Annotated in this window: 104 protein-coding genes and 1 pseudogene (2 of these 105 cut by a window edge); 56 read left to right on the plus strand and 49 right to left on the minus strand. The window is 64.2% G+C overall.

Going from position 1 to position 111,980, the window contains the following annotated elements:
- The 3 genes in view from BUQ73_RS14955 to BUQ73_RS14965 are tightly spaced (at most 28 nt apart) and all read left to right on the plus strand, a layout consistent with a single transcriptional unit that may run on beyond the window.
- A protein-coding gene (locus BUQ73_RS14955) for a hypothetical protein (protein WP_079228629.1) crosses the window boundary here: on the plus strand, nt 1-787 show its final stretch. It extends 908 nt beyond the left edge of the window; only the last 787 of its 1,695 coding nucleotides appear in the window; its start codon lies off the left edge, out of view; its stop codon occupies nt 785-787.
- A gap of 2 nt (nt 788-789) precedes the next feature.
- Nucleotides 790-1,485 (plus strand): DUF3726 domain-containing protein, encoded by a 696-nt coding sequence (locus tag BUQ73_RS14960; RefSeq protein WP_079228630.1) that lies wholly within the window; start codon nt 790-792, stop codon nt 1,483-1,485.
- A gap of 28 nt (nt 1,486-1,513) precedes the next feature.
- The gene (locus BUQ73_RS14965; protein WP_079228631.1) at nt 1,514-1,885 is read left to right on the plus strand and encodes a RidA family protein; all 372 of its coding nucleotides are present in this window, start codon (nt 1,514-1,516) and stop codon (nt 1,883-1,885) included.
- A gap of 11 nt (nt 1,886-1,896) precedes the next feature.
- On the opposite strand, the gene BUQ73_RS14970 is transcribed toward BUQ73_RS14965, so the two are convergent.
- Complete coding sequence (locus BUQ73_RS14970; RefSeq protein WP_079228632.1) at nt 1,897-2,304, minus strand: OsmC family protein; 408 nt, start codon at nt 2,302-2,304, stop codon at nt 1,897-1,899.
- A gap of 368 nt (nt 2,305-2,672) precedes the next feature.
- On the opposite strand from BUQ73_RS14970, the gene BUQ73_RS14975 reads away from it, so the two are divergent.
- Complete coding sequence (locus BUQ73_RS14975; RefSeq protein ID WP_079228633.1) at nt 2,673-2,960, plus strand: hypothetical protein; 288 nt, start codon at nt 2,673-2,675, stop codon at nt 2,958-2,960.
- A 39-nt stretch (nt 2,961-2,999) separates the two neighbouring features.
- Here BUQ73_RS14975 and BUQ73_RS14980 read toward each other — a convergent pair whose 3' ends face one another.
- Nucleotides 3,000-3,257, minus strand: a complete 258-nt coding sequence (locus BUQ73_RS14980; protein ID WP_079228634.1) for a hypothetical protein — start codon at nt 3,255-3,257, stop codon at nt 3,000-3,002.
- Nucleotides 3,258-3,494: 237 nt separating this feature from the next.
- Here BUQ73_RS14980 and BUQ73_RS14985 point away from each other — a divergent pair, with 237 nt between their 5' ends.
- The 5 genes from BUQ73_RS14985 to BUQ73_RS15005 all read left to right on the plus strand — a co-directional run bounded on the left by BUQ73_RS14985 (nt 3,495) and on the right by BUQ73_RS15005 (nt 9,413).
- Nucleotides 3,495-5,051, plus strand: coding sequence for an ABC transporter ATP-binding protein (locus BUQ73_RS14985; RefSeq protein WP_192858656.1), 1,557 nt, complete (start codon nt 3,495-3,497; stop codon nt 5,049-5,051).
- A 12-nt stretch (nt 5,052-5,063) separates the two neighbouring features.
- Nucleotides 5,064-6,164: an ABC transporter permease gene (locus tag BUQ73_RS14990; RefSeq protein ID WP_079228636.1), complete on the plus strand. Its 1,101-nt coding sequence runs from the start codon at nt 5,064-5,066 to the stop codon at nt 6,162-6,164.
- A 58-nt stretch (nt 6,165-6,222) separates the two neighbouring features.
- Nucleotides 6,223-7,149, plus strand: coding sequence for an ABC transporter permease (locus tag BUQ73_RS14995; protein WP_079228637.1), 927 nt, complete (start codon nt 6,223-6,225; stop codon nt 7,147-7,149).
- A 53-nt stretch (nt 7,150-7,202) separates the two neighbouring features.
- On the plus strand, nt 7,203-8,285 hold the full coding sequence (locus BUQ73_RS15000) for a BMP family ABC transporter substrate-binding protein (protein ID WP_079228638.1): 1,083 nt from the start codon (nt 7,203-7,205) through the stop codon (nt 8,283-8,285).
- Between the two features lie 168 nt (nt 8,286-8,453).
- Nucleotides 8,454-9,413, plus strand: a complete 960-nt coding sequence (locus BUQ73_RS15005; RefSeq protein ID WP_079228639.1) for an isopenicillin N synthase family dioxygenase — start codon at nt 8,454-8,456, stop codon at nt 9,411-9,413.
- Between the two features lie 9 nt (nt 9,414-9,422).
- On the opposite strand, the gene BUQ73_RS15010 is transcribed toward BUQ73_RS15005, so the two are convergent.
- On the minus strand, nt 9,423-11,264 hold the full coding sequence (locus tag BUQ73_RS15010) for a potassium transporter Kup (protein WP_152031632.1): 1,842 nt from the start codon (nt 11,262-11,264) through the stop codon (nt 9,423-9,425).
- Between the two features lie 583 nt (nt 11,265-11,847).
- Between BUQ73_RS15010 and BUQ73_RS15015 the strand changes: the two genes are divergently transcribed.
- Nucleotides 11,848-13,701: an ABC transporter ATP-binding protein gene (locus BUQ73_RS15015; RefSeq protein ID WP_079228641.1), complete on the plus strand. Its 1,854-nt coding sequence runs from the start codon at nt 11,848-11,850 to the stop codon at nt 13,699-13,701.
- A 157-nt stretch (nt 13,702-13,858) separates the two neighbouring features.
- Nucleotides 13,859-14,674 carry a 3-methyl-2-oxobutanoate hydroxymethyltransferase gene (gene panB / locus BUQ73_RS15020; protein ID WP_079228642.1) on the plus strand — a complete coding sequence of 272 codons (816 nt, stop codon included), beginning with the start codon at nt 13,859-13,861 and terminating at the stop codon, nt 14,672-14,674.
- Here panB and BUQ73_RS15025 read toward each other — a convergent pair.
- Together BUQ73_RS15025 and BUQ73_RS15030 are read right to left on the minus strand one after the other, a co-directional pair.
- Entirely contained in the window at nt 14,662-16,101 is a 1,440-nt protein-coding gene (locus tag BUQ73_RS15025; protein ID WP_079228643.1) for a PLP-dependent aminotransferase family protein, read from the minus strand. The two genes, panB and BUQ73_RS15025, sit on opposite strands and share 13 nt — an antisense overlap.
- A gap of 219 nt (nt 16,102-16,320) precedes the next feature.
- Nucleotides 16,321-16,584, minus strand: coding sequence for a DUF2790 domain-containing protein (locus tag BUQ73_RS15030; protein WP_079228644.1), 264 nt, complete (start codon nt 16,582-16,584; stop codon nt 16,321-16,323).
- 328 nt (nt 16,585-16,912) lie between these two features.
- Between BUQ73_RS15030 and BUQ73_RS15035 the strand changes: the two genes are divergently transcribed.
- Entirely contained in the window at nt 16,913-18,139 is a 1,227-nt protein-coding gene (locus BUQ73_RS15035; RefSeq protein ID WP_079228645.1) for an MFS transporter, read from the plus strand.
- A 419-nt stretch (nt 18,140-18,558) separates the two neighbouring features.
- On the opposite strand, the gene arsH is transcribed toward BUQ73_RS15035, so the two are convergent.
- Genes arsH through BUQ73_RS15060 form a run of 4 tightly spaced genes read right to left on the minus strand, consistent with a single transcriptional unit; the run spans nt 18,559 to nt 21,424 of the window.
- Nucleotides 18,559-19,260: an arsenical resistance protein ArsH gene (gene arsH / locus BUQ73_RS15045; RefSeq protein ID WP_079228647.1), complete on the minus strand. Its 702-nt coding sequence runs from the start codon at nt 19,258-19,260 to the stop codon at nt 18,559-18,561.
- Nucleotides 19,261-19,273: 13 nt separating this feature from the next.
- Nucleotides 19,274-19,744 carry an arsenate reductase ArsC gene (locus BUQ73_RS15050; protein WP_079228648.1) on the minus strand — a complete coding sequence of 157 codons (471 nt, stop codon included), beginning with the start codon at nt 19,742-19,744 and terminating at the stop codon, nt 19,274-19,276.
- Between the two features lie 28 nt (nt 19,745-19,772).
- Nucleotides 19,773-21,056 carry an arsenic transporter gene (locus BUQ73_RS15055; protein WP_079228649.1) on the minus strand — a complete coding sequence of 428 codons (1,284 nt, stop codon included), beginning with the start codon at nt 21,054-21,056 and terminating at the stop codon, nt 19,773-19,775.
- 20 nt (nt 21,057-21,076) lie between these two features.
- A complete protein-coding gene (locus BUQ73_RS15060) occupies nt 21,077-21,424 on the minus strand; it encodes a metalloregulator ArsR/SmtB family transcription factor (RefSeq protein WP_079228650.1) in 348 nt (115 codons plus the stop codon).
- A gap of 495 nt (nt 21,425-21,919) precedes the next feature.
- Here BUQ73_RS15060 and BUQ73_RS15065 point away from each other — a divergent pair, with 495 nt between their 5' ends.
- The 3 genes from BUQ73_RS15065 to BUQ73_RS15075 all read left to right on the plus strand — a co-directional run bounded on the left by BUQ73_RS15065 (nt 21,920) and on the right by BUQ73_RS15075 (nt 27,464).
- Entirely contained in the window at nt 21,920-23,419 is a 1,500-nt protein-coding gene (locus tag BUQ73_RS15065; RefSeq protein WP_079228651.1) for a lytic transglycosylase F, read from the plus strand.
- A 246-nt stretch (nt 23,420-23,665) separates the two neighbouring features.
- On the plus strand, nt 23,666-27,052 hold the full coding sequence (locus tag BUQ73_RS15070; RefSeq protein ID WP_079228652.1) for an Ig-like domain-containing protein: 3,387 nt from the start codon (nt 23,666-23,668) through the stop codon (nt 27,050-27,052).
- 157 nt (nt 27,053-27,209) lie between these two features.
- Complete coding sequence (locus BUQ73_RS15075) at nt 27,210-27,464, plus strand: hypothetical protein (RefSeq protein WP_079228653.1); 255 nt, start codon at nt 27,210-27,212, stop codon at nt 27,462-27,464.
- Between the two features lie 22 nt (nt 27,465-27,486).
- On the opposite strand, the gene BUQ73_RS15080 is transcribed toward BUQ73_RS15075, so the two are convergent.
- The 4 genes from BUQ73_RS15080 to BUQ73_RS15090 all read right to left on the minus strand — a co-directional run bounded on the left by BUQ73_RS15080 (nt 27,487) and on the right by BUQ73_RS15090 (nt 29,684).
- Nucleotides 27,487-28,158 carry an HAD family hydrolase gene (locus BUQ73_RS15080; protein WP_152031559.1) on the minus strand — a complete coding sequence of 224 codons (672 nt, stop codon included), beginning with the start codon at nt 28,156-28,158 and terminating at the stop codon, nt 27,487-27,489.
- A 3-nt stretch (nt 28,159-28,161) separates the two neighbouring features.
- Nucleotides 28,162-28,308 carry a DUF2314 domain-containing protein gene (locus BUQ73_RS28085; protein WP_152031560.1) on the minus strand — a complete coding sequence of 49 codons (147 nt, stop codon included), beginning with the start codon at nt 28,306-28,308 and terminating at the stop codon, nt 28,162-28,164.
- Between the two features lie 61 nt (nt 28,309-28,369).
- Nucleotides 28,370-28,774 carry a DUF2251 domain-containing protein gene (locus tag BUQ73_RS15085; protein WP_079228654.1) on the minus strand — a complete coding sequence of 135 codons (405 nt, stop codon included), beginning with the start codon at nt 28,772-28,774 and terminating at the stop codon, nt 28,370-28,372.
- Between the two features lie 139 nt (nt 28,775-28,913).
- Nucleotides 28,914-29,684 (minus strand): IclR family transcriptional regulator domain-containing protein, encoded by a 771-nt coding sequence (locus tag BUQ73_RS15090; protein WP_079228655.1) that lies wholly within the window; start codon nt 29,682-29,684, stop codon nt 28,914-28,916.
- A 145-nt stretch (nt 29,685-29,829) separates the two neighbouring features.
- Here BUQ73_RS15090 and BUQ73_RS15095 point away from each other — a divergent pair, with 145 nt between their 5' ends.
- From BUQ73_RS15095 to BUQ73_RS15115, 5 genes are all read left to right on the plus strand, one after another.
- Nucleotides 29,830-30,654, plus strand: a complete 825-nt coding sequence (locus BUQ73_RS15095) for a shikimate dehydrogenase family protein (RefSeq protein WP_079228656.1) — start codon at nt 29,830-29,832, stop codon at nt 30,652-30,654.
- Nucleotides 30,644-32,371: an FAD-dependent oxidoreductase gene (locus BUQ73_RS15100; protein ID WP_079228657.1), complete on the plus strand. Its 1,728-nt coding sequence runs from the start codon at nt 30,644-30,646 to the stop codon at nt 32,369-32,371. Before BUQ73_RS15095 ends, BUQ73_RS15100 begins: the two co-directional genes overlap by 11 nt.
- Entirely contained in the window at nt 32,356-32,676 is a 321-nt protein-coding gene (locus tag BUQ73_RS15105; RefSeq protein WP_079228658.1) for an NIPSNAP family protein, read from the plus strand. Before BUQ73_RS15100 ends, BUQ73_RS15105 begins: the two co-directional genes overlap by 16 nt.
- 188 nt (nt 32,677-32,864) lie before the next feature.
- Nucleotides 32,865-34,538: an FAD-dependent oxidoreductase gene (locus BUQ73_RS15110; protein ID WP_079228659.1), complete on the plus strand. Its 1,674-nt coding sequence runs from the start codon at nt 32,865-32,867 to the stop codon at nt 34,536-34,538.
- Nucleotides 34,539-34,701: 163 nt separating this feature from the next.
- Complete coding sequence (locus BUQ73_RS15115) at nt 34,702-36,024, plus strand: MFS transporter (protein WP_079228660.1); 1,323 nt, start codon at nt 34,702-34,704, stop codon at nt 36,022-36,024.
- A 209-nt stretch (nt 36,025-36,233) separates the two neighbouring features.
- Here the strand turns inward: BUQ73_RS15115 and BUQ73_RS15125 are convergent, their stop codons facing one another.
- The 3 genes from BUQ73_RS15125 to BUQ73_RS15135 all read right to left on the minus strand — a co-directional run bounded on the left by BUQ73_RS15125 (nt 36,234) and on the right by BUQ73_RS15135 (nt 39,041).
- The gene (locus tag BUQ73_RS15125; protein ID WP_079228661.1) at nt 36,234-37,049 is read right to left on the minus strand and encodes a sugar phosphate isomerase/epimerase family protein; all 816 of its coding nucleotides are present in this window, start codon (nt 37,047-37,049) and stop codon (nt 36,234-36,236) included.
- 23 nt (nt 37,050-37,072) lie between these two features.
- Nucleotides 37,073-38,125 (minus strand): Gfo/Idh/MocA family protein, encoded by a 1,053-nt coding sequence (locus BUQ73_RS15130; protein WP_079228662.1) that lies wholly within the window; start codon nt 38,123-38,125, stop codon nt 37,073-37,075.
- A 139-nt stretch (nt 38,126-38,264) separates the two neighbouring features.
- A complete protein-coding gene (locus BUQ73_RS15135; RefSeq protein WP_079228663.1) occupies nt 38,265-39,041 on the minus strand; it encodes an IclR family transcriptional regulator in 777 nt (258 codons plus the stop codon).
- A 185-nt stretch (nt 39,042-39,226) separates the two neighbouring features.
- Here BUQ73_RS15135 and BUQ73_RS15140 point away from each other — a divergent pair, with 185 nt between their 5' ends.
- The 3 genes from BUQ73_RS15140 (at nt 39,227) to BUQ73_RS15150 (ending at nt 41,756) form a co-directional block, all read left to right on the plus strand.
- Nucleotides 39,227-40,939 carry an FAD-dependent oxidoreductase gene (locus tag BUQ73_RS15140; protein ID WP_079228664.1) on the plus strand — a complete coding sequence of 571 codons (1,713 nt, stop codon included), beginning with the start codon at nt 39,227-39,229 and terminating at the stop codon, nt 40,937-40,939.
- Nucleotides 40,940-41,047: 108 nt separating this feature from the next.
- Nucleotides 41,048-41,434, plus strand: coding sequence for a YidH family protein (locus tag BUQ73_RS15145; protein WP_027919356.1), 387 nt, complete (start codon nt 41,048-41,050; stop codon nt 41,432-41,434).
- Nucleotides 41,427-41,756 (plus strand): DUF202 domain-containing protein, encoded by a 330-nt coding sequence (locus BUQ73_RS15150; RefSeq protein ID WP_079228665.1) that lies wholly within the window; start codon nt 41,427-41,429, stop codon nt 41,754-41,756. The genes BUQ73_RS15145 and BUQ73_RS15150 overlap by 8 nt, the downstream gene beginning before the upstream one ends.
- A 10-nt stretch (nt 41,757-41,766) precedes the next feature.
- Here BUQ73_RS15150 and BUQ73_RS15155 read toward each other — a convergent pair whose 3' ends face one another.
- Nucleotides 41,767-44,610 (minus strand): HD domain-containing phosphohydrolase, encoded by a 2,844-nt coding sequence (locus BUQ73_RS15155; protein WP_079228666.1) that lies wholly within the window; start codon nt 44,608-44,610, stop codon nt 41,767-41,769.
- 344 nt (nt 44,611-44,954) lie between these two features.
- Here BUQ73_RS15155 and nhaA point away from each other — a divergent pair, with 344 nt between their 5' ends.
- The 6 genes from nhaA to BUQ73_RS15185 all read left to right on the plus strand — a co-directional run bounded on the left by nhaA (nt 44,955) and on the right by BUQ73_RS15185 (nt 54,349).
- A complete protein-coding gene (gene nhaA / locus BUQ73_RS15160) occupies nt 44,955-46,313 on the plus strand; it encodes a Na+/H+ antiporter NhaA (protein ID WP_079228667.1) in 1,359 nt (452 codons plus the stop codon).
- Nucleotides 46,314-46,438: 125 nt separating this feature from the next.
- Nucleotides 46,439-47,818 (plus strand): 8-oxoguanine deaminase, encoded by a 1,380-nt coding sequence (locus BUQ73_RS15165; RefSeq protein WP_060485395.1) that lies wholly within the window; start codon nt 46,439-46,441, stop codon nt 47,816-47,818.
- Nucleotides 47,819-47,952: 134 nt separating this feature from the next.
- Nucleotides 47,953-49,464 (plus strand): nucleobase:cation symporter-2 family protein, encoded by a 1,512-nt coding sequence (locus BUQ73_RS15170; protein WP_079228668.1) that lies wholly within the window; start codon nt 47,953-47,955, stop codon nt 49,462-49,464.
- Nucleotides 49,465-49,753: 289 nt separating this feature from the next.
- Nucleotides 49,754-51,646: a penicillin-binding protein 2 gene (gene mrdA, locus BUQ73_RS15175; protein ID WP_079228669.1), complete on the plus strand. Its 1,893-nt coding sequence runs from the start codon at nt 49,754-49,756 to the stop codon at nt 51,644-51,646.
- A 262-nt stretch (nt 51,647-51,908) separates the two neighbouring features.
- Nucleotides 51,909-52,823, plus strand: coding sequence for a transcriptional regulator FeaR (feaR, locus tag BUQ73_RS15180; RefSeq protein WP_079228670.1), 915 nt, complete (start codon nt 51,909-51,911; stop codon nt 52,821-52,823).
- A gap of 206 nt (nt 52,824-53,029) precedes the next feature.
- Complete coding sequence (locus tag BUQ73_RS15185; protein ID WP_079228671.1) at nt 53,030-54,349, plus strand: hypothetical protein; 1,320 nt, start codon at nt 53,030-53,032, stop codon at nt 54,347-54,349.
- Between the two features lie 104 nt (nt 54,350-54,453).
- Here BUQ73_RS15185 and BUQ73_RS15190 read toward each other — a convergent pair whose 3' ends face one another.
- On the minus strand, nt 54,454-54,966 hold the full coding sequence (locus BUQ73_RS15190; RefSeq protein WP_079228672.1) for a nuclear transport factor 2 family protein: 513 nt from the start codon (nt 54,964-54,966) through the stop codon (nt 54,454-54,456).
- 7 nt (nt 54,967-54,973) lie between these two features.
- Nucleotides 54,974-56,083: an amidase gene (locus BUQ73_RS15195; RefSeq protein WP_079228673.1), complete on the minus strand. Its 1,110-nt coding sequence runs from the start codon at nt 56,081-56,083 to the stop codon at nt 54,974-54,976.
- 173 nt (nt 56,084-56,256) lie between these two features.
- On the opposite strand from BUQ73_RS15195, the gene BUQ73_RS15200 reads away from it, so the two are divergent.
- Nucleotides 56,257-56,736, plus strand: coding sequence for a MarR family winged helix-turn-helix transcriptional regulator (locus BUQ73_RS15200; protein WP_079228674.1), 480 nt, complete (start codon nt 56,257-56,259; stop codon nt 56,734-56,736).
- A gap of 151 nt (nt 56,737-56,887) precedes the next feature.
- Here the strand turns inward: BUQ73_RS15200 and BUQ73_RS15205 are convergent, their stop codons facing one another.
- The 7 genes from BUQ73_RS15205 to iacA are packed head-to-tail and all read right to left on the minus strand — an operon-like array spanning nt 56,888 to nt 62,471.
- Nucleotides 56,888-57,385, minus strand: coding sequence for a flavin reductase (locus BUQ73_RS15205; protein WP_027919344.1), 498 nt, complete (start codon nt 57,383-57,385; stop codon nt 56,888-56,890).
- Between the two features lie 11 nt (nt 57,386-57,396).
- Complete coding sequence (locus BUQ73_RS15210; protein ID WP_079228675.1) at nt 57,397-58,356, minus strand: PDR/VanB family oxidoreductase; 960 nt, start codon at nt 58,354-58,356, stop codon at nt 57,397-57,399.
- Nucleotides 58,357-58,404: 48 nt separating this feature from the next.
- Nucleotides 58,405-59,136, minus strand: a complete 732-nt coding sequence (locus BUQ73_RS15215; protein WP_079228676.1) for an SDR family NAD(P)-dependent oxidoreductase — start codon at nt 59,134-59,136, stop codon at nt 58,405-58,407.
- A gap of 10 nt (nt 59,137-59,146) precedes the next feature.
- Nucleotides 59,147-59,623, minus strand: coding sequence for an aromatic-ring-hydroxylating dioxygenase subunit beta (locus BUQ73_RS15220; RefSeq protein WP_079228677.1), 477 nt, complete (start codon nt 59,621-59,623; stop codon nt 59,147-59,149).
- Nucleotides 59,623-60,906, minus strand: a complete 1,284-nt coding sequence (locus BUQ73_RS15225) for an aromatic ring-hydroxylating oxygenase subunit alpha (protein WP_079228678.1) — start codon at nt 60,904-60,906, stop codon at nt 59,623-59,625. Before BUQ73_RS15225 ends, BUQ73_RS15220 begins: the two co-directional genes overlap by 1 nt.
- Nucleotides 60,907-60,921: 15 nt before the next feature.
- Nucleotides 60,922-61,284, minus strand: a complete 363-nt coding sequence (locus tag BUQ73_RS15230) for a hypothetical protein (protein WP_027919399.1) — start codon at nt 61,282-61,284, stop codon at nt 60,922-60,924.
- A gap of 17 nt (nt 61,285-61,301) precedes the next feature.
- A complete protein-coding gene (gene iacA / locus BUQ73_RS15235) occupies nt 61,302-62,471 on the minus strand; it encodes an indole-3-acetate monooxygenase (protein WP_079228679.1) in 1,170 nt (389 codons plus the stop codon).
- A 487-nt stretch (nt 62,472-62,958) separates the two neighbouring features.
- Between iacA and BUQ73_RS15240 the strand changes: the two genes are divergently transcribed.
- The 8 genes and pseudogenes from BUQ73_RS15240 (at nt 62,959) to BUQ73_RS29005 (ending at nt 72,150) form a co-directional block, all read left to right on the plus strand.
- Nucleotides 62,959-63,915, plus strand: a complete 957-nt coding sequence (locus tag BUQ73_RS15240) for a LysR family transcriptional regulator (RefSeq protein ID WP_237772706.1) — start codon at nt 62,959-62,961, stop codon at nt 63,913-63,915.
- Between the two features lie 230 nt (nt 63,916-64,145).
- A complete protein-coding gene (locus BUQ73_RS15245; RefSeq protein WP_079228680.1) occupies nt 64,146-65,429 on the plus strand; it encodes an aromatic ring-hydroxylating oxygenase subunit alpha in 1,284 nt (427 codons plus the stop codon).
- Nucleotides 65,429-65,905 (plus strand): aromatic-ring-hydroxylating dioxygenase subunit beta, encoded by a 477-nt coding sequence (locus BUQ73_RS15250; RefSeq protein ID WP_079228677.1) that lies wholly within the window; start codon nt 65,429-65,431, stop codon nt 65,903-65,905. Before BUQ73_RS15245 ends, BUQ73_RS15250 begins: the two co-directional genes overlap by 1 nt.
- A 10-nt stretch (nt 65,906-65,915) precedes the next feature.
- Entirely contained in the window at nt 65,916-66,875 is a 960-nt protein-coding gene (locus BUQ73_RS15255) for a PDR/VanB family oxidoreductase (protein WP_079228681.1), read from the plus strand.
- Between the two features lie 112 nt (nt 66,876-66,987).
- Nucleotides 66,988-68,232 (plus strand): OprD family outer membrane porin, encoded by a 1,245-nt coding sequence (locus BUQ73_RS15260; RefSeq protein ID WP_079228682.1) that lies wholly within the window; start codon nt 66,988-66,990, stop codon nt 68,230-68,232.
- 22 nt (nt 68,233-68,254) lie between these two features.
- A complete protein-coding gene (locus BUQ73_RS15265) occupies nt 68,255-69,553 on the plus strand; it encodes an MFS transporter (RefSeq protein WP_079228683.1) in 1,299 nt (432 codons plus the stop codon).
- A 1,583-nt stretch (nt 69,554-71,136) separates the two neighbouring features.
- Nucleotides 71,137-71,244 (plus strand): annotated as a pseudogene (locus BUQ73_RS29000) (hypothetical protein); the annotation flags it as partial.
- Nucleotides 71,245-71,445: 201 nt separating this feature from the next.
- The gene (locus BUQ73_RS29005; protein WP_416171827.1) at nt 71,446-72,150 is read left to right on the plus strand and encodes a methyl-accepting chemotaxis protein; all 705 of its coding nucleotides are present in this window, start codon (nt 71,446-71,448) and stop codon (nt 72,148-72,150) included.
- Here the strand turns inward: BUQ73_RS29005 and BUQ73_RS15275 are convergent.
- The 7 genes from BUQ73_RS15275 to BUQ73_RS15305 all read right to left on the minus strand — a co-directional run bounded on the left by BUQ73_RS15275 (nt 72,112) and on the right by BUQ73_RS15305 (nt 79,504).
- The gene (locus tag BUQ73_RS15275; protein WP_079228685.1) at nt 72,112-73,128 is read right to left on the minus strand and encodes a 3-hydroxybutyryl-CoA dehydrogenase; all 1,017 of its coding nucleotides are present in this window, start codon (nt 73,126-73,128) and stop codon (nt 72,112-72,114) included. The genes BUQ73_RS29005 and BUQ73_RS15275 overlap by 39 nt on opposite strands.
- Nucleotides 73,125-74,225, minus strand: a complete 1,101-nt coding sequence (locus BUQ73_RS15280) for an NAD/NADP-dependent octopine/nopaline dehydrogenase family protein (RefSeq protein WP_079228686.1) — start codon at nt 74,223-74,225, stop codon at nt 73,125-73,127. The genes BUQ73_RS15275 and BUQ73_RS15280 overlap by 4 nt, the downstream gene beginning before the upstream one ends.
- 97 nt (nt 74,226-74,322) lie before the next feature.
- Nucleotides 74,323-75,282, minus strand: coding sequence for an AraC family transcriptional regulator (locus BUQ73_RS15285; protein ID WP_079228687.1), 960 nt, complete (start codon nt 75,280-75,282; stop codon nt 74,323-74,325).
- A gap of 1 nt (nt 75,283) precedes the next feature.
- On the minus strand, nt 75,284-76,642 hold the full coding sequence (locus BUQ73_RS15290; RefSeq protein ID WP_060486151.1) for a spinster family MFS transporter: 1,359 nt from the start codon (nt 76,640-76,642) through the stop codon (nt 75,284-75,286).
- Nucleotides 76,643-76,956: 314 nt separating this feature from the next.
- A complete protein-coding gene (gene catA / locus BUQ73_RS15295) occupies nt 76,957-77,892 on the minus strand; it encodes a catechol 1,2-dioxygenase (protein ID WP_079228688.1) in 936 nt (311 codons plus the stop codon).
- Between the two features lie 51 nt (nt 77,893-77,943).
- On the minus strand, nt 77,944-78,234 hold the full coding sequence (catC, locus tag BUQ73_RS15300; protein ID WP_003256111.1) for a muconolactone Delta-isomerase: 291 nt from the start codon (nt 78,232-78,234) through the stop codon (nt 77,944-77,946).
- A gap of 148 nt (nt 78,235-78,382) precedes the next feature.
- A complete protein-coding gene (locus BUQ73_RS15305) occupies nt 78,383-79,504 on the minus strand; it encodes a muconate cycloisomerase family protein (protein WP_079228689.1) in 1,122 nt (373 codons plus the stop codon).
- Nucleotides 79,505-79,638: 134 nt separating this feature from the next.
- On the opposite strand from BUQ73_RS15305, the gene BUQ73_RS15310 reads away from it, so the two are divergent.
- The gene (locus BUQ73_RS15310; protein WP_079228690.1) at nt 79,639-80,523 is read left to right on the plus strand and encodes a LysR family transcriptional regulator; all 885 of its coding nucleotides are present in this window, start codon (nt 79,639-79,641) and stop codon (nt 80,521-80,523) included.
- On the opposite strand, the gene BUQ73_RS15315 is transcribed toward BUQ73_RS15310, so the two are convergent.
- Nucleotides 80,520-81,422 carry a LysR family transcriptional regulator gene (locus BUQ73_RS15315; RefSeq protein WP_079228691.1) on the minus strand — a complete coding sequence of 301 codons (903 nt, stop codon included), beginning with the start codon at nt 81,420-81,422 and terminating at the stop codon, nt 80,520-80,522. The genes BUQ73_RS15310 and BUQ73_RS15315 overlap by 4 nt on opposite strands.
- 125 nt (nt 81,423-81,547) lie before the next feature.
- On the opposite strand from BUQ73_RS15315, the gene BUQ73_RS15320 reads away from it, so the two are divergent.
- Nucleotides 81,548-82,612 carry an AbrB family transcriptional regulator gene (locus BUQ73_RS15320; RefSeq protein ID WP_079228692.1) on the plus strand — a complete coding sequence of 355 codons (1,065 nt, stop codon included), beginning with the start codon at nt 81,548-81,550 and terminating at the stop codon, nt 82,610-82,612.
- A gap of 356 nt (nt 82,613-82,968) precedes the next feature.
- On the opposite strand, the gene dddP is transcribed toward BUQ73_RS15320, so the two are convergent.
- Nucleotides 82,969-84,315 (minus strand): dimethylsulfonioproprionate lyase DddP, encoded by a 1,347-nt coding sequence (dddP, locus tag BUQ73_RS15325; RefSeq protein ID WP_079228693.1) that lies wholly within the window; start codon nt 84,313-84,315, stop codon nt 82,969-82,971.
- Between the two features lie 276 nt (nt 84,316-84,591).
- Here dddP and BUQ73_RS15330 point away from each other — a divergent pair, with 276 nt between their 5' ends.
- A complete protein-coding gene (locus BUQ73_RS15330; RefSeq protein WP_079228694.1) occupies nt 84,592-85,590 on the plus strand; it encodes a LysR family transcriptional regulator in 999 nt (332 codons plus the stop codon).
- Nucleotides 85,591-85,596: 6 nt separating this feature from the next.
- On the opposite strand, the gene BUQ73_RS15335 is transcribed toward BUQ73_RS15330, so the two are convergent.
- Together BUQ73_RS15335 and BUQ73_RS15340 are read right to left on the minus strand one after the other, a co-directional pair.
- Nucleotides 85,597-86,076, minus strand: a complete 480-nt coding sequence (locus BUQ73_RS15335; protein WP_079228695.1) for a VOC family protein — start codon at nt 86,074-86,076, stop codon at nt 85,597-85,599.
- A gap of 43 nt (nt 86,077-86,119) precedes the next feature.
- Nucleotides 86,120-86,434: a DUF2388 domain-containing protein gene (locus tag BUQ73_RS15340; RefSeq protein ID WP_237772707.1), complete on the minus strand. Its 315-nt coding sequence runs from the start codon at nt 86,432-86,434 to the stop codon at nt 86,120-86,122.
- A gap of 207 nt (nt 86,435-86,641) precedes the next feature.
- On the opposite strand from BUQ73_RS15340, the gene BUQ73_RS15345 reads away from it, so the two are divergent.
- Nucleotides 86,642-87,553: a hypothetical protein gene (locus BUQ73_RS15345; protein ID WP_079228696.1), complete on the plus strand. Its 912-nt coding sequence runs from the start codon at nt 86,642-86,644 to the stop codon at nt 87,551-87,553.
- Nucleotides 87,554-87,564: 11 nt separating this feature from the next.
- On the opposite strand, the gene BUQ73_RS15350 is transcribed toward BUQ73_RS15345, so the two are convergent.
- A protein-coding gene (locus tag BUQ73_RS15350; protein WP_152031491.1) for an IS3 family transposase occupies nt 87,565-88,784 on the minus strand; the annotation gives its coding sequence in 2 pieces (ribosomal slippage) (nt 87,565-88,436 and nt 88,436-88,784; 1,221 coding nt in all).
- A gap of 89 nt (nt 88,785-88,873) precedes the next feature.
- On the opposite strand from BUQ73_RS15350, the gene BUQ73_RS15355 reads away from it, so the two are divergent.
- Nucleotides 88,874-89,305: a hypothetical protein gene (locus tag BUQ73_RS15355; RefSeq protein WP_079228697.1), complete on the plus strand. Its 432-nt coding sequence runs from the start codon at nt 88,874-88,876 to the stop codon at nt 89,303-89,305.
- Between the two features lie 143 nt (nt 89,306-89,448).
- Here BUQ73_RS15355 and BUQ73_RS15360 read toward each other — a convergent pair whose 3' ends face one another.
- A complete protein-coding gene (locus tag BUQ73_RS15360; protein ID WP_079228698.1) occupies nt 89,449-90,792 on the minus strand; it encodes an OprD family porin in 1,344 nt (447 codons plus the stop codon).
- 282 nt (nt 90,793-91,074) lie between these two features.
- On the opposite strand from BUQ73_RS15360, the gene BUQ73_RS15365 reads away from it, so the two are divergent.
- On the plus strand, nt 91,075-91,725 hold the full coding sequence (locus tag BUQ73_RS15365; protein WP_079228699.1) for a TIGR04211 family SH3 domain-containing protein: 651 nt from the start codon (nt 91,075-91,077) through the stop codon (nt 91,723-91,725).
- Between the two features lie 61 nt (nt 91,726-91,786).
- On the opposite strand, the gene BUQ73_RS15370 is transcribed toward BUQ73_RS15365, so the two are convergent.
- Both BUQ73_RS15370 and BUQ73_RS15375 read right to left on the minus strand, forming a co-directional pair.
- Nucleotides 91,787-92,056 carry a hypothetical protein gene (locus BUQ73_RS15370; protein WP_079228700.1) on the minus strand — a complete coding sequence of 90 codons (270 nt, stop codon included), beginning with the start codon at nt 92,054-92,056 and terminating at the stop codon, nt 91,787-91,789.
- A 93-nt stretch (nt 92,057-92,149) separates the two neighbouring features.
- The gene (locus tag BUQ73_RS15375; RefSeq protein ID WP_079228701.1) at nt 92,150-93,070 is read right to left on the minus strand and encodes a LysR family transcriptional regulator; all 921 of its coding nucleotides are present in this window, start codon (nt 93,068-93,070) and stop codon (nt 92,150-92,152) included.
- A 123-nt stretch (nt 93,071-93,193) separates the two neighbouring features.
- Here BUQ73_RS15375 and BUQ73_RS15380 point away from each other — a divergent pair, with 123 nt between their 5' ends.
- Together BUQ73_RS15380 and BUQ73_RS15385 are read left to right on the plus strand one after the other, a co-directional pair.
- On the plus strand, nt 93,194-93,928 hold the full coding sequence (locus BUQ73_RS15380; RefSeq protein WP_079228702.1) for an SDR family NAD(P)-dependent oxidoreductase: 735 nt from the start codon (nt 93,194-93,196) through the stop codon (nt 93,926-93,928).
- An 18-nt stretch (nt 93,929-93,946) separates the two neighbouring features.
- A complete protein-coding gene (locus tag BUQ73_RS15385; RefSeq protein WP_079228703.1) occupies nt 93,947-94,153 on the plus strand; it encodes a tautomerase family protein in 207 nt (68 codons plus the stop codon).
- Nucleotides 94,154-94,176: 23 nt separating this feature from the next.
- Here BUQ73_RS15385 and BUQ73_RS15390 read toward each other — a convergent pair whose 3' ends face one another.
- A complete protein-coding gene (locus BUQ73_RS15390) occupies nt 94,177-95,058 on the minus strand; it encodes a LysR family transcriptional regulator (RefSeq protein WP_079228704.1) in 882 nt (293 codons plus the stop codon).
- 114 nt (nt 95,059-95,172) lie between these two features.
- Here BUQ73_RS15390 and argC point away from each other — a divergent pair, with 114 nt between their 5' ends.
- Both argC and BUQ73_RS15400 read left to right on the plus strand, forming a co-directional pair.
- Nucleotides 95,173-96,108 (plus strand): N-acetyl-gamma-glutamyl-phosphate reductase, encoded by a 936-nt coding sequence (argC, locus tag BUQ73_RS15395; protein WP_079228705.1) that lies wholly within the window; start codon nt 95,173-95,175, stop codon nt 96,106-96,108.
- Between the two features lie 73 nt (nt 96,109-96,181).
- Nucleotides 96,182-96,868, plus strand: a complete 687-nt coding sequence (locus BUQ73_RS15400; protein ID WP_079228706.1) for a GNAT family N-acetyltransferase — start codon at nt 96,182-96,184, stop codon at nt 96,866-96,868.
- A 121-nt stretch (nt 96,869-96,989) separates the two neighbouring features.
- Here BUQ73_RS15400 and BUQ73_RS15405 read toward each other — a convergent pair whose 3' ends face one another.
- Genes BUQ73_RS15405 through BUQ73_RS15425 form a run of 5 tightly spaced genes read right to left on the minus strand, consistent with a single transcriptional unit; the run spans nt 96,990 to nt 101,430 of the window.
- The gene (locus tag BUQ73_RS15405; protein WP_079228707.1) at nt 96,990-97,745 is read right to left on the minus strand and encodes an ABC transporter permease; all 756 of its coding nucleotides are present in this window, start codon (nt 97,743-97,745) and stop codon (nt 96,990-96,992) included.
- A complete protein-coding gene (locus BUQ73_RS15410; RefSeq protein WP_079228708.1) occupies nt 97,745-98,950 on the minus strand; it encodes an ABC transporter substrate-binding protein in 1,206 nt (401 codons plus the stop codon). The genes BUQ73_RS15405 and BUQ73_RS15410 overlap by 1 nt, the downstream gene beginning before the upstream one ends.
- Nucleotides 98,937-99,758 (minus strand): ABC transporter ATP-binding protein, encoded by an 822-nt coding sequence (locus BUQ73_RS15415; RefSeq protein WP_079228709.1) that lies wholly within the window; start codon nt 99,756-99,758, stop codon nt 98,937-98,939. The genes BUQ73_RS15410 and BUQ73_RS15415 overlap by 14 nt, the downstream gene beginning before the upstream one ends.
- A complete protein-coding gene (locus tag BUQ73_RS15420) occupies nt 99,755-100,819 on the minus strand; it encodes an acyl-CoA dehydrogenase family protein (protein WP_079228710.1) in 1,065 nt (354 codons plus the stop codon). The genes BUQ73_RS15415 and BUQ73_RS15420 overlap by 4 nt, the downstream gene beginning before the upstream one ends.
- Nucleotides 100,820-100,869: 50 nt before the next feature.
- Entirely contained in the window at nt 100,870-101,430 is a 561-nt protein-coding gene (locus BUQ73_RS15425; protein WP_027918594.1) for a carboxymuconolactone decarboxylase family protein, read from the minus strand.
- 103 nt (nt 101,431-101,533) lie between these two features.
- Here BUQ73_RS15425 and BUQ73_RS15430 point away from each other — a divergent pair, with 103 nt between their 5' ends.
- Nucleotides 101,534-102,439 carry an AraC family transcriptional regulator gene (locus BUQ73_RS15430; RefSeq protein ID WP_079228711.1) on the plus strand — a complete coding sequence of 302 codons (906 nt, stop codon included), beginning with the start codon at nt 101,534-101,536 and terminating at the stop codon, nt 102,437-102,439.
- 148 nt (nt 102,440-102,587) lie between these two features.
- Here the strand turns inward: BUQ73_RS15430 and BUQ73_RS15435 are convergent, their stop codons facing one another.
- Nucleotides 102,588-103,127, minus strand: a complete 540-nt coding sequence (locus tag BUQ73_RS15435) for an RrF2 family transcriptional regulator (RefSeq protein WP_079228712.1) — start codon at nt 103,125-103,127, stop codon at nt 102,588-102,590.
- Nucleotides 103,128-103,397: 270 nt separating this feature from the next.
- On the opposite strand from BUQ73_RS15435, the gene BUQ73_RS15440 reads away from it, so the two are divergent.
- Both BUQ73_RS15440 and BUQ73_RS15445 read left to right on the plus strand, forming a co-directional pair.
- The gene (locus BUQ73_RS15440) at nt 103,398-104,600 is read left to right on the plus strand and encodes an NAD(P)/FAD-dependent oxidoreductase (RefSeq protein WP_079228713.1); all 1,203 of its coding nucleotides are present in this window, start codon (nt 103,398-103,400) and stop codon (nt 104,598-104,600) included.
- Nucleotides 104,601-104,849: 249 nt separating this feature from the next.
- Nucleotides 104,850-106,460, plus strand: a complete 1,611-nt coding sequence (locus tag BUQ73_RS15445; protein ID WP_416171828.1) for a methyl-accepting chemotaxis protein — start codon at nt 104,850-104,852, stop codon at nt 106,458-106,460.
- 155 nt (nt 106,461-106,615) lie between these two features.
- Here BUQ73_RS15445 and BUQ73_RS15450 read toward each other — a convergent pair whose 3' ends face one another.
- Entirely contained in the window at nt 106,616-108,022 is a 1,407-nt protein-coding gene (locus tag BUQ73_RS15450; protein WP_079228715.1) for a purine-cytosine permease family protein, read from the minus strand.
- A gap of 317 nt (nt 108,023-108,339) precedes the next feature.
- Here BUQ73_RS15450 and BUQ73_RS15455 point away from each other — a divergent pair, with 317 nt between their 5' ends.
- The 5 genes from BUQ73_RS15455 to BUQ73_RS15475 form a co-directional block, all read left to right on the plus strand.
- Entirely contained in the window at nt 108,340-108,825 is a 486-nt protein-coding gene (locus BUQ73_RS15455; protein ID WP_079228716.1) for a flavin reductase family protein, read from the plus strand.
- Between the two features lie 75 nt (nt 108,826-108,900).
- Nucleotides 108,901-109,941 (plus strand): LLM class flavin-dependent oxidoreductase, encoded by a 1,041-nt coding sequence (locus tag BUQ73_RS15460; protein WP_027918587.1) that lies wholly within the window; start codon nt 108,901-108,903, stop codon nt 109,939-109,941.
- Nucleotides 109,942-110,405: 464 nt separating this feature from the next.
- Nucleotides 110,406-111,002, plus strand: a complete 597-nt coding sequence (locus BUQ73_RS15465) for an amino acid synthesis family protein (RefSeq protein WP_003256068.1) — start codon at nt 110,406-110,408, stop codon at nt 111,000-111,002.
- A gap of 68 nt (nt 111,003-111,070) precedes the next feature.
- Nucleotides 111,071-111,904, plus strand: a complete 834-nt coding sequence (locus BUQ73_RS15470; RefSeq protein WP_079228717.1) for an alpha/beta fold hydrolase — start codon at nt 111,071-111,073, stop codon at nt 111,902-111,904.
- Nucleotides 111,901-111,980 carry the start of an aldehyde dehydrogenase gene (locus BUQ73_RS15475; RefSeq protein WP_027918585.1) on the plus strand. It continues 1,402 nt past the right edge of the window, so only the first 80 of its 1,482 coding nucleotides appear in the window; its start codon is at nt 111,901-111,903; the stop codon falls past the right edge of the window. The genes BUQ73_RS15470 and BUQ73_RS15475 overlap by 4 nt, the downstream gene beginning before the upstream one ends.

Genomic DNA, 111,980 nt, shown 5'->3' on the forward strand with positions numbered 1-111,980 from the left:
GACCGAAGACCTGCGCCAGCAGCAACAGGACCAGCAAACCCTGGCCGAACTCGCGGCGTTGGCCGACTGGCTCGGTGGCCAGCCCGCTGGTAATGGCCTCTGGTCACAGCTGCTGGCCTGGAGCGAAACACACGCCGGGCCGGGCTGCCAGGAACTGCTGGTAAGCCTGCTGCTGGAGCTGTACCCCGAGCTCGTGACGCCACTGGCCGAGCAGATGGGGGCCAGCGAAGGCTGGCAGCTGGACGCACAGATGCCCCTCAGGCAACTGCGCGAACTCATCGAGCAGCAGTACGGCTGGGCCCTGGCCTACGACTTCACCTGCGTGGCGGCCGAGCACTTCTTCTGGTACCGCTCGGCCGAAAAAGAGGAGCCACGCCTGGGCATGCGCGCCGAAGAGCCGGGCGCGGAAAAGGAAATGCAACTAGGCATCGCCCGCAATATCCAGCGCTGCCACCGCGCCGTGCTCGAACACCTGCAGGCGCAGCCTCAGGCCCTGACCGCGCACCTGCTGATCGCCGCGCCGACGCTCAAAGGCACGGTGCGCCGCCTGCAAGGCATGGCGCACAGCAGCTACGGGGAAATCCGCGCCAACCTGCTGGACCGCGACATGCTGCCGATCCACCTGTTGCGCTGCAAACTGGCGTTTTTCGGTGCGGGCAAGTTCGACCCCAAATCAAGCCGCTGGGTACGCATCACCTTGTTCCAGGGCGCGCCTCTGGTGAGCGACATCGGCCAGCCGTTCGACGACGACTGGAACTTCGCGGTCATGCCGCAGGGAGCCTTGTGACCATGCGTGTATCGCTCAACGAAATCCAGGTGATGTGCCGCAAGGCGTTCGAAGGCATGGGCTTTGCCCCGGGCGACTGCGAGGACGCGGCCGAACTGGTGGGCTGGCTGCACTTGCAAGGGCTGGATGGCATCGGTGCGCTGGCACAGGCGCTGGACTACCTGCAAGGTGAAGCCAGCCAACCCTTCACCCTGAGCTACGACGACAGCACCTTGCTGGTGCTCGACGCCCACGGCCAGAGCGTGCTGCGCTGCGCCGCGACGGCAGTGGAACTGGCACTGGACAAGGCGCTGCACCGTGGCCAGGCGCTGCTGAAGATCCACCACTGCCATAACCGCCTGCTGCTGCTGGGCTACCTGAGCAAGGCCGCCGAGCGCGGGCTGCACGTGCAGGCCCGCTGGGAAGATGCGCGCCAGCGCCACCTGGCCGACTTTACCGCAGGCGAGCAACGCCCTGCGCTGCGCAGTGAAGCCCAGCCAGGCGGCGTCGAGGCATTCGAACAAGGCGTCACGGTGCTGTTCACCCGGCCGGCCTACGCCCTCCCCGTAGCAGGCGCCACACAACGCACGGCGAACCAGGGCTTCACGGTAGACGCCGGCACCTGGCAGCGGCTCAAGCAGTTGTCCGAGCAGATTCTCGTCGAAAGCACCGAAGCCTCGCGCCGCCATGGCGCAGGCGGCGGCAGCGATGCCGACTGACCCTCACGTAAATTCAGGAAGCCATGCAATGAAACATGCGATCAAGACCGACCTGTACGCCTCCAGGGCACCACTGGAGTGGGCCGTGGTCGGCAACGGCACGCTTTACACCGCCCAGATCCCCATCGATGCCCAGGGCCAGGTGGTCGCCGGCGGCATCGAGGCGCAGGCCCGTCAGACCCTGGACAACCTGCGCCACACCCTGGAGGCCGCTGGCAGCTCGCTGGAGGCGGTAACCCAAGTGCTCATCTACGTCACCGACCGCAGCTACCTGGCTGCCGTCAACAGCCTGTATGCCGAGTACTTCCAGGCACCGTACCCAAACCGCGCGGCGATCGTGGTGGCAGGCCTGGCCCGCGAGGAAATGCTGGTGGAACTGGTGGTGTACGCCTGCCTCTAGGGGCGCGTGCGTCACTCCACCAGCTTGCTGGCAATGATGATCTCGCCGCTCAACACCTTGTGAATAGGGCAGGCATTGGCGACCTCGAGCAAACGCGCACGTTGTTCATCGCTCAGCGCCCCGCGCAGGCGAATTTCGCGCGCGATCTGGAGCCTGGGTTCGCGCCCCAGCTGCTCCTGTTCGATAGAGATGTCCACGTCGATGGCTTGCAGCGGCATTTCCTTGCGCTGCGCGTACATGGCAACGGTGATGGAGGTACAAGCCCCAAGGGATGAGAGCAACAGCTCATGGGGCGACGGCCCCACATCGCCGCCACCTGCCTGTTCAGCGATGTCACTGGCCCACTGGTGCTGGCCATTGGTGATGTTCACCTGGTAGGCCACGCCTGCGAAAGATGCACGGATTGCTCGCTCTGCCATGGAAACTCCTGATGTGTAATTGTCCTGAAGCAGCAATGATAGAAAAACAGGGCAATCAGCAGTAGATGACGGATTTGCACCCTGGCGTTCCATAGGGAGAACGCAGGGGCCGCTTTGCGGCCCCCGGATTTCATCACAGGTCCAGCGTCAGCGTAGGCGTCCGAGCCCGCGACACACACAGCATCATCACATCACCCCGAGCCCGTCTGCCACTTGGGCCATGCAGCAGGCTTTCACCCGCTAATTGTTGGGCCGGGGTTGGTTAAAGCATCTCGTCTGAATAGCTGAAAGAATTTGCACGCTGCGGCAACTATCGCCAGTCACAAGTAAACACAGAACTTCCTGTGTCTGACTTGAGGTAAGCGACCATGGCTAACAATCAAGACAAAGATAGACCCCAAGGCGGCAGCAACCAGGCCAACGCGGGGGATGCTGGCGGCAAAGGCGGACAGGGCGGCATGGCCGGCACGCAGAAAGGTGGCCAGCAGTCCGGGCACACGCCTGAAGACAAGATGAGCAAGGACAAGGATTGGCAGCAGAAGGATACCGGGCACCAAGGTGGGCAGGCCGGTGGCAAACAGAACCCGGCCGACAGCGGACGCATGGGCGGGCAACCTTCCCAGGGCGGCACCCAGCACAAAGACAAGGATCGTTGATAACTGGCAACTTGCACCAGGGCGGCAGCGCCCTGGTGCTCACGTTTGTGCGTTACACCACCCAGACTGCCCACCAGAAGGGCTTTCTTCACTCGCGCCAAGCACACCATTGCGGCACGCACACGCGTAGTCCGCTTCGGCCCGGGTTGCGAAATTCAGCGTCAACCTGAGCTTGTCGAGGGTGTCATAGAGGTCGTATCCCTTGCCCAGCGTGTTGGGGAAACCTGCGCGTCTGGGCAGGTAGTCTTTTTCCGGCGGTAGAGCGGGAACCACAACAAAGCGCGTCTGCATGACCATCCCTCTTCTTGGCAGCTCTTTAGTATTAGTCGCAATATGTGAAAGCATCAAGACGGCTCATGATTGAATTTCGCCCCACTTTGGCGCCATCTGCGCCCCAAAACCACACACCCAGCCTCCCCCTGCACCCGCCCTGCGCGCTGCCTTGATCGCCCACAACCCTGTCTGCAACGGCCGCGCAACGGGAATCTGACCACTTGGCCATGTTTTTGCTTTGCAAGCTGCTCACACCCACCAATGCCGAGCAGCCCCATGTCCGAATCCCCTACGCACCTGCGCCTGGAGCTGCGTGCCATCAGCAAGCGCTACCCAGGCACCCTGGCCAACGACCGCGTCGACCTGCGCATCGCCCCCGGTGAGATCCATGCCCTGCTTGGCGAGAACGGCGCGGGCAAGAGCACCCTGATGAAGATCATCTACGGCGTCACCCGGCCCGACTCCGGCCAGCTGCTGTGGCAGGGCCGGCAGGTGCAGGTGGCTGACCCGGCCCAGGCCCGCAGCTTGGGCATCGGCATGGTGTTCCAGCACTTTTCCCTATTCGAGACCCTGACCGTGGCGCAGAACATTGCCCTGGCGCTGGGCCGCGAAGCGGGCTCGCCGAAGCAGCTGGCGCCGCGTATCCGCGAGGTGTCGCAGCGCTACGGCATGAGCCTGGAGCCGGAACGCCTGGTGCACAGCCTGTCGATCGGTGAGCGCCAGCGGGTGGAGATCGTGCGGTGCCTGATGCAGGACATCAAACTGCTGATCCTCGACGAACCGACCTCGGTGCTGACGCCCCAGGAGGTCGAGCAATTGTTCGTCACCTTGCGCACGCTGGCCCGCGAAGGCTGCAGCATCCTGTTCATCAGCCACAAGCTCAATGAAGTGCGCGCCCTGTGCCACAGCGCCACCGTGCTGCGCGCAGGTCGGGTTTCCGGCACCTGCGTGCCGGCCGACTGCAGCGACTTGCAGCTGGCGCGGCTGATGGTCGGTGATGCCGAAGGGCTCGAAGCCCGCTACCCGAAGCGCGCAGGCGGCCTGCCGCGGCTGCGGGTGGACGACCTGAGCTGGCGCAACCAGGACCCGTTCGGCACCTCCTTCGAGCACCTGCGCCTGGAGGTGCGCAGCGGCGAAATCGTCGGCATCGCCGGGGTCGCCGGCAATGGCCAGGACGAGCTGCTGGCGCTGCTCAGTGGCGAAACCCGCCTGCACGCCAGCGAGCGCGAGCGCATCAGCCTCGACAACCAGCCCATGGCCAACCTGTATCCGGATGCCCGTCGCGCCCTGGGGCTGGCGTTCGTCCCGGCAGAGCGCCTGGGCCACGGCGCCGTGCCGGACATGAGCCTGGCCGACAACGCTCTGCTCAGCGCCTTCCAGCAGGGCCTGGTCGAACGAGGGCTGATCCGCTCGGGCAAGGTGCTGGCGTTGGCCGAACAGGTCATCCAGCGTTTCGCGGTAAAGACTCCAGGCACGCAGGCCACGGCGCGCAGCCTGTCTGGCGGCAACCTGCAGAAGTTCATCCTCGGCCGGGAAATCCTGCAGAACCCCAGGCTACTGGTTGCCGCCCACCCGACCTGGGGGGTCGATGTCGGCGCCGCTGCGGCGATCCACCGCGCACTGATTGCCCTGCGCGATGCCGGCGCGGCGATCCTGGTGATTTCCGAAGACCTTGATGAGCTGCTGCAGATCAGCGACCGCATCGGTGCCCTGTGCAGCGGGCGCCTGTCACCGCTCAAGGCCACCGCCGACACCCACAGCGTGGAGGTCGGCAGCTGGATGGCCGGCCAGTTCGACACTGCGCAAGCCGCCATCTGACGAGAGCCCGCCATGTTGCTATCCCTCGAACCCCGTACCCAGCAGTCGCGCGCCATGCTGGTGCTCTCGCCGCTGCTCGCTGCCCTGCTGACCCTGGTCAGCGGAGCGATCCTGTTCAGCGCCCTGGGGCATGACCCGCTGCTGACCTTGCACACGTTGCTGATCGAACCAGTCAGCGACCTGTACGGCCTCAGCGAACTGATGCTCAAAGCGCTGCCGATCCTGCTTTGCGCCCTGGGCCTGGCGGTGGCCTACCAGGCGCGCATCTGGAACATCGGCGCCGAAGGCCAGTTGCTGGTCGGCGCCCTGGCCGGCAGCGCCCTGGCAATCCACATCATCGATTGGCAAAGCCGCTGGGCACTGCTCTGGGTGCTGCTGGCCGGCAGCCTTGCCGGTGCTGTGTGGGGGGCGCTGGCAGCGTGGCTGCGCACGCACTTCAATGCCAATGAGATCCTCACCACCATCATGCTCAACTACATCGCCCTGAACCTGCTGCTGTACTGCGTGCATGGCCCGCTGAAGGACCCCGAAGGCTTCAGCTTCCCGCAGTCGGCGATGTTCGGCGATGCCAGCCGCCTGCCGGCACTGTTCGAGGATGGCCGCGTGCATATCGGCCTGTACTTCGTGCTGCTGGCACTGGTGGCGGTGTGGGTGCTGCTGCACAAGAGCTTCCTGGGTTTCCAGATCAAGGTGCTTGGGCTCGATCAGCGCGCCGCCGGTTTCGTCGGCTTTCGCGAAAAGCGCCTGGTGTGGCTGGCGTTGCTGATCAGCGGCGGCCTGGCGGGCCTGGCCGGGGTCAGTGAAGTCAGCGGGCCGATCGGCCAGCTGGTGCCGCAGGTGTCGCCGGGCTACGGCTACGCCGCGATCACCGTGGCCTTCCTCGGCCGCCTCAACCCGCTTGGCATCCTCGTTGCCGGCCTGCTGATGGCCCTGCTCTACCTCGGCGGCGAGAACGCGCAGATGAGCCTCAATCTGCCGCAGGCGCTGACCGGGCTGTTCCAGGGAATGATGCTGTTCTACCTGCTCGCCTGCGACGTGCTGATCCTCTACCGGCCGCGGCTCAGGCTCAACTGGCGGCGGCGCACGCCGCTGGCCGAAGCGGCCCGTGCCTGACCTCCCCTGACCTTTACCAGTGCCTGCCGCCATGGGTGCGCAGGCTGAGGCTTCGACTATGGATCTCGATCTGCTTGGCAACATCCTCTACGCCATGGTGCGCTGCGGCACCCCGCTGCTACTGGTGGCCCTGGGCGAACTGGTGTGCGAGAAGAGCGGCGTGCTCAACCTCGGCCAGGAAGGCATGATGCTGTTCGGCGCGGTGGTGGGCTTCATCGCCGCCTTCGCCACCGGCAGCCTGTGGCTCGGTGTGCTGATGGCATGCCTGGCCGGCATGCTGCTGGCGTCGCTGTTCGCCGTGGTTGCACTGGGTTGCCAGGCCAACCAGGTAGCGACCGGCCTGGCCCTGACCATCTTTGGCGTCGGCCTCTCGGCGTTCGTTGGCAGCGCCTGGGTCGGCAAGCCGCTGAGCGGTTTCGAAGCGCTGGCGATTCCGCTGCTGGCCGACCTGCCGATCATCGGTCATATGCTGTTCAACCAGGACCTGCTGGTCTACCTGTCCTTCGCCCTGTTCCTGCTGGTCGCCTGGGTGCTGCTGAAAAGCCGCGCCGGCTTGGTCCTGCAGGCCGTTGGCGAAAACCCCGACGCTGCCAGCGCCATGGGCCTGCCGGTGCTGCGCGTGCGCACGCTGGCGGTGCTGTTCGGCGGCGCCATGGCCGGCCTGGCCGGCGCCTACCTGTCGCTGGCCTACACGCCGATGTGGGCAGAGAACATGACTGCCGGCCGCGGCTGGATCGCCCTGGCGCTGGTGGTATTCGCCAGCTGGCGGGTACTGCGCGTGCTGCTCGGTGCCTACCTGTTCGGCCTGGCCAGCATCCTGCACCTGGTGGCCCAGGGCATCGGCGTGAGCTTCCCGGCCAACCTGCTGGCGATGCTGCCGTACGTGGCGACGATCCTGGTGCTGGTGGTGCTCTCGCGCGATGCGCTCAAGACCCGGCTGTACGCCCCGGTATCACTGGGCCAGCCCTGGAAAGCGGGACGCTGACGGCGCACCGGCAAACAACAGAACGACACAAGACCCACAGGAGTGAACCCTCGATGCATCTGAAGAAAAGCACCACTCTGCTGCGCACCCTGGCCGCCGCCATCGGCCTCAGCACGGCGCTCTCTGCCACCGCCGCCGACCCACTGAAGGTCGGCTTCGTCTACATCGGACCGATCGGCGACCATGGCTGGACCTACCAGCACGAACAGGGCCGCCAGGCGCTGATCAAACAGTTCGGCGACAAGGTCCAGACCAGCTTCGTCGAAAACGTGCCGGAAGGCGCCGACGCCGAGCGGGTCATCCGCAACATGGCCAAGGGTGGCTACGACCTGGTGTTCGCCACCTCGTTCGGCTACATGAACCCTACCGCCAAGGTCGCCAAACAGTTCCCTAAGGTCACCTTCGAACACGCCACCGGCTACAAGCAGGACAAGAACCTCGGCACCTACCTGGCGACCTCCTATGAGGGCCGCTACGTCGGCGGTTACCTCGCCGCAAAGATGACCAAGAGCAAGAAAATCGGCTACGTCGCGTCCTTCCCGATCCCGGAAGTGCTGCGCGACATCAACGCCATCCAGCTGGCGCTGGACAAGTACAACCCAGGCACCGAGATCAAGGTGGTGTGGGTCAACTCCTGGTTTGACCCGGGCAAGGAAGCCGACGCCGCCAATGCCCTGATCGACCAGGGCGTCGACGTGCTGTTCCAGCACACCGACAGCCCAGCGCCGATCCAGACCGCCGAACGCCGTGGCATCTACGCGGTGGGCTATGCCTCGGACATGGCCCACTTCGGGCCCAAGGCAGTGTTGACCTCCATCGTCAACAACTGGGGGCCGCATTACATCAAGAGCACCCAAGCGGTCATCGACGGTAACTGGAAGCCCCAGGACTACTGGGGCGGCCTGGCCGAAGGCACCGTCGAACTGCCGATCAGCGACCTGGTGCCGGCCGATGTGAAAAGCGGCGCCGAGCAGATCATCGCCAGCATCAAGGACGGTTCGTTCCACCCGTTCACCGGGCCGATCCTCGACCAGGCTGGGGAAGTGAAGATTCCTGAAGGCGCGGTGGCCAGTAACGCCGAACTGGCGGGCATGAACTACTACGTAAAAGGCATCACCGCACAACTGCCCAAGTAAGGCCAGCGCTGTCTCTTGTGGGAGCGGCCTTGTGTCGCGAAAGGGCTGCGAAGCAGCCCCGGCAATTTGTGCATTTGCGCTGATATCCCCGGGGCCGCGTTGCGACCCTTTCGCGACGCAAGGCCGCTCCCACAAGAGCCGCCTGCAACCCACTTTTCCGGAGCCCTGATGAACACACTGCCAATCATCGACATCGCCCCGCTTTACCAGCACGACCCCGCCGCCCGCCGGGGCGTGGCCCGGCAGATCGACACCGCCTGCCGGCAATGGGGCTTCTACTACATCAAGGGGCACCCGATCCCGGCCGCGCGCATCGCTGAACTGAAAGCCGCGGCCGTAGATTTCTTCGCCCGCCCAACCGATGAAAAACTGCGCATCGACATCACCCGCAGCGCCCACCATCGCGGCTATGGCGCCATCGCCACCGAGCAACTCGACCCAGACCGGCCAAGCGACCTGAAGGAGACCTTCGACATGGGTTTCCACATGGGCGCCGAACACCCTGATGTGCTCGCTGGCAAACCGCTGCGCGGCCCCAACCGCCATCCGGCCATCGCTGGCTGGGAAGCACTGCTGCAACAGCACTACCAGGACATGCACGGGCTTTCCCTGACCCTGCTGCGGGCCATGGCCGAAGCACTGGGCATCGAGCAGGACTTTTTCGACCAGCGTTTCGCCGAACCGATCAGCGTGCTGCGCATGGTCCACTACCCGCCGCGCCAGGCCGCCAGCAGTGCCGACCAGCAAGGCGCCGGCGCACACACCGACTACGGTTGCATCACCTTGCTGTACCAGGACAATGCCGGTGGGCTGCAAGTGCGCAGCCGCGACGGCCAGTGGATCGACGCACCGCCCATCGAAGGCACCTACGTGGTCAACATCGGCGACATGATGGCGCGCTGGAGCAACGACCGTTACACGTCCACACCGCACCGGGTGATCAGCCCGCTGGGTGTGGACCGCTACTCGATGCCGTTCTTCGCCGAGCCGCACCCGGACACCGAGATCAGCTGCCTGCCCAACTGCTCCGGCCACGACAACCCGGCAAAGTACCCGCCGGTGTCGTGCAGCGCCTACATGCTGTCGCGTTTTGCCGAAACCTATGCGTATCGCCGGGAAGCGGTTTGAACGCAGCGATCACATCTCGACCTGGGTACCCAGTTCGATCACCCGGTTCAACGGCAACTGGAAGTACTTGAGGTTGCTGTTGGCGTTCTTCAGCAGGAAGGCGAACAGGTGCTCGCGCCAGCGGGCCATGCCCTTCTGTTTACCGGCAATCACCGTCTCGCGGCTGAGGAAGTAGGTGGTGCGCATCGGGCCGAACTCGAGGTCGGCATGGGGGTAACGGCTCAGCGCCAGCGGCACGTTGGGCTCTTCCATGAAGCCGAAGTGCAAGCTCACACGGTAGAACCCGACGCCGAAGGCCTCGACTTCGAAGCGCTTGCCGGCAGTGACCCGCGGCTCGTCCTCGAACACCACGGTGAGCAGCACCACCTGCTCATGCAACACCTGGTTATGCAGCAGGTTGTGCAGCAACGCGTGGGGCACTGCCTCGGGGCGCGCAGAGAGGAACACGGCCGTGCCGCTGACGCGATGCGGCGGTTGCGCCTGCAGGCTGGCGATGAACAGCTCCAGCGGCAGTGAATGTTCGTCCAGCCGTTCGACGATGATCTTGCGCCCGCGCTTCCAGGTGGTCATCAGCACGAACAACGCCACCCCGGCAATCACCGGGAAGGCACCGCCCTGGAGAATTTTCGGGGCGTTGGCGGCAAAGAACAGGCTGTCCACCAGCAGGAACGCCAGCAACATCGGCACCGCCAGCCAGCGTGGCGCCTTCCACAGCAGTAGCACCACCGCCGAAGCCAGCAGCGTGGTGATCAGCATGGTGCCGGTCACCGCCACGCCATAGGCCGCCGCCAGTGCCCCGGACGACTCGAAGCCGACCACCAGCACCACCACGCCGACCATCAGCGCCCAGTTGACCATGCCGACGTAGATCTGCCCCTGCTCCTCGCTGGAGGTGTGCTGGATGAACATGCGCGGCACATAGCCCAGCTGGATGGCCTGGCGGGTCATGGAGAACGCCCCGGAAATCACCGCCTGGGAGGCGATGATGGTAGCCAGCGTGGCCAGCGCGACCATGGGCAGCAGGGCCCAATCCGGCGCCAGCAGGTAGAACGGGTTGCGCACCGCCTCCGGGTTACCGAGGATCAACGCCCCCTGGCCGAAGTAGTTCAGCACCAGCCCCGGCAGCACCAGCAGAAACCAGGCCCGGGCAATGGGTTTGCGGCCAAAATGCCCCATGTCGGCGTACAGCGCTTCGGCACCGGTCAGCGCCAATACCACTGCGCCGAGAATGGCCACGCCCATGCCCGGGTGCAGGATGAAGAACTTCACCGCCCACACCGGGCTCAGTGCCTGCAGCACCTCCGGGTGCTGGACGATGCCGTGCACACCCAGCGCGCCGAGCACCACGAACCACAGCACCATGATCGGCCCGAACAGGATGCCGATGCGCGCAGTGCCGTGCTTCTGGATCAGGAACAGCGCCACCAGCACTACCACCGCCAGCGGCACGACCCAGTGTTCAATGCCGTCGAAGGCCAGTTGCAAGCCCTCCACTGCCGACAACACGGAGATGGCCGGGGTGATCATGCTGTCGCCATAAAACAGCGCAGCGCCGAACAGGCCGAGCAGCACCAGCACCCTGCCCAGCCGCTTGTAAGGTGCTGCCGCGCGGTGCGCCAGCGCCGTCAGGGCCATGATGCCGCCCTCGCCCTGGTTGTCGGCGCGCAGGATGAACAATACGTACTTAAGCGACACCACCCACAGCAGTGACCAGAACACCAGCGACAGCACGCCGAGCACACCGGCGCTGTTGGCCTGGACGCCGTAGTGCCCGGCGAACACTTCCTTGAGGGTGTACAACGGGCTGGTGCCGATGTCGCCATAGACCACGCCGACAGCGGCAACGAGCATGCCGACAGCGGTGGATTTACTGGGTTGGGGTGGGTTTGCGGCGACGGCGGACTGGCTCACGAAAGGCTTCTCTGGACTGGCGGTTGGAAATGCATGCCATCCCTGAGCATCGCGCGGTCAGTATCCTTGCAGCGCGTCAGGGCTGTCGTAAAAAGAGCGTAAAAAAACAGGGGATTGTGTTGGGGCGTTTGGGCTTCGGGGTGTTTGCCTTGGGAGGTGCAGCGCCTATGAGATCGAGCGCCGCCCGCGCGGCGCATCGCGGATGAATCCGCTCCTACATTTGTTTCGGGCCAGTCACTCCTGTGAAGCCAACAGGGACCGCCTTGTTGGTATGGCGATACATCTCTGTGGGCATTGACGCTGCCCCATCTGTCTCACGTCATGCACCGAGGCGGACAGCGCTAACCTCACAGGAATAATTGGCCCGAAAAAAATGTAGGAGCGGATTCATCCGCGATGCGCCGCGCGGGCGGCGCTCGATCTCACAGGCGCTGCAAATCCCCCGGCAGGCACCCGGTGGCCTTCACGCAATCCCACGACAACCTGTATGGTTGTTGCTGACGAGTAAACCCCGGAGACCCCCATGTTCCGTGCCTTCGAACGCTGGCTCGACCCCTTCCCGCCCGACGAAGTACCGCCGCCCCCGGTCGGCCTGCTGCGTTTTCTGTGGGCCTGCACCCGCGGCGCCCGCGGCTACATCCTGGCGCTGGCGCTGTTCAGTGCCGGGGTGTCGATCTACGAAGCCTGGCTGTTTTCCTTCCTTGGCCAGGTGGTGGACCTGCTCTCCAACTGGCAGGCCGGCGGTGGTGTGAGCGCCGAAGAAAGCCGCGTTTTGTGGGGCGTGGGCCTGCTGCTGGTCGCCAGCATCGTGCTGGTTGGCCTGCGCACGCTGATGCAGCACCAGGTGCTGGCGATCAACCTGCCGCTGCGCTTGCGCTGGGACTTCCACCGGCTGATGCTGCGCCAGAGCCTGTCGTTCTTTTCCGACGAGTTTTCCGGCCGGGTCACTACCAAGGTGATGCAGACCGCGCTGGCTGTGCGTGAAGTGCTGTTCACAGTGATCGAGATCGTCCCGGGCATCGGCGTGTACTTCATCGCCATCATTGCCCTGGCCGGCGGTTTCGCCGCCAAGCTGATGCTGCCGTTCATTGCCTGGCTCGCGCTGTTCGGCCTGGCCATGCTGTATTTCGTGCCACGCCTGGGCAAGGTCGGCCAGGAACAGGCCCATGCGCGCTCGTCGATGACCGGGCGGGTTTCCGACGCCTACACCAACATCACCACCGTGAAGCTGTTTTCCCACTCCAAACGCGAGGCACACTTCGCCCGTGCGGCGATGGAAGACTTCAAGCAGACCGGCTTTCGCCAGATGCGCCTGGTCAGCCAGTTCGAGATCGTCAACCAGGCGCTGGTGGTCGGGCTGATTTTCGGTGCCGGCGGCTACGCCTTGTGGCTGTGGCACCAGGGCCAGGTCGGTACCGGTGCGGTGGCCGCGATCACGGCCATGGCCCTGCGCATCAACGGCATGTCGCACTGGATCATGTGGCAGATGACCTCGCTGTTCGAAAACATCGGCACCGTGCAGGACGGCATGGCCACCCTCACCCGCGGGCCTAAGGTGCAGGACGCGCCGAATGCCGGAGTGCTGGAAACCCGCGGCGGCGCGGTGACCTTCGACAAGGTCAGCTTCAACTACAATGGCGAGCGCCAGGTGCTCGATGGCCTGAGCCTGAATATCCGCCCTGGCGAAAAGGTCGGCCTGGTGGGCCGCTCCGGTGCGGGCAAGTCGACGCTGATCAATCTGCTGCTGCGTTTCTATGACGTGGACCGTGGCGAAATCCGCATCGATGGGCAGAACATCGCCCACTTCACCCAGGACAGCCTGCGCAGCGCCATCGGCATGGTCACCCAGGACACCTCGCTGCTGCACCGCTCGATCCGCGACAACATCGCCTACGGCCGCCCCGAGGCGAGCGAGGCGCAAATCCAGCGCGCTGCGGTCAACGCCCAGGCCGATGGCTTCATCCGCCAGCTCAGCGACCGTGATGGCCATAGCGGTTACGACACCCTGGTGGGCGAGCGCGGCATCAAGCTTTCGGGCGGCCAGCGGCAACGTATCGCCATCGCCCGGGTGATGCTCAAGAACGCCCCGATCCTGCTGCTGGACGAAGCCACCAGTGCGCTGGACTCGGAAGTCGAGGTGGCCATCCAGGAGAGCCTCGACGAGATGATGCAGGGCAAGACGGTAATCGCCATCGCCCACCGGCTGTCCACCATCGCCGCCATGGACCGGCTGATCGTGATGGATGAGGGGCGCATCATCGAGCAAGGTACCCACAGCGAACTGCTGGCGAAGAACGGTACCTATGCGCGGCTGTGGCAGCACCAGAGCGGTGGCTTCCTGGGTGAGGATCAGGGGGTGGCAGAGGCGCTGGAGTGACCATGCAGGCAGCCACGGGGCGGCCTTTTCGGGCCGCTCGCTGCCTAGGCTCTGCGGGCCATCTGTGCCGGTTTTAAGGTGAAATCTGTACATTGAGTTACCGGTGCACACCTCGATAATCGGGCCTTCTTTGACCACTTGTCGAGGCCAGGCCCCCATGAGCACGCATATCCGCAACAGACGACTGACGATCCCGCAGCTGGTCGCCATGAAAGGCCGGCAAAAGATCGTTTCGCTGACGGCATACACCAGCGCGATCGCCAAGGTGATCGACCCTCTGGTCGACTTCATCCTGGTCGGTGACTCCACCGCGATGGTCGGCTACGGCCGCCCCTCCACGTTGGGTATGCGCCTGGATGAGACCATCGCCCATACCCGGGCAGTGGTCGACAGCTCGCGGCTTGCCTGCGTGATTGCCGACATGCCGTTCGGCAGCTATCAGGAGTGCCACGAGCAGGCCTTTCGCAACTGCGCACAGGTGCTAGCCAGTACCGGCTGCGACGCCGTCAAGCTGGAGGCCAACCAGGCCTTGGCCAGTACCGTGGCGTTTCTGGTGGCGCGCGGCATACCGGTTATGGCGCACATCGGCCTGATGCCGCAGTTCGTCAATGCCATGGGTGGCTACAAGGCCCAGGGGCTTTGCCCCGACAGCGCCGCGGCATTGCGGGCCGATGCCCAGGCCAACCTGCAGGCCGGCGCCTTCAGCCTGCTGCTGGAGGGAGTCGCCGAACCTGTCGCCAGGGCGATCAGCGAAACCACCGACAAACCCACCATCGGCATTGGTGCATCACCGGCCTGCGATGGCCAGGTACTGGTCATCGAAGACCTGCTGGGGCTGGGTGGCGAACAGGTGCCCCGCTTCGTCAAGCAATATGCCGACGTTGCCCAGGTCATCCGTGAAGCCTGTACCCGCTTCGGTGACGAAGTCCGCGATGGGACCTTCCCTGAAATGCGTCACTGCTACGGCGTCTGAGCCTTGTCCTTGATAGCCACGTCCTTGAAAGCCACGTCCTGAATTGCCTTGACCAGGCATTGCAGCGCCCAGGGTATGTCCTTGCTCCAGTCCAGCGTGTAGCACAGGCGCAGATGGCTGCGCCAAAGGCCACGCTGGCTGAAGATCTCCCCAGGCGCAATGACGATACGTTGCGCCAGCAGCTGCTCGAAGACCCGGCGCATTTCGACCGGCCGGGTCGACTCCAGCCAGAAGCTGGCGCCACCCTGCGGCTCGATGACGCGCAGGCAACCTTGACCGTGGGTATCGAGCAGCGCCTTCATCTGCTGCATGCGCTCGCGCAGCATGGCGCGCAGCAAGTGCACATGCTGCTCGACCCGACGCGAAGTGAACAGCTTGGCAATGGCCTTCTGGCGAATGGGTGACAGGCGGAAGGCACGTTCCAGGAACAAGTGCTTCAACTGCTCGGTATGGCGCCGGCAAAGCAGGTAACCATAGGGTGCTTCCGAACCAATCACCTTGTCGAAAGTAGAGAAAACCAACAGTCGATCAGGGTCGGCGAAATCCCGATAGCGTGGTGCCCCGGCCTGGAAACAGAACTCGCCATAGCTGTCGTTCTCGAACAGCCACACACCGTGTTCCGCCAGCCAGCGACAGACCTGCTGCTTGTCCGTCGCTGGCATCAGGCCGCCTTGCGGCACGCTTGCCGCTGACGACAACACTGCCAGGCGTACCGGTGTGCTGCCCAGCAGCTGACGCAGTTGCGGTAGATCGAAGCGGCCATCGTCACCCAGTGGCACTTCGATGATGGTCATGCGCGCAGCCTGCAGTTGCCTGAGCACCGCCCAACTGCAGGGGGATTCGACCAGCGCCACCGTGCCCTCGAGGTCCAGTGCACGCAGCGACAGTTCGAGGATGCTGCGCAGGTCAGCGCCGACGAACACATGCTCGGCCTGCCAGTAATGGTGCGCTGAACGGGTGTAGAGGTCCGCCAGCACGCTGCGCAGCTCCAGTTCGCCGAACGGCTGATACAACGGTGCGTGGGAACGCGGGTACTGGCGCGCGAGCTCGCGCTCGATCATCAGCAACGGCTTTTCCAGCGACAGCAGCATGGCCGGTGCATCGCTGCTGAGGGCCAGCATGCCCGGCTGGCGGGCGCTGGAGAACACCGTGTCGACCAGGTTCGGCGAGCGCCCGGCGTGCAATGGCATGCTGCTGGCCCGGGTGAAATAGCCAAGCTTGGGGCGAGCATGCACCCGCCCTTCAGCTTCGAGCAGTGCATAGGCGTACTGGGTACTGGACACCGAGACATTCAAGCGTTGGGCCAGTTGGCGCAACGATGGCAGGCGTTGCTCGGCGTCGGAGGGAGCAGCCTCGATCCGCTCGAGCAGGTAGCGGTAGACCGCCTGGTAGGTGTAGGTGGGCTTTGGGGGGTTCTTCGCATCCATACTCAGGAACCAATTGGCAAATGCTGCCACAGGTTACACGCAGATACCCGCTGGCGCTCGAGCGAGATCACGGACCGGGTGGTGGCCGGCGGCATGAACAAGGGCATCGCCGCCGACCTCGACATCGGTGAAATCAGCCTGGAGCGGGCATTCAGGCAATCTGTCTTACCCGTTCACGGCCGTGCTCCTCTCTGGTCAGGCGGGGTGAGTGGCCGTTATTCAGTTCTCACCGATGCAGTGGTCACCGAGGGTGCGGTAGTTCAGCACCTGGGTCTGGTCGTGCGAGTCGAGGTAGGTAAGCCGGGCATTGACCACTCCGCAGGTCGGCGTTGCGTCCTGGCTGGTCGACAGCACTTTCTTGATGTCCAGCTGGGTGCCATAGGTGTAGTTGCGGACACTGTCGGCAGCTTCGGCACGGGCGGCCAAGGTGCAGACGCTCAGGGCGGAAAACAGGCAGGCGGCGTAGACGGCTTTGCGGTTCATGGTGGTGCTCTCCGGGCTTCAATGGGTTTTGAACCGAGGCGTTACTGCTTCGCTTCGATGGAGCCCATTTAAAGCCCGCAACGTACCTGGCTTGTGTCACGATCTCTGCGGTATCAAATCACAACGTATCCGCAGCACTGCCGGATACGCTGTGATACAAACCCGCGCCGCCTGCAGCGGGCGCTCTGCGTGGCGCGTTCCATCGATCACACTGATGATTACTATCGAGCGGCTCGCCTGTCGACTCGCCAGTGCTGGCTTTTATAATCGCCTTCAATTTTCCCTCCCCCTCGCCTGCAACAGGCGACATCACCTTGGAATCAGGAACATGCCAAGCGTCAGTCAGGCCTCCCATGGCCTTCCCGAACATGATCAACAAAGCGTCAAACAGCAATGGCTGGCGATTCTTTCGGTCGCGGTGGGCGCCTTCGCCCTGGTCACCAGCGAGTTTCTGCCGGTGGGCGTGCTCAACGATGTCGCCAGTGACCTGGGCATCAGTGCGGGCCATGCCGGGCTGATGGTGACCCTGCCCGGCATCATGGCCGCCCTTGCCGCGCCACTGCTGTCGGTGGGCATCGGCGCCATGGACCGGCGCTACCTGCTGATCGGCCTGACGCTGGTCATGATCATTGCCAACTCGGTGGTGGCCTACGCCAGCGATTTCAGCCTGCTGCTGTTCGGCCGTGTGCTGCTGGGCATCAGCATCGGCGGTTTCTGGGCCACCGCCATCGCCCTCAGCGGCCGCCTGGCGCCAAAGGGTGTGAGCGTGGCGCGGGCCACGTCGATCATCATGGCCGGCGTGACCCTGGCGACCGTGCTGGGCGTGCCCGTGGGTACCTGGCTGAGCGGCCTGATGGGCTGGCGCATGACCTTCCTGGCCACCGCACTGCTCGGCGTGCCGGTACTGTTGGCACAGCTGTTCTTGCTGCCGCAGCTCAACCCGGACAAGGCCATTCACATCCGTGACCTGCCGGCCCTGTTCATCAACCCGCAAGCCCGGGTTGGCCTGATCGCCGTGCTGCTGATCGGCCTGGCGCACTTTGCCGCGTATACCTATGTCGCACCGTTCTTCAAGCAGAGCTCCGGCTTCGATGGGCCGACCATTGGCTCACTGTTGCTGCTCTACGGCGTGGCCGGGGTAATCGGCAACCTGTTCGCCGGCTTCGCCGCGAATCAGAGCGTGCGCCACACGCTGATGCTGGTGGCGGTGATGATCGGTGTCAGCACCGCCCTGTTCCCCTACTTCGCCACCGGCCTGACTGGCGCGGCAATGCTGATCGCCCTGTGGGGCTTCGCCTTTGGCGCGTTCCCGGCTTGTTCCAGCATCTGGATGTTCGTGGTGGCGCCCAAGGATGTCGAGCGCGGCATGCCGCTGTTCGTGGCGATGTTCCAGGTCATCATCGCGCTGGGCTCGTTCTTTGGCGGGCGCATCGTCGACCAGCTGGGCAGCTCGGTGTTGTTGAGCCTGGCCACTGCCCTGGTGGGTTGCGGTTTTGTCACGGTGCTGGTGCTGGGGCGCAATGTCAGCAACAGCCTGGCGGCGCAAGCTGGCTGACGGGTAAGGGTACACGGGTGAAAGGAAGGGGCGTCGCGCGCGCCCTCTTCTGACGTCATACATATCTGGAAAGTGGTGGCCACGAAGTGCCCACGGCTGAACTGTCAGTAGCAAGACGACTGCACTTCACCCGTAGCTGCCATTGCGAAAGCGATAGACCTGCTCATTTTTACAGACCTTGCGCGATCTCGCTCTCACATGACTTTCTGATTTGCACGGAGCTGTGTGAGCGGGTTTACCCGCGAACACCGGCACAGCCGGTGCCATCCACCGCGGCGCCTGCTTCGCGGGTAAACCCGCTCCCACAGAGTGCGCGTCGCGCTTACGAAACCAGCTACCTTTTAGTGTCCGCTTTGGGTCGATAGCTGGCGTCTGCAAATGGCTGCTACCGACCCAAAGCAAAGTCCCTGGGCATGGCCTCAGATCGAGCGCTGATTCACACGGGCAGTTAGTTGCTCGGCACTTTCCTTGCGTTCCGAATAGCGATCTACCAGGAATTCCTTGCGGTCGCGCAGCAGAACGGTGAACTTCACCAGTTCCTCCATCACATCAACCACTCGATCATAGAACGGCGACGGCTTCATGCGCCCAGCTTCGTCGAACTCCAGATAGGCCTTAGGTACCGAAGACTGGTTCGGGATGGTGAACATGCGCATCCAGCGGCCAAGCACGCGCAGCTGGTTGACCACATTGAACGACTGCGAGCCGCCACACACCTGCATGACCGCCAGGGTTTTACCTTGGGTGGGGCGAACCGCACCGAGCGCCAGGGGTACCCAGTCGATCTGCGCCTTGAACACCGCAGACATCGCGCCGTGGCGCTCGGGCGAGCACCAGACCTGGCCTTCCGACCACTGCATCAGATCGCGAAGTTCCTGCACCTTGGGGTGCTCGACCGGTACATCGTCCGGCAGCGGCAGGCCCGACGGGTTGAAGATGCGCGTCTCGGCGCCGAAGTGTTCCAGCAGGTGTGCTGCTTCTTCCACCAGCAAGCGACTGAAAGAGCGTTCGCGGGTCGATCCATACAGCAACAGGATGCGTGGTTTGTGCTCGCTGGAACGGGGCGCCGCAGGCGGCGTGTCGAACAGCGCGAGGTCGAGATTTGGCAATTGCTCGGACATGTTTTCCTCCAGCTCAGAGCGTGCCGATGCGATCCAGCTCACGCTTGAGCTGGTCACTGTCGAGGCTATCGAAAGGCAGTGTGAAGAAGGCTCGGCAACGCGATTCGATGCGGGCCAACGTGGCGTGGAAAGCCGCGTCGACCGATGCTTCGTCACCAACGACATCGGACGGGTCTTCCAGCCCCCAATGCGCCTTTTGCGCGGGGCCGAAGTACACCGGGCAGGCTTCGCCGGCTGCCTTGTCGCAGACGGTGATGACGATGTCCGGTGGGTTGCCTTCGAACGCATCGTTACCCTTGCTGCTCAGGCCTTCGGTCGAAATACCGGCCTTGCTGAGCGTGCTCAGGCTGCGAGGCAATACCTGGCCCTTGGGGAAACTGCCAGAGCTGATGGCCTGGAAGCCTGCCGGGGCCAAGTGGTTGAACAGCGCTTCGGAAAGGATGCTGCGGCAGCTGTTGGCCGTGCACATGAACAGGACTCGCATGTCGGGCTCCTCCGCTTGGTCGCGGACGTCAGAGGCTCAGGCGCAATGCCAGGGCCGAAAGGGTGATCAGCAAAACCGGCAAGGTCAGCACAATGCCGACCCTGAAGTAGTAACCCCAGGTGATGCGCATGCCTTTGCGCTCCAGTACGTGCAGCCACAGCAGTGTGGCGAGGCTGCCAATCGGGGTGATTTTCGGGCCCAGGTCGCAGCCGATGACGTTGGCGTAGATCATCGCTTCACGGACCAGGCCCTCTGCGCCACTGGCCTGGATCGACAAAGCGCCGACCAGCACGCTGGGCATGTTGTTCATCACCGAGGACAGCAGCGCAGAGACAAGACCGGTGCCAATGGCGGCGCTCCACAGTCCCTGTTGTGCAAGCCAGTCGAGCAGCTGGGTGAGCATGTCGGTGAGACCGGCGTTTTTCAGGCCGTACACCACCAGATACATCCCGAGGGAGAAAATCACTACCTGCCACGGTGCTTCGCGCAGCACTCGGCGGGTAGCAATGCGGTGGCCGCGCGCGGCGACGATAAAGAGGATTGCTGCACAAGCGGCGGCCACCGCACTGATCGGGATACCAAGCGGTTCGAGCGCGAACAAGCCTGCCAGCAGCACCACCAGTACCCAGCCACCGACCTTGAAGGTGGCGCGGTCGTGAATCGCCTCGCTCGGTTTCTTCAATACATCGAGTGCGTACTGCCTGGGGATGTCACGCCGGAAAAACAGCGACAGCACCAGCAGGGTGGCCGCCACACTGGCGAAATTCACCGGCACCATCACCGAAGCATATTCAGCAAAGCCCAGGCCGAAATAGTCAGCCGAAACGATGTTGACCAGGTTGGAAACCACCAGCGGCAGGCTCGCCGTGTCAGCAATGAAGCCAGCGGCCATGACAAAGGCCAGCGTCGCGGTGGGCGTAAATCGCAATGCCATCAACATCGACATGACGATGGGCGTGAGAATCAACGCCGCACCATCATTCGCGAACAGCGCTGAAACGGCAGCACCGAGCAGCACGCAAAAGGCGAACAGCCGGTAGCCACTGCCGTTCGCCCATCGCGCTACATGCAGGGCGGCCCATTCGAAGAAACCGGCCTCATCCAGCAGCAGGCTGATGATGATCACCGCGATAAAGGTGGCAGTGGCGTTCCAGACAATGGCCCAGACGGTTGGAATGTCGTGCAAGGACACTGCACCGACCACCAGCGCAATAATTGCACCCAGTGCGGCGCTCCAGCCGACCCCAAGCCCTTTGGGCTGCCAGATGACCAGCGTGAGGGTGAACACAAAGACAGCAACAGCTACCAGCATGAAAATCTCGCTCGGTGATATCAGCAGCAGACAGCATCACGGACGGGACGGCCATCCATGTTTTTCAGCCGAAGGGTGTTGTCTGCCAACCACTGCGAATTGGCCTGCAAGGTGACTTGCAGCATCTCGTGTACCCAGGCCGGTAGCTCTGGATTGAGGCGGTAATACACCCACTGACCCTGGCGGCGATCCAGCAGCATGCCGTTGCTGCGCAACTGCGCCAGATGGCGGCTGACCTTGGGCTGGCTGTCGTCCAGCGCGCACATGAGCTCGCAGACGCAGAGTTCTCCCAGGCTGGCGATCAGCAGGGTGGCGCGAGCACGGGTCTCGTCAGAAAGGCTCTTGAACACATCAGGCGGGGAAATCATGGCGGCACCAATACATATGAAAATCCGAATATACGTATTTTCATATGTTAAGTGCAAGTACATCTGCCATGGCAGACATCTGTAACCAAGGCCGCTTTGCGGTCCATCGCCGGCAAGCCCCACAGGTCCGTGCAAACCAGAATGTCCTGTGCCGTTCTGTGAGGGCGAAATCGCGCAAAATTCGCAAAGATGAGCGGGACAATCGCTCGTAATGGCAACTATGGGCAATTGCAGTCAAAGGCTGCAGGCAGCCTTGAACCTCGATTCGCGAGAGGGCCACAAGTTTCCCGCCTGCCGCCGTGAAGATGCGTAACAGAGCGGCGAGTAAGAGCCGTACTTTCGCAGTGGCTGCCAAGTGCCAAGTCACAGCACTTCATCTAGCATGATCTGGTAGGTCCGTTGAGGCAGGCGCAGGCTCGGGATCGTGCTTCTGAGTGCTCCTTGCTCAAAGGCCTGGATGACAGATGGATTTCCATACCCCAGCGGGTGAATGTGATGAATACACTGCCAATCAGATTCCAGCATTTCTTCCTTTGCCTATTGCTGTTACTGCCTTTTTCCTTGAGCGCTGCGCCGTCAGCCGACCTCCCGAGTGTCGAACTGACCCCGGCTGAAGAGGCTGAAGTTCAAAAGCTGGTCTTGCCGATACCCGAAAACTGGGTCGGGGACTTCGAGGGCATGCGCGAGCGCCGGTTGGTGCGAATTCTGGTGCCCTACAGCAAGACCTTCTTCGAACTGGACCGCGGTCGCCAGAGGGGCATGAGCTACGAGCTTGGCAAAGGGCTGGAGGCGTGGTTGAACGAGACCCAGCCCTACAGCAAAAAATCCATGCAATGGCGGGTGATGTTCATCCCCACAGCGCGTGACCAGTTGATGCCAAACCTGGTCAAGGGTGTTGGCGACATTGCCGCCGGTGGCCTGACCATCACCGAGGAGCGCCTGAAGAACGTCGATTTTTCCGATCCGTTTGCCGTGGACATTCCGGAGATACTGGTCACCGCCCCTGGTAGCAAGGCCTACGAGAAGATCGAGGACCTGTCGGGCCTGGAGGTCACCGTGCGCGCCTCCAGCAGCTACTACGAACACCTCAAGGCGCTGAACGCCGGGCTGTTGGACAAGGGCCTGCCACCAATCGACATCAAGCCCGCCGACGAGAACCTGGAGTCGGAAGACCTTTTGCAGATGGTCAACGCCGGCCTGCTCAAGGCCACGGTGGTTGACCGCTACATCGCGCGGATCTGGGCGCCGCTGTACACCGGCATGAAGATCCACGACAAGCTCTTCCTGCACGACAAATCCGAATTCGCCTGGGCCATTCGCCAGGGCAGCCCTCAGCTGAAGGAGCAACTCGCACGCTTCGTGCAGACCCACAAGGTGGGAACGGCGTTCGGCAACAGCCTGCGCAACAAGTACGTGACCAACAGCAGCAAGCGCGTACTCAACGCCACTTCCGAAGCGGAAATGAAGAAATTCCAGGCCATGGTGGAAATCTTCAACCGCCACGCCGCCACGTACGGCTTCGATCACCTGATGCTCATGGCCCAGGGTTTCCAGGAGTCGCAATTGAACCAGGGTGCCCGCAGCCACCGCGGTGCAGTGGGGGTGATGCAGCTGTTGCCCGCCACCGCGAAGGACCCCACCGTCGGCATCCAGGGCATCGATAAAAGTGCTGACCGCAACATCGAAGCCGGCTGCAAATATATGCGCCTGCTCGCAGACAAGTATCTGGACGACCCTCAACTGACCCAGATGGATCGCACCTTGATGACATTCGCCGCCTACAACGCAGGGCCCGGCAACCTGCGCAAGTTCCGCGCGTTGGCGGAAAAGTCAGGGCTCAACAAGAACGTGTGGTTCGGCAACGTCGAACAGGCTGCGGCCCAGGTTGTAGGCCGGGAAACCGTGGATTATGTGGGCAACATCTACAAGTACTACGTGGCCTACAAGCTGGTCGAAGAAAAAGCCGGGAGAAAACCAGAGCCCTCTGCGCAATGACTTCGAATCCCGACGCTGGATGACTCTTTTCCCCACCATTCGTGGGGAAACCACACCCCCGCTGCTGGGCACCGGCCTGGCGCCCTTGCGCCCCATTATTTTGTGCACATCAAGCAGCAGTAGGCGTTATCCAGCAAACTGCTTGTGAAAAAATTGTTGGCATAGCCGTTGCTCGAGGCCTGTTGAACCAGGCAAAGCGCTAACAGTGGCACTACAGCCACCTAGCTTCGAGCGAGGCACCAGGCTATGCAAATACCTGTCGTGATCCACCCCAATACCCAGGCATTCAGATTATCTGCCTTGACTGCACTGATGCTCAGCCTTTCAGCCGAGGCCTCCTCGCTGGATGACATCAGCCAGCCTCCACCGACGGACCCGTCGTATTACAGCGACCAGCCAGCCGACCCCGGCCCGGCGCTGCTCGAGCTGCACAACCTGCCCGAGGCCAACGAAGGTGCGCTGGAACTGCAAGACGGGGTCTACGGTGATCGCGCGAGTACCCGCGTCGACAACGTACTGCCGCCTGCCTTGCAGACGTCACGCAATTACCCCACCAACGGCAAGCCGAGCCCGTTGTTCGGCGCCCAGCCGTTCACCCAGCAACTGCTGCTGTTCGAGGAATTCGGCCCGGAGAAACTCGACCCCAACCTGCCACCGCCTACCCTGACCTTCCCGGTCCCCACGCTGGGCGCAGCCCCTGCGCAAGACCCTGACGTAGTGGCCCGCAGCAGCCCCAACGGCAACGCCCTGGAAGCCTTCCTCAAGCAACCGGGCCTGTACCCGTTCCCGACCCAGTACGCCAACACCCTCGACCGCAACCCGTGGAAGGCGCAGATCGAGCTGTTCCTCAACCGCAACTCGGTCGGCTCGCCGGCAGAAGGCCGGCCACCCGGAAAAGGCTGGTCGCACCAGCGCTGGAACGAGTTCTACCCCCAGGCGGCGTTCAAGACGGCGCAGGCCGGTGCGCGCATCAACCAGGGGCTGCGTGACCGCAAGCAATTGCACAACTACGCCGTTGGCGAGTTCGCGCCCGGTGGCCTGTACTACCAGACCTCGGACATCCCGACCACCCTCGGCACCACCAAGGGCATCGACACTCGCTTCCACCCGAACTTCCCGTTGCAGAACCACAAATCGCTGTGGACCTTCGACGGCACCTTCCCGCCGAAGCTGCTGATGGTCCGCTATGGCCAGCCAGTGCTGATGCGCCACTACAACGCGCTGCCGATCGACCCGGCGGCCAACGCAGGCTTTGGCCTGCACACCATTTCCACCCACGAGCACAACGGCCACAACCCGGCAGAAAGCGATGGGTACGCCAACGCCTATTTCTTCCCCGGCCAATATTACGACTACCGCTGGCCGGTGCAGCTGGCCGGCTACGACACCATCAACACCCGTGCCGAAGACCCGCGCGCCGCCTTCCCCTGCTCGCCCGGCGAAACCCTGTTCGTCAACGACGCAAGCCCAGGGCTGAAGACCTGCGGGAACGGCAGCATCAAAATTCGTGGCGACTGGCGTGAAACCATGAGCACCCACTGGTTCCACGACCACATGCTGGATTTCACGGCGCAGAACGTCTACAAGGGCAACGCCGTGATGATGAACTACTACAGCGCCATCGACCGCGGCAACGAAGCGCTGCAGGACGGCGTCAACCTGCGCTTCCCCAGTGGCTCGGCCATGCCGTGGGGCAACCGTGACTATGACGTCAACCTGGTGATCGCCGACAAAGCCTGGGATCAGAACGGCCAGCTGTGGTTCAACCCGTTCAACACCGACGGCTTCCTCGGTGACCAGATGCTGGTCAACTGGCAGTACCAGCCCAAGCTCAAGGTGCGCGCGCGCAGCTACCGCTTCCGTATCCTCAATGGCTCGGTATCGCGCTACTTCAAGTTTGCCGTGGTACGTGAAATCGCCGGCAACGGTGGCGAGTTCAAAGGCCCTTCTGGCTCCAACCTGTCGTACGCCCGCGTGCCGTTCCACATGATTGGCAACGACGGCAACATCATGGAACACGCCGTGCCGTTCGATGGCACCCTGGACCTCAACGGCGACGGCAAGACCGACGACAACAACGCCATCTTGCCGGTGCAAGCCATCGCCGAGCGCTACGACATCATCATCAACTTCGCCAGGAACGGGATAAAGGCCGGCGACAAGCTGTACTTCGTCAACCTGATGGAGCACGACACCGGCAAGGGCCCGAAACAGGCCATCGCATTGGCTGACGTGCTGTCCGAGAAGTACAAGGCGGTGATCAAGCAGACCAGCAAGGGGCCTGAGTGGGACAAGGGCGACCCGGTGGTCGGCAAGTTCCTGCAACTGGTCGTGCAGCCCTACAGCGGCACCGACCTCAGCATGGACCCGAGCGCCTATGAACCGGCCAAACCGGGCAAGGCCGAAGGGCTGAAGATGATCCCGCTGACCATCGACCGCACCGCCGTAGCCGACCAGGCCAAGCTCAAGGCTGCGCGGCACCGCGAGTTCATCTTCGGCCGCTCCGACGGCACCGACAGCGCACCGTGGACCATCAAGACCGATGGCGGCTTCGGCTACAGCATGGACCCACGGCGCGTCACCGCCGCCCCGCAGATGGCCAGCGAAGCGACCCCTGGCGGCTTCAGTGGCGACGGCACCCTGGAAGTGTGGAAGATCAAGAACGGCGGCAACGGCTGGAGCCACCCGGTGCATGTGCACTTCGAGGAAGGCGTGGTCCTCAGCCGAGACGGCAAGGCCCCGCCGGAATGGGAAAAATGGGCACGCAAGGACGTCTACCGCATCGGCCCGGAAGTCGACTCCTCGGTAGAACTGGATGTGGCCATTCGCTTCCGCGAATTCGCCGGCACCTACATGGAGCACTGCCACAATACCCAGCACGAAGACTCGTCGATGCTGCTGCGCTGGGACCTGGAGCATCCGGGGCAATTCCAGGTCATGCCAACCCCGCTGCCCGGTTGGGACGGCGTGCAGTACATGGCTTCGGTGGGCCTGCCGACCTTCCGCACCGCCAGTAAAGACAACAGTGCAGACCCGGCCAACAAGCCACCGGTGGCGGTGAACGACAGCGCCGCGACCACGACGGGCAAGCCGGTCGTGATCAATGTGCTGGCCAACGACACCGACCCTGAGGGCAACCTGCCATTGACGGTGACCGGCCTGAACCAGCCGGACTCAGGCCAGGGAACCGCCAGTACCAATGGCACGACCATCACCTATACCCCACCGACGACAGTCGACGCCCCGTTCACCGCCAGCTTCGCCTACACGGCGCGGGACGCCAAAGGCGCCGAGTCGCTGGCCCCGGCGACGGTCAGTGTCGCGGTGGGCCCCGCGGTGTTGGCGGACCAGATCGAGGTCAGCAGCGCCGTGGTGCAGGTGCGCAGCAACAACCGCTACACCTGGGATATTTCCGGCACCACCTCGGTGGCCAGCGGCAACAGCATCACAGTGACCGCAGCCACCACCGGTGGCCCGCTGAACCTGGGTACGGCGACGCTGACGGCAGCGACCAGCGGTGCGCGCTGGCGGTTGTCGGTGAGCACCACCGGTAACGGCCCTGCAACACCGGCGACGATCACCGTGAAGTCGGCACTGGGTCAAAATTTGAGCGCGCCAATCACCGTCAAATAAGTGCCAGACAAAACCGGGGCCGCTTGCCGGCCCCTGGCGACGAAGGCCTGATGGACGCCAGTGACACGCCGCGTCATTGAATCGTCCCGATGAGTCATATTGATGACTCCCGCTCTTCAGGCTAATACTAAGGTATCTGCCTGGGGAGGCACGAATCATGCAATCGAGATTTGTTATCGTTCCAGCTGTGCCAGTCGAAAAACAGTCCTTTCATTCGGGATCCCGGTTTTATGCCGCAACCGTGTCAGGTGGCTTCGACATCTACGACAATCAGGAAAAACTACGGCTCAAGCCAAGCTACGCAACCCGGTCGCTCGCCGAAGCCGCGCGCTTGAAGCTGAACAGCGAATGCCGTAATCCAGACGAACTGTTCCCCTTCTTACGGGTGGAATGCGCTGTAATCGACCGGTGACTGCGAATTGCGCTGCCAGTTATCACTGGCGGCGCGCGGTCGGCTTTTTCAGGGTTTCAGCCTGATTGACGCCCGGCAACCCAAGCCGGACCAGCGCCTGACGCAATTGCTGGGCGCCAACAAAGCGCAAGGCTTGCATCCCCTGCTGATTCGCCGCGTCCACGTTCTTCTGCACATCGTCGATGAACAGCGTGCGCGATGGCTCAAGCCCGTATCGGCGCAGCAGCAACTGGAAAATCTCAGGCTCGGGCTTCATCAGGTTTTCCCTGCCCGACACCAGCACCCCCTCGAATTTCTTGAGGAACGCAAAACGCTGCTCGGCATAGTGGAAGGTCTCCGCCGACCAGTTGGTCAGGGCAATCAGCCGTACCCCGGCAGCGTGCAGTTCGTCCAGCACCTGGACCGTGCCGTCCAAGGCGCCAGCCAGCATTTCTTCCCAACGCTCGCGATATGCCCTGATGTGCGCCTCGTGCGCGGGGTGCTCGGCTACGGCCTCCTCGATCGCCGCCGCCCATGAGCGGCCACGGTCCTGGCTCTCGTTCCAGGCAGTGTTGCAGACGTTGGCCAGAAACGCCTCCATCGCCGCTTCGTCATCCACGAAGATTTTGCGAAACAGGTGCCGAGGGTTCCAGTCGACCAGCACACCGCCAAGGTCGAACACCACCGCCTCGATAACGTGGACAGGTTCATGCATGGGTCAAGCCTCCGCTTGTTGGATATCGATGCGCCGTGCCTCCCATGACATTTCCCGACAGAAGAACTTGAAGGTCGCCTGGGCGCTGGCCACGGCTTCCTTCAATGCCTGGCTGTCGCCTTCGACGCTGTAGATCATTTGCTCCGTCATGAGCCGCTCGTCCTTGTGCCTGATCCAGACAGGTTGCCGCCAAGACCCTCCCTAAAGACGGTCAGGCAAAATGCTGCAGTGCGCTGTCATCCCATTCATGGCCCGCGTGCGACCAGCCATTGTCCATTGGCAGCGGGAAACCGGTGCGGCAATGCCCCTGCCTGGCTTCGAAGTCGAAGACCGCATGCGGGTAGTCGTTGATCAGCAGCAGCGCCTTGCGGTGGTCCTCGGACCAGGCAATCTTGACTATCGAGGGTTTGTCCCGGTCCGCAACGCTCTCCACGTCGTAGATGTGCAGCGCATTCTGGATCGGGTTGCCGGCGCCTGAGGTATCCAGGGCATAGAAATAGCCGGTTTCTTCGTCGTCCTCGAACACCACGACATAGGGCCCTTCCCCGGCGGGCGCCTCGAGCACCAGGCCGTCCCCTACAAGCAATTCGTTCTGCGCAGCAAGATAGGCAGGCATGCGGGCAATCCTTTTGCTGTATGAGAAGGCTTGATCATGCCCAGCAACGAATGCCCGCTGCAAGCGAATCTGAAGCAGGCAATGCTACACCGCGCTGCACTGGCCGGGGATCAGATAGCCGCTTGCAAGCGAGCATGCCTCAATCCAGCACCGGCCTGAGCAATGCCTGCGCCTCATACAGCGTCGCCAGGTAGCGCAGGCGCATTTCGTCGATGCTCAAACGCGAAGCATGCGTGGTGATCGTCAAGGTCGCTTTCAGCTGGCCGCTGCGGTCGACTAGCGGCACGCCCAGCACGCGCATGCCAATTTCGTATTCCTGATCGACGATGCTGTAGCCCTGCGCCCTCACCTGCTGCAACTCCGCCGCCAGCAGCGCCCTGTCGGTCTGGGTGTAAGGCGTCAGCGCATTCAGTGGATTACGCGCAAAGTACTCCTCGCGCTGCCCCTCCTCCAGCCACGCCAGCCAGACCCTGCCACTGGCCGTGCAATACATCGGCACCCGCGACCCCGGGCGGATCGACATCGAAGCGATGTGGCTGTACCGGCTGCGCACCAGGTGGATGATCTCGTCGCCATCACGGCTGCCCACCGACACATGCTCCTGGGTCTGGCGCGCAACCTGCTCGACGATCGGCCGCAACATGCGCGGCAACTGCGCCGAATCGACATAGGCCTGGCCAATGCGCAGGGCCTTGGGCGTCAGCCAGTAATGGCGGTTGTCGGTTTCGGCAAAGCCTTCGTGCATCAGGGTTAGCAGAAAGCGCCGTGCAGCGCTGGGGGTCAGGCCGGACAACCTCGCCGCCTGGGGCACGCTCAGGCGGGGTTGCTCGGCACTGAACAGCTGCATCAGCGCCAGGCCTTTCTGCAGGCCGGCGATGAGGTCACGGGGGTGAATCTGGGGCTGGGACATGAGTTCGGCTCGTTGAAAAGGGCGATTAATGCGATCACCGACAGATAACTGCGATTATCGCATCAAATGCCCGATCAGCGCATTGTCGGGAAAACCGCCCCGCTCCAAGCTTGCCTCCACAACAACAGCAATAACGGAGGTCAGCATGATCCGAGGTTCGACAGAACTGGTTGCCATCGTCGGTTCACCCATCGCCCAGGTGAAGTCACCGGAAAACTTCAACACCTGGTTTGCCAACAACGCCCGCGACCTGGCGATGCTTCCCATCGACCTGCAGGAAACGGCGCTGGGCGCCTTTGTCGACAACCTGCGCGGCTGGCGCAACCTGCGTGGCTGCGTGGTCACCGTGCCGTACAAGCAGGCCCTGGCCACACGGCTGGACGGGCTCAGCGAGCGCGCCCAGGCCCTGGGCTCGGTCAACGTGATCCGCCGCGAAGGTGACGGCCGCCTGGTGGGTGACAACGTCGATGGCACGGGCTTCCTCGGCGCCACCCGCCAGCATGGCTTCGTGGCCACCGGCAAGCGCGCGCTGGTGGTGGGCTGCGGCGGGGTCGGCAGTGCGATCGCCTATGCGCTGGGTGAAGCAGGCATCGCCAGCATCACCCTGAGCGACCCCAGCACCGAACGCGTCGGTGTGCTGGGTGAAGTGCTCGGCAATGCCTTCCCCAAGCTGGAAATCGCCAGCCTTTTCGGCTCACTGGAAGCCTTCGACCTGGTGGTCAACGCCTCCCCCGTAGGTATGGGCCACAGCGGCGAACTGCCATTGCCGGCGACGCTGCTGGAGACTCTGAAAGCCGCCACGCTGGTGGCCGACGTGGTCACCTCGCCAGAAATCACCCCGCTGCTGCAAAAGGCGCGCGAACGCGGCTGCCCGATCCAGACCGGTGCGCAGATGGCCTTCGCCCAACTGGGCCACCTCGGCGCCTTCATGGGCGTCACGCCGCTGGAGATCTGCAGCCATGAGCGCTAGCGATCAAGCAGTATTCGACCTGGTCGTCCTCGGCAGCGGTGCCGGGGGCTTCGCCACTGCCGCCACGGCAGCCCGCCGCGGGCTGAAAGTGCTGGTGGTGGAAAAGGCCGAACGCTTCGGCGGCACCTCGGCGATTTCCGGCGGTGCGGTATGGATCTACGGCAGCGATCAGGCCCGTGCAGCCGGGGCCAAGGACTCCGCCGATGCCATGCGCACCTACCTGAGGACGATCATTGGCACAGGCTACAACCCGGCGCTGGTGGACGCCTTCATCGAGCAGGGTCACCAGGCCCTGCGCTGGCTGGAGCAAAACACCGAACTGCGCTACGGCCTGCGCCCGCATTCACCGGACTACTACCCCGACGAACCCGGTGCCACCGAGTTCGGCCGCGCCCTGGAGATGGTCGAGTACGACGGTCGCCACCTGGGCACACGCTTCAAGGACCTGCAGATGCCACCGCCCGGCATGCTGCTGTTCGGCGGCATGATGGTCAACCGCGTGGACATCCAGCACTTCCTCAACCTGCGCCGCTCGCCCACCTCACTGTGGCATTGCCTGAAGCTGATGGCACGTTATGCGCGGGACCGCCTGCGTCACCCGCGAGGCACCCGCTTGACCACCGGCAACGCGCTGATCGCGCGCCTGGCCAGCAGCGCCTTTGCCGATGGCTGTGAACTGTGGCTGCGCAGCGATGCAAAGGAGTTGATCGTAGAGCGCGGTGTGATAACTGGCGTAGTCGTGCAGCGCGAAGGCCGACTGCTACGGGTGCAAGCCAGGGGTGGGGTGGTCTGCGCCATGGGAGGTTTTGCCGCCGGCAAACTGGCTGCGGACTATCGGCCGGATGCCACGGCAGCTCACCTGAGCATGTCCCCGCCAACCAACGACGGTGCTGCCCTGCGCCTCGGCGAGGCAGTGGCGGCGGCACAGGGCGAAGGTCTGGCGGCCAATTTCTTCTGGGCGCCAGTGTCCGAACTGCGCCATGCCAATGGTGAGCGCGAGCGCTTCCCACACCTGGTCACCGACCGCGCCAAGCCGGGGGTGATCGCGGTCGACCCGGCCGGGCGTCGCTTTGTCAACGAATCCAACTCGTACCACCACTTCGTACAGAGCATGTTCGCCAACGCCATGGGCCATTGCTGGCTGATCTGCGACGCCGAGGCGATGAACCGTTATGGCCTGGGCCTGGCACGGCCAAAGCCGGTGGACAACTCGGCGCTGATCGCAGCCGGCTACCTGCAACGCGCCGCCAGCGTACCAGCCCTGGCCGAGGCCATCGGTGTCGATCCACAGGCCTTGCAGCAAACGCTGGAGCGCTTCAATGCCGACGCCGGCAACGGCATCGACCGCGAATTCGGCAAAGGCGGCAACAGTTACAACCGCTACATGGGCGACCCACAGCGCCAGCCCAACCCGTGCCTGGCGCCGCTGACCAAGGCGCCGTTCTACGCCATCCGTATCCATACCGGCGACCTCGGTTCGGCACGAGGGCTGGTCACCGACGCCCATGCCAACGTGCTGAACCGCAGTGGCGCGCCCATTGCCGGGCTGTATGCCGTGGGCAACGACATGAACTCGATGATGCACGGCACCTACCCCGGCCCTGGTATCACCCTCGGCCCCGCCCTCACCTTCGGCTGGATCGCTGCCAGCCATATCGCCAAGCGCCTGCAGGCGCCAGCCACCCCCATGGAGAAACCCGCATGTACTACGAACTGAGAACCTACACCCTCGACCCGCTGAAGATGGCCGACTGGCTGGCCCTGTACCAGAGCCATGCGCTGGAGGTGCAAAGCGAGCACCTGGGCAACCTGGTGGGCTTCTTCACCAGCGAGTTCGGCGAGGTCAACCAGGTGGTGCATCTGTGGGCCTACGCCAGCCTCGACGAGCGCATGGCGCGCCGTGCCGCGATGGCTGCCGACCCACGCTGGGCGGAGTTCTCGCGGCGCAATCGGGAACTGGGCGCGGTGCTGCAGTTGCAATCGCGGCTGCTGCGGCCAACAGGCTTTTCGCCGCTGCAATAACCTGCGCCCCGGGTTAAACGGGGTATGTGGGAGCGGCCTTGCCGGGGCGCCGGACCGGTCGGAAAGGGCTGCATCGCAGCCCCGGCATTCTCGGCAAAATCGCTGAAACCCTGGGGCTGCTGCGCAGCCCTATCGCGACGCAAGGCCGCTCCCACAACGATATCGCACGACGTCATAAGGATTTTTTCATGCAACCCCTCGAATGTGACGTACTTGTCATCGGCTCCGGTGCCTCTGGCCTGGCGGCCGCAGTTACCGCCGCGCATCACGGCCTGAAGGTGATCGTCGCGGAGAAGGCCAGCCAGCTTGGCGGTACCAGCGCCTGGTCGGGGGGCTGGCTGTGGATTCCGCGCAACCCGCTGGCCGTCGCCGAAGGCATTGTCGAACGCGACGACGCCCCCGAACGCTACTTGCGCGCCCAGGCCCACACCGCCGAACTGGACCCACGCCAACGCGCCTTCCTGCGCCATGGCCCAGAGATGGTGGCATTCTTCCAGCAACACACCGCCGTGCAGTTCCAGTCCGGCAGCAAGATGCCCGACATGCGTGAAGGCGATGGCAGCACGCGTGGCGGGCGCTCGCTGTGCGCGCTGCCGTTCGACGGCCGGCTGCTTGGCCCGTGGCTGCACAAGCTGCGCCCGCCACTGGACATCGTCAGCCTGGCCGGCATGGGCATAGCCGGTGGCGCGGATATGGCCGCCTTCTTCAATGCGCGCCACTCGCCCAAAGCCGCGCTGCACGTGGGCAAGCGCCTGCTGCGCCATGGCCGCGACCTGCTGTTGCACCGCCGTGGCCTGCAACTGGTCAACGGCAACGCCCTGGTCGCGCGCCTGTTGCGCAGTGCCCTGGACCTTGGCGTGACATTGCTCACCAGCACAGCGGCTGCCCGCTTGCTCGGCGATGGGCGTATCGATGGTGCGCAGTTCGCCGATGGCCAGGTTGTCCGTGCACGCCGTGGCGTGGTCCTGGCCTGTGGCGGCTTCGCCCATGATCGCCTGCGCATCGCCCAACTGATGCCCCATGCGCCCGATGGCGAGCAGCACTACTCGGCCGCGCCACCTCAGAACAGCGGTGATGGCTTGCGCCTGGGTGAACAGGTTGGCGCCCAGCTTGGCCCCGCGCTCGCACAGGCCGGCGCCTGGGCGCCGGTCTCGCAGGTACCGCGCCGTGACGGCAGCTTCGGCCACTTCCCGCACTTGATCGACCGCGCCAAACCCGGTTTCATCGCCGTGCGCCGCGACGGCCGACGTTTCGTCAACGAAGCCGATTGCTACCACGACTTCATGAATGCGCTGTTCGCCGCCACGCCCCAGGGCGAAGCGCACGAGGCCTGGCTGATCTGCGACCATGCCGCACAACGGCGCTACGGTATCGGCTGGGCCAAGCCGTTCCCCTTCCCGACCGGCTACTATCAACGGCGCGGCTATCTGCTCAGCGGCCAGTCCCTGGCAGAACTGGCGCAGCGCTGCGGGATCGCTGCCGAACAACTGCAACGCACCGTGGCCGACTTCAACCGCCATGCCACGCACGGCGAAGACCCGGCCTTCCAGCGCGGCGCCTCGGCCTACAACAAGGCCCAGGGCGAGCCGCTGAATAGGCCCAACCCATCGTTGCGGCCATTGCTGCACGGGCCTTTCCATGCGGTGAAGCTGCTGCCAGGCAGCCTCGGCACTTTCGCCGGCTTGCACACAGACGCCTCGGCACGCGTACTCGATCACGCACAGCGGCCGATACCCGGCCTGTTCGCGGTCGGCAACGACATGCACAGCGTGATGGCCGGGCATTATCCTAGCGGTGGTATCACCCTTGGGCCGGGCATGACCTTCGGTTATCTGGCTGGCAAGGTGCTGAGCAGCCTGTGAGCGCGCCGCTATTGTTCGGTTATCGAACAGTAGCCCCCTCCAGCGAATTGACGGTCGCCGATTCACTGCCCACCATGCACCGGCCTTGCGTGTAGCCCCTGCCTGGGGCCAGGTCACGTTCGAGAAACCGCAGTTCATTACAATTTCAAGAAACGACCAGGATATGAACCACTCCAAGCTCACTACCGCCAGCCCACAGCTGCCGTCCGCCGGCATCGGCGACAAGATCCGTGGCGCCTTCGCCGTCGGCAAGACCCGCTGGGGCATGCTCGCCCTGGTGTTCTTCGCCACCACCTTGAACTACATCGACCGCGCCGCGCTCGGCATCATGCAGCCAGAACTGGCCAAAGCCATGAGCTGGACGGCGATGGACTACGCCAACATCAACTTCTGGTTCCAGGTCGGCTATGCGGTCGGTTTCCTGTTGCAGGGCCGGCTGATCGACAAGGTCGGCGTCAAGCGCGCGTTCTTCGCTGCCGTACTGCTATGGAGCCTGGCCACCGGCGCCCACGGCCTGGCCACTTCGGCTGCCGGCTTCATGGTCTGCCGCTGCATCCTCGGCCTGACCGAAGCGGCCAACTACCCGGCCTGCGTGAAGACCGTGCGCCTGTGGTTCCCTGCCGGTGAGCGCGCCATCGCCACCGGCCTGTTCAATGCCGGCACCAACGTCGGCGCCATGGTCACCCCGGCCCTGCTGCCGTTGATTCTCACCGTCTGGGGCTGGCAGGCCGCGTTCATCGCCATGGGCTGCCTGGGCCTGGTCTGGCTGGTGTTCTGGGGCCTGAAGTACTTCAACCCGGAAGAGCACCCACGGGTACGCCAGAGCGAGCTCGACTACATCCAGCAGGACGTCGAGCCAGAGGTGGCGCGCCTGCCCTTCAGCCGCATCCTCGGCATGCGCGGCACCTGGGCCTTCGCCGTGGCCTACTCGATCACCGCGCCGGTATTCTGGTTCTACCTGTACTGGCTGCCACCGTTCCTCAACCAGCAGTACAACCTGGGCATCAGCGTGACCCAGATGGGCATCCCGCTGATGCTGATCTGGCTGACTGCCGACTTCGGCAGCATCGGCGGCGGCATTCTCTCCTCGTGGCTGATCGGCCGCGGCGTGCGCGCCACCACCGCGCGCCTGGTGTCGATGCTGATCTTCGCCTGCACCATGGTCAGCGTGACCTTCGCCGCCCATGCCAGCGGGCTGTGGATCGCGGTGCTGGCCATCGCCCTGGCAGTCGGCGCGCACCAGGCCTGGACGGCGAATATCTGGAGCCTGGTGATGGACTACACGCCCAAGCACCTGATCAGCACGGTATTCGGCTTCGCCAGCATGTGTGCGGCGGTTGGCGGGATGTTCATGACGCAGATCGTCGGCAGCGTGCTGATGGCGACGAACAACAACTATGCCGTGCTGTTCACCATGATTCCGGCCATGTACTTCCTGGCGCTGATCTGGATGTACTTCATGGCGCCGCGCAAGCTCGAAGCCTGAACAACGCGGCTTCCAGTTACCTCGATGGGGCCCTGACGGGCCCCTTTTTTACGCCTGTGCAATTTCTGCTCTGTGAAGCTCCCAATGCTGGCGCGGTCCTTGTGGGAGCGGGTTCACCCGCGAACACCGGCAAAGTCGGTGCCATATACCGTATTGGATTCTTCGCGGGCAAACCCGCTCCCACAGGGGCGGTGTATCGCTTGAGTTCGTTATACGCTGGCGAGAACCGCCTTGGCCTTCTCCAGCGCCTTGCGCGCACGCTGCTCACCACTGATGCCCTGTTCCATCAACTGCCGGGTGGGGATCTCCAGGCTCAACGGCACGGTCGCCGGCAAGCCACGCAACAGTCCCACCAGGTCGGCATCGCCCTCCCCCGGGAAGCGCCGTTCGTTGCGCGCCTGGCGCAGGATCTCGTCCATGTCGGCAGGCACCGGGCCGGCGACGTCGCACAGTTGGGCATAGCGCATGCACTGCGCTGGCAATTGGACCAGGTCTTCCAGCGCAGAGCGTGAGCGGTTGAAGTGGAAGGCGTCGACCAGCACGCAACCATTGGCGCGGTCGGCGTTGGCCACCACGCGCATGGCCTGGCGCAGGTCGCGCACGTCGGTCCAGGGCATGAACTCCAGGTGCGGGTGGATGCCATAGCCGGCTGCCAGGTCGCACAGCTCGGCAAAACGTGCGGTAAGGCGCGCTTCATCCGGGTCGTTGCCGGCCACCAGCAGTTCGGTGCCACCCAGCTCGGCACCCACTGCCAATATCGCCTCGAAATCGGCCACGCAGGTGTCGGGCTTGAGCCGGAGGATTTCCAGGTCGAGCACCTTGATGCCAGTGTCGCGCAGGCGCGCCTGGGTCTGCCGGCGCAGGTCGGCGTCAGCCACCAACGGGAAATGCTGCTCCTGCTCGGTGGCTGGCACCAGGCGCAGGCCCACATGGCTGTAACCGGCACGGGCGGCAGCCTCCACCATTTCTGGCGGGGAAAGTTCGAGCACCGTCAAGGCAGCGAGGGAAAAGATTCGGTCGGTCATGTCATTTACCTAAGGACGAAAGATCAGGCGATCAGCTCTGGCGCACAGGCCCGACCCGTTTCGGCTGCCTGGCGGATTGCTTCGACGAGGGCCAGGGTGCGGCCAGCGTCGGCAGCATCGATCAACGGCGCTTCTGTGCCCTGGACTACGCGGATGAAGTGCTGCAACTGCAACGTCAGCGCCTCGCCTGCAGGGATGGCTTCCTCGCTCTGCAACAACGGTGTGTGCCAGCCTGAGCCAGCCTCGGCGTAATGCCAGCGCTTGAGCTGCGGAATGCTCAGTGCCCCGTGGGTGCCGGCCAGCAGGTAGCAGGGCTGGCCGTCCTGGCGTGGGTAGATCGGGCTTTCGCCGGAGTCCAGTTCCCAGCTCCATGGCGCGGCCACTGCGTCGGAACCGGTCAGGCTGCCCAGCGCGCCGTTGGCGAACTGCAGCAGCACTGCCGCGCTGTCTTCGTTGGCGAAGCCGCGCACGTCGTTGCGGGTGAAGGCCTGCACCTGCACCACCTCACCACACAAGTGGCGCAGCAGGTCGAGGTCGTGGATCAGGTTGGTGAGCAGAAAGCCCGCCCCCGGCTCGCGGCGCCAGGGCGTTTCGAAGTAACTGTCAGGCTTTTGCAACTGCCACAGCGCGGTGACATTGATCAGCCGGCCGAGCTTGCCTTCGCCAATCACCTGATGGGCCTTGGCGATCAGCGGGTTGTGCCGCCGGTGATGGCCGACCAGTACCGGCACGCCCCGGCGGCGCGAGGCTTCTACCAGCGCACGGACTTCATCGAGGTGCACGCCCACCGGCTTTTCCACCAGCACCGGCACACCGGCTTCGACGCAATCCAGGGCGCAGGCCACGTGCAGGTTGTTGGGGTTGGCGACGATCACCGCATCGGGCCGGGCTTGCTCGAGCATCTGCCGGTGATCGGCGAAGCAGGTAACCCCGCACTCGGCAGCGAAAGCCTCGGCCTGTGGGCCCGGGTCTGCCACGGCGCATAGCTGGGCTTGCGCGAGCCCGCGCAGATGCTGGTAATGCTGGCGGCCCATGATACCGGCACCGATCAGGGCGATTCGTAGGGGTGAGTTCAACGCACTGTCCTCTTGTCGTTATTGTGGTGCAGATTGTGAAACCAAGTTCCATAATCGACACTGCACAATGTAGAACCAAGTTCAGCTTTTCAGAACGCCCCACCCAACAGACCGTGCGATTACCGACCAGAAATGCACATCAGGCAAACAATTCGCTCGCTCGGCTGGCTGCCGACAGCTCTTCGGCCGCCGCCAGCAGCAGCGGCGCCAGCTCGGCCAGGCGCGCTTGCGCCAGGCGGGCACTGGGGCCGGCAACGCTGAGCACGCCGATTACCTCGTCGCTTTGCGGGCGACGAACCACGGCAGCCAGGGCGGATGTACCGATGGCCGAGGTCTGCTCGACCCAGGCATAGCCGCGCTCCCTGGCGCGGTGCAGGTAGGCAAGCAGCTCATCGATCGAGCGTGGCGCATTGGGGCCGAACTCGGCCGGGTCGGCAATGCCCTGGCGCAAGACCATCTGCAGCGCTTGTTCATCGCTCAGGCTGGCCAGCCAGGCGTGCCCGGAAGCGGTATAGAACAGCGGCGCGTCACGGCCCATGTCCGGGTCGTAACGCAGCCCGGAACGGGCACCCTGGGACTTGGCAATCCAGGTCTGGCGGTTGCCTTCGATCACGCCGAGGCGCACCAGCTCGCCGCTGTCCTGGGCCAGGCGGTCGAGAATGGGCTGAATGATGTCGGCGCCGCTGCTGGCCAGGTAGCGAAAGCCCATCGCCACCAGCTTGGCGGACAGCTGATAGCGGCTGTTGTCGCGGTTCTGCCGGACATAGCCCAGGCGCACCAGCTCGGTGAGCATGCGGTGGGCGGCGCTCTTGGGAATGTCCAGGCGCTCGGCCAGGGTTTGCAGCGGCAAGCCGTAGGGTTCGCCGGTAAGGCTTTCAACAAGACTGAAGGCGCGTTCGATCTGACTACCAGCCATGACGTGTATCCCTGAAAATTTGCCGAATTCTAGAAGATGATTCCATGCCGTCGATAGCCACCGCGACCTGCAAGCATTGAAGTGTCCGGTAATCGACCAGAAGTTTGCACCTGGCCTTGCAGTAGCTTCCGCCAAAAATGAATATTATGGAATTCAGTTGCAATAAAAATTCAGGAGACACCGCAATGCCCGCCGAATCGTTCCCAAGCGACTGCGACGTACTGGTCATCGGCTCTGGCGCAGCCGGGCTGGCAGCGGCGGTCACGGCCGCCTGGCATGGGCAGAAGGTCATCCTGGTCGAAAAGGACCCGGTACTTGGCGGCGCCACCGCCTGGTCCGGTGGCTGGGCCTGGGTGCCACGCAATCCGCTGGCCCGGCGCGCTGGCATCAGCGAGGACATCGACCAACCGCGCACCTACCTGCGCAACGAACTGGGCACGCACTACGACGCCGAGCGCGTCGATGCGTTTCTCGAAGCCTGCCCGCACATGGTCGCCTTTTTCGAGCAGCACACGGCACTGCAGTTCGCCGACGGCAACGGCATCCCCGACATGCATGGCGACACGCCCGGCGCGGCCCTCGGCGGCCACCAGGTGATTGCCGCGCCATACGATGCCAGCCAGCTGGGCGCGCTGCTGCCGCGCCTGCGCAAGACCCTGCGCGAAACCTCGTTCATGGGCATGCCGATCATGGCCGGCGCCGACCTGGCCGCCTTCCTCAACATGACCCGCTCGCCGCGTGCCTTGCTGCACGTGTGCAAGCGCTTTGCTCGCCACCTGTACCATCTGGCCCGCCATGGCCGGGCGATGCACCTGGTCAACGGCGTGGCGTTGGTGGCCCGGCTGGCGAAGTCGGCTGACGACCTGGGCGTGCGGATGTTCGAGTCGACAGCGGCCAAGGGCCTGCTGATGGAAGACGGCAAGGTGCTGGGGGCGACCCTTGCAACCCCGCAAGGCGAACGGGCGATACGTGCCAAGGCCGTGGTGCTGGCAGCGGGCGGCTTCCCCAATGACCCCGCACGGCGCCGGCAGCTGTTCCCGCGCGACAGCAGCGGCCACGACAACCTCGCCCTGCCCCCACCGTCTTGCTCCGGCGATGGCCTGCGCCTGGGCGAGTCGGCCGGCGGCGTGGTAGCCAGCGACCTCAAGTCGCCAGTGGCCTGGGCGCCGGTGTCCAAGGTGCCACACCGCGACGGCAGCGTCGGCCACTTCCCGCACATCATCGAACGCGGCAAGCCAGGCATCATCGGCGTGCTGGCCAACGGCAAGCGCTTCGTCAACGAGGCGCATGGCTACTACGACTATGTGTCGGCAATGGTCGCAGCCGTACCGCCAGGCGAGGAAGTCTGTTCGTGGCTGATCTGCGACCACCGCTTCCTTCGCCGCTTCGGCCTCGGCTACGTACGCCCCGCGCCGCTGCCAGTGGGGCCACACCTGCGCAACGGCTACCTCAAGCGCGGCACGACCCTGGAACAGTTGGCCCAGGCTTGCGGTATCGACCCCGCTGGGCTGAACGCTACGGTAACCACCTTCAACCTGCATGCGCGCCAAGGCCAGGACCCAGCCTTCGGCCGCGGCACGACACCCTTCAACCGCAAACAGGGCGACCCGCTGCACAAGGGCCCGAACCCCTGCGTGGCGCCTATCGAGCAGGGGCCGTTCTATGCGGTGAAGGTGCAACCCGGCTGCTTCGGCACCTTCGCCGGCCTGCGCACCGACGGCCATGCCCGCGTGCTGAACGACGCCGGCCAGCCAATCAGCGGCCTGTACGCGGCCGGCACCGACATGGCCAGCGTGTTCGGCGGCTGGTACCCGTCGGGCGGCATCAACCTCGGGCCGGCGCTGACCTTTGGCTATGTCGCCGGGCGGCATATCAGCGGCGTAACGGAGTACGAATAGCGCCAGCGGCTGGCGAACCATGGACATTGGCAGGGTTTGCCACTCAAACTGAGCGCGCCCCCAAGAAAATGAGCGCCCACCGACCTTACCCGAGGAGGACGACTGCCCTTGAACAAGAACACCGAGCCTTCACGCGGCTGGCTGGCCAGCAAGCTCCTCGCCGACGGCCAGGAACCGGACCCGCGCTTCACCCTGGCCAACGAGCGCACCTTCCTCGCCTGGATCAGGACCGCGCTGGCGCTGCTGGCAAGCGGCATCGCCGTGGACATGTTCACGGCCGAGATCTTCAGCCCCGGTACCCGCCGCCTGCTGGCGGTGGCGTTGATCAGCCTGGCCCTGCTGCTGAGCCTGCCGGCCTTCGCCCGTTGGCTCAATGTGGAACGGGCGATGCGCCAGAAGCGACCGCTGCCGTTCCCGCTGATCGCCCCGGCGTTATCGATCGGGGTTTCGCTGGTGATGGCGTTTTTTGCCTACGCTGTGTTCTTCCATGCCTGACCCACAGCTTGCCCACGCCGATGAGGGGTTGCAGCCGGAGCGTACGCTGCTGGCTTGGCGCCGCACCATCATGGCGATGGTCGTGTGCAGTTGCTTCTTCCTGCGCTGGGTACCGCACCATCGCTGGTTGGCTGTGGCACCGGCGGTGCTCTGCCTGCTGGCCGCCGGTGCCGCCTGGCTGCGTTTGCGACGGCGTTACCGGCGCCATGTGACGGGCCTGCGTGCCGAGACCATCGCCTCGGGCGTCACCGTCAACCTGCTGTTGGCCGCCTGCGTTACCGCACTGTGTGCGATCGAGCTGATCGCGATCCTGGCGTGGTAGCCAGGGTGAACTAGAACTGCCCTAGCCAGTACGCCACATCCACCTCATCGATCTGCTCGCGGCGCAAGAACCGCCCGGCATACTCCAGGTACACCCCACTGCTGAGAAACAGCCGCAACAGTTGCCCGTCGATATGGTTGTCGCGGGCCATGAACACCAGGATCTTCACCGACTCGGACAAGGTTTTCGCCGGCTTGTACGGCCGGTCGGCGGCCGTCAGCGCTTCGAAGATATCGGCAATGGCCATCACCCGCTCGGCAACGCCAAGATCGTCCTTGCCCAACCGGCGCGGGTAGCCGCCGCCATCCATCCTTTCATGGTGGTTGCCTGCGATGTCCGGTACACGCCGCAATTGGCGCGGAAACGGCAGCGCAGTCAGCATGGTGATGGTCTGCACGATATGTTCGTTGATCTTGAAGCGCTCTTCATCGTTCAGCGTGCCACGGCGGATCGCCAGGTTGTACAGCTCGCCCTGATTGCTGGCATTGGCCGGCAGGCGCATGTCGAAGCCCCAGACGTTGCGCGGGTCGCCCTTGACCACCGGTGGCTTGCGCGCTCCCCAGGGCTGCAGATGCTCGGGCCGGTCCGCCAGCAGCGCTTCATCGGCCGGCAAGGTTGCAGGTGCCGCACCGGCAAAGCGTTGCTCTTCATCGCGGGAAATGCCCAGGCGGTTGTCGAAATGCCGCTGCCAGCGGCGCTGGCCGATGCGCTGCAGGCGCTCCACATCCTCATCCTGCATGAACTCGCCACCGATATTGGCCCTGGCGACGAACGCGAACTCTTCCTGCAGTTCGGCGCGGCACTGCTCCAGCGTGCGCTGCAGCACCGGCTCGGCTTCGCCAGCGGCCAAGCCTTGCCAGTACGCAAGCTCGGCATCGCGCCAGAGCACCTCGAAGCGCATGCGCACTTCATGGATTCGGTTGTACAGGGTCTCCAACTTGGTCGCCTTGTCCACCACGTACTCGGGGCTGGTGACCTTGCCGCAATCATGCAGCCAGGCGGCAATACGGAACTCGTAGCGCTCGGCCTCGGTCATGCTGAAGTCGGCAAAGGGGCCGCTGTCGGCCTGCATGGCCTTGTCCAGCAGCATCTGCGCCAATTGCGGCACACGCTCGCAGTGGCCACCGGTGTAGGGGCTCTTGGCATCGATGGCGTCGGCCAGCAGCTTGATCATCGCGTCCAGCAGGCGCTGCTGGGCTTCGACCAGCTGGCGCGTCTCGATGGCCACGGCGGCGGCGCCGGACAGTTCTTCGACGAAGCGGCGGAACGGCTCCCTTACTTCAGCATTCTCGCCCTTCAATTCCAGGACGAGAATGCCGAGCAGCTCATGACCCCGGTCATTGAGCACCACTGCAAGGCTGCGCCCACCCAGCGCCAGGGCCCGTGTGACCGTACCCGCCAGGTCACGGTGATCGGCCTCGCCTAGCGTCAGCTCCTCGGGGTAACCCGAACCCCGGCAGGACGCGGCCAGGCGCAGGTGGGCATGCTGGTCATCGAACAGATACACCGCCCCGGCACCGACCCCGGCAGCTTCCACCAGGTGCGTCAGCACGCCATCGAGCATGCGTTCCAGCTGGGTCTCGCGACTGAGCGTCAGCGTGATCGCCTGCAAACTGCCGATGGTGCCGGACATGCGCCTGAGCACCTGGCTCAGCTCGCGTACTTCGGTCACCCGCGAGCCCACCCCCACTTCGCGGCTGAAATCGAAGCCGGCCAAGGCACGCACCTGGTCGGCCAACTGGTGCAGCGGGCGGCCGATACGCCGGCCGAGCAAGCCGCCGAGCAACAGGAGCACGGCCATCAGCGCGGCCGTCCACAGCAGTTGCTCGAACAGCACCTTGCGCGCCCCCGCCAGCAGTTCATGTGCGGGCACCGCGATCAGCACTTGCAGGTCCTGCCCGGCCAGGGTCGTCAGTTGCACGCGCATGCCGAACCACTTCGCGCCCTCTACCTGATAGAGCTGGGGTCGCGTGCCCTGGGGCAGGTTGGCGTAAACCTGCTGCAAGCTGGGTACGCCCAGTTCGGCGATCCGCGACAGGCGCACGCTTTCGCCTTCATGGACGATGACCCGCTGCAGGTCCGGGTAAGCCACCACATTGCCGCGGCTGTCGACCACGGCGATTTCGGTGCCGGGGGTCATGCGCAGGTCGCGGGTTTCGCTGGCCAGGTCGTCGACCGAGACATCCATGCCGAGCACCGCCGCGCCGTCGACGCTGCGCTGGGCCATGGTCATGCCGATTTCGCGGGTGGTGAAGAAGACATAGGGGTGAGTCAGCACGGTACCGGATTGTGCGCTGGCGTCGACGAACCAGGGGCGTGAGCGTGGGTCGTAATGATAGTCAGGCATGGCCTGGGCCTTGAGCAGGGTCAGGGCACCGTCATAGAAGCGCCACTCGCCGAGCATCGCGCCGCCCTCGCCCAGGCTGACACTCTGCACCAGGAAGCGGCTGCCCGCCGGCGCGGCAAAGCGCGACAGCAACTCTGGGTCGCGCAAGCGGCGCACCAGCAGGAATTCGCCGTTGGGGTAACCAACGTAGGCGGCGCTGAGCATCTTGTTGGCATTCAGGCTTTCGACCAGCTGTGGCAAGCGCTCCAGGCGCTGCGGCAGGTTGCTGGCGGCCGGGTTGAAGGCCAGCAGGCGAATGCTGCTCTGGGCAGGGTCGACCAGGCGCCGGGCGCGTTCATCGATGGTCTTGCCGACTTGCTGGGCAGCATCGCCAGCGGCGGCCACCAGGGCCTGGCTGATGCCGCGATAGCCTTGCCAGGCAAGGCCGGCGCCAAGCAGCAGCATGCCGAGCATGATGGCCAGGGCCACCAGCCATTGCAGGGAGATTGTGCGCCCGGGTTTGCTCATGGGTGCCCGCTCCATTCGGCAGGCCGATCCCATGACCCCAGGCTCGCCCACAGGCGGCCCGCTGCGCCGGCAGCAAGACCCTTCAGCACGCTGACCATCCAAGGCACTCCCTGTGTGGCGACTTTCAACAGTGTAATCAGCCAGAACGATCATGCCGGGCGAGTGTCGTGCGCTGCCAGCAAGGCAGCCCGATAGTGGCACAGCGACATTGCGCGGTTCAATGCTCTGCGCTTGGCCTCAGCGCATATGCCCGGTAGAATTGCCCCCGGGTGCTAGCTGCAAGATGCAGTGATGCAGGTTAAAGAACAGTGTAGGTCGGGCCGCCTGCAGGAGTTCTTGTGCCTATGCAAAAAACCAAATTGACGCGTGCCCAGCAGCTGGCCCAACGCGCCTTCGCCAATTTCGAGCGCTTCCTGCACATCGAAGCGGTCAGCGGCATCGTCCTGCTGATCACGGCCGTTGCCGCCCTGATCTGGGCCAACTCCCCGGCCGCCGCCAGCTACGACGCCCTCTGGCACACGCCGATCAGCTTCGGCATCGGCTCGCTGAGCTTCTCGCAGTCCCTGCACTTCTGGATCAACGATGGCCTGATGACCATCTTCTTCCTGGTGGTGGGCATGGAGATCCGCCGCGAAATCCACGAGGGCGCCCTGGCCAGCCTGCGCCAGGCTACCTTGCCCATGGCCGCCGCGGTTGGCGGCGTAGCGGTACCTGCGCTGATCTACCTGGCCTTCGGCCATGCGCCAGCCGAGCAGCAAGGCTGGGCCGTGCCGACTGCCACCGACATCGCCTTCGCGGTCGGCGTGCTGGCCCTGCTGGGCAAGTCGATCCCGTCCAACATCCGCGTGTTCCTGCTGGCCCTGGCGATCATCGATGACATCATCGCCGTGCTGATCATCGCCATCTTCTACTCCGGCGGCCTCGACTACAGCGGCTTCGGCGTAGCCGCCATCGGCTTGCTGCTGGTGATCGGCCTGCAGAAGATCGGCGTCGGCTCGGCCTGGGCCTATGTCATTCCTGGCACCATCACCTGGGTCGGCATGCTGATGACCGGCGCCCACCCGACCCTGGCCGGCGTGATACTCGGCCTGATGACCCCGGTAGCCGCCATGCCACTGGGCGAGCGCCCGCTGGATGCGGTCTCGCGCTTCACCAACGACCTGCTGGGCCGGGCCAAGGCCCCCGAGCAGGACACTGGCGACCTCAGCGCCCCACTCAAGCGCCTGCGCCTGGCCCAGCGTGAGCTGGTACCGCCGGTAACCCGTGTAGGAGGCGCCCTGCACCCTTGGGTAGCCTACGCAATCATGCCGCTGTTCGCCCTGGCCAACGCCGGTGTCGGCCTGTCGGGCATCGACCTGTCAGCCGAAGGGCCGCACTGGGTGATGACCGCCGTGGCCGTGGCCCTGGTGGCCGGCAAGCCGCTGGGCATCATCGGCGTCAGCTGGCTGATGGTGCGCCTGGGCTGGTGCAGCCTGCCGGCCCAGGTCAACTGGCGCGGCATCACCTTGATCGGCCTGCTGGCCGGTATCGGCTTCACCATGTCGATCTTCATTGCCAACCTGGCCTACAGCGACCCGGCCTCCCTGGGTGCAGCCAAACTCGGCGTGCTGTCGGGCTCGGTGATCGCTGCCGTACTGGGCCTGGCCTGGGGCGTCACAGGCCTGCGCAAAGGCGCCAGCAAGGCGCCCGTGCAAGCGGGCTGAAGCCAACCGGGGCCTGCGGGCCCCGGCATTTTTCTGTATACAAAAATTTCAAACTTTGCTTACATGCATGCCTGTGCGCCTACGACATCGGCCAACGTCGCTGCGTATTGCGCCAGGCATGAGCGATGCAAGCTTCCCTGCAACATACCCCCAAGACCCTCCTGGTCAAGAACGCCGCACTGCTGGTCACCATGGACGGCGAACGCCGTGAAATCAAAGGTGGCGGGCTTTATATCGAAGACAACCTGATCAAGCAGGTCGGCCCCAGCGATACGCTGCCGCAGCACGCCGATGTGATCCTGGACATGGCCGGCAAGGTGGTCATCCCGGGCCTGGTCAACACCCACCACCACATGTACCAGAGCCTTACCCGCGTGGTGCCGGCAGCCCAGGACGGCGAGCTGTTCAACTGGCTGACCAACCTGTACCCGATCTGGGCGCGGCTGACCCCGGAAATGATCTCGGTTTCGACCCAGACAGCCATGGCCGAGCTGATCCTGTCTGGCTGCACCACCTCCAGTGACCACCTGTACATCTACCCCAACGGCTGCAAGCTCGATGACAGCATCCATGCTGCCGGCGAGATCGGCATGCGCTTCCATGCCGCCCGCGGCAGCATGAGCGTGGGCCGCAGCCAGGGCGGCCTGCCGCCTGATTCGGTCGTAGAGAAGGAAAGCGACATCCTCAAGGAATCGCAGCGCCTGATCGAGGACTACCACGATGCCAGCCACGGTTCGATGCTGCGCGTGGTGGTGGCGCCCTGCTCACCATTCTCGGTCAGCCGCGACCTGATGCGCGAGGCCGCCGTGCTGGCGCGCAACTACGGCGTATCGCTGCACACCCACCTGGCCGAGAACGTCAACGACATCGCCTACAGCCGCGAGAAATTCGGCATGACCCCGGCCGAATACGCCGAAGACCTCGGCTGGGTCGGCCACGATGTGTGGCACGCCCACTGTGTGCAGCTCGACCAGCACGGCATCGAGCTGTTTGCCCGCACCGGCACCGGTGTCGCCCACTGCCCTTGCTCGAACATGCGCCTGGCCTCGGGCATCGCGCCGATTCGCAAGATGCGCGACCACGGCGTGCCGGTGGGCCTTGGCGTGGACGGCTCGGCCTCCAACGACGGCGCCAGCATGATTGGCGAGGTACGCCAGGCGCTGCTACTGCAGCGCGTCGGTTTCGGCCCGGACGCGATGACCGCCCGCGAAGCCCTGGAAATCGCCACCCTGGGCGGCGCCAAGGTGCTCAACCGCAACGACATTGGCGCCCTGGCGCCGGGCATGATCGCCGACTTCGTCGCCTTCGACCTGGGCCACGTGGCCTATGCCGGTGCCCTGCACGACCCCTTGGCGGCCCTGGTGTTCTGCACCCCGACCCACGTCGACACCAGCGTGATCAATGGCCGGGTGGTGGTGCAGGATGGCCGTATCACCACCATCGACCTGCCGCGGGTACTGGAGCGCCACAACCAGTTGGCCTACCAGCTCGTCAGCGGCGAATGACCTGAACAGCCCTGGCCGCTGCGCTTGAAAAAGCGCGGCGCGCCTTGCTGCGGCTGCGTTTTACCTGTTTCACCCCAATGCGACTGAAACCGTGCAGTTAGACGCGTAACAAAAACAACAGCGAGCTACTCACCATGACATCTACCGCTACACCTCGTCCGGAAGACGAGAACCTCGGTATTGGCGCCAACTTCGCCTACGGCCTGCAGCATGTGCTGACCATGTATGGCGGCATGATTGCCGTGCCGCTGATCATCGGCCAGGCTGCCGGCCTGTCACCGGCCGATGTGGGCATGCTGATCGCCGCCTCACTGTTCGCCGGGGGCCTGGCCACCTTGCTGCAGACCCTTGGCGTGCCGTTCTTCGGCTGCCGCCTGCCGCTGGTCCAGGGGGTTTCCTTTGCCAGCGTGGCGACCATGGTCGCGATCATCGGCAATGACGGCACCGGCGGCCTGCAGGTGGTGTTCGGCGCCGTGATCGTGTCGTCGCTGATCGGCCTGCTGATCACCCCGCTGTTCTCGCGCATCATTCAGTTCTTCCCGCCGCTGGTGACAGGCATCGTCATCACCACCATCGGCCTGACCCTGATGCCGGTGGCGGCGCGCTGGGCCATGGGCGGCAACAGCCAGGCGGCTGACTTCGGCAGCACGGCCAACATCAGCCTGGCCGCGTTCACCCTGGCCTGCGTGCTGTTGCTGAGCAAGCTTGGCAGCGCCAGCCTGTCGCGCCTGTCGATCCTGCTGGCGATGGTCATCGGTACCCTGGTGGCCATGGCCTTCGGCATGGCCGACTTCACCCAGGCGCTTGACGGCCCTTCGGTGGCGCTGCCGGAAGTGCTGCACTTCACGCCCGAGTTCCAGCTGGCGGCGATCCTGTCGATGCTGATCGTCATCGTGGTGACCATGGTCGAGACCTCGGCAGACATCCTCGCCGTGGGCGAAATCATCGGCACCGACGTCGATGCCCGGCGCCTGGGCAACGGCCTGCGCGCCGACATGATTTCCAGCGCCCTGGCACCGCTGTTCGGTTCCTTCACCCAAAGCGCGTTCGCGCAGAACGTCGGCCTGGTGGCGGTGACCGGGGTCAAGAGCCGCTATGTGGTGGCCAGCGCCGGCTTCATCCTGGTCACCCTCGGCCTGCTGCCGGTGATGGGCCGGCTGGTGGCTGCGGTACCGACCGCCGTACTCGGCGGCGCCGGCGTGGTGCTGTTCGGCACCGTCGCGGCCAGCGGCATCCGTACCCTGGCCCAGGTGGACTACCGCAACAACATGAACCTGATCATCGTCGCCACCTCGATCGGCTTCGGCATGATCCCGATCGCCGCACCGGGCTTCTACCACCATTTCCCGAGCTGGTTCGAGACCATCTTCCACTCCGGCATCAGCTCGTCGGCGATCATGGCGATCCTGCTCAACCTGTTGTTCAACCACCTGCGCGCCGGCAACTCCGACCAGCAATCGGTGTTCGTCGCCGCCAGTGAGCGAACCCTGCGTTACCACGACGTGGCCTGGCTCAATGAAGGCGACTTCTTCCGCGATGGCAAGCTGTTCGACTGCGACGGCAAGGAAGTGCCGATCGTCGAGGCCGAAGCGGCGCACGGGCATGCCGCTGCCCCGGCCAGGAAACAGGTCGATCACGCGCACTGACAGGCAAACTGAAACCACATGAACAAATCTTCATGTTGGCCGTCAACGCCCTGATGGTGGGGTGGATGCGCGATATGGGGCGGTGACCCGGTCGCGCTTGCCTTGAGGCGCGGGGCCGGGTTGCGTAGCATCGCCGGCCCCGGGGCCGCTGGGCGGCCCATTCGTGGGCATGCCCGCTCCCACAGATACTGCGCAAGCTCAAGATCGGCGCGGTACCTGTGGGAGCGGGCTTGCCCGCGAACGAGGGCGAAGCCCTCGCCTGCCGAATCCGCTACTGTACAGAGCCCCCATGCCGCAACCGATCCCCCTCAAGGACCACGAAAAGGAAAAACACCTGGTCAACCGCCGGCTGCTGGCCTGCGCCGCCCTGGTGTTCAGCCTGTGCGCGGTCCTCGTGGGCCGGCTCTACGTGCTGCAGGTGCTGCAGCACGACCAGCAGAGCGCGGTGTCGGAAAACAACCGCGTGCACATCCTGCCCATCGCCCCCGAGCGCGGGCTGATCTATGACCGCAACGGCGTGGTACTGGCCGACAACAAGCCCAGCTTCGACCTGACCATGACCCGCGAGCGCGCCGGCGACTCGGCCAAGGTACTCGATAGCCTGGCCGAAATCTTCAGCCTCGGCGAAGACGACCGCAAGCAGTTCGACAAGGACCTGCGCCGCGGCCGCAAGCCGTTCGAGCCGGTAACCCTGATGGTCGGCCTGACCGAAGAGCAGATCGCCCTGATCGCGGTCAACCAGTTCCGCCTGCCTGGCCTGGACGTGGAACCACAGTTCATTCGTGAATACCCGCTGGCCGAGCACTTCGCCCATTCTGTCGGCTATGTCGGGCGCATCAACGAAAAGGAAGCCAAGACCCTCGACAGCACCGAGTACCGCGGCACCCAATCGATCGGCAAGACCGGCATCGAGCACTTCTACGAGGCCCAGTTGCACGGCCACGTGGGCTATGAAGAAGTGGAAACCAACGCCCAGGGCCGGGTGATGCGTGTGCTCAACCACAAGGACCCGATCCCCGGCAAGGACATCATCCTCAGCCTCGACTCGCACCTGCAGGTGGCCGCCGAGAAGGCCCTGGGCGACCGCCGCGGTGCGGTGGTGGTGCTCGACCCGGCCAACGGCGACGTGCTGGCGATGGTCAGCAACCCGAGCTTCGACCCCAACCTGTTCGTCAAGGGCATCAGCTTCAAGCAGTACGCCGCCCTGCGCGACTCGATCGACCGGCCACTGTTCAACCGCGTGCTGCGCGGCCTGTATGCGCCCGGCTCGACGGTCAAGCCGGAAGTGGCCATCGCCGGCCTCGACAGCGGCGTGATCACCCCCGGCAGCCGGGTGTTCGACCCGGGCTACTACGAGCTGCCCAACTATGACCACAAGTACCGTAACTGGAACCACAGTGGCGATGGCTGGGTAGACATGTACACCGCCATCATGCGTTCCAACGACACCTACTTCTACGACCTGGCGCACAAGCTCGGCATCGACCGCCTGCACGACTACATGGCCGAGTTTGGCCTTGGCCAGAAGGTCTCGCTGGACATGTTCGAGGAAGCGCCCGGGCTGATGCCTTCGCAAGCCTGGAAGCGCGCCACCCGCCGCCAGGCGTGGTTCCCGGGCGAGACGCTGATCCTCGGCATCGGCCAGGGCTACATGCAGGTCACCCCGCTGCAACTGGCCCAGGCCACCAGCCTGCTGGCCAGCAAGGGTGTGTGGCACCGCCCGCACCTGGCCATGACCGTGGGTGGCGAGACCCCGGTCGACCCTAACCCGATGCCCGACATCGTGCTGCACGACAAGCACGCCTGGGACCAGGTCAACGTCGGCATGCAGATGGTCATGCACGATGCGCGCGGTATCGCCCGCGCCGCTGCGGCTGGCGCCCAGTACCGCATCGCCGGCAAGAGCGGCACGGCGCAGGTGGTGGCGATCAAGCAGGGCGAGCGCTACAACCGTAACAAGACCCTTGAGCGGCACCGCGACAACGCCCTGTTCGTCGGCTTTGCCCCGGCTGACCACCCCAGCGTGGTGGTGGCGGTGATGATCGAGAACGGCGAGGCCGGCGGCCGTGTTGCCGGGCCGGTGGTGCGCGAAGTCATGGATGCCTATCTGCTCGATGAGCAAGGCCACCTGAAGCCGCAGTATGCCGGCACTCCGGCGGCCAAGGCCGTGCCGCACAGCTGAGGTGCCGGTGGAAACACTGCTGTCTCAAATTGCTACATTCCGAAGCGCCAGCACGGCGCTTCTGATCTGCCCGGTGCCATCCCGCCTGTCCGATCGCACTATTTAACCGTTCTATATCAATACCTTACCTCGAAATCAGGATAGTCGCGGAGGTCTTCAGGCCTGCTTTTTGCTTGAACATTCAAGTGAATTGTAATGCATACCCCGAAGACCAAGAGTTCGCCCGAGCGATCCGCGTCAAGTCATACCCTGCGAGGCATCCATGACCCCTGCAAGCCGTGTTTCCGACGACCACTTCCAGGCCTGGCTGAGCCAGGTCAACGAAGCCTGCGGCCATTTCAACGGCCGCAAGCTCGACCCTGGTTTCGTCGGCCAGCTGGAAAAGTGCCAGGTAGGCCAGATCTCCATGAGTATCGTCGACATGACCCAGGTCAACCTGTTCCGTGGCCCGCGGGAAATCCGCGCCAGCAGTGCGGACAATTACTTCGCCGTGCTGCAGATGGCCGGCACTTCGCGCATCGAACACCAGGACGCGTGCATCGAACTGCAGGCCGGCGACCTCACCCTGATCGATGCCAGCACACCGCTGGACATGCACTTCCACCAGCGCTCGCGCCAGCTGTCGCTGATCCTGCCACGCAACCAGGTGCAAAGCGGCACCCGTGGGGTCGGCGTGGCCTGCGCCAGGCGTATCGAGGCAAACACGCCCTTGGCCAGCATGGCCCGGCTGATGATGCTCGAAGCCGGCCGCACCCAGCACATGGCCAACCACGAAAGCCAGGCCGTGCTCGACGCGCTGATCGCCCTGCTGCGCCCGGCGATTGCCCAGGACACCATCCCGGGCAGCCACGAACGCATGTTCCGCAAGGCCCTGGCGCTGATCGACCAGAACATCACCTGCGAAAGCCTCAGCCCCGAGTTCATCGCCCGCGAAGTGGGCATCTCGATGCGCAGCCTGTACCGCATCTTCGCCAAGCACGGGCTGGTCATCGCCCAGTACATCCGCAACCGCCGCCTGGACTTCTGCGCCGAGAGCCTGCGCAACCCGGCCATGGACCAGAAGGTCTCGTCGCTGGGCTACGCCTGGGGGTTTTCCGACTCGAGCTATTTCAGCACCGCGTTCAAGGCCCGCTTCGGCATGACCCCTGGCGAGTACCGCAAGCGCCACGCCAACTGACACGCCGGGCAAACCGGCCGCAATCAGCACCTTCCGCTCCACGAAGGCCCCGCAACGGGGCCTTCGGCGTTTCAGCCCTGCTGTCACCTTGGCACGGTGCCAAAGGCATCTGGCAGCCAGCACAAAAGCAGGCGCCAGGGCTTCCTGCATGATCGTTGGCATGTCTTCGGAACTTCTGCCAAACCCATAACAAAGGAAGCCAGACCATGCACCACCGCCCGTTTCGTCTCACCTTGGCCGCAGTCCTGGCCGGGGTCTCGCTGGAGGCATCCGCCGTGGAGCTCTACGGCGATGACGAGCGCCACCTCAATGCCAACGTGGAGGCCGTGTTCGGTGCATTCCACAGCGAAGAAAGCTACGCCATCGCCCGCGACCAACCAGGCTCCACCTCTTGGCGCGAGGGCTACATCAAATACGGCCTGAGCGGCGACCAGCGCCTGGGTGGCAGCGGCTCGCTGTACGGCGCCTTTGCCCTGCTCAGTTCCGGCACCTGGGGCGATGGCGACGCCGCCGGCTTCAGTGACGGCAGCGAGCGCACTACCAAGATCGAGGACGCCTACCTGGGCTGGAAGTCCGGCAACCTGGTGCCGGCACTGGGTGAGGACGGTATCGACCTGTCGTTTGGCAAGCAGACGGTCGCGGTCGGTGACGGCTTCCTGATCCAGGGCGACTCGCTGAACGTCGGCCACGGCCTGGCCGATGGCCAGTTCAACCGCGGCGGCGCCTACTACCTGGCCGCACGCAAGAGCTTCGACAAGACCGCCGTGTTGCGCCTGGGCGGCAAGCAGGGCTGGCGCAGCGACCTGATGTGGCTGCAATCGGACAACCGCGCCCAGGCCAAGACCGAAATGCACGTCGCCACCCTGGAACACGTGGCCGATGCCGGCACGGTAGGCCTGACCTACATTGGCACCACCCACGTCGACGAGGAGTTTGCCTCGCCGCAGCAGCTGGAACGTGACGGCATGAAGACCTACAGCCTGCGCGGCCAGGGCAATGCCGGGGTGGAAAACCTGTTCCTTTCCGGCGAGTACGCCAAGCAGGACAAACCGCACACCGCCACCGAGGATGCCTGGTACCTGGAAGCGGGCTGGACCTTCGCCGACGTGCCATGGCAACCAAACATCAGCTACCGCTACAGCCGTTTCTCCGAAGGCTATGACACCTTGTTCTACGGGCTCGGCCGCGGCCTGGGCACGTGGTTCCAGGGCGAAGTGGCCGGCAACTATGCCGGGCCGTTCAACAGCAATGCGCGGATTCAGAAAGTGGGGCTGACGGTGAAACCGACCCCGTCGCTCAACGTGGGCATCATGGGTTTCAAATTCGACACCATCGACCGCAGCCTGGGCAATGCCGACGGGCATGAAGTGGATCTGTATGCGGAGTGGACGATCAACGAACACCTGATGATCGTGCCGCTGGTAGGCTTGTACCAACCGGATCGCAGTGCCGAGCAAGGTGGGACGCAGCTGGGCAATGACAACCGCAACCTGTATAGCCAGGTGGTGTTCGTCAGTACCTTCTGAGTCGCCCCCTTCGCGGGCAAGCCCGCTCCCACAGGTACTGCACAGATTTCAAGAGCTGTGCAGTACCTGTGGGAGCGGGCTTGCCCGCGAAGAGGCTAACCCGATTATCGATCAGGCACCGGCAATGGCGCCTCACTGTTCCAGGCAGTCACCGGCCGGCTGAACAGGTTCTCGGTCTGGAAATGCGCCATCCGCCACTGCCCTTCTTCCTGCGCAAAACTCACCGTCAGGCGCGCCGCATTCAGGTGCGAAGCACCATCGGCAAACGTGCTGGTCTGCAACATCACCCAACGCCCCAGCCCCTGCCCGCCGTCCACCTCGATGACCTCACTGGTCAGGAAGTGCACGTTCAAGGCGAAATGCGCCGGGGTTTTCATGTAGGTGGCGAACATCGCGCCAATCGCCTCACGGCCCCGGTAACCACCAAAGCTCGCGGCATACTTGGCACCCTTGCCTTCCCACACGGCCTCGCGGGTGAACAGCCCGGCCAGTTCGTCCAGCGGAGTGCTGGCATCGAGCTGGTCGCACAGTTCCATGTAGCGGTTGATGCATACGCGAATGGCTTGCTGGTCTTCAAAGCGCTGCAGGCGGGCCTGCAGCTCATGGATATCGGTCATCGCCACCTCAGTACAGGTTCAGCAGCAAGCGCTCGGCCACGGCCAGCAGCTTCTCGTCGGCGCCCTTGGCCGCCACCAGTTGCAAGCCGACCGGCAGGCCGGCTTCGCTGCCCAGTGGAATGCTCAGGGCCGGGTGCCCGGACAGGTTGAACGGCCGTACCAGCGAGGTCATGCCCAACACGGCACGGGTGTCGGCGGCGTCTTCCAGGCGCAGCGGGAAGTCCGGCATGGTCGGCAGCGCCAGCACATCGTAGCTGGCCAGGGCCTGGTCGACTTCCGCGGTGAAGCGGCGGCGCACCTCTTCGGCTTCTGCCAGTGCGCTGTCGGTGGTCTGCCCCGCCGCTGCCAGGCGCCCGGCGATATCGGCGCCGACCTTGCCGGTTTCCAGCAAGTGGCCGCAACCGGCAAAGGTCTCGCGGTTGATCACTACCATGCCAGCCTCATAGGCCGCGCCAAAGTGCTTGAGCTCGACGTTGCCCAGGGGCAGGCCGCTGGCTGTCAGGGCACCGTGCACCACCTTGTGGATCGCCGCCTCGGCAGTAACCCGCAGCACGCCGATACGGGCCCTGGCCGGCACCTGCGCCGGGGTGAAGGTCGGGTCGATCATCGTCATCGCCCGCACCAGCATCGGCAGGCTCGCGGCAAACGGGCCGACGCAGTCGAGGCTGGTCTGTGCCGGCATCACGCCTTTGCGGCTGACCCGGCCAAAGGTCGGTTTGAGGCCGAACACGCCGCAGCAGCAGGCCGGCACACGCACCGAGCCACCGGTGTCGGTGCCCAGGCTGAAGTCGGCCAGGCCCGCAGCCACGGCTGCAGCCGAACCGCTTGAAGAACCACCCGGAATGCGCCCTGGGAAGCGTGGGTTGGCCGCCGTGCCGGTGTAGTGGTTGATGCCGGTGGTGCCGAATGCCAGCTCATGCAGGCTGACCTTGCCAGTCAGCCGCGCGCCGTTGGCCAGCAACTGGCTGACCACCTCGGCGTGCCGTTCGGCCAGCGGAGCATCCTCCAGCGCCTGGCTGCTGGCGCGGGTCGCGGTACCGGCGACGTCGATGGTGTCCTTGACCACGACCCGGGGGCCGCTGCCGCCCAGATCAAGGGTTTCAACTATGATTGTCATTTTCGTGGAGCCCTTTTCAAGAATGGATGGCGGACCGTGGCCCAGCCATGAACATGCGTGCCAATTACTTGAAATGTCAACTGAACATTCCCGTAATTACTGACACAGCTGCGGTGGTCAAATGCGCGGAAAGGTCTATGATGTCGCGACTATTCCGCACAAGTAGTGAATCGATGAGCACGTCTAAAAACAAAGGCCACAGCCATCACGACCCGGCCAGCGATGAATTTCGCAAGGAAGATTTCCCCTTCTACTGGCTGGCCCGTGTGCACGGCCGCTACACCCAGAACATGGAACGTCTGCTGAAGAAGGTCGACCTCGACGTGCCGCGCTGGCGCGTGTTGTGGATCCTCAACGAGAACGGTGAATCGAGCATTTCCGAGATTTCCACCCACGCCATCGCCAAGCTGTCGACCATTACCAAGATCGTCTACCGCATGAAGGAAGATGGCCTGGTCGATACCGCGCCCAGCCCCGAGGACGGGCGCGTGACCCAGGTGCGCATCACCGAGGTCGGCCTGCAGAACATCGAGCGCATGCAGGATGTGACCCGCGAATTGTTCCAGCGCAGCTTCAAGGGGTTGACCGAGGCGCAGGTGCAACGGTTGAACAAGATGCTGGAAGTGGTGTTCCACAATCTTGAGACCCTGTAATGCCTGAAGACCGCTGGGGCCGCTTTGCGGCCCTTTCCGACCGGTCCGGCGCCCCGGCAAGGCCGCTCCTACAAGGGACCGCGCTCTTCTGTAGGAGCGGCCTTGCCGGGGCGCCGGACCGGTCGGAAAGGGCTGCACAGCAGCCCCCGCTTCAGCAGGCTTTGGACGATTCGCACACCCGGTGATAGGCCCGGTTGAAATACACCAGCCCGTCATCGGCACCGCCGTGGCGGATGTCCTGGATTTCGCAGTAGAAGATGCTGTGCGACCCCACCTCATGCACCTGGGCAATCCGGCAGTCGAAGTTGACCAGCGCTTCCTGCATCACCGGCGCGCCACTTTCCAGCACCGTCCAGTCGGCAACGGCAAAACGCTCGTCCATGTTCAGGTTCCTGTTGGCGAAGGCGCCCGACAGTTCCTGGTGGGTGCCGGCCAGCACGTTCACGCACAATGCGCCGTTGGCCTTGAACTGCTCGTTGGAGTACGAAGACCGGTTCATGCACACCAGCAAGGTGGGCGGCGAGTCGGTCACGCTGCACACTGCCGAGGCGGTGAAGCCGAAGCGGCCGGCAGGGCCATCGGTGGTGATGACCGATACGGCGCCACCGAGCAGCGCCATTGCGTTGCGAAATTGGGATACGTCTACCATGGTCATGCTCCTCAGATATCCAGCACCAGCTTGTTGGACTTGGCCCGCGAGCAGCACACCAGGATCTGGTCGTTCGCGGCTTTTTCTTCATCGGTCAGGTACACATCGCGGTGGTCCGGCTCGCCTTCGAGCACTTCGCACATGCAGGTGCCACACACCCCTTGCTCACACGAGATGTCGATCTTGATACCCACCTGCGCCAGGGCGTCGAGGATGCTCTGGCCCTCGGCGACCTGCACGGTCTTGTTGCTGCGCGCGGCGACCACTTCGAAGCCTGCACCGCTGGCGTCGACTTCGACCTGGAAGTACTCCTTGTGGATGTGTTCCTCGCTGTAGCCTTGCTTGCGCGCGCCGTCGATCACCCAGTCCATGAAGCCCGACGGGCCGCAGGTGTACATGTGCGTGCCAGCCGTGCCAGTACCGAGCACGTCTGCCAGGTTCAGGCGCTGGGCCGCCTCTTCATCGTCGAAGTGGGTGTACACCCGGGCGGCGAACGGCGCGCTGGCCAGTGCATCGAGGAAGGCGCTGCGGCTACGCGAGCGCCCGCAGTAATGCAGTTCGAATTCGGCGCCCTGCTGGTGCAAGGCGTGGGCCATGGCGATCATCGGCGTGATGCCGATGCCGCCACCCAGCAGGATCGAACGGCGGGCATCGGCCGCCAGCGGGAACAGGTTGCGCGGAGTGCTGATCTGCACCTCGTGCCCTTCCAGCAGGCTGTCGTGCACGCTCACCGAACCGCCGCGGGAGGCCGGGTCTTTCAACACACCCAGGCGATACACCGTGGCATCGGCCGGGTCGCTGCACAGCGAATACTGGCGCACCAGGCCCGGGGCAACATGGATATCCACATGCGCACCCGCCTCGAAGGCCGGCAGCGCCGCGCCATCGGCCCGGCCCAGGTCGAGCACGACCACGTCGGCCCCTTGGATCTCGCGCTTGCGCACGACTACATTCAACAATTGTTCATTCATGGCCGGTGTCCCGCCTAACAGAGGGGCGCGTGGGCGCCCCGGAAAATATCAACGCATGAACAGGCCGCCGTTCACGTCCCAGGTCGCCCCGGTGGTGAAGTAGGCCTCGGGCCGCGCCAGTTGCACGATCAGGTCGCCAATGAAGTCGGCATCGCCCAGGCGCTGCACCGGGATGTTGGCCAGCAAGCCCTGCAGGCGCTCGGCCGGCACTGCGGCATGCACCGCAGGCGAGTCGATCGGGCCAGGGGCGATGGCATTGACGGTGACGCCACGGGCGGCGAATTCCTTGGCGAAGATCTTGGTCAGGGTGACGATCGCGCCCTTGCTCGCCGCATAGTGCGCGCCGGTGGCGGTGCCGCCGTTCTGCCCGGCCAGCGAGGCCATGTTGATGATCCGCCCGTAGCCGGCTTCGGCCAGGTGCGCACCCAATACCTGGCAGCCGAGGAACACGCTGCGCAGGTTGAGGCCGACCACGGCATCGAACTCTTCGGGGCTGATCTGCATCAGCGGCGTGGTCTTGGTGACGGCGGCGTTGTTGACCACCACGTGCAGGGCGCCGAAGTGCTCCAGCACCTGGGCCAGGGCGTGCTCGAAATCGGCCTTGCTGCCGACGTCGAGCTTGACCGCCAGGGTGCGCCCGCCCAGCTGCCTGGCGGTGGCCTGGGCCTGTGCCAGGTCACGGTCCGAGACCACCACATCGAAGCCTGCGGCGAGCAGCCTGGCGCAGAAGCGCTGGCCGAGCCCCTGGCCGGCACCGGTTACCAATGCGACTTGGTTCATGGCGTGCTCCTCAAAGGATGTAGCCGATACCGGCAAGGGTATCGTCGCTGTTGATCAGGCTGATCACCTTGCGGTGGATCTTGAAGCCGCCTTCGGCGCGCACCAGGGTGTAGGTCAGGTCGGCGCTGTAGTGCTTGAGGCTTTCCTTGCGGAACTCGCGGATGTTCTGCGCGGCCCGCACGGTGACGTTGACGCCGTCATCGGCCAGTACGCGGAAACGCGAGATCGTGCGCACGGTGCGTGGCTGCGGGCTGGTGGAAATCGACTCGCCGCCGATCAGCCGCTGCACGCGCAGGCCACGCATGTGGTGGTCGTCGTAGGCGTAGTTGAGGGTGTTCTCGTAGTCGGTTTCCTTCGGGTTGATCGGGATGATGTAGGTCCCTTTCCCGGTCCACAGGCTCAGCCAGGTGTCGTATTCACCGTGGTCGAGCATGTCGCCTTCCTGCCAGATGAACGCGGTGACTTCATTGAGCAATTGCAGGTTCATCATTTGGCCTCCGCAGTCATCATCTTCTTCCACTGCTGGTACGCCGCGCGCATGCCGGTTTCGGCACTGACGTCAGAGACCAGGCCGTCTTCGCTGGGCTTCTCGCCCGGCAGGCCGCGGTTGAGCATGATCCACAGGTTCTCGCCGGCATTGGCGCCTTTCTGCACCCGTTCCCAGGCTTCAGAGTCGTCCGGGGTGCCGAAGCCCATCGGGCCCTGGAAGTGCTCGTGCAGGCGCAGGCGGTAGCGGTTGGCTGCCGCCGGGCCGCCGTCCATGGTGATCACCGAGTGATGGATTTCGGTCTCGGTGACCGAGATCGGCTGCAGCACGCGGAAGAACGCCATCGAGCAGGCGACGTTGGGGAACAGGTTGAGGTTGAAGCCCGAGCCACCGACGGCGCGCACGATTCGGCGCACCTGCTGTTCCTCGATGCCTTCGTCGCGCAGTTCGGCGGCGAGGCTTTCGAAGCGCTCGGGGATCGGCTTGTCGAGGTCGGCTTCAAGGTCCACCAGCTCGGGGATCATCACCATCACGCTGTGGCCGTTGCCCAGGTCTTCGACGTAGCCGGGGCCTTTGACGAAGTCGAACAGCTCCAGGGTCTGCTCGTCGACCGAAGACAGGAAGCTCTTGTGCACCAGCGGGAAGTGGTAGGCGTCGGTGGTGTTTTCCAGCTGGATCTTCCAGTTGCCGGGGAAACGGAAGCGGTGCTCGCCAGGGACCTTGATGCCGTAGCCGGCGCCCTGCTTCATGAACAGGTCCATCCACTTCTTCGCAGCGCCCAGGAAATCTTCCAGCGGCTCGATGTCGTCCTTGAAGGTGGCGAAGACCATGCCGGCGTAGCTTTCGGTGCGCAGGCTGACCAGTGGCAACTCGGCCTTGTCGATGCAGTCGCCGTAGCTTTCCGGGTGCGGAATGCCGCGCAGCGAGCCGTCGAGGGCATAGCCCCAGCCGTGGTACGGGCAGACGAAGCTGTTGGTCTTGCCCTTCTTGTGCTCGCACACCGTGGCGCCGCGGTGGCGGCAGCGGTTGAGCAGCACGTTGATGCCCTTCTTGCGGTCACGCACCACGATCACCGGCTGCTTGCCGATGTAGGTGGTCTTGTAGCTGCCGGCGTCGGGGATTTCGCTTTCGTGGGCGACCCAGATCCAGGTGCTGTGGAAGATCTTTTCCAGCTCGGCGTCGAACAGCGCCGGGTCGGTGTACAGGGAGGTGTGGACGCGGTCGGGCTGCACCAGCTCGGCCGGGTCGACCGCCAGGTTGACGGCGGGGATCAGGTTGGTCACGGCATACTCCTCGAATCAGGCGCGCTGGATGATCAGTTCGCGGCCGACACGGGCCTCGACCTTGGCGTAGCGCCACAGCTTGTACGGCCCCTCGCCCACCGCAGTGCTGCGGAACAGGTTGCAGGCGGCATGCACGGTTTCGATGTCCGGCACGTCGGCCAGCAGGTAGGTGGTCCAGGGGAAGCCATCGGACGGGCCGACCATGCTCTGGTCGTCATCCATGTTGCCCAACACGTTGACCCCGGCCAGGTCGTGGATGCCATTCCACATCGCACTGAACGCGGCCCACACCTGCAGTTGCTCCTCACGCGGGGCATCGAAGAAGTTCTGGTTAATGCCCATGCAGAACAGCACGCGCAAGGCTTTCTTATCGCTCATGTCAGTAATCCCGAAAGTTACAGGTAGCCCGGCAGGGGCTGTTTGCCGAAGAACATCGCCCCGGCGTTCTGGTAGGTGACGTCGCCCATGAAGGCGTGCTGGGTGACCACTTGCGCGTCATTGACGCAGCGGGCCAGCGGGCTTTCGTTGTAGATGCCGGTCATGCCCGAGAGCATCTGCGCGCTGCGCGCCACTTCGGCGGCCACGCGCGCGGCATGGGTGGAGGACAGGCGCAGCAGGTTGGTGACCTCGATCGGTACCGGGTCGCCGGCCAGCACGTGCGCCCAGGCCTGCTCGATGGATTCGTAGAAGAACGCCCGCGCCGAGCGCAGCGCCGCCTCGGCCTTGGCCACGTCGACCTGGGCCAGTGGGCGGTCGGCCAGTGCCGGGGCGCCGGTTACCGAGATGCGCCCGCTGGCCATGCCCGACAGCTCGTCCAGCGCGGCGCGGGCAATCCCCAGGCCGACGACAGAGAGCACCTGGGTGGCGAACGACAGCGACGGGTAGCGGAAGAACGGCTCGTCGAGGTTCGGCTTGCCACCGCGCACGAAGGTCCACTGCTCGCCGACCACCACGTCTTCGACCAGCAGGTCGTGGCTGCCGGTACCGAGCAGGCCGACGGTGTCCCAGGTTTCTTCGATGCGGGCCTGGCTGCGCGGCAGCACCGCCAGGCGCGGCAGGTCGAGCTTGTCGCCGTTGCGCGGGGCAATGCCGACGCCAACGATGTCGGCACCCATCGAGCCGCTGGAGTACTTCCAGCGGCCGTTGACCTTGAAGCCGCCGGGCACGGTCTCGGCCGGTTGCGGCGGGAAGATGCCGCCGGCGAACACGGTGTCGGGGCTGCTGCCGTAGATTTCGGCGATGGTCTCCAGCGGCAGCGCCGCCAGGTACACCGGGCTCATGCCGAAGCTGGCAACCCAGCCGGCCGAGCCGTCGGCATGGGAGATGCGCTCGATCATTTCGCAGAAGGCAGCCGGCGAGCACTCCAGCCCGCCAAAGCGTTTCGGCACCAGGGCGCGGTACACGCCATGGGCCTTGAAGGCATCGATCACATCGCGGGAAATGTGGCGCTGGCGATCGAACTCACCCAGGCGGGCACGATCACGTACCCCGTCAAGCAAGGCCTCGAAGGCAGGGCCAGAGGCGAGCGCCGACACAGGCGCGGCACGCAGGCAAAGCGAATCCATGGACATTCTCCGTCTCAGGCGCGGTTTTTGTGTTGTTTGGCAGGCGGCGAAATGGCCAGGCTCGGCAAAGACGAGCAGCGGCCACGCAGGGGGGCAAAGGCTGGGTCGGGCGGCATGGTTCTGTCTCTCTTGTTTTAGGTGCCGGTGACAAAAATTTGCGGCCGATTACGTGAATTGTCAATTGAATTTTCACGCTAAAAATCACCATAACCTCCTGAGAGGCCATCCTTAAAATCAGCATAAAACCCTATATCCAATTGATTCATATCAATTTTTATATCGCTGACCCGCCATGGAAAATCAGCTGAAAAAAATAACCCTGCACGGCGATATGCCAAAAAATTTTTAGTCGACTTTTCACATGATTCCGGAGAGAAAAAAGCTGGTGTAGGATGGCCAGGCAAGGAGCGCGACAAGGCCGGCCAGCTGCGCCGAGCCCATAAAAAAAACCAGCAAGCGCCCCACCAGGATCGATGGGGACACGCCAATGCCTGCCGTGATTACCCCCGAGGTCGAGGCCATGCCCACCCGCCACATCGACTTGCAGGACCATCGCCTGCGTTATCTGCACCTGAGCCACGACAAAGGCTCCATGCGCGCCGCCGCCGAAGCCCTGGGCGTCGCCACCTCATCGGTCAGCCGGCAAATCGCCCGGCTGGAAGAGGAACTGGACATCGAACTGGTCCGCCCCGGCACCCATCGCATCAGCCTGACGGCTGCCGGCGAGGCGGCGGTGGACTACTACGTCGAACGCACCCGCCAACATGCCCAACTGGTCGATCGCCTGGATGCGTTGCGCGGTCTGCAGCAGGCGTCCACGGTGATCGCCATCGGCGAAGGCCTGCTGGGTGCCCGGGCAATCAACTCGCTGCAGGGTTTTCTGCATGCCCATGGCGCGCACAAGGCCGAGATCATCAGTGCGCCCTCGCTGGAGGTGCAGCGCCGGGTGCTGGCCGATGAAGCGCACCTGGGCGTGATCTTCGCCCCCAGCGCCACCGCACGCCTGACGCGCCTGTACAGCCTGGCCCAGCCACTGCGCATGATCGTGCACCGCGACAGCCGCCTGGCCGCGCGTTCCACGGTCAGCCTGGAAGAGGTGGCACGTGAATCGCTGGTGCTGCCGGGGGCAGACTTTCGCGTGCGCGAACTGGCGGACGCGGCGTGCAAGGACCAGCCGTTTGCCATCGTGCCCACGCTCACCTCCAACTCGCTGGCGGTGATCCTCGACTTCGTCCGCTCTGGCATGGGCGCCACCTTGCTGGCCGAGTTGCCGATCATCGACGAACTCAAGAGCGGCACGTTCAAGGCGCTGGCCATCGATTGCCCGGCGATGAATGCGACCGATATCCAGATCGTCACCCGGCGCGGGCGCACCCTGGATGGCCTGAGCCGCGAGCTGGCCACGGAGATGGCCAGGGCCGTGCGCATGGCGGCTAGCGCCTGAGAAAGGCTTGGGATTGCTGGGGGCGCGTGCGCCCCTTTCGCGACGCAAGGCCGCTCCTACAAGGGAATGTGATCTCCTGTAGGAGCGGCCTTGTGTCGCGAAAAGGCTGCAAAGCAGCCTCAGCTCTTGTTGCACAAAACGCAACGACATTGCCCGCCCCTGTCATTGAGCCCCTCCCCCCTGCCCTTTAGCGTTGCTCCCATAAGAAATCGCCCCACATAGGTGACCCCGTGAGCAACCTGATCCCCGCCGTCAACCTGACGGTCGACCCGGCCGAGCTGGTGCAGCCCGACCGCGTCCACACCTCCCTGTACACCGACCCGGCGCTGTTCGACGCCGAGCTGGAAAAGATCTTCCACAGCACCTGGATCTGGGTCGCCCACGAAAGCGAAATCCCCGACGCCGGCAGCTACAAGACCACCTACATCGGCAAGCAGCCGGTGATCGTGGTGCGTGACCGCAAGAAGGGCATCAACGTGCTGCTCAACCGCTGCCGCCACCGCGGCGCCACGGTGTGCGAGCACAAGAAGGGCAAGACCAACAGCTTCGTCTGCCCGTACCACGGCTGGGGCTATGCCCTCGACGGCTCGCTGCGCGGCATTCCGCACCCGGAAAGCTACGGCGACTGCATCGACAAGGCCGAGTTGCCACTGGTCAGCCTGCGCACCGAAAGCTACGCCGGCATGGTCTTCGCCACCTTCAAGGACGACATCGAGCCGCTGGAAGACTTCCTGGGTGCTGCGAAGAAGTGGATGGACCTGTTCATGAAGCAGGGCGCCGGCTACGGCATCAAGGTCCCTGGCGAGCACCGCTTCCGCTTCCCCGGCAACTGGAAGATCCAGCTGGAAAACACCACCGACGCCTACCACTTCCCGCTGGTGCACAAGAGCTTCCTGTCTTCGGTCGACGAGCAGACCCTGGAGCTGTTCGACTTCGTCAAAGGCCCCGGCTACGTCGAAGACCTGGGCAACGGCCACAGCGTGATGGTGATGATCCCCGAGCTGGTGGACCTTGAAGCCGACCTCGACAAGCCGATCCCCGAGCGCTTCGAAAGCCTCGCCGCCGAACTGCGCGACGAAGGCATCGAGGAACAGCAGGTGCGCCGAATCGTGCGCGCCGTCGGTGGCTCGGGCTTCAACCTCAACCTGTTCCCCAACGTCGCCTGCTCGATGGCGTTCTTCCGCGTGCTGCAGCCGATCTCGGTCACCGAGACCGAAATCCATCACTCGGTGATCACCATGGACGGCGGCCCGGCGGCAGCCAACCGCTACCGCCTGCGCCTGCACGAGCACTTCCAGGGCCCGATGGGCTTCGGCACACCGGACGATTCCGAAGCCTGGGAACGGGTGCAGAAAGGCGCCAATGCCGGCGAGAACCTGTGGATCATGCTCAACCGCGGCCTGCCGGGCGAGAAGCCCAGCGAAGACGGCCTGGTCTCTGACGTCAGTGCCGAAACCGGCATGCGCGCGGCGTACCAGCAGTGGAAGAAGATGATGACTGCGGAGGCCAAATGATGAACCTGCAATTGCTCAATGAAGTCACCGCGTTCATCTGGCAGGAAGGCGACATGCTCGACCACGGTGAATACGACACCTGGCTGAGCCTGTGGACCGGGAAAGGGACCTACATCATCCCGATCAACCCGAAGGAAACCGACTACGAGAACACCCTCAACTACGCCTACGACGACCACCACATGCGTGGCCTGCGCGTGCAGCGGCTGATCGGTGGCGAGTCGATTTCCACCAGCCCGCAGCCACGTACCGTGCGCACGATCTCGCGTTTCCGGGTACTGGCCGACGACGGCGTCAACGTCACCGTGCGGGCCGCGCAGAACATCCGCGAGTTCCGCAAGGAAAGCCTCAAGCACTACAGCGCCGACCTGACCTACACCCTGGTGCGCGCCGAGGGCGGTTTCAAGATCCACCGCAAGGTGATCAGCCTGATCAACAGCGACGATACCCTTGCCGGTATCGGCTACATCCTCTGAGGCCAGGCCGATGAACGATCAACTGCTCGATGTGATCGTCCAGGCCCGCGAGGTGCAAGGGGGCGACGTGGTCGTCCTCGAACTGGCCGCCGTCGATGGTCGGGCACTGCCACGCTTTGCCGCCGGCGCCCACGTCGACCTGCACCTGGCTCCCGACCTTATCCGCCAGTACTCGCTGTGCGGCGACCCGGCGCAAGCCAATGTCTATCGCCTTGGCGTGCTCAAGGACCGCCAGTCCCGCGGCGGCTCCGTGGCAGTGCACGAACAGCTGCAACCCGGCACGCCGATGCGCATCAGCGCACCGCGCAACCTGTTCCCGCTGGCCTGCGATGCCCAACGCTCGATCCTGCTGGGTGGCGGCATCGGCATCACCCCGATGATCGCCATGGCCCATGCCCTGCACGCCCAGGGCCAGCCGTTCGAACTGCACTACCGTGGCCGCTCGCGCAGCCGCTGCGCCTTCGTCGATGAACTGCTGGCCGCGCCGTTCGCCGCCAGCGTGTTCACCCACTTCAGCGACGAAGGCCCGGAACAACAGCTGGACCTGGCCCGCGTGCTCGGCCCGGGCAACCCCGGCGTGCACCTGTACACCTGCGGCCCGGCGGGCTTCATGGACTGGGTGATCGAAGGCGCGCGCCAGCAAGGCTTCGATGAGCAGCACATCCACCACGAGTACTTCCAGGCCGAGGTCGACACTTCGGGCGAGAGTTTCGAGCTGGTCGCTGCACGCAGTGGCAAGACCGTGCAAGTGCAAGCTGGGCAGACCCTGACCGCCGCCTTGCGCGAGGTGGGCGTCAAGGTCGAGGTGTCGTGCGAACAGGGAGTATGTGGCACCTGCCTGTGCGATGTGCTCGAAGGCGAACCCGATCACCGTGACCAATACCTGACCGATGAGGAAAAACAGAGCAACGAACAGATCGTGCTGTGCTGTTCCCGGGCGCGCGGCAAGCGCCTGGTGCTGGATATCTAAAAACAACAAAAACAATACGTGACAGACAAGCGGGCCACAGACCTACAGAGCTCCTCTGCCCAGTTGAACGACTGCCCAGACCTTGTACTGATCACATTTCCAGGATTACCCCATGGAACTCAAATGGCCGTTGCGTGCGAAATCGTTTTGCTTGTGTGTGGGCGCCGTATTACCCCTGACCAGCTTTGCCGACGTGGTGGATGACAGCCACCTGTCGCTGAACTTCCGTAACCTCTACCTGAACCGTAACTTCACCAATCCCAGTGCCCCGGTATCCAAGGTCGGCAACTGGTCGCAGGGTTTCGACCTGCAGTTCGAGTCCGGCTACACCGATACCCCGTTGGCCGTTGGCCTCGATCTCAATGGCCAGTACGCCTTTCGCCTGGACTCCACCGGCAACGATGGCTCGCTGCCGTACAGCCGCCATCGCCAGCAGGCCGCCGACGACTACAGCCGTGGCGGCGCGACGCTGAAGCTCAAGTACGCCAAGACCCAGGTGAAGATCGGTGATCAGAAGCCGTTCTACCCGGTCGCCTCCAACGACCCCAGCCGCCAGCTCGACACCATCTACCAAGGTGCGGTGATCGAGTCGCGCGATATCGACAACCTGACCCTGGTCGGCGGGCGCTTCTGGTCGATCGTCACCCGCGAGTCGTCCAACCACGAACGCTTGTACCGTTATGGCACCAACGACAGCCTGGACAGCGACGGCCTCGACTTCGCCGGTGCCACCTACAACTTCACCCAGGACCTGCAGGGCAGCTACTTCCATGGCGTGCTCAACGACATCTACAAGCAGGATTACGGCGGCATCAAGCACACCCTGAAGTTCGCCGACGGCTACCAGCTGAAGACCGACGTCGGTTACTTCAACAACCGTGAAGACGGCGCCGCACGCAGCGGCCCGGTGGACAACCGCGCCTACTTTGGCCTGGTGACCCTGGAAAAGAGCGGGCACATGATCGGCGCCAGTTACCAGCGCATGACCGGCGACACGGTGTTCCCCACCCTGAACGGCTACGTGCCGCAGCTGTGGCTGCCGAACTGGGCGAGCATCCCCTTCATCCGCCCGGACGAGCGCAGCTGGTCGGTGCGTTATGGCTACAACTTCGTGGCCATGGGCATCCCCGGCCTCAAGCTGTTCACCCGCTACATCAAGGGTACCGACGTCGATCGCGGCCCGGGCCTTGCACGCGACCAGGAAAGCGAGCGCGACATCATGCTCAGCTATGTCGTCCAGAGTGGCCCGCTGAAGGACCTTTCGTTCGACCTGAAGAACATGCGTACCCAGCAGAAGTACGGCAGCGACTACACCGAGTACCGCCTGATCACTTCCTACACCTGGAAGTTCTGGTAAGTGGCCCGCATGGAGATGGCTCATGACTAACCTCAACACCAGCATCACCCGTGATACCGACCCACGCACCATGCGCCGCATCGTCATCGCCTCGGTGCTGGGCAATGCCCTGGAATGGTACGACTTCTTCCTCTATGGCACGGCCGCGGCGCTGATCTTCGCCCCCCTGTTCTTCCCCGCTGGCACCGACCCGGTGCTTGGCACCATGGCCTCGTTCGCAGGCTTTGCCGTGGGCTTTCTGGCCCGGCCGCTGGGCGGCCTGATCTTCGGCCACATCGGCGACAAGGCCGGGCGCAAGAAGGCCCTGGTGATGACCCTGGCGATCATGGGCGCGGCGACCTTCGCCATGGGCCTGCTGCCCACCTTCGAACAGGCCGGCTACCTGGCCCCGGCGTGCCTGGTGATCCTGCGCGTGCTGCAGGGTGTGGCCTCGGGGGGTGAATGGGGCGGCGGCGTGCTGCTGCTCAGCGAAAACGCGCCAAAGGACCGCGTCGGCTTCTATGCGGCCTGGAGCCAGCTGGGCGTGTCGGGCGGCTTCGTGCTGTCGGCGGCGGCCTTCTACCTGGTGCAGATGCTGCCCCATGAAGACATGATGAGCTGGGGCTGGCGGGTGCCGTTCCTGGCCAGCATCCTGATCTTCGGCGTTGGCGTGTACATCCGCCGGCGCCTGCCGGAGAGCAAGGCGTTCGTCGAGGAGCAGGCGCAACAGGACAAGCCCGAGCACCTGCCGGCCATGGAAGTGTTGCGCAAGCACCCCAAGGCGGTGCTGCAGGCGATGGGCATCCGCATTGCCGAGAACGGCAGCGCCTACCTGTTCCTGGCGTTCACCATTGCCTACGCCAAGTTCACCGGGCTGGATACGCAGCTGGTGCTGGCCAGCGTGATGGTGGCGATGATCGTCGAAGCCGGCACCATCGTGTTCTGGGGCTGGCTGTCGGACATCATCGGCCGGCGGGTGGTGTACGCCATCGGCTCGGTCGGCCTGATGGTGCTGGCGTTCCCGTTCTTCTGGATGCTCGATACCCACTCGCCGGTGTGGGTGTACCTGGCGGCGTTGCTGGGCATGGCCTTCTGTCATGGCGCGATGATCGGCACCCAGCCAGCGCTGATGGGTGAACTGTTCCCGCCCAAGGTGCGCTATTCGGGGTTGGCCATGGGGCATGAGATTGCCTCGATCTTCTCCGGTGGGTTGGCCCCTCTGGCTGCGACGGCGTTGTTCAGCCTGTACAAGGACGCCTGGCCGGTGTCGGTGATGCTGGTGGTGATGGGCGCGATCACCACCTTGGCGGTGATCTCCATCAAGCCGCAGGCCAAGGCCTAGATTTGCTCCGTTTTTGCCCGGGCCTTTCCGTGCGGGGGGGGGCCGGGCTTTTTATTGGGCGGCTTGCCTTGGGGTTTGCAGCGCCTGGTAAATCGAGCGCCGCCCGCGCGGCGCATCGCGGATAAATCCGCTCCTACATTTGTTGCAACGTGGCCACGCCTGACAGGCCATGGTTGTCAGCCGGTTTGCACGGCTCAAGACATGCGCCAAGGCTGGCAACCATGGCCTGTCAGGTTCGGTACGTTGCAACAAATGTAGGAGCGGATTTATCCGCGATGCGCCGCGCGGGCGGCGCTCGATTTCAAAAACACCACAACCCGCAAGGCAAACACCCTGAACCCCAATCAAATTGCCCACCCGTGCCAACCTCTTGCCCCTGCCTGCCAATCCACTGCCCAGCCATTTCGCCATGCGCCACGCCCCGGTAGCCTGCCGCGAGCCCAACTCGCGTCACGGAAAACAACATGACCAACGCCTTGAGCATCCACAACAAGATCACCCTGCTCGCCAGCCTGTGCCTGGCTGCCGTCGTCGTGCTCCTCACCGCACTGGCCCTGGCCCAGCGCCAGGCCAGCGAAGACCAGGTCGGCAGCAACGCCAGTGACATGCTGCTGGCTGCCGCGCGCAGCAACCTGCGAGCCGAGGGCCAGGCCCAGGCGCTGCAGATCCAGCAAGGCTTCGCTCGCGCCTACACCTTTGCCGAAGGCGTCGGCCGCCAGGTCATGCACCTGCGCCAACGCGCAGAAATGCCACCTGCCGAACTACGCCGCGACCTCACCCAGGTGCTGCGCGATGCCCTGGCCGGGCGCCCGGAACTGCTGGGGCTGTTCATCACCTTCGAGCCCGACGCGCTGGACGGCCACGACGCCGACTTCCGCAGCCAGCTGGAACTGGGCAGCAACGACCATGGCCGGTTCGCCTTGTACTGGCTGCAACCTGGCCCCGGCCAGCTGCAGGCTGTACCTGGCGACGAGAAGATGCTTGCCGACACCTCCCCCGGCCCCAGCGGTGCGCCGTTCAATGCGTTTTTCAGCTGCTCGCGTGCCAGCGCCAAACCCTGCTTGCTCGAACCCTACGTCGACAGCTCCAGTGGCACCGCGCGGCTGGTCACCAGCCTGACCCTGCCGCTGATCGACCAAGGCCGTGTTGTTGCCGTGATAGGCCTGGACATCGACCTGGCGACCCTGCAGCGCGATGCCGAGAAAGCCGCCGCAGCGCTGTACGACGGCCAGGGCGATATCGCCATTGTCAGCACCGCCGGGCTGCTGGCCGGTGACAGCAGCCACTCCGAACGCCTCGGTACGCTGCTCAATGCACGCCACCCTGAGCAGGCCGCTGCCATGCTCGACGCCGCAGCCGCAGGCCACACGCAGGCGTTTGAAGATGCCAGGTACATGCGCATGCTGGTGCCGATCCAGCCACTGCCTGAAGCCAGCCCCTGGGCCGTGCTGGTGAGCGTCGGCAAGGACGTGCTGGGTGCGCCGGTGGCCGCCCTGCAAGAGCAGATGCGCACCCAGCGCCTGCGCAGCCTGGCCCTGCAAATCGGCCTGGGCCTGGGCGTGGCGCTGCTGGGCGTGGCGATGATGTGGCTGACCGCGCGCAGCGTCAGCCGCCCGCTGCTGCGGGTCGCCTACCTGCTGGAAGACATTGCCGAAGGCGAAGGTGACCTGACCCGCCGCCTGGCCTACCCCGGCAAGGATGAACTGGGCCGCCTGAGCCGCGCCTTCGACCGCTTCCTGGAGCGCCTGCAACCGGTGATCGCGCAGGTTCAGGGCGGCGTGCGCGACACCCGCGACACCGCCGACCAGTCGGCGCGTATCGCCAGCCAGACCAGCGCGGGCATGCAGCAGCAGTTCCGCGAGATCGAACAGATGGCCACCGCGCTGCACGAAATGTCTGCCACTGCCCAGGCCGCCGCCCACAGCGCCGCGCAAGCCGCCGAAGCCGCCCGCCACGCCGACCAGGCCACCGGAGCCGGCGTGCAGGTGATCGAAAGCACCACCCAGGGCATCCAGGATCTGGCCAGTGGCATGAGCGAAGGCATGCAGCGCCTGCACGCACTGGCCACAAGCAGCGAGCAGATTGGCGCGGTGATGGGCGTGATCCTGTCGATTGCCAGGCAGACCAACCTGCTGGCGCTCAATGCGGCGATCGAAGCCGCTCGCGCCGGTGACGCCGGCCGAGGTTTTGCCGTGGTCGCCGACGAGGTACGCGGCCTGGCCCAGCGCACCCAGGCCTCGGTGGAAGAGATTGGCGCGATCATCGACAACCTGCGCAACGGTACCCATGAGGTGACCGGCGCCATGCAGCTCAGCTACGAGCAGGCCCAGGCCAATGCCGAGCAGGCACGCCAGGCCCTGCAGGCACTGGCACAGATTCGTCAGGCGGTCAGCGTGATCACCGACATGAACGTGCAGATCGCCTGCGCCGCCGAACAGCAGAGCAGCGTCGCCGAAGAGGTCAACCGCAATGTCGAGGCGGTGCGCGATGTCACCGCCTCGCTGTCCGGCCAGGCCGAGCGCTCGGCGGGGATCAGCCAGCAGTTGAACGACCTGGCGTCAGAGCAGCAAGGGCTGATCGAGCGCTTCAAGGCCTGAGGCAAAGCGCGGCGCCAGCCCGGCCTGGTGCAGGCGCTGCACCAGGTGCGCCAGGCGTGTTTGCCGATAGGCATCGATATCGGTTTCGCGGTAGTCGTAGAAACCCACGCCATCACGCAGGCCATTGCGCCCGCTGGCCATGTTGTCCAGTACCGAATGCGGCGCCGTGTAGCGCTCGCCCAGGTGCTGGCTGAGGTAGGCCGAGGCGTGGTGGAGAATGTCGCCACCGCCCCAGTCGATGAACTCCAGCAGGCCCAGTACCGAGAAGCGCAGGCCGAAGCCGGTACGCACGGCCAGGTCGATCTGCTCGGCGCTGGCGACCCCCTCCTCGACCATGCGCGCCGCCTCGTTCATCACCAGCGCCTGCAGGCGCGGCACGATGAAGCCGGGTGTGGCGTTGCACAGCACCGGCACCTTGCCGATGGCCTGCAGGGTGGCCAGCAGTTCGGCGACAACCGCTTCACAGGTTGCGGCGCTGCGCGAGACTTCCACCAGCGGCATCAGGTGCGCCGGGTTGAGCCAATGGGCGTTGACCATGCGCTCTGGCGCGCTGAGCATGCCGGCTAGTTCGGTTACCAGGAAGGTCGACGTGGTCGAGGCGATGATCGTATCCACCGCCACGTGCCGGTCGATCCAGGCGAAAGCTTCACGCTTGGCCTCTAATACTTCAGGCACCGCCTCGAATACCAGCCGGCAATCTTGCAATGCCTGGCCCCCCGCCTCAAGCGTCAGCAGTTGAACCCGCGACAACAGCCGCTCGGCCTGCTGCGCATCGATCAGCTCAAGGGCCACCAGGCTCTGCGCCTCAGTGGCAAGCCTTACCCTGACCGCCTCGAAGTAGCTGGCCTGGGCCTGCGCCTGCCGCGCTTTCAGGTCGATGAGGCTGACGTGGATGCCGGCCTGGGCAAAGGCCAGGGCAATGCCCTCGCCCATCCGCCCGGCGCCGACCACGGCGACATGCCGCATCAACCCGCTCATGGCGCGATACCGTCGCGCAGCAAGGCCGCCATCTGCTCGCGGCCCAATGCCGCCAAGCCGAGGTTCTCCAGGGTGCGCCCTTCGCCATACAGGTCACGCCCGGTGACTGCCGAGGCCAAGGCCAGCAAACCCTTCGCCACCGGCGTCGGCACGCCGGCCCAGCGCCCGACCGAAACCAGCAACGACAGGCCCAGGCGGGTGTCTTCAAGCATGTAGCGGTGCTGCTGCAGGTCGATCTTCTCGCGCCAGTCGCCGCTGTCGGTGAGCTTGCCATGGGCGCCACGGCCGTACATCCACTCATCGCCCTGGTCGGTGTTGTAGTGGTCGGCCAAGGGGAAATGCGGCGCCGGGTAGCCCAGCGCCTCACGCACACGCATGCGTTCGGCATCCAGCGCATTGGTCACCCGGCGGATCGATGGCTGGGTGCCTTCGTTGTGGATGTCCCACGACTCGAAGTGCTCCAGCGGCCCGGCATTCATCAGGATCAGTGGCGGGTGAATGACCGGGCCGGCGTTCATCAGTGCGCCACTGAGGGCATCTTCGATCGGCTCGACGCTGGGGTACGCCTCGCGCAGCACGCTGAAGGCATGCGCCGACAGGCGACTGGGCAGCACACCGGTCGGCAGGCGCGTGGCGTAGGCACTGATCACCAGCTGGTCGGCGCCATGTTTACGCACCAGGTAAGGCAAGGTACCGGTTTCGGCAAAGGCCACCTCGGCACGGTTGCCGCAGTCGCGCATGGCCTTGGCGAACACGTAGCTGCCAAAGGTGCCTGGCGGCAGGAACACCACCTGGCCGGCGCTGAGCAGCGGCGCCACTTCAGCGGCCAGGGCCGCGTGGCTGGTCGACGGCAAGGGGATGATCACCAGGTCCGCGCCCTGCAGCGCCTGGGCCAGGTCGCTGACCAGCTGCAGGTTGTCGCCAATGGCCAGCTGGCGGGTGCCGCGATAATCGCGCACGCTGAGGCTGCCAATCGCCTGCAGTGTTCGCAAAGCCGCAGCGTCACGGCGCCAGAGCCGGGTGGCATGGCCGCGCTCGGCCATTTCGACAGCCGCTGCATAGCAGCCGTGGCCGCCGCCAAGAACAGTGATTTGCATGGGTGGAACTCCGCGTGTGTGTGGTAGGCCGATGCTAGCCATCACGCGTGTTGCCAGCGCTGCGGATCGCGCAGGCGGCCTACCGATTGCGCAGCTTTCAGCCCTTGAGCGTGTCGGAAGGCCGGCAACCGAAACGCTGCCGGTACTGCTGGGTGAAATGCGCGGGGCTGTTGATGCCAAAGCGCAGCAGCACGTCGGTCACGCTGCCCTCAGCCTTCTGCAGCGCCTGGTGCACCGCCAGCAGGCGCCGGTCGCGGATGAACTCGACCGGCGTCTGCCCAAGGAACTGGCGAAAGCCGTTCTGCAGCGTGCGCACCGAAACCCCGCTGAGCGCACACAAGGTGGCCAACGCCAGGGGCTTGTCCAGGTTCGCCTCGATGTATTCGCGGGCACGGCGCACATGGCTGGGCAGCGGTATGCCTGCAGGTTGCAGCAGTGCATTGGAGTAGTTGTGCGGCAACTGGGTCAGCAGCAGTTGCACCAGGTGGTCCGCCAGGCCCTGACGCAACGGCGCCAGGCTCAGTTGCAGGGCGAACAGCCGGCACAGGTAATCCAGGGTCAGGCTCAGCGCGTGCACGCCAGGGTGGTCGGCTGCCAGCGGCACGTCGAACGCCAGCGGCTGCTTCAGGCTGCGCCCCAAAAGCTGCTGCAAGTGCAGTTCCAGCGCCTCGCGGGGCATGCTGAGCACCGCATTGCGGCAGGCGCCGCCGGTGACGATACGGCTGCTGGCGAACGGTGAGCTGACGCTCAGCCCGCCCGCCGCCACGGCTGCATGTTCGCGGCCGTGGCGGATTTCGCACTGCCCCTGCAAGGTGGTGCGGAACAGGTACTGCGCGCCCGTGCCTTCGAGGCTGACTTCCACCGGCGCATCGTAGTGCAGCTGCAGCAGCCGCACGCCGGCAAACTCCACGCCGCTGACCTGCAACTGCGGCGCAGCACCGTCCAGCACCCGCAGCCGATGCGGGCAGAGATAACGGGCCAGCTGCACCTGCATCTCTGCCACATCCTGCGAATGAAACAGCGGAAAGCGCTCCAGCAGCCGGATGTCCGCCAGCATCTCAGGCCTCGGCGGGGTGTTCGCGGCGCATGCTGTCACGGAAGCACTTGCAGCCCTTGGCCAGCAGTACGATGGCCAGCAGCGAGGCGCCGAAACTGACGATCGACATCGACGAGCCGACTGCGGCCGGGGCGCCGAAGTAGCGGTCGGTGATCAGCGCCACCAGCGTGGTACCCAGGCCCAGCCCGAGCAGGTTGCTGATCAGCAGGAACACCGCCGAGACCTGGGCGCGCACCTGGTTCGGCGACAGTATCTGCATGGCAGCCGTGGAAGCCGGCATCGGGAACGAGGCGAAGAACATCGCCGGCACCAGCAAGGTCACCGACAGCCACAGCTGGTCGACCTGCGAATACAGCACTGCTGGCACGATCATGCCCACGGCGCCGATCACCCCGGTACGCATGGCCGCATCGCTGCGCCCGCGCTTGGCCAGGTGGTCGGTGAGCCAGCCGCCGAACACCACGCCGCTGGTGTTGGCCAGCAGCAGGATGGTGCCGAGCATGAAACCGGCCTGTTCGGGGCTCATGCCGAACTTGCGGATGTACAGCGCCGGGGTCCAGCTCATCATGCAGAACAGCGCCATGGCGTAGAACGAGAAGCCCAGGTAATGGCAGCCGAAAGTCGCCCGGTGGCGGCCGATGAAGCGCAGGCCATCGCTGAGGCGGACCTTGCGCACCTTGCCGTCGGCATCCAGCTGCGCGCCCTTGCGCTGCGGGTTGCGCACGGTCAGCCAGACCAGCAGGCCGACGATCACCCCGGGCAGGCCGACGATGAAGAACGCCAGCTGCCAGGCCTTCATCGCGCCGAGGATGGCCACCTCGATGGTCTGCGCGTCCTTGAGCAAGGTGATCACGTAGCCGCCGACCAGAAAGGCGATGCCACCGCCGACGAAGGAGCCGATCGAGTAGATGCCCACGGCGCGACCGAGCTTCTCCTTGGGGAACATGTCGCTGAACATCGAGTAGGCCGAGGGCGACAAGGCTGCCTCGCCGACACCGACGCCGATGCGCGCCAGGAACATCTGCGCGAAGTTCTTGCTCAGCCCGCAGGCGGCGGTGGCAAAGCTCCAGAAGATCACACCGACGGCAATGATGCGCGGGCGCGAGAAGCGGTCGGCGAGGTAGGCGATGGGCATGCCCATGAAGGCATAGAACAGCGAGAACGCCAGGCCGTGCAGCAGGCTGAACTGGGTGTCGCTCAACTGCAGGTCGGCTTTGATCGGCTCGATCATCAGGGCCAGGATCTGCCGGTCGACGAACGAGAAGATGTAGGCCACCATGCACAGGATGACCACGTACCATTCGTAGAAATAGCGCTTGTTGTGCTGCTTGAGGTGTTGTTCTTGAGTGAGGGTATTCATGCTCGCGAATTCCTGATGGGACAGCCTGGAAAGGGATTACAAGGCAGTGACCTGTCAGTAACAGGCGAACGCACGCAAGGCGGGATTACGCATGACCAAGGACCTTTATTGTTATTGGAATGGAGGTATGGCGATTACTTGAATTGCAGCCTGTTCTCGCTTCGCTGTGGCAGCGGGCTTGCCCGCGAAGCCGACACCGTGGTGAATGGCACGGGCTTCGCCCGTGTTCGCGGGCTCGCCCGCTCCCACAGGGATCGCGCCAGATTCCAGAAATTGAGCGAGACAGTTGCTCCCACAAGGGATCAGGTCAGGGCTCAGTCAACCTGCAGCGCCCGTGGCCGGTGGCTGCGTTCCTCGGCCTCTGGCGCCTTGGCGGTCTGCAGCTGGAAGTCGAACGACAGCTCGGCAAAGCGCTCGCCCTGCACGCCACGGTCACGCGCCGCCGCGGCATCGTCGACAAAGCGCAGGTCGCCAATCAGGCCGTCGCGGGTGGCGTAGGCGAAGTCGTCCCACAGGTACTTGTCACCGGCGAAGTTGATCTGCGTGGTCAGGTGGCGGTGGCCGGGTGCCGAGATGAAGAAGTGCACGTGGGCCGGGCGCTGGCCATGGCGGCCGAGCAGGTTCAGGCACTCCTGGGTCGGGCCCTGCGGGTCGCAGCCATAGCCCGACGGCACGATGGAGCGGGCGCGGTAGCGGCCTTCGGCATCGGTGACGATACGGCGGCGCAGGTTGTATTCGGACTGGGCCGAATCGAAGTACGAGTAAGTGCCCTGGGTGTTGGCATGCCACAGGTCGACGGTGGCGCCGGCCAGCGGTTGGCCGGCGGCATCGAACACCTGGCCCTGGAGGAACATCACCACACCGGGGTCGGTGCCGTCGTCCATGCGCGCTTCACCCTCGGACAGCGGTGCCCCGGCCACGTACAGCGGGCCTTCGATGGTGCGCGGGGTGCCGCCGCTCAAGCCGGCTTCGGCGTCCTTGGCATCCTGCAGCAGGTCGATGAAGTGCTCGATGCCCAGGCCCGCCGCCAACAGGCCTGCCTCGTTGCGCCCGCCAAGGCGGTTTAGGTAGTCGACGGCATGCCAGAACTCGTCCTCGCTGACCTCCAGGTCTTCGATCAGGCGTGCGGTGTCCTGCAACACGCGCAGGATGATCTGCTTGAAGCGCGGGTTGCCTTCGGCCTGGCCAAGGCCGGCCACTTGCTCGAAGAAGGCCTTGATATCGGCGGTGTGGGAGATCTTCACGGTCATTTCTGCTTACCTCGAATTGTTCTTGTCAGGTAGTCGTGGTTCAAGGGTGAATCAGCGGTCGTCGCTGTGGATCGACGAGGGGTGGCGGCACAGGCCGTCGACCTCGATGTCCATGTACGGGAACAGCGGCAGCTGCATCAGGGTGTCGTGCAGCGCCTCGACGCTGGGCACGTCGAACACGCTGTAGTTGGCGTAGTGCCCGGCGATGCGCCACAGGTGGCGCCAGGTGCCCTCGCGCTGCAGGCGCTGGGCCAGTTCCTTCTCGTCGGCCTTCAGTTGCGCGGCCTTGGCCGGGTCCATGTCGACCGGCAGTTTCACGGTCATCTTCACGTGGAACAGCATGCTGCTTTCTCCTGTCTTGCAAATGTCCAAAGGCGTGCACGGCTTCTTGTAGGAGCGGCTTCAGCCGCGAACACGGGCGCAGCCCGTGCCATCCACCGCGTCGCCTGCTTCGCGGCTAAAGCCGCTCCTACAGGGTGTGTGTGTTCTTTCAACGGCGGGCAAAACGCGCCAGGCGTTGTTCGTCGAGTGTCAGCCCCAGGCCCGGGGTGCGTGGCACGTGCAGCTGGAAATCGTGGTACTGCGGCGGCTCATTGACGATCTCTTCGGTCAGCAGCAGTGGCCCGAACAGCTCGGTGCCCCAGGTCAGCTGGCGCAGGGTGAGGAAGGCATGGGCCGACGCCAGGGTGCCGATCGAGCCTTCGAGCATGGTCCCGCCGTACAGGGCGATTCCCGCCGCTTCGGCGATCTGCGCGGTGCGCAGCACGGCGCGCGGGCCGCCGTTCTTGGCAATTTTCAGAGCGAAGATGCTGGCGGCGCCATCGGCAGCCAGGCTGAAGGCGTCTTCGACGCTCTCGATGGATTCGTCGGCCATGATCGGCGCCGGGCTGCGCTGGTTCAGGCGCACCTGGCCGCCACGGTTGATGCGCGAGATCGGCTGTTCGATCAGGTCGATGCCGTTGTCGCCCAGTACCTGGCAGGCGCGGATAGCTTGCGATTCGTCCCAATACTGGTTGACGTCGACGCGCACGCTGGCGCGCTCGCCCAGCTCGCGCTTGATCGCCACCACGTGCTTCAGGTCCTGCTCCAACGGGTTGGCGCCGATCTTCAGCTTGAACACCCGGTGGCGACGCACCTCCAGCATGTGCTCGGCCTCGGCGATGTCGCGGTTGGTGTCGCCGCTGGCCAGGGTCCAGGCCACTTCCAGGCTGTCACGCACCCGCCCGCCGAGCAGCTCGCTGACCGGCAGGCCAAGGCGCTTGCCCTGGGCGTCGAGCAAGGCGCTTTCGATGCCGGACTTGGCGAAGGTATTGCCCTTGGCAAGCTTGTCGAGCTTGAGCATGGCGGCGTTGATGTTGTCCGCGGGCAGGCCGATCAGCGCTGGCGCCAGGTGCGCGTCGATGTTGGCCTTGATGCCCTCGGGGCTTTCGTAACCGTAGGCCAGGCCACCGATGGTGGTGGCCTCGCCGATGCCTTCCACGCCGTCGCTGCAGCGCAGGCGCAGCACCACCAGGGTCTGCTGCTGCATGGTGTGCATGGCCAGCTTGTGCGGGCGGATGGTTGGCAGGTCGACAATAATTGCGTCGATGCGCTCGATCAGGGCGTTTGTCATGGTGCGAAGGTCCCGTCAAATCAGGCCGCAGTCTGCAAACCCGATACTACATTTACTTGATTATTCAAGCATTGCGCGAGACCCTGAGGGCCGTCCAATATCAAATGAATCTCCCACCATACCCAGGAGGTCTGATGGAGCTGCGCCACCTTCGCTACTTCAAGGTCCTGGCTGAAACCCTGAACTTCACCCGCGCCGCCGAACTGCTGCACATCGCCCAGCCTCCGCTGAGCCGGCAGATCAGCCAGCTGGAGGAGCAGCTCGGGACCGTGCTGGTGCTGCGCGAGCGCCCGCTAAGGCTGACCGAGGCCGGGCGCTTCTTCTATGAACAGACCTGCACGCTGCTGCAGCAACTGGAAAACATCAGCGACAACACCCGGCGCATCGGCCAGGGCCAGCGCCAGTGGCTGGGCATCGGCTTCGCCCCGTCGACCTTGTACACGGTACTGCCGGAGTTGATCCGCGAACTGCGCAAGGACAGCGAGCTGGAACTGGGCCTGAGCGAAATGACCACCCTGCAGCAGGTGGAAGCGCTGAAAAGCGGGCGCATCGACATCGCCTTCGGCCGCATCCGCATCGACGACCCGGCAATCCAGCAGCAAGTGCTGCGCGAAGACCCGCTGGTGGCCGTGCTGCCCAAGGGCCATGCCCTGGCCGGTGCCCCGCTGACCCTCGAACAACTGGCCAGGGAAGCGTTCATCCTCTACCCCGCCAACCCCAGGCCGAGCTACGCCGACCACATCCTCGCGCTGTTCGCCCACCACGGCATGAGCCTCAAGGTCAGCCAGTGGGCCAACGAACTGCAGACCGCCATCGGCCTGGTCGCCGTCGGGCTGGGCGTGACCCTGGTGCCGGAGTCGGTGCAACAGCAGCACCGCACCGACATCGAGTACGCCAGCCTGCTCGACCGCAGCGCGGTCAGCCCGATCATTCTCAGCCGGCGCAAGGGCGACAGCAGCCCGATCGTGCAGCGTTGCCTGGCGCTGATTGCCCAGCAGGCAGTGGCGGCAGCGGTTTAGTCACGTTCGAAAAAACTGCTGCCCTTTTCCTTGAGCAGCGTCACCAGCGCCCCTGCCGCCGGTGACAGGTAGCCCTCCGTGCGCACCGACACGGCAACGGTGCGGCGCATAGTGGTCTGCTTCAGCGGCACTTCGCGCAGCCACGACATGCCCAGCCCATGTTCCAGGGTTTCCCGGGCGGCGAAGCTGAGCAACTGGGTACGGGCGATCAGGCGTGGCAGCAGCGAGATGGCATTGGTCTCGATCTGCACCTGCGGCGCCGGCAACTGATGGGCGATGAACACGTTGTCGATCCAGCGCCGGGCGGTCACCGTCGGCCCTGCCAGCACCCAGCGGTATTGGCAGAGGCTGTGCAGGGTGATGGGGCCGGCGAAGATCGGGTGCTCCGCGCTGGCCACCACGATCGCTTCATCTTCAAGGATGGGATAAGTGGTGAACTCCGGGTCCATGCTGATCTGCGGTGAAATGATCACATCCAGCCGCCCGCCGCGCAGGGATTCCTTGAGCACATCGTCCTGGGCGATGGACAGCTTCAAGGTCACGTCCGGTGCCCGCTCCAGCAGCGCCGCGGTCAGGTGCGGCAGCAGGTGATCGGCCATGCTCGCCGCACAGCCCAGGCGGATGTTGCCGACCAGCCCGCTGGCAAAGTCGCGCACCTCGCGTTCGGTTTCGGCGATGTTCAATTGCAGTTGCTTGCCGCGCGCCAGCAGCAGCTTGCCGACATCGGTGAGCTTGATCCGCCGGCCATCGCGCTGGAACAACCGGGTACCCAGTGATTCTTCCAGGCGCTGGATGCTCTTGCTCAGCGCAGGCTGGCTGCGGTTGAGCTTTTCCGCCGCCCGGCCCAAGTGGCCCAGTTCGGCGATGGTTTCGAAGTAAGTAAGGTCACGCAGGTCCATGATTCATGAATTTCAGTTATGGATTCATCAAAAGTAGAAAATAGACTTGATCGATTGCGCCGTCGATAATTTTCTCCGCTGGCGCTGCCAGCCCCCGCGATACCGCTGCGCAAGGAGTATCCACGTTGCAGACCGCCCTACCCGGCTTTTCCAGAAATACCTTCCAATGGCTCGCCCTGCTGATTTGCGCCGGTGCATTCGGCCAGTTGCTGCATACCCTGGCCGTACCGGCGGGGTTGTTCCTCGGCCCCATGCTGGTGGCCATCGTGTTCGGCGTCTCGGGCGCGCAACTGCACCTGCACCGCCAGGTGTTTCGCTTCGGTCAAGGCTGCGTCGGCTTGCTGGTCGCCCACTCGGTGACCTGGGCCGTGCTGGTATCGATGGCCCAGTCCTGGCACCTGATGCTGGTCGCGACCTTCATCACGGTAGTGCTCAGTGCCCTGGTCGGCCTCGGCACCGTACGCTTCGGTGGCATCCCTGGCAGCACCGCCGCCTGGGGGACCGCGCCAGGGGCGGCTTCGGCTATGGTGTCGATGGCCGAGGAAAACGGCGCCGATGGCCGCGTGGTAGCGACCATGCAGTATGTGCGGGTGGTGTGCGTGGTGATGATCGGCTCGCTGGTCAGCCACCTGCTCGGCGCCGCGCCTGGCACGGGCGCGGTGGCCAATGCGCCAGCGGTGCTGGAAGGCCCGCACCTGCTCGACAGCCTGCTCAGCCTTGCCGTGGTGCTGGTGGGTATCACCCTCGGTAGCCGCCTGCCTGCCGGTGCCTTGCTGACGCCACTGCTGCTTGGCGGCGCCCTGCAACTGAGCGGGCTGCTGACCATCCACTTGCCCGAACCCTTGCTGGCCGCTGCCTACGGCGCCATCGGCTGCTACATCGGCCTGCGCTTCGACCGGCAGACCGTGCGCTATGTGTGGAAGCGCCTGCCGACCATGATTGCCGGGGCCGTAGCGTTGATCGTGCTGTGCGCCGCTTGTGCCTATGTGCTGGCCCTGGCGATGGGCACGGACTTCCTGTCGATGTACCTGGCCACCAGCCCGGGCGGGCTGGATGCCATGGCGATCATCGCGGTGGAAACCCATGCGGATGTCGGGTTGGTGCTGGCGATGCAGACGTTGCGGCTGTTCGGGGTGATTCTGACCGGGGCCTTTTGTGCGCGGCAGATCATACGCCTGACCCGGGTGTAGGTGGGCAGAGGTGCATGCCTTGGGGGTTGTGGCGCCTGGGAGGTCGAGCGCCGCCCGCGCGGCGCATCGCGACGCAAGGCCGCTCCCACATCTGTTTCGGGCCAATCACTCCTGTGGCATTGGCGCGCGTGCCCTTGTTTGTTCCATTTGATATCGATGGGTGATCATCTGCTTTTGTACTCTGTGTAGACATGCACCAGATTGCGCACGCAAAAGGTGCAGGAATAACTGGCCCGAAACAGATGTGGGAGCGGCCTTGCGTCGCGATGCGCCGCGCGGGCGGCGCTCGATCTCCCAGGCACCACAAACCTCAAGGCTGGCACCTATCCACAAACCTCAAGGCAGGCTCCTACCCACTAATCACGCAGAAAGCTGTCTTCGAACGGGTAATGGGTCAACAGCTCAAACCCAGTCTCGGTCACCAGCAACTGGTTCTCCAGCTTGATCCCGTCGCGCCCCCCCACCTCGCCGACATAGGCCTCGACACACAGCGCCATACCCGCCTGCAGTTCACCTTCATAACCATAGGACTCAAGGTCCTCCGGGTAGCGAATGCACGGGTACTCATCACACAGCCCCACACCATGGAACATCACGCCATAACGCTGCGCCCGGCAGCTCTGCGGCAGGCGATGGCCGTTGCGGGTGAGGTCGGTAAAGCGCGCACCGGGCCTGACCATTTCGGCGTTGACGTGAATGTGCTCGTGGGCGATGCGGTACAGGCGCTTCTGTTCGGCAGTGGGCTCCACATCACCGCAGATCCAGCTGCGCGACATGTCCACACAAAAGCCGTAGACGCCGACCAGGTCGGTATCGAACGACAGCAGGTCGCCGTCGCCGAGCACCCGTGGGCCGGACTCCTGATACCAGGGGTTGGTGCGCGGGCCGGAGCTGAGGATGCGGGTTTCGATCCATTCGCCGCCACGGCGGATGTTGCCTGCATGCAGCGCGGCCCACACATCGTTCTCGGTGGCACCGGCACGCATCGCCTGGCGCATCTCGGCAATCGAGGCCTCGCAGGAAGCAACGGCGCAACGCATGGCGAGGATCTCGTCCGGTCCCTTGATCATGCGGGCGAACTCGGTGACTTCCTGGCCGTTTTGCACCTGCACGCCCAGCGCATCGAGGGCGCGCAGGCCGGCGACTTCGATTCGGTCCACGGCCAGGCGGCGGTTGTTGCCGGCATGGCTGCGCAATATTTCATCGACCTGAGCGCAGAAGCGCCTGGCGTGTTCCTCGGTACGGTCCCCGGTCTCGAAATAGAAGAACGATGCGCCGCTGCGCAGCTCCGATACCAGCGGCAGGTGCGCAGAAAGGTGGTCACAGCCATGGAAGTCCCACAACACCACATGGCCGCTGGCGGCGACGAAACAGGCGCGGGCCGGGTTGTGGGTAGTCCACAACTGCATGTTGGTGGTGTCGGTGGCATAGCGGATATTCAACGGGTCGAACAGCAGGATGCCACCAAGGTCGCGGGCGATGAGCTGTTCACGGATACGTTGCAGGCGGTACTCGCGCATGCTTGGCAAGTGCGGGGCCTGCAGGCCGAGGTTGGCCCATTCGGCAAAGGCCAGCGGGGTCGGGCCGATTTCGGTGCGGTCGTTGTCATCAACCGAGCCATCGGCCTTGAGCGCAGCGGCGCGCTGGCGGGACGGGTCGATGCGGCGGGCTTGGGCGGGGATCGAGAACGGCGAGGTCATCATGGCGTGCGGTTTTCCCTGGTCTTATTGTGTGGAAACAGCGGTACTGATGATGTGCGATTGCTGGCAGCCCGGCGCCCACAAAGTCGACAAGACAATGCCCGAAAGCGGCGCTGGCCGGTGGGATGCGCGCCGATATCGGACTTCAATGCCGGGGTTCGTTCAGTTAGTCTTCAAACGATTAAGGAAAGCGTCACGCTGCTGCCTGATCACAGTCTATTGCGAGCGTTTTGCCGCAAAGAACCGACATTTTCTGAGGCTTATTGATTACCGGAACGTATGGTCAAGCACACCAAACCCGATCAGACCTTGATCAAGATGCCCTCGCTGCGCGCAGTCAAGGCATTCGTCGCCGCCGCCCGCTACCAGAACTTCACCCGTGCAGCCGAAGCACTGTGCGTGACCCAGGCGGCAATCAGCCGGCAGATCCGCGACCTTGAGGAGCACCTGGGCGCCGAACTGTTCAACCGCGCCGGGCGTACGGTCGAGCTGACACCGGCCGGTTCGATCTTCTACGACGCCGTGCAACTGTCGTTCACCAACATCGCCCAGGCTGCCGACCGCATCCGCCACAACGAGTCGCCCAAGCAGCGGGTGACGTTGTGCTGCACGCCGGCATTCGCCAACTTCTGGCTAGGGCCGAAGTTACCGGCCTTGTTCGCAGCCTACCCGGAGCTCGACCTGAACATCGTGACGATGCAGAACTTTCTGACCCTCGAAAACGGGGTCAACCCGGACATCATCATCTGCAAGATGGCCAAGAACGGCCAAGGCTACTTCAGCCAGCCGCTGGTCTGTGACGTGATCTACCCGGTGTGCACACCGCAGTACCTGGAACTGCACCCAGAGGTCCAGACACTGGACGGCCTGCGCAACACCGCCCTGCTCAACCTCAGCCCGTTCGGCCGCTCGCAGGTGGCCGAGCATGTCGACTGGAAGGTCTGGTTCGCCTACCAGGACATCGACCTTGACCAGCGTGACGCGGATGCACCGAAACTGTTCAACGCCAACGACTACAGCCTGCTGATGCAACTGGCGCAGAACCATCAGGGTGTGGCACTGGGCTGGCATTACCTGGTCGCGCCGCTGGTGCAACAGGGCCTGCTGGTGCGGCCGGTGAGTGACACCCTGGTGCACCGCGACACCCGCCACTACCTCAGCCTCAGCGAGGCCAAGAGCCGTGATGCCAGTTGCTGCAAGTTGCGCGACTGGCTGGTCGAGCAGTTCGACTGGTCACTGCACGAAGAGGCCGGCAGCCTGCCTTGGGCCCAGGCTTGATCGACCCTACCCTTTCAGTGCAGCCTCGATCCTGGCCACGTCGATCTTGCCCATGGTCATCATGGCGTCGAACGCGCGCTTGGCTGCGGCTTTGTCGGGGTTGGCAATGGCTTCGATGAGGATGCGCGGGGTGATCTGCCAGGAGATGCCCCATTTGTCCTTGCACCAGCCGCAGACGCTCTCGCTGCCACCGTTGTTGACGATGGCATCCCAGAGCCGGTCGGTCTCGGCCTGGTCCTCGGTGCTGACCTGGAACGAAAACGCCTCGCTATGCTTGAACGTGGTGCCGCCATTGAGGCCCACGCAGGGAATGCCCATCACGGTAAATTCGACGGTAATCACCTCGCCGGCCTTGCCCGAAGGGTAGTCGCCGGGGGCCGGGTGCACCGCCACCACCTTGCTGTCGGGGAAGGTCCTGGCATAGAAGTTCGCCGCTTCTTCGGCATCCTTGTCGAACCACAGGCAGATCGTGTTCTTGGCAATCATGGCAAGGCTCCATGGGAGAACAGAAAGCCTTGAGTCTAGCCCGTCAGGCCTGGCTGGCGATGGCCGCGGCCAGCGCAGCGTCGCTCAACGCCGATTGCGGATGGGCCTGGCGGTAGTCGCGCAGCGCCTGCTGCAGGCGCGGCCCGCACAGGCGACCGTTGGTCGCGACGTACGCCAGGGCATCGTCGCGCGCCGCTGCGGTGCTGCTCAGCGGATGGCTGGTGGACTCGCTGAGCGCCGCCGTACCCACGCTGCTGCCAATGGTGAAATGGTCGGTCACGCTGCCCTTGCCGTCCATGGCCCAGGCCTGGCTGCAGCACAGCAGGACCAGGGTGCTCGATAAACCGGTTCGCTTCACGTGGCAGGCCCTCCTGATAAAAATGCCAGTTTTGCACAGAGGCCAGAACAGCAACCACAGGCATGGCGAGCAGTGGCCTGCAAAAAACGATAATGAATCAGAAAAATCCTACCGATACCGAAGAAGCCTCCCACAACTCAGCTAATTCCCGGCGCTGCATCATTGTCGGCAAACCTCATAAGCGACTTTTCGCAAGGAGATACAGGTTTGTCGGATTTCAAATCAAAGCTGCAGCACCTCAGTGCCGAGCAGATCGAGGCGTTGTACAACGAATACATCGGTGGTGAGAAAATCGCACTGCTGCTCGAACGCTATGCCATCGACATCGCCCCCAGCAGCCTGATCAAGGCCTTCCCTCCGGTGCCTTGCGCCGATCTCAAGTGCCCTTACTGCGAAGTCAGCCTGTACGAGCGACGCAAAAGCCGTTCGGCCTACAGCTGGAACGATAACCTGGCCTACTGCCCGAACTGCGCGCATCGCCATTACTTCCCCGGGCGCAACCAATGGCAGCGTGATTGCGCCTGCCAGCCTTGCCTGGCGGCGCGTGAACGCGCCAGGCAGGCACTGGCCATCGAACAGCGCAAACGCATCAAGGAACACTGGTCATTGGCAAAGCACCAGCCCGTGCCATTGCACACGTTGTCGATTACCCGGCAGTTGCAGTTGCTGGCCATGCTGGCGATACGCATGGATGCGCAGAGGGATTGCATCCAGGCCGCGGAAAAATCCACCGGGGATGCGCTAGTCAGCCCATCCCTGAGCATGGATGCGAACATACTGCTGGCGCTGCACGAGGATCAGGTCCTGCTGGTCGACCCCGATTCGCCACTGGATGCCTTCAGCGAAGACCCCACCCCGAAGGCCTGGCAGAACAAGGTGCGCTGGATCGCCAATGTCAGCCTTGACGGCCAGCAGCGGGCCGGCCTCGGCCCCCTGTATCGTGCCCTGCACAAGGCCCTGTCCAATGGCCCGCAGATGCAATGGCGCGGCGAGATCGCCGAAGCCATCGAGCTGCTTTGCAACGAAGAGGTCTGTGCCTACATAGCCAGCCGCAGTGCCGAACACGGCCTGCCCTTCGACGTGTCTAGTCCTGAAATAGGTTTACACCTGTTCAGGTAGGCCGACAGGCCTCAAAACGCCCGATGCACTGCATCGGGCGTTTTGTTTTTCAGGGCCATATGGGGCCGTTCTGTGTTGTAGATCTGCACTGCCTCGTCAACCATCTGTCTCGCCTGCTCAAGATCTTCAGGGCTGCTCAACAGCAGCTCCATCTTGAGGATTCCGTTGATTCGCTCGGCCAGCGCGTTCTGGTAGCAGTCATACCCATCAGTCATGGAGCACTGAACATCGTGCCGTTGGTGCAGTGACTGGTACAGCGCCGAGCAATATTGGATGCCTCGATCCGAATGGTGGACTAATGGCTGGCGACGACGTCGCTTTCGTAATGCCTGCTTGAAGGCTTGCGCCACTGACTCGGCATGCAGGCTTTCATGGACGTGGTGGCCAACAATTTTCCTGGAGTACGCATCCGTTACCAGGCTCAGGTACAGCGGGCCGTTACGTGCGGGCAGGTAAGTAATATCGGCAACCCAGACGTGCTCCGGCCTTGTCGGAACGACTTGGCTTGGGCCCGGCTTGAGTAAGTTGGGATGGCGGTAGAAGCGATGAAAGCTTTGTGTTGTCTTGTGGTAGGCCCGCTTAGGCAGCACCAGCAAACGGCGCTCTCCCAAGACCTGGAACAGCCTATCTCGGCCAACTTGGAACCGTTTGTCAGGTTGGCAATGCAGCAGATAGTGCAGCTTGCGTGTACCCAGACGAGGCTGGCGCATCCGGACTTGCTGAACAAACTCAACCACCTGATCTGCCTGGCGCTCTTTGCCATCAGCAGTTCGGTTGCGCTTGTAGTAAGCCTGTCGACTGATGCCTAGAAACTGACAAGCCCTGGCAATGCTCAGTCCTGCGACTTGACCTTGCGAGAGGACTTGCCGGATCGCTTTTTTACGACCGAAACACCATAGTCATTTTTCAGAACATCAACGACCGTCTCAAAAAACTGGGCCTTCTGGCTCATCAGTTCCAACTGTTGCTCAAGCTCTTTGATCCGCTGCTCTGGAGTGAGCGTTTTGGGGTCAGACATCGCGCAGCTCCTCTCGTCGCGGATCGAGGCCCCCTGGCTCCAATCCTGCCGACCGTGCTTACGCAACCATACCAGAACCGTCGACCGACCCTGGATGCCATACCGCACCTGGGCCTGTTTGTAGGTCAGTTCGCCTTTTTCAATCTGATCAACCACCGCCAATTTAAAAGACAGTGAGTAATCTCTCTGTGTGCGCTTTACACCTTGCTCCATCTGACTCTCCGGAAATTCGGGATGGGAGGTGTAAACCTTATTCAGGACGGGACAACGCCAGGAAAAAAGCCGCAGAAGTCGCAACACAGTTGCTCGATGTGCACCCCGTACGGCACATCTGGTCACTGGCCAACACCGCCGTGCGCGGGGCGTTGTCATTCGTGGCCCGCGCCCAGGTCAGCAAGCGCCACGCGGCCAATACCATTCCCGGCAGCATGCTGTCGCTAAGCGAGCGCTCCATTCGGGAGCAATGGCAGTTCACGGTATCGAGCTACGACACCCATGCCCCGCGCTCAGGCTTCAGCCAGGCGCTGTTCGACGTGCTGCTGCAGCAGGATGACCATGGCCTGTGCCGCAAGGTCAGTGACTACATCGCAGATCTGCCGGGGCAGGCTGATACCAGCGGCTATACGCTGTTCTGCGCCATGTGCGGGTCGAACCTGGTGCACGTGCAGGCGGGGCTGCGGGAAACCATCGTCAACTGCAAGGACTGCCTGGCCAGGACCTTGGTGTCGACCTAGCCGACATCGGCCTGCCCGGTTCGCTACGGTCGGTGCTGGCGATGACAGTAAGGTTGGGGGCAAAAAACTAAAAAAGGCGCCCCACCGGGGCGCCAAACCATCCACCTCTTACCAAAGGAGCTGACGCGCTTCTCAAGGTGAATTCACAGCACCGACAGCGGGTACTCGACAATCAGCCGCACTTCGTCCAGGTCCGCCTCGAACGCGGTTGCCCGGGTGGTCGCCTGGCGCACGCGCAATGACAGGTCCTTGGCTGCACCGCTCTGCACCACATACTTGACCTCGATGTCCCGCTCCCAGCGCTTCTGGTCGGTCAACGGGTTGCCGTCCGCGTCGCGGCGCATGTAGAAGGCGTTGGCGTTGGAATAGTCGGCGTCGGTACCTTTTGCGTAACGGCTCATGAACGACAGCCCCGGCACCCCGTAGGCCGCCATGTCCAGGTCATAGCGCAGCATCCACGAGCGCTCCTTGGGCGAGTTGAAGTCGCTGTACTGGATGGAGTTGTCGAGGAAGATCGAGTCGGACTGGCGCAGGTAGTCGAAATCATCATCGCCATTGTTGCGCTGGTGGCTCAGCGCTAGCGTGTGAGCACCAAAGCGCACCCCGGCTTTCACGCTCCAGATGTCATTGTCGAACGCGCCCAGGCGCTGCTGGCCTTCATCGACGGCCTTGTAGTAGTTGAAGCCGCCGATCAGGGCAAGGTCGTCGCTCAACGGCCAGCTGGCACTGGTGCCGGCGTAGTACTGGTTCCATACATCCTTGAGCCGGCTGCTGAACAGGCTGACACTCACATGCTCGTTGAGGTCGTAGTCACCACCGCCGTAGGCAATCCAGGGTGAATCCACCGGGCCGCCATAGAAGGTCACGAAGTTCTCGCGCATGTCGCTGGAGACCGGCTGGCTCATGGCATGCAGGCGGCCGGCCTGCAGGGTCAGGTCCTTGAGACTGGTGTTTTCCAAGGTCACGCCGCGAAAGCTTTCCGGCAACAGACGCGAATCACCAGCAGCCACGACCGGGTTGGCCGGGAATACATCACCCCCCTTGAGCACGGTATCGAACAGGCGCAGCTTGGCCGCACCGCCCAGCTTGGTGTATTCGTCACGTGCCTGGCCGTCGTGCTCCACCGGCAGCACATCGAACGAACTGCGCCCGCCGTTGCGCCCACCGCCGGTGTCCAGCTTGAGGCCGAGCATGGCGAACGCGTCCAGGCCGAAACCCACTGTGCCTTGGGTGAAGCCGGACTCGAAGCGGCTGATGATGGCGTGCGCCCAGGCTTCGGAATAACCATTGCTCGCTGGCTTGGTACTGCTCTGCACCGGGGCCGGGCCGTCGCGGTTGTCGCGATTGAAGTAGAGATTGCGGTTGAGCACGTTGAGCGTGCTGCCTTCGATGAAACCTTCGGGCTTTACTTCGGCGGCGTTTGCCAGTGCACTGACGCCAGACAGCGTCAGGCATGCCGCCAGGGACAGGGGGGCGGTTCGGGTCATCCGAGGCTCCTTGAGTGACGATTATTGTTGTGTCGGCGGAGTCGGAGAGTGGGGCCTGGCAGATAACGCCAAGGTGATTGGCGCATTACAATCGCGTCATGCGGGCGCAGCGGCTCTAGCCCGGCTTTTGCAACATTCTGTAGGTAATTCCTACGTGCAGCAGTGAACCTGCCTACAAAATTGCGGTCTGTCCCTGACGGTCAATTCACCGACCGGTTCGCCGGCCCCATTGCTGATCTACAGTTACCGGGCCTATTTTCCCTGTTGCAGCGAAGACCCAACATGCCTGAATCCCGCCCAGCCTCCCTTGCCCTCACTGCCCTGCGCGGCAGCCTGCTCGCCGCCCTGGTGGCTCTTGCCGTCCCCGCGCATGCCGAAGAGCCGGCCAGCGATGCGCGCTGGGTCAGCGACAGCCTGAGCACCTACGTGCGCAGTGGCCCGACCGATGGCCACCGCATTGTCGGCACGCTCAAGTCGGGGCAGAAACTCACCCTGGTCGGCAGCCAGGGCAACTACAGCCAGGTGCGTGGCCAGAATGGCGACCTGGTGTGGATCCTCACCAGCGACCTGCAGTCGGTGCCGGGCCAGAACGAGCGCCTGCCGCAACTTGATGCACAGGTGGCGGACCTGTCCGGGCAACTCAAGACCATCGATGACAGCTGGAAAAACCGCGTGCAGGGCATGCAGGAAACCCTCGACTCGCGCAAGAAGCTCATCGATGAACTGGAAGCGCGCAACCAGGCGCTCAACGAACAGCTCGACCAGAGCCAGTCGAGCCTGCGCGACACCCAGGCACGCCTGGGCGACGAGAACAAGCAGGTGATGATGCGTTACATGGTGTACGGCGGCAGCATCGCCGGTGCGGGGCTGCTGATGGGGCTGATCCTGCCGGCGCTGACCCGTGGCCGGAAGAAGAACGACCGCTGGTTCTGATGACGAACATGCGGGCCTCTTCGCAGACTCAACAGCGCAGAGGCCCGCATGAAAAAGCGCGCTATCGGCTGCGCGCCTTGTTATAGATAGTTTTGGCCTGGTCGGCGGCAGATTGACACGCGGCCCAATCTCCTGCGTCCCGAGCCTTTTTGGCTTGTTCCCATTTCACTTTGAAATCATGCGCCATACCGCCGTGCATGGCCTGGCCACTGGCTTTGTGGTCGGCTTCCAGCTCCTTGATCTTCGCATCGCAATTGGTCTTGGCCTCATCAGCAGCTTGAACACCAAAACTCACCAGACAAGCAGCCACCAGCAGTGTCACGTATTTCATGTCGCGTTCTCCTGGGTAATCGGAATGGTCATCGAGAGACATTTGGCTCGACGCAGGGAGAAGCATAGTCGGCGATGCGGGGGCTGCGTCGGTTCAGCCTGGCGGTCGGGCGCCTTCGGCAAAAAGGAAGTCGATAAACGCCCGCACTCGCAGTGGCATGTGCCGAGCCTGGGGGTAGATGAGCATGAAGGGGCGCGAGGTACCGCCGTATTCACCCAGTACCTCGACCAGTTCGCCACGCGCCAGTGCGTCCTGCACGGTGAAGCGATGGGCCTGCATCAGGCCACCCCCATGACGCACCAATGTCGCGGTCGCCAGGAAGTCACCCAGGCAGGTGAGGCCCCCCTGGGTCTCCATTTCAATTTCCCGGCCTTCGATGCGGAAACTCCAGGGCGGACGACGGCCAGTGCTGGCCAGCTCGAACTGGATGCACTCATGCCCGGCCAAATCCTGCGGCACCTGCGGCGTGCCCCTGCGCGCCAGGTAGGCCGGTGCCGCCACCACCACCAACTCGGCATTTTCCAGGCGTCGAGCCACCAGTCGTGAATCGCCGGGCTCTCGGCCACGGATGGCGAGGTCGAAGTGCTCCTCGGCGAAGTCGACGTTGCGATTGCTGACGTGCACATCTACCTGCACCTGGGGATAGCGCTGACGGAATGCCGGCAGCAACGGCAGCAAACGATGATGCGCATACGGTGTGGGCGCACTGATGCGCAGGCGACCACTTGGTACAGCCTGGCCACCCATGGCCTGGCGCTCCGCCTCGACCAGTTGTCCGAGCGCCTGGCGGCATTGCTGGTAGTAGGCCTGGCCGGCGTCGGACAAGCGCATCTGCCGCGTCGTCCGTACGAACAGCCGCACGCCCAGGCGCTCTTCCAGGCGCGCCACGCTGCGGCTCACCGCGGCTGGGGTGACGCCGGCCTCGGTTGCTGCAGCGGTGAAGCTGCCGGTATCGGCTGCCAGGCAGAACAGCTCCAGGCTGCCCAGTTGCAAGTCGTCGAAGTGGCGGGTCATGGCGGCTCTATTGATTACACGGTGTATCGATTGAAATGCCATCCAGCTCATTTTTCAAGCTGGCGTTGAGCCCTACAGTGGTTTCCACCACGAGCCAACGGCTCACTTCCGGAGAACGCAAACATGAGCAAGCCAAGCACTGTCATCATCACCGGGGCCTCCAGCGGCCTGGGCTTCGCCCTCGCCAAGGCCTTCCTCGAACGCGGCGACAATGTGGTCGGCAATGCCCGCAGCCAGGCACGCCTGGAGCAGGCTGCCGCCCGCCTCGGCCATTCACCGCGCTTCGTTGGCGTGGCCGGTGACATCGCCGAAGCAAAGACTGCCCAGCGCCTGATCGCCACAGCCCAGGAGACCTTCGGCGGCGTCGACATCCTGATCAACAATGCTGGGATCTTCATCCCCAAACCCTTCACCGAGTACAGCGAGGCAGACGTCGACGCACTGGTCGGCACCAACCTCAAGGGCTTTTTCTATCCGTCGCAGGCAGCGGCAAAGGTCATGGCTGCACAAGGCCACGGGCACATCATCGCCATCACCGCCTCCATCGCCCTGCAGCCCGATACCCGTGTGCCGGCGCTGTTGCCGGTGCTGGTCAAGGGCGGGCTCAATCAGGCAGTCAAGGGCCTGGCCCTGGAGCTGGCCGCCAGCGGTGTGCAGGTCAATGCTGTGGCGCCCGGGATCATCGATACGCCGCTGCACAGTGGCGAGGTCGAGGGCCTTGGCGGGCTTTCGCCGAGCGGTCGCACCGGTAAGCCGCAGGATGTGGTGGATGCAGTGCTGTACCTGACCGATGCGCGCTTCGTCAGCGGCGTAATCCTGCCTGTCGACGGCGGTAGCACCGCTGGCACCTGGCACTGAACAGAGGAGCAAGCAGCCATGCCTTACGTCCATATTCGGGTGACCGACGAAGGGGTGACCCAGGAACACAAGCGCCAGCTGATCGAGGGCACCACGCAATTACTGGAACAGGTACTGGGCAAGCCTGCGGCCAGTACCTTTGTGGTGATCGAGGAAGTACCGACAGATAACTGGGGGGTTGGCGGCGAGACCGTGACGGCAGTTCGCCTGCGAGAACGGGGCTGAACCCTGGGGCTGCTGTGCAGCCCCTACTGCCGCAACCGCTCCAACGCCTCCAGTACAAACCCCGTAGCCCGCTCAACCTCCCCTTCGCGGCAGGCAATTCCCAACTGCCTCCACAACCCCGGCCGCAGCGGCCGGCGCGCAATCCGCCGGTCCAGCTCGGCGGCTTCACCTTCCTGGGGCAGCAAGGTCGCGCCGTAGCCGGCCCCTACCAGGCTCTTGATCGCATCGTTGTAGTTCAGCTCGATCCGCGGCTCGGGATACAAGCCCGCCGCCGCGAACCACTCACCCGTCACCCGCGACAACTGGGTACTGCTGTCATTGAGGATCAACGCGCGCTGCCCCAGCCAGGCCGCGGTGACCTTGGCCGGCGGCTGCCACTCGGCCGGTACATACGCCAGGATCGGGTCACGCCGCCAGGGCGTGAGCCTGACGCCCTTGCCCGCCACCTGCGGCAGCGCCACCAGGCCGATATCCAGGGTGCCTTCGCGCAAACGCGCAAGGGAAGCCTGGGAGGTCAGCACCTGAACCTGCACGTCGATGCCCGGGTGCGCCACCCGCAGGTGCTCGAGGGCCTTGGGCAGCAGATGGGCAATGGCACCGGTGGAAGCGCCCAGGCGCACCCGCCCAGTCAGGCCTTCGACCTGACGGCGCACTTCGTCCAGGGCCAGGTCGGCATCCGCCAGCAGGCGGCGAGCGCGGGCCAGCAAGGTCTCGCCGATGGCCGTGGGGCGCACCTGGTTGCGGTTGCGGGTCAGCAGCGGCGCACCAACCCGCGCCTCCAGCTCGGCCACGTGCAGGCTGATGGTGGGTGGCGCCAGGTTGAGCTGGCGGGCGGCCTCGGCGAAGGAGCCCAGGTCGGCGATCACCACCAAGGTGCGGAGGCGGTCGAGGCTGATTTCGCGCATGGGTGGCGATCCTTGATTCATCAAAACTGAATGTCAGCATCATGATATTCAAATTTTCTTTCTCAAGGCCACAAGCGAGCATAGGTCATCCCCTCCCCTGACCGGACCCCGACCATGCACACCCCAGTTGTCTTCATCGACGGCGACCAAGGCACCACCGGCCTGCAGATCCACGCCCGCCTACAAGGCCGCAACGACCTGCGCCTGCTGACCTTGCCGGAGGCTGAGCGCAAAGACCCACAACGCCGCGCCGACGCCATCAACAGCGCCGACATCGCCTTGCTGTGCCTGCCCGACGACGCCGCCCGCGAAGCCGTGGCAGCCATCGAAAACCCCGCCGTACGGGTGATCGACGCCAGCTCCGCACACCGCACCTCGCCAGGCTGGGTCTACGGCCTGCCGGAGCTGGACGGGCAACAGGCCGAACGCATCGCTCAGGCCAAGCGGGTCAGCAACCCCGGCTGCTACCCCACCGGGGCCATCGCCCTGCTGCGCCCGCTGGTCAAGGCCGGCCTGTTGCCGGCCGACTACCCGCTGACCATCCACGCTATCTCCGGCTATTCCGGCGGCGGCCGTGCGGCCGTCGAGCGGCACGAGATGCCGGGTGCCGAACAGGCCCCGACCTTGCAACTGTATGGCCTGGAGCTGGCGCACAAGCACGTGCCGGAAATCCAGCTGCATGCCGGCTTGTCGGCACGGCCGATGTTCCTGCCGGGTTACGCGGCCTACCGCCAAGGCATCGTCCTGAGCATCCCGCTGCAACTGCGCCTGCTGCCCGGCCAGCCCGACGCCGAACAGTTGCAGGCTTGCCTGGAACAGCATTACCAGGGCGCCCGCCATGTGCAGGTAATGCCCCTGCACCAGCAGGGGCCGGCCACCCCACTCGACCCTGAGGCGCTGAATGACAGCAACGACCTGCGCCTGGCGCTGTACGCCAACCCCGAACATGGCCAGGTGGTGCTGACTGCGGTGTTCGACAACCTCGGCAAGGGTGCCTCGGGCGCAGCGGTGCAGAACCTCGACCTGATGCTTGCCGCGATGCGCGGCTAAAAAGGGTTTAGACTGTGCACCCCGCGCCAACCCGGCGCGGGGTGAGCCAACCGCAGCCGGAGCCCGTCCACCGATGTTCATCCTGAGCCGCCTCGACAGCGTGCCGCCCGAATCTTTCCAGAACCAGATCCGCGAACTGGTGATCCACAACGTCGGCGCGCTGAGCAGCGTCGCCATCCGTGCCGAAAACCCGCTGTATCCGCTGTATCAGTACGGTGTCGGCATGGAGGTGCACCAGTACCTGCAAGCCATGGACGGCACCCGCGGCCTGGCCGTGCAGCTGACCCTGGCCCTGGATGCCGATGCACCCGACCAGTTGCTCGGTTTCGCCTTGAGCTTGCCGGCCCAGGACAACCCCCATGCTTGCGCCCTGGCGTTTCTTGCCGTGGTGCCCGGCCACCGCCGCCAAGGCATTGCCCGCGCCCTGCTGGGTGACGCGCAGGCGCGCTATGCCAGCGTCGAGCTGAATGCCTTTGCCGACCAGGTGCCATGGTTCGAAAGCATGGGCATGCAGGTGGTAGCCGCCAGCGGGCCGCAAGTGTTGATGAGCAGCACCGGCCAGGCCAGTGGCGCGCTGATCGGTCGGCTGGACATTGCGCCGATCTACCAGACTGCCGAGGTGCTGCAGATTCACACCTACCTGCTCAATCAGCAGGGTGAGGATGCCATGCTCGATGCCGAGCAGCAGCGTGATGAATGGCTGGATGAATTGACCGCCCAGGCGAACGCCTGTGTGCGGGAGCGCAAGTCAGTGCATTGACGTTCTGGGGCTGCTTTGCAGCCCTTTTCGCGACACAAGGCTGCTCCTACAGGGGAATGCAACCACCTGTAGGAGCGGCCTTGTGTCGCGAAAAGGGCCGCAAAGCGGCCCCGGGATTCTTTCAGGCATGTACCCAGCGCCGATGCAGCCCACGGGCCAGGGCATCGAGCATGAACCCCAGCACGCCAATCAGCAGTACCATCGCCATCAACTCCGAATAGGCGAGGCGGTCGCGGGTATCGAGAATGAAATAGCCCAGCCCCGCGCTCACCCCAAGCATCTCGCACGGCACCAGCACGATCCACAGGATGCCGATGGCCAGGCGCACCCCGGTCAGCACATGGCCGATCACCCCGGGAATGATCACCTTGCACAAGGTTTCCCAGCGCGTGGCACTCAGGCTGCGGCTCAGCTGCAGCCAGCGCGGGTCTAACTGGCGTACGCCAGCGGCGGTGTTGAGCAGGATCGGCCACAAGGCGGCGAAGGCCAGCAGGAAGTAGATCGGTTGGTCGCCCACCCCCATCAGCATCACCACCACCGGCATCCACGACAGCGGCGAGATCATCCGCAAAAACTGGAACGCCGGCGTGGTCGCGGCCTCCAGATGCCGGTAGCTACCGACCAGCAGCCCCAACGGCACGCCGATCAGCAACGCCAGCAACAAGCCGACCAGAATGCGCTTGAGGCTGACCCAGACATGCCCGTAGACCTCGCCCTGGCCGAGCAGCTCGACCAGGCTGGCCAGGGTCGCCTGTGGCGAGAAGCGCGCCGACAGGCCATCGGCCTCGCCGAACAGCTGCACACCCGCCCACCACAGCAACAGCAACCCCAGCAGGCCGGCCAGACCCAGGCCGGCATGTACGACATGCTTGCGCATCAGACCGCGAACTCCTCGCTACGCTGGAAGTTCTCGGCAATGCCGAACACCGAAGGGCCGCCGACGGCGGCGATGGCGTTGCGTACGAAGCGGTCATCGACCAGGTCGCGCGCAGTCTGCGCCGGGTCCAGGCCTGCAAGGAAGTTGCTCTCACCTTCGATCAGGGTGTTTTTCAGGCGCTTGACCAGCTCCTCGGTGTAGCTGGGGTACGGGTATGGCTGGAAGTCGATGCGCTTTTCGTCCCACTGCTGGTGCTGGATGGCACCACTGGCAATGTAGCCGGCACGGTCTTCGGCAGCCGGCGCCAGCACCTTGGTCAGCACCGCCGGCTCATGGGGGGTGTACTTGTTGGGGCCCGCCTTGGACAGCAGCGCCGCCGCTTCGGCGCGATGGTCGCGGGTCCATTGCTGGGCCTTGACGATGGCATTGACCACCTTCTGCGACCACTCCGGGCGGTTGTTCAGGTCATGCTCGTGCATGAACACCACGCAGCAGGCGTGATTGCGCCAGACATCACCGGTAAAGCGCTGCACGCGGCCGACCTTGAGGTTCTCGGCCAGGGCGTTGAACGGTTCGGCAACGATGTAGCCGGCAATGCGCTTGCTGGCCAGGGCCGGCGGCATGTCCGACGGCGGCAGCACCAGCAGGTTGACTTCGTTAGCCGCCAATTGGGCATTGGCGGGCTTCGACACCGGGGTCAGGCCATTGTCGTTGAGCATCTGCTGCAGCACCACGTTGTGGATCGAGTACCAGAACGGGATGGCCACGGTCTTGCCGCCCAACTGCTTCATGTCGGTGATGTCTGGCGCCACGGTCAGGCCCGAGCCACCCACATGGTTCCAGGCCACGACCTTGGCCGGCACCTTGCTGCCATAACGCGCCCACACGGTCATTGGCGACAGCAGGTGAATGACATTGACCTGGCCAGAGATGAACGCCTCGATCACCTGCGCCCAGCTGCGCAGCAGCACCGGGCGTTCGGCCTTGATGCCCTCGGCCTCGAACAGGCCATTGTTGTGCGCCACCAGCAGCGGCGTGGCGTCGGTGATCGGCAGGTAGCCGATGCGCACCGGCGCGTCGGGTTCGGCGGCGGCGCGGGCCTGCAGGCTGGACAGCAGCGGCACGGCCCCGGCGGCAGTCAGCATGGCGCTGAGCTTGAGGAAATCACGACGCGAAGTGGTGGAACAGCAGTCATCCATGCACATGTGCAGGCTCCGAAGGCAACGAGGTAGGGGAAGGTGCAGCGGTGCGGCTGGCCCGCCGAAGGGTTTTGAGGATGTCGATTCGCAGCGCGCCCAGCTCCTCGACCCGCTGCGTGCGCGGTTGCGGCAGGTCGATGTGCCATTGGCCGAGGATGTGCGCCGGGTGGTTACCCAGTAGCAGCACCCGGTCGGACAACAACAAGGCCTCGTCGATATCGTGGGTAATCAGCACGGCGGCGGTGTTATGGGTGGCGATCAGTTGCAGCAGCAGTTGCTGCATGTCGGCACGGGTCACCTCGTCGAGCGCACCGAACGGCTCGTCGAGCAGCAGCACTTCAGGCTGGCGTGCCAGGCAGCGGGCCAGCGCAGTGCGCTGGGCCATGCCGCCGGACAACTGCGCCGGATAGTGGGTGCGCGCATGGGCCAGGCCTACCGCGCTGATGGCATGATCAATGCGCGCACGGCGCTCGGCTGCGGCCAGCTTGGGCTGGCGGGCGAAATCCAGGCCGAAGGCGACGTTCTTTTCCAGGCTCAGCCAAGGCAGCAGGCTCGGGTCCTGGAAGGCCACCGCCAGGCGCGGGTGTGGCCCCTGCAGCGGTTCGCCACGCAAGGTCACGCTGCCACCGCGTGGCTGCTGCAGCCCGGCCAGCACCCGCAGCAGGCTGGACTTGCCTACGCCACTGGGGCCGAGGATGGTCACCACCTCCCCTGGCGCCAGCTGCAGGTCGAAGCGCGCCAGCACTTCCTGCCAGCCGCCCTCGCGCGGGTAGCCCAGGCTGATTTCGCGGGCTTCGAGCAACGCTTGGCTCATGCGCTGGCGGCCTGGCGATGCAGCTCGGCGCGCAGCTGCACCAGGCTTGGGGTGACGATCGGCACGAACGCCGACTCGCGCCAGCGGCGGGCGAAGCCGGCACCGAACTCATCCAGGTACGCCTTGCCGCCGCTGGCTTGCAACTCCAGCTGCACCGCGTCGGCAGCGCACTCGGCGAGGGTGATGCGCAGCTTGAACAGCGCCGCCGGCTGGCCCTGGAAGCGGCCTTCGAGCAGGCCCTGCTTGAGCTCGGCCACGGTGTTCTCCAGGCGCTCCTTGAGTACCTGACGGTGCTCTTCGAGGAACGACAGGCGCCCGTGCAGGTGCTCATGCACTTCGTGCAGCGAACGCCGTGCCAGGCCGATGGCCATGCCGCACTGCAAGGCGAGAAACGCCGGGCGCACCTTGGGCAGGAACTCGCGGGCGTTTTCGTGCAGCAGCCAGTCGCGGCCCAGCTCGACCTGGTGGAACGCCAGCGCTGCGGTATTGCTCGATTGCAGGCCCATCAGCTGCAGGTCGTCGGAACGCTCCACGCCCTGGCTGTTGGAGGGGATGGCCAGCACGAAGGGCGAACCGCCGGCATCGTCCTCGATGGCCGCCGCCACCACGAAACCGCTCTTGCGCAGGTTGGTCACCCAGTGCAGGCGGCCTTCCAGCGTCCAGCCCGCCGCGTCGGGGCGGCCGCGTACCTGCAGCGCCTCGATCCCGGAGAGGAACTTCATGGCATTGGACAAACCGGTGGCACCGGCCAGTTCGCCGGTCAGCAAGCCGGGCAACAAGCGCTCGCGCAGGGCCTGGTTGGGGCTTTGCAGCAGGTATTCGATGAACGCACGCTGGCCCCAGCAGACAAAGGCTGCGGCCAGTGAGCGGCTGGCGATGGCGGCGATGGCTTCGACCGCATGGGTGACCGCGCCACCGTTGCCGCCCAGTGCCGGGTCGACGCCGATGCGTAGCAGTTGCGATTCGGCGATGTGCGCCAGCACCAGTTGTGGGTCGCACTGGCCCTGGTCGATTGCCTCGGCATTGGCATCCAGCCATTGACGAAATGCAGCATCAAGCATGTCCCTACTCCTTTTGAAATCGCAGGCGCCACCAGCGCCAGGCGCAAGAATTACGCAGTTGGCTGCCAGCGGTACTTGCTCAGCTCGTCGTTGAGCGGCGTCTGGGCGAACACATTAGCAAAGTTGCACAGGGTTGCGAGACTCACGCCGAGAATCACTTCCAGGGCGTTGCCCTCGGTGAAACCGGCTGCGCGGAAGGCCTGGTAGGTGGTGTCACTGACATTACCGCGGGTTGCAATGACTTCACGGGCAAATTCGGCCAAGGTCTCGTAGCGGGCATCCGGCAGTTCGCCACGGGCACGCAGGGCTTCGACCACTTCGGCAGGCAGCTTGGCCTTGTTAAGGGCCACGGCGGTATGGCCAGCGACGCAGAAGTCGCAACCGTGTTGGGTGGCGGCGATCAGTTGCACCACTTCACGCTCGGCCAGGGTCAGCTCGGCCTTGCCATTGAGGGCCGAGACGGTGACGTAGGTTTCCAATGCCGCCGGGGCATTGGCCAGCACACCGAGCAGGTTGGGAATGAAGCCTGAATTCTTCTGGGCGTTTTCGAGGAATGGACGGGCCGCTTCCGGGGCGCTCTGCAGAGTGTGTAGAGTAATGCGCGAGGTCATGGAGTGGTCTCCTTTTGATGTGTGTCCCTACAGTCTGTTGGTTATAAGAATTACCCTCCATATTCATCAGTCGCCTTTCCTTGCTCCTGAGTCTTTGCATTAGATGATTTCATCCAGCCATCTTGTCGATTGGTTATTAGAGAGCCTCGAGCTCGACGCCAGCCTGTTCCATGTCGGCCGCTATTGCGGCGGCTGGCATGCCAGCACCCAGGGCATGGGCCGCGCCAGCTTTCACCTGGTGGTGCAGGGGCATTGCTGGCTGCACATCGATGGCCAGGCCGGGGCCGTGCGGCTGGCGGCCGGCGATGCCGTGTTCCTGTTGCGCGACCTGGGCTACCGGCTGTCCAGCGACCAGGACCCGATTGCCGCCTGCGCCCAGCCACGCCGGCAGATGCAGCCGCTGGATGCGGCGGCGAGCGATGGTGTGGGCCTGGTATGCGGGTTCTTCGACTTCCGCGCCGGGTTGTCGGCGCTGATCGTAGAGGGGCTGGCCGACTGGATCGTGGTGCGCGCCGACGAGCCGGCCGGGCAGGCGGCGCGGGCGTTGTTCGGGCTGATTCTCGAGGAGTGCCAGCGCTCGCCCTCGCAAACGCTGCTGGAGCGCCTGACCCACCTGCTGTTCCTGTATGTGTTGCGCCAGCAGGTGCACGCCGGGCAGTCGCTGGGCGGCTTGGTCGCTCTCGCCCGCCAACCGGCATTTGCCGGGTTGCTGGAGCAGCTGATCGAACAGCCTGGGCAGGCCTGGACGCTGGAAAGCATGGCGGCCTGCACCGGGTTGTCGCGCTCGGCGTTCTTCAAGCGCTTCAATGAGCTGGCCGGGCAGTCGCCGGGGCAGGTGCTGCTGGCGCTGCGCATGCGCCATGCCTGCCGCTTGCTGCAGGCGGGCAATACCGTGGAGCAGGTGGGGGCGCAGGCCGGGTATCAGTCGGTGGCGGCGTTTACCCGGGCGTTTGCCAAGGCCATGGGGGTGCAGCCGGGGGCTTATCGTCGCCAACATGAAGGGCGTTGACCTGTCCCGGCCCTTTCGCGGGCAAGTCGGATCGCCGCACCGCCGCTCCCATAGGTTCGCCACCGATTTCGATACTTGTGCAATGCCTGTGGGAGCGGCGGTGCGGCGATCCGATTTACCCGCGAAGAGGCCACTGCAGGCGATAGTTTCAGACCAGGCTGACCGGAATGTCCCCTGCCCCTTTGCCATCACGCCGCTCGCTCATCCAGTCGTTGACCTGCTGCCCGAACTCGGCCGGTGCCTTGCGCCCGAAACGCCGCGCCAGGTCGAGAATGGTCTGCTGCGCCAATGCTTCCTCCATGCGCTTCTGCGCCCCCAGCATCACCGCGTGAATCGCGCAGGTACCCTCGGTCGCCCAGCCTGGCGCTGAACCTTCGAACAAGGTGCAACGCTCGCGGATCTCGCGGCAATCGAAGATCTTCTTCGGCCCGTCGATGGCGTTGACGATATCCAGCACGGTGATTTCGTCCGACGGCCGCGCCAGGCGAAAACCGCCGCGCACGCCTTCGGTGGCCACCACCAGCCTGGCCCTGGCGAGCTTGGTGAAAACCTTGGCCAGGTATTCCTGCGGCACGCCCTGCAACTCCGCCAGGTCGCGCACGCTGGAATCACGGGTATCACCTCGCTCATCCACGAGGTACAGCAGGCAATGGATGCCATATTCGACGCCAGCACTGTAAAGCGACATACGTAAATCTCCGACCAACATTGTCGCAAATAGTACGCCTATCGATGAGGCTGCGCAAAGCAGGTTGGCGTCCCTCGTCGCCATTCATTGCTCAGTTTTCACCCCTAAAAACCTTCAAGAACAGGCATTAGCCCGGTTTCGACCGTGCGTCGCGAGCTACCCCGTCGCAAAAAAAGCTTGCCGATTTAAACTACGACCAATACAGTCGTAGTTATTCGAGCAGCACAACCAACGCCCTCGAAGCCCTCTTCAACCTTGCGGAGCACTTTCATGAAATCGAACATCCTGATCATCGGTGCCGGCTTTGCCGGTGTGTGGAGCGCCCTGAGTGCCGCCCGCCTGCTCGACCAGGCCCAGCGCGACGACCTGAGCATCAGCGTGCTCGCCCCGCAACCGGAACTGCGCATCCGCCCACGCTTCTACGAAGCCGACGTGCACAACCTGAAGGCACCGGTAGGTGAACTGTTCGATGCGGTCGGCGTGCGCTTCATTGCCGGTAATGCTGACGCCATCGATGCCGAGGCCCGCAGCGTCCGCTACACCGACGCCAACGGCGAAGCCCGGCAGATCGGCTACGACCGGCTGATCCTCGCTGCCGGCAGCCAGGTGGCACGCCCTGCCATTCCGGGGCTGGCCGAACATGCCTTCGATGTCGACCAGATGGAGTCGGCCGTGAAGCTCGAGCAGCACCTGGTCGCCCTGGCTGCCCAGCCCGCCTCGCCGGCACGCAATACCGTGGTGGTCTGCGGTGGTGGCTTCACCGGTATCGAAACCGCCACTGAAATCCCGGTCCGGCTGCGTGCCATCCTTGGCAGCGACGCAGCGATACGGGTGCTGGTGATTGATCGCGGCACCCACGTCGGCGCGGCACTGGGCGCAGGTATCACCCCGTCGATCGTCGCAGCCAGTAAACAGGCTGGCGCCGAGTGGCTGACCGGCACATCGGTTGTGGCGGTGGATGCCGGTGGCGTGACCTTGAACAACGGCGAGTACATCGCCAGCAAGACCGTGATCTGGACCGCTGGGGTCAAGGCAAGCCCGCTGACTGCGCAGGTGGCAGGCGAGCGCGACAACTTCGGCCGCCTCAAGGTTGACAATCACCTCAAGGTCATCGGCCAGGAGCACATCTACGCCACCGGCGACACCGCCTGGGCCGCCGTCGACGAAGTGGGCAACCACGCCCTGATGACCTGCCAGCACGCAATCCCCATGGGCCGCCACTCGGGCAACAACGCCATGGCCGACCTGCTCGGCGTGGCGCCGGTGGTATACCGCCAGCCCAAGTACGTGACCTGCCTCGACCTGGGCGAATGGGGTGCGGCTTACAGTGAAGGCTGGGAGCGCGAACTTAAGCTGGAGGGCCAGGAAGGCAAGAACCTGAAGCGCCAGATCAACTCGGTGTGGATCTACCCGCCGGCCGCCGATCGGGCGCTGGCGCTGGCCGCGGCTGACCCCATGATCGCGATCGTTTAAGCGCAAAATCCTGACAGATCCGTCAGAAAATGACGGATTTGTCGGAACTTGTCGTTACATTGAATGACTGGTCAATATTAATGGCCATATGGCATCATTCAAATAAAAAACAGATTCAAGAGGGTGAGGCACACACTTAAATCCGCAGCGCATCGAGAGCCTGGCGCCATCCCCGGTGACCCGGCTATACGTCCATGTTCTTGACGCCTGCACGCCAACGTCAAGGAGCATTCCATGCAGTTACGGAATATGAAGATCGGCACCCGCGCTACCAGCGTATTTGCCCTTTTGGGGGCACTGGTCCTGGCCATGGGCCTTATTACACTCTATGAAACCCGGCAGATGGACTCTGCCACGGACGAAATCCGTGTCACCTGGATGCCCGCAGTGGTCGCCCTCGGCGACATCAGCACCGACCTCGGCCGCGCCCGCGCCATCACCCTGCGCGCAGCGCTAGATGACAACCCCGCCGAACGCGCCCGCAACATCGACCTGGCCAATGGCATCAACGAGCAGCTCAAAGGCAGCCTCAAGGATTACGAGGACACCATCATCGCCGCCGATGACCGCGCACTGTTCAACGCCTTCAATTCAGCCCACCAGCAATACCTCGACCTGCAGAATCGCGTGCTGCAGGCCATCGCCTCCGGCCGCATGGACGAGGCCAAGCAACAGATCAGCGGCCCCCTCACCCAGTACGCCGACACCATGATGAAAGCCATGACCGCGCTGATCGCCTACAACGGCAAAGGCGCCGAGGACGCCTCGCAGCGCAGCAGCGATGTGGCTGACGAAGCCTTCACCGCGATCATCGCTTCGCTGGTGATCATCATGCTCGCCCTGGCCGCCATCGCCACCCTGCTCACCCGCAGCATCGTGGTGCCCCTGGCCGATGCCGTGGCCGTGGCCGAGCGCGTCGCCACCGGTGACCTGACCAAAGACATCCGCGTCCTCGGCCATGACGAGCCAGCCCTGCTGCTGCGCGCCCTGAGCCGCATGCAAGGCAGCCTGCGCGACACCATCCGCCAGATCGCCGCCTCCTCCGACCAGCTGGCCTCGGCTTCGGAGGAGCTGCACACCGTCACCGAAGACACCAGCCGCGGCCTGCACCAGCAGAGCGCGGAGATCGACCAGGCCGCGACCGCCGTCAACCAGATGACCGCCGCCGTGGAAGAAGTGGCAAACAACGCAGTGACCACGGCCGACGCCTCCAAAGGTGCCGACCAGAGCACCCGCGATGGCCGTGACCAGGTCAACCAGGCCTTGGCCTCCATTCAGCATCTGGTCAATGACGTGACAGGCACCTCCACCGAGATCGAACAGCTGGCCAGCAACGCCAACGAGATCAGCCGGGTGCTGGATGTGATCGGCGCGATTGCCGGGCAGACCAACCTGCTGGCGCTCAACGCGGCGATCGAAGCCGCCCGCGCGGGTGAGGCGGGCCGCGGCTTTGCCGTGGTGGCCGATGAAGTGCGCGCCCTCGCCCACCGTACCCAGCAGTCGACGGCAGAGATCGAGCAGATGATCGCCGGGATCCAGAACGGTACCGAACGGGCAGTGTCGGCGATGCACAGCAGCCGGGGCCGGGCCAACGGCACGCTGGAAGTGGCGCAAGGTGCCGGTGAGGCGCTTGAGGTGATTGCCGAGGCGATCGCTTCGATCAACCAGCGCAACCTGGTGATCGCCAGCGCCTCCGAGGAACAGGCGCAGGTGGCGCGGGAGGTGGATCGCAACCTGGTGAACATTCGCGACCTGGCGATGCAGACATCGGCGGGGGCGAATCAGACCAGTGCGGCGGCGCAGGACCTGTCGCGCCTGGCGGTGGATCTGAATGGTATGGTCGCGCAGTTCAAGGTCTGATCTGAAATAGCCGGGGCTGCTTTGCAGCCCTTTCGCGACACAAGGCCGCTCCCACAGATATTGCACAGTTATCAAAGGTTGCGCGGTACCTGTGGGAGCGGCCTTGTGTCGCGAAAGGGCCGTAAAGCGGCCCCCAGTACTGCAACAATGTTCTATCAGTCGTTGACGTTCACCACCCGCCCCACTTTCTCGGCAGCCTTGCCGCGAGTCGCCAGGCAGTAATAAAGCGGCACCGTCACAATCAGACCGAACAGCCAAGAAAGGTCAGCCCCTTCGACAATGTTCGAATACGGCCCCACATACAGCGACGTGTTGGCAAACGGCAGCTGCACCAGGATCCCGCAGGCATAGGCAATGATCGCGTGGTGGTTGAAGCGGCCGTAGATGCCACCGTCAGCACGGAAGATCGAAGCAATGTCGTACTGGCCCTTCTTGATCAGGTAGAAGTCGATCAGGTTGATCGATGCCCACGGCACCAGCACCAGCAGCAGCGCCAGGATCAGGCCGATGAACTGGCCGATGAAGCCTGCCGAAGCGTTCAACGCCACCATCGAGCAGCCCACCAGAATCACCGATGCCAGGATTACCCGCAGCTTGATGCTCGGTGTCCACTGGGCAATGAAGGTCTGGATCGCGGTGACGATCGACAGCACCGCGCCATACAGGTTGAGGGCGTTGTGGCTGATGATGTTGAGCAGGAACAGCACCATCAGGATCGGGCCCAGCCAGCCGGTGGCCTGCTTGACCGCATCCATCGCATCGGTGCCTTCCGGCACGCACAGCACCGCGATGGTACCGAAGCTGAAGCACAGGATGGTGCCCAGGGTGGCGCCGAAGTAGGTCGCCCAGAACGGCTTGGCGATGCCCACTTCACGCGGCAGGTAGCGCGAGTAGTCGGAGGTGTACGGCGAGAAGCTGATCTGCCAGATGATGCCCAGCGACACGGTGGCGATGAAGCCCGACAGGTTGAACGCGCCACGGCTGAGGAAGTCGGCCGGCAGCTCCTGGACGAACATCATGATGAAACCGGCCAGCAGTGCCGAACCCATCACCCAGGTGCCGATACGGTTGAGGATATGGATGAAGCGGTAGCCGATCACGCCGATGGCCGTCGCACTCAGCGCACCGATCACGATCGCGCCCGGCATCGGCACGCTCGGGGCGATGCCGTGGATGGTCTTGCCTGCCAGGACAATGTTGGAGATGAAGAAGCCGACATAGATCAGCGCGGTGAAGAACACGATCAGCAGCGCGCCGTAACGGCCGAACTGGCCACGGCTCTGGACCATCTGCGGAATGCCCAGCTGCGGTCCCTGCGCAGAGGCCAGGGCGATGAACACGCCCCCGATGAGATGACCCAGCACGATTGCGACAAGCCCCCACAGCAGGTTCAGGTGGAACACCTGGACCACCATGGCGCCGGTGACGATTGGCAGTGGCGCGATGTTGGTACTGAACCAGAGGGTGAACAGGTCGCGCGCCTTCCCGTGGCGCTCGGCAGGTGGAACGTAATCGACCGTGTGATTCTCGACAAACTGGTGTTGCGATGACGGTTGGGACATAGGATTCAGCTCGAAAGGTCGTTTTTATCTTTGTAAGGAAACCGCATCTAGGCGGCCTCTCAGCTGCGGACCATATTATGGTATTCCAAACTTTTGACAACACTGATCCGCAGGAAAAAACGCCCGCTGATCTGCTTGCCGAACCCCTGCGACAAACCGCCCCGCCACTCAAGACCACGGTTTACGTGGCCTAGAGCCGTTCATCGCGCAATACCCCCGCTTGAAAATTCCGCTTGCAAAATAGGTATTACGGTATACCATCAGACAAATCAACGATAAAAACCGCGGACCACCGCAGCCGTTTAGAGGTACACCAGATGATCGACGCAACCCTCTACAAGAACGTCATGGGCTCCTTCCCGTCCGGCGTTACCGTCATCACCACCCTGGACGACGACGGCTCGGTCGTCGGCCTGACCGCCAGCGCCTTCTCCTCCCTGTCGATGGACCCACCGCTGGTGCTGTTCTGCCCCAACTACACCTCCGACTCCTACCCGGTGCTGATCAAGCAGAAGCGCTTCGCCATTCACCTGCTCTCCGGTGAACAGCAGGCCGAAGCCTACGCGTTCGCCAAGAAAGGCAAGGACAAGGCCAGTGGCATCGAGTGGAGCCTGAGCGCACTGGGCAACCCGATCCTGGCCGGCGCCACCGCCGTCATCGAGTGCGAACTGTGGCGCGAATATGAAGGTGGCGACCACGCCATCATGGTCGGCAAGGTACACAACCTGATCGTCCCCGAGGAAGCCCCCCGGCCGATGGTCTACTGCCGCGGCAAGATGGCCAGCCTGCCAGCCTTTGCCTGAAGCCTATTCTGAATCGAGACACCTGGCGCCTGCGCAGCCTGGCGACAGACACTTTCAAGCGTTGAGGAATGCCCCATGAAATTTTCGTTGTTCGTGCACATGGAACGTTGGGATGAACAGGTCAGCCACCGCCAGCTGTTCGAAGACCTGACCGAACTGACCCTGATGGCCGAGCACGGCGGTTTCAGCACCGTGTGGATCGGCGAACACCACGCCATGGAATACACCATCTCGCCAAGCCCGATGCCGCTGCTGGCCTACCTGGCCGCACGCACCGAGAAGATCCGCCTGGGTGCCGGCACCATCATCGCGCCGTTCTGGAACCCGATCCGCGTCGCCGGCGAATGCGCCCTGCTCGACGTGATCAGCAACGGCCGCATGGAAGTGGGCCTGGCCCGTGGCGCCTACCAGTTCGAGTTCGACCGCATGGCAGGTGGCATGCCGGCCACCGACGGCGGCAAGGCCCTGCGCGAAATGGTCCCGGTGGTGCGCAAGCTGTGGGAAGGCGACTACGCCCATGACGGCGAAGTCTACAAGTTCCCCACCTCCACCAGCGTGCCAAAACCGTTCAACGCCACCCCGCCGATGTGGATCGCCGCCCGCGACCCGGACTCGCACAACTTCGCCGTGGCCAATGGCTGCAACGTCATGGTCACCCCACTGATGAAGGGCGACGAGGAAGTGCTGGACCTGAAGAACAAGTTCCAGGCCGCCCTGGACAACAACCCGGACGTGCCGCGCCCGCAACTGATGGTGCTGCGCCACACCCACGTGCACAGCCCGTCGGAGCCGGAAGGCTGGAAAATCGGCGCCCAGGCCATCTCGCGCTTCTACCGCACCTTCGATGCCTGGTTCGGCAACAAGACTACCCCGGTCAACGGCTTCCTCGAGCCGAGCCCTGAGTCTAAGTTCGCCGAAGTACCGGCGTTCCAGCTGGAGAACATCCGCAAGAACACCATGATCGGCACGCCGGAAGAGATCATCGCCCGTATCAAGTACTACCAGGAGCTCGGTGTCGACGAGTTCAGCTTCTGGTGCGACAACAGCCTGCCCCACGCCGAGAAGAAGAAGTCGCTCGAGCTGTTCATCAAGGAAGTGGTACCGGCGTTCGCCTGAATTCCCATTGCCTGAGTCATTGCGGGACGCGCCCGCTCCCGGGGGCCCCTGTGGCCCGCGTGAGCGGGCTTTTTTTTGCGAGTGTACGCCTTGAGGTATGTAGGGGTTTCGATATCGCGCGCCGCCCGCGCGGCGCATCGCGGATGAATCCGCTCCTACATCTGTTGCAACGTGGCCATGCCTGTCAGGCCATGGTTGCCAGCCTTGTTTGTAAGGCTCAAGCCATGCGCCAGGGCTAGCAACCATGGCGGTACAGGTTCGGCACGTTGCAACAAATGTAGGAGCGGATTCATCCGCGATACGCCGCGCGGGCGGCGCTCGGTCTCACAGGCGCCACAAATCCCAAGGCATGCCACCACCTTTCGTCCCCGCGGCAATAGAAATTTCCAGACACCTCTTGCACAACAAATATTATGGTATACCATCAGACAACAAGAGCTGATAACCCTCACCAGGAGCCACCCATGAGTTTCGAAATCCGCAAGATCGTCACCTACTCCGAAGAGACCCGCATCGAAGGCGGCAAGGCCACCGACAAGCCGGTGACCATGGTCGGCCTGGCCGTGGTGATCAAGAACCCATGGGCCGGTCGCGGTTTCGTTGAAGATCTGAAGCCGGAAATCCGCGCCAACTGCTCGGAGCTCGGTGCCCTGATGGTCGAGCGCCTGACCGCTGCCATCGGCGGTGCCGACAAGATCGAAGCCTACGGTAAAGCGGCTGTGGTCGGCGCCGATGGCGAGATCGAGCACGCCTCGGCGGTGATCCACACCCTGCGCTTCGGCAACCACTACCGCGAAGCGGTACAGGCCAAGAGCTACCTGAGCTTCACCAACAAGCGCGGCGGCCCAGGCACCTCGATCCAGATCCCGATGATGCAGAAGGACGACGAAGGCCTGCGTTCGCACTACATCACCCTGGAAATGCAGATCGAAGACGCCCCACGCGCCGATGAAATCGTCGTGGTCCTGGGCGCAGCCGACGGTGGCCGCCTGCACCCGCGCATCGGCAACCGCTACATCGACCTGGAAGAACTGGCTGCCGAAAAAGCCAACGCTCAATAACAACAACCAAGACGGGCCGGGGCGTGGCGAGCTTACCCGCCGCGCCCGACCTTCAAGGAGCGCCCTCCATGATTCAGCCTGTCGCTGAACGTACACCTGCCGGCACCAGCTACCTGTCCGTCGGCCAGGGCCAACCCGTGGTGCTGATCCACGGTGTAGGCCTGAACAAGGAAATGTGGGGCGGTCAGATCGTTGGCCTGGCCAACGACTACCGCGTCATCGCCTACGACATGCTCGGCCACGGCCAGAGCGCGTTGCCGGCCGCCGACACCGGCCTGGAAGGCTACGCCGCCCAGCTCGCCGAACTGCTCGACCACTTGCAGCTTCAACAAGCCATCGTGATCGGCTTTTCCATGGGTGGCCTGGTCGCCCGTGCCTTTGCCCTCAACTACCCGCAGCGCCTGGCTGCCCTGGTAGTGCTCAACAGCGTGTTCAACCGCACCCCCGAGCAGAGTGCCGGCGTCATCGCCCGCGCAGCCCAGGCTGCGCAGCTCGGCCCCGACGCCAACGTCGACGCCGCGCTCGACCGCTGGTTCAGCCGTGAATACAAGGCTGCCAACCCGGCGCAGGTCGCCGCCATTCGCCAAGTGCTGGCGAACAACGACCCGCAGGGCTACCACACCACTTATTCGCTGTTCGCCACCCAGGACATGTACCGCGCAGACGACCTGGGCAGCATCCAGGTGCCGACGCTGATCGCCACCGGCGAACTCGACTCGGGCTCCACCCCGACCATGACCCGCCAGCTCGCTGCCAGCATCCCTGGTGCGCAAAGCGTGGTCCTGGCCGAGCAACGGCATATGATGCCTGTGGAAGCACCGCGTGAAGTCAACAAGATGCTCCTGGACTTCCTCGCCCAAGCCCGCACCCTCACCGAATCCGCCAAGGGGATTGTTGCATGACCCTCGTTCGTTTCCAGATGTGCATCGACGGCCAATGGCTCGATGCCCAGAGCGGCAAGACCTTCGACAGCCTCAA

The organism is Pseudomonas putida, assembly GCF_002025705.1.
GTDB classification, from domain to species: Bacteria; Pseudomonadota; Gammaproteobacteria; order Pseudomonadales; family Pseudomonadaceae; genus Aquipseudomonas; species Aquipseudomonas putida_J.

What these genes read in the sequence shown, in the direction of transcription:
- BUQ73_RS14960 (WP_079228630.1), top strand. Translation starts at nt 790, where the DNA reads ATGCGTGTATCGCTCAACGAAATCCAGGTGATGTGCCGCAAGGCGTTC.
- BUQ73_RS14965 (WP_079228631.1), top strand. Translation starts at nt 1,514, where the DNA reads ATGAAACATGCGATCAAGACCGACCTGTACGCCTCCAGGGCACCACTG.
- BUQ73_RS14970 (WP_079228632.1), bottom strand. Translation starts at nt 2,304, where the DNA reads ATGGCAGAGCGAGCAATCCGTGCATCTTTCGCAGGCGTGGCCTACCAG.
- BUQ73_RS14975 (WP_079228633.1), top strand. Translation starts at nt 2,673, where the DNA reads ATGGCTAACAATCAAGACAAAGATAGACCCCAAGGCGGCAGCAACCAG.
- BUQ73_RS14980 (WP_079228634.1), bottom strand. Translation starts at nt 3,257, where the DNA reads ATGGTCATGCAGACGCGCTTTGTTGTGGTTCCCGCTCTACCGCCGGAA.
- BUQ73_RS14985 (WP_192858656.1), top strand. Translation starts at nt 3,495, where the DNA reads ATGCCGAGCAGCCCCATGTCCGAATCCCCTACGCACCTGCGCCTGGAG.
- BUQ73_RS14990 (WP_079228636.1), top strand. Translation starts at nt 5,064, where the DNA reads ATGTTGCTATCCCTCGAACCCCGTACCCAGCAGTCGCGCGCCATGCTG.
- BUQ73_RS14995 (WP_079228637.1), top strand. Translation starts at nt 6,223, where the DNA reads ATGGATCTCGATCTGCTTGGCAACATCCTCTACGCCATGGTGCGCTGC.
- BUQ73_RS15000 (WP_079228638.1), top strand. Translation starts at nt 7,203, where the DNA reads ATGCATCTGAAGAAAAGCACCACTCTGCTGCGCACCCTGGCCGCCGCC.
- BUQ73_RS15005 (WP_079228639.1), top strand. Translation starts at nt 8,454, where the DNA reads ATGAACACACTGCCAATCATCGACATCGCCCCGCTTTACCAGCACGAC.
- BUQ73_RS15010 (WP_152031632.1), bottom strand. Translation starts at nt 11,264, where the DNA reads ATGCTCGTTGCCGCTGTCGGCGTGGTCTATGGCGACATCGGCACCAGC.
- BUQ73_RS15015 (WP_079228641.1), top strand. Translation starts at nt 11,848, where the DNA reads ATGTTCCGTGCCTTCGAACGCTGGCTCGACCCCTTCCCGCCCGACGAA.
- panB (WP_079228642.1), top strand. Translation starts at nt 13,859, where the DNA reads ATGAGCACGCATATCCGCAACAGACGACTGACGATCCCGCAGCTGGTC.
- BUQ73_RS15025 (WP_079228643.1), bottom strand. Translation starts at nt 16,101, where the DNA reads ATGGATGCGAAGAACCCCCCAAAGCCCACCTACACCTACCAGGCGGTC.
- BUQ73_RS15030 (WP_079228644.1), bottom strand. Translation starts at nt 16,584, where the DNA reads ATGAACCGCAAAGCCGTCTACGCCGCCTGCCTGTTTTCCGCCCTGAGC.
- BUQ73_RS15035 (WP_079228645.1), top strand. Translation starts at nt 16,913, where the DNA reads ATGCCAAGCGTCAGTCAGGCCTCCCATGGCCTTCCCGAACATGATCAA.
- arsH (WP_079228647.1), bottom strand. Translation starts at nt 19,260, where the DNA reads ATGTCCGAGCAATTGCCAAATCTCGACCTCGCGCTGTTCGACACGCCG.
- BUQ73_RS15050 (WP_079228648.1), bottom strand. Translation starts at nt 19,744, where the DNA reads ATGCGAGTCCTGTTCATGTGCACGGCCAACAGCTGCCGCAGCATCCTT.
- BUQ73_RS15055 (WP_079228649.1), bottom strand. Translation starts at nt 21,056, where the DNA reads ATGCTGGTAGCTGTTGCTGTCTTTGTGTTCACCCTCACGCTGGTCATC.
- BUQ73_RS15060 (WP_079228650.1), bottom strand. Translation starts at nt 21,424, where the DNA reads ATGATTTCCCCGCCTGATGTGTTCAAGAGCCTTTCTGACGAGACCCGT.
- BUQ73_RS15065 (WP_079228651.1), top strand. Translation starts at nt 21,920, where the DNA reads ATGAATACACTGCCAATCAGATTCCAGCATTTCTTCCTTTGCCTATTG.
- BUQ73_RS15070 (WP_079228652.1), top strand. Translation starts at nt 23,666, where the DNA reads ATGCAAATACCTGTCGTGATCCACCCCAATACCCAGGCATTCAGATTA.
- BUQ73_RS15075 (WP_079228653.1), top strand. Translation starts at nt 27,210, where the DNA reads ATGCAATCGAGATTTGTTATCGTTCCAGCTGTGCCAGTCGAAAAACAG.
- BUQ73_RS15080 (WP_152031559.1), bottom strand. Translation starts at nt 28,158, where the DNA reads ATGCATGAACCTGTCCACGTTATCGAGGCGGTGGTGTTCGACCTTGGC.
- BUQ73_RS28085 (WP_152031560.1), bottom strand. Translation starts at nt 28,308, where the DNA reads ATGACGGAGCAAATGATCTACAGCGTCGAAGGCGACAGCCAGGCATTG.
- BUQ73_RS15085 (WP_079228654.1), bottom strand. Translation starts at nt 28,774, where the DNA reads ATGCCTGCCTATCTTGCTGCGCAGAACGAATTGCTTGTAGGGGACGGC.
- BUQ73_RS15090 (WP_079228655.1), bottom strand. Translation starts at nt 29,684, where the DNA reads ATGTCCCAGCCCCAGATTCACCCCCGTGACCTCATCGCCGGCCTGCAG.
- BUQ73_RS15095 (WP_079228656.1), top strand. Translation starts at nt 29,830, where the DNA reads ATGATCCGAGGTTCGACAGAACTGGTTGCCATCGTCGGTTCACCCATC.
- BUQ73_RS15100 (WP_079228657.1), top strand. Translation starts at nt 30,644, where the DNA reads ATGAGCGCTAGCGATCAAGCAGTATTCGACCTGGTCGTCCTCGGCAGC.
- BUQ73_RS15105 (WP_079228658.1), top strand. Translation starts at nt 32,356, where the DNA reads ATGTACTACGAACTGAGAACCTACACCCTCGACCCGCTGAAGATGGCC.
- BUQ73_RS15110 (WP_079228659.1), top strand. Translation starts at nt 32,865, where the DNA reads ATGCAACCCCTCGAATGTGACGTACTTGTCATCGGCTCCGGTGCCTCT.
- BUQ73_RS15115 (WP_079228660.1), top strand. Translation starts at nt 34,702, where the DNA reads ATGAACCACTCCAAGCTCACTACCGCCAGCCCACAGCTGCCGTCCGCC.
- BUQ73_RS15125 (WP_079228661.1), bottom strand. Translation starts at nt 37,049, where the DNA reads ATGACCGACCGAATCTTTTCCCTCGCTGCCTTGACGGTGCTCGAACTT.
- BUQ73_RS15135 (WP_079228663.1), bottom strand. Translation starts at nt 39,041, where the DNA reads ATGGCTGGTAGTCAGATCGAACGCGCCTTCAGTCTTGTTGAAAGCCTT.
- BUQ73_RS15140 (WP_079228664.1), top strand. Translation starts at nt 39,227, where the DNA reads ATGCCCGCCGAATCGTTCCCAAGCGACTGCGACGTACTGGTCATCGGC.
- BUQ73_RS15150 (WP_079228665.1), top strand. Translation starts at nt 41,427, where the DNA reads ATGCCTGACCCACAGCTTGCCCACGCCGATGAGGGGTTGCAGCCGGAG.
- BUQ73_RS15155 (WP_079228666.1), bottom strand. Translation starts at nt 44,610, where the DNA reads ATGAGCAAACCCGGGCGCACAATCTCCCTGCAATGGCTGGTGGCCCTG.
- nhaA (WP_079228667.1), top strand. Translation starts at nt 44,955, where the DNA reads ATGCAAAAAACCAAATTGACGCGTGCCCAGCAGCTGGCCCAACGCGCC.
- BUQ73_RS15165 (WP_060485395.1), top strand. Translation starts at nt 46,439, where the DNA reads ATGCAAGCTTCCCTGCAACATACCCCCAAGACCCTCCTGGTCAAGAAC.
- BUQ73_RS15170 (WP_079228668.1), top strand. Translation starts at nt 47,953, where the DNA reads ATGACATCTACCGCTACACCTCGTCCGGAAGACGAGAACCTCGGTATT.
- mrdA (WP_079228669.1), top strand. Translation starts at nt 49,754, where the DNA reads ATGCCGCAACCGATCCCCCTCAAGGACCACGAAAAGGAAAAACACCTG.
- feaR (WP_079228670.1), top strand. Translation starts at nt 51,909, where the DNA reads ATGACCCCTGCAAGCCGTGTTTCCGACGACCACTTCCAGGCCTGGCTG.
- BUQ73_RS15185 (WP_079228671.1), top strand. Translation starts at nt 53,030, where the DNA reads ATGCACCACCGCCCGTTTCGTCTCACCTTGGCCGCAGTCCTGGCCGGG.
- BUQ73_RS15190 (WP_079228672.1), bottom strand. Translation starts at nt 54,966, where the DNA reads ATGACCGATATCCATGAGCTGCAGGCCCGCCTGCAGCGCTTTGAAGAC.
- BUQ73_RS15195 (WP_079228673.1), bottom strand. Translation starts at nt 56,083, where the DNA reads ATGACAATCATAGTTGAAACCCTTGATCTGGGCGGCAGCGGCCCCCGG.
- BUQ73_RS15200 (WP_079228674.1), top strand. Translation starts at nt 56,257, where the DNA reads ATGAGCACGTCTAAAAACAAAGGCCACAGCCATCACGACCCGGCCAGC.
- BUQ73_RS15205 (WP_027919344.1), bottom strand. Translation starts at nt 57,385, where the DNA reads ATGGTAGACGTATCCCAATTTCGCAACGCAATGGCGCTGCTCGGTGGC.
- BUQ73_RS15210 (WP_079228675.1), bottom strand. Translation starts at nt 58,356, where the DNA reads ATGAATGAACAATTGTTGAATGTAGTCGTGCGCAAGCGCGAGATCCAA.
- BUQ73_RS15215 (WP_079228676.1), bottom strand. Translation starts at nt 59,136, where the DNA reads ATGAACCAAGTCGCATTGGTAACCGGTGCCGGCCAGGGGCTCGGCCAG.
- BUQ73_RS15220 (WP_079228677.1), bottom strand. Translation starts at nt 59,623, where the DNA reads ATGAACCTGCAATTGCTCAATGAAGTCACCGCGTTCATCTGGCAGGAA.
- BUQ73_RS15230 (WP_027919399.1), bottom strand. Translation starts at nt 61,284, where the DNA reads ATGAGCGATAAGAAAGCCTTGCGCGTGCTGTTCTGCATGGGCATTAAC.
- iacA (WP_079228679.1), bottom strand. Translation starts at nt 62,471, where the DNA reads ATGGATTCGCTTTGCCTGCGTGCCGCGCCTGTGTCGGCGCTCGCCTCT.
- BUQ73_RS15240 (WP_237772706.1), top strand. Translation starts at nt 62,959, where the DNA reads ATGCCTGCCGTGATTACCCCCGAGGTCGAGGCCATGCCCACCCGCCAC.
- BUQ73_RS15250 (WP_079228677.1), top strand. Translation starts at nt 65,429, where the DNA reads ATGAACCTGCAATTGCTCAATGAAGTCACCGCGTTCATCTGGCAGGAA.
- BUQ73_RS15255 (WP_079228681.1), top strand. Translation starts at nt 65,916, where the DNA reads ATGAACGATCAACTGCTCGATGTGATCGTCCAGGCCCGCGAGGTGCAA.
- BUQ73_RS15260 (WP_079228682.1), top strand. Translation starts at nt 66,988, where the DNA reads ATGGAACTCAAATGGCCGTTGCGTGCGAAATCGTTTTGCTTGTGTGTG.
- BUQ73_RS15265 (WP_079228683.1), top strand. Translation starts at nt 68,255, where the DNA reads ATGACTAACCTCAACACCAGCATCACCCGTGATACCGACCCACGCACC.
- BUQ73_RS29005 (WP_416171827.1), top strand. Translation starts at nt 71,446, where the DNA reads ATGTCTGCCACTGCCCAGGCCGCCGCCCACAGCGCCGCGCAAGCCGCC.
- BUQ73_RS15275 (WP_079228685.1), bottom strand. Translation starts at nt 73,128, where the DNA reads ATGAGCGGGTTGATGCGGCATGTCGCCGTGGTCGGCGCCGGGCGGATG.
- BUQ73_RS15280 (WP_079228686.1), bottom strand. Translation starts at nt 74,225, where the DNA reads ATGCAAATCACTGTTCTTGGCGGCGGCCACGGCTGCTATGCAGCGGCT.
- BUQ73_RS15285 (WP_079228687.1), bottom strand. Translation starts at nt 75,282, where the DNA reads ATGCTGGCGGACATCCGGCTGCTGGAGCGCTTTCCGCTGTTTCATTCG.
- BUQ73_RS15290 (WP_060486151.1), bottom strand. Translation starts at nt 76,642, where the DNA reads ATGAATACCCTCACTCAAGAACAACACCTCAAGCAGCACAACAAGCGC.
- catA (WP_079228688.1), bottom strand. Translation starts at nt 77,892, where the DNA reads ATGACCGTGAAGATCTCCCACACCGCCGATATCAAGGCCTTCTTCGAG.
- catC (WP_003256111.1), bottom strand. Translation starts at nt 78,234, where the DNA reads ATGCTGTTCCACGTGAAGATGACCGTGAAACTGCCGGTCGACATGGAC.
- BUQ73_RS15305 (WP_079228689.1), bottom strand. Translation starts at nt 79,504, where the DNA reads ATGACAAACGCCCTGATCGAGCGCATCGACGCAATTATTGTCGACCTG.
- BUQ73_RS15310 (WP_079228690.1), top strand. Translation starts at nt 79,639, where the DNA reads ATGGAGCTGCGCCACCTTCGCTACTTCAAGGTCCTGGCTGAAACCCTG.
- BUQ73_RS15315 (WP_079228691.1), bottom strand. Translation starts at nt 81,422, where the DNA reads ATGGACCTGCGTGACCTTACTTACTTCGAAACCATCGCCGAACTGGGC.
- dddP (WP_079228693.1), bottom strand. Translation starts at nt 84,315, where the DNA reads ATGATGACCTCGCCGTTCTCGATCCCCGCCCAAGCCCGCCGCATCGAC.
- BUQ73_RS15330 (WP_079228694.1), top strand. Translation starts at nt 84,592, where the DNA reads ATGGTCAAGCACACCAAACCCGATCAGACCTTGATCAAGATGCCCTCG.
- BUQ73_RS15335 (WP_079228695.1), bottom strand. Translation starts at nt 86,076, where the DNA reads ATGATTGCCAAGAACACGATCTGCCTGTGGTTCGACAAGGATGCCGAA.
- BUQ73_RS15360 (WP_079228698.1), bottom strand. Translation starts at nt 90,792, where the DNA reads ATGACCCGAACCGCCCCCCTGTCCCTGGCGGCATGCCTGACGCTGTCT.
- BUQ73_RS15365 (WP_079228699.1), top strand. Translation starts at nt 91,075, where the DNA reads ATGCCTGAATCCCGCCCAGCCTCCCTTGCCCTCACTGCCCTGCGCGGC.
- BUQ73_RS15370 (WP_079228700.1), bottom strand. Translation starts at nt 92,056, where the DNA reads ATGAAATACGTGACACTGCTGGTGGCTGCTTGTCTGGTGAGTTTTGGT.
- BUQ73_RS15375 (WP_079228701.1), bottom strand. Translation starts at nt 93,070, where the DNA reads ATGACCCGCCACTTCGACGACTTGCAACTGGGCAGCCTGGAGCTGTTC.
- BUQ73_RS15380 (WP_079228702.1), top strand. Translation starts at nt 93,194, where the DNA reads ATGAGCAAGCCAAGCACTGTCATCATCACCGGGGCCTCCAGCGGCCTG.
- BUQ73_RS15385 (WP_079228703.1), top strand. Translation starts at nt 93,947, where the DNA reads ATGCCTTACGTCCATATTCGGGTGACCGACGAAGGGGTGACCCAGGAA.
- BUQ73_RS15390 (WP_079228704.1), bottom strand. Translation starts at nt 95,058, where the DNA reads ATGCGCGAAATCAGCCTCGACCGCCTCCGCACCTTGGTGGTGATCGCC.
- argC (WP_079228705.1), top strand. Translation starts at nt 95,173, where the DNA reads ATGCACACCCCAGTTGTCTTCATCGACGGCGACCAAGGCACCACCGGC.
- BUQ73_RS15400 (WP_079228706.1), top strand. Translation starts at nt 96,182, where the DNA reads ATGTTCATCCTGAGCCGCCTCGACAGCGTGCCGCCCGAATCTTTCCAG.
- BUQ73_RS15405 (WP_079228707.1), bottom strand. Translation starts at nt 97,745, where the DNA reads ATGCGCAAGCATGTCGTACATGCCGGCCTGGGTCTGGCCGGCCTGCTG.
- BUQ73_RS15410 (WP_079228708.1), bottom strand. Translation starts at nt 98,950, where the DNA reads ATGTGCATGGATGACTGCTGTTCCACCACTTCGCGTCGTGATTTCCTC.
- BUQ73_RS15415 (WP_079228709.1), bottom strand. Translation starts at nt 99,758, where the DNA reads ATGAGCCAAGCGTTGCTCGAAGCCCGCGAAATCAGCCTGGGCTACCCG.
- BUQ73_RS15420 (WP_079228710.1), bottom strand. Translation starts at nt 100,819, where the DNA reads ATGCTTGATGCTGCATTTCGTCAATGGCTGGATGCCAATGCCGAGGCA.
- BUQ73_RS15425 (WP_027918594.1), bottom strand. Translation starts at nt 101,430, where the DNA reads ATGACCTCGCGCATTACTCTACACACTCTGCAGAGCGCCCCGGAAGCG.
- BUQ73_RS15430 (WP_079228711.1), top strand. Translation starts at nt 101,534, where the DNA reads ATGATTTCATCCAGCCATCTTGTCGATTGGTTATTAGAGAGCCTCGAG.
- BUQ73_RS15435 (WP_079228712.1), bottom strand. Translation starts at nt 103,127, where the DNA reads ATGTCGCTTTACAGTGCTGGCGTCGAATATGGCATCCATTGCCTGCTG.
- BUQ73_RS15440 (WP_079228713.1), top strand. Translation starts at nt 103,398, where the DNA reads ATGAAATCGAACATCCTGATCATCGGTGCCGGCTTTGCCGGTGTGTGG.
- BUQ73_RS15445 (WP_416171828.1), top strand. Translation starts at nt 104,850, where the DNA reads ATGAAGATCGGCACCCGCGCTACCAGCGTATTTGCCCTTTTGGGGGCA.
- BUQ73_RS15450 (WP_079228715.1), bottom strand. Translation starts at nt 108,022, where the DNA reads ATGTCCCAACCGTCATCGCAACACCAGTTTGTCGAGAATCACACGGTC.
- BUQ73_RS15455 (WP_079228716.1), top strand. Translation starts at nt 108,340, where the DNA reads ATGATCGACGCAACCCTCTACAAGAACGTCATGGGCTCCTTCCCGTCC.
- BUQ73_RS15460 (WP_027918587.1), top strand. Translation starts at nt 108,901, where the DNA reads ATGAAATTTTCGTTGTTCGTGCACATGGAACGTTGGGATGAACAGGTC.
- BUQ73_RS15465 (WP_003256068.1), top strand. Translation starts at nt 110,406, where the DNA reads ATGAGTTTCGAAATCCGCAAGATCGTCACCTACTCCGAAGAGACCCGC.
- BUQ73_RS15470 (WP_079228717.1), top strand. Translation starts at nt 111,071, where the DNA reads ATGATTCAGCCTGTCGCTGAACGTACACCTGCCGGCACCAGCTACCTG.